A 114,078-nucleotide genomic window follows, 5' to 3' on the forward strand; every position below is an offset into this window, starting at 1 on the left:
CCTGGCTGCCGGCTATAGCTATACGCGCGCGACGGAGTCGAACGGCATTACGAGCGCGGCCAGCTATCAGCAGTTCAACCTCTCGCAGTACTACAGTCTCTCCAAGCGCACCGGCCTGTACGCGCTGGAAGCCTATCAGCGTGCGGGTGGCCAGACGCTCGGGACGAACGGCAAGAGCATCATCAACGCAACTGCCGATATCGGCGACGGCCAGAACAGCGCGCCGTCTTCGTCACGCAGCCAGTTTGCTGCCGGCGTGGGTATCATTCACCGGTTTTAATCGTGTAGCGAAGTGGCGGAGTCGGTCGACGCCGCCACGGCGACGCGTTTCAGATAAGCGTCGCTCAGAAGTACCTGCTGCGCGCGCAATGCGCGCAGCATTTGCACTTACGCGTCCGGTTCGGACCACAAGCGTCCACCCGTCGCCCAGTTTTCGCGTTTGACGTCGGTGAGAATGATGTCGACTGAGTTCGGCTCGACGCCGAGCGATTCGCAGGTCGCCTTGGTGATGGCTTCGACGAACTGGCGTTTCTGTTCCAGCGAGCGGCCTTCGAAAAGTTCGATATGAAACGTGGGCATTGCGCGACTCCGTGATGAGTGACGTTGGGAAGCGAATTTAATCGCGGTACGTGCGGTCGAGCCGGTCGAGCTTGCGTAGCAAAGCGGGCCATTCCAGCGCCCCTTCGATCGCACCGCCGTCGTACAGTTGGTCGGCTGTGCGCGCGGCTACGGCTTCGCCCGGCACGACGAGTTCGCGGCCGCATGCTTGCGCCTGCAACTGGATTTCGCAGGCCTTGATCAGCGTTGCCATCAACACGTAGGCTTCGGCGACGGTGCGGCCGGCGGTCAGCGTGCCGTGATTGCGCAACAGCATGGCCGGCTTGTCGGCGAGATGCGCGACGAGGCGTTCGCCCTCCGCAGGTGAGAACGCGAGACCTTCATAGTCGTGATACGCGAGATGGCCGTAAAAACGCAGCGCATGTTGTGACGCCGGCAGCAAACCTGCCGGCTGAGCGGAAACCGCCACGCCCGCCGTATTGTGCAAGTGCATCACGCAAAAGGCATCGGCGCGTGCCGCGTGCACGGCGGCGTGCAGCGTGAAGCCGGTGGCATTGACCGGATGCTCGCTCGCGCCGACGATGTTGCCTTCGATATCGATCTTCACCAGGTTCGACGCGCACACCTCGTCGAACGCGAGGCCGAACGGATTGATCAGGAAGTGGCCGGGTTCGCCAGGAACACTGGCTGAGATATGCGTGTAGATCAGGTCGTCCCAACCGTTGAGCGCCGCGAGGCGATAGGCGGCGGCGAGATCCACGCGGGTCTGCTGTTCGGCCTCGGACATCGGCCCGGCCTCGGCAACATGGCCGACGGGCGTGTGGGTGAACGACATGGCAGTCTCCTGAGATTGTCTGGTGGGCGGTGGCTGCGGGCTGAGTCTGGGCGTTAAACCTGCGGGCAGAGTCTGCGGCCCGAATCTGCGGCCTGAATCCGCACCCAACTTTACGGTTCAAGCCCGCGGCCCAAACCTGCCGCCTAACCTGCGCGCCTGGCCGATGCCGACGCCCTGGCTGGTGCTGGTGACCTGACGGGCCGCCCGGCTGCGGTGCGCGCCGATGCGGGCGCTGCCGCAGCACGCGTAAAACGGCCCGTGAGCCACTGCATACTCCACGTCGCGAGTACGAACGGTGCCGTCATGGCCGGCAACGCATAGTAAGCAGCGGCCATTTGCAACACCACCGAAAGCACAACACCGCCTAGCGTCGCAGCGATGCAGTAATCGGCCAGTGCGATCGCGGTCAGCGCACCGTTGAATCCTAACAGGCCTGTGTCGAACGAGCTTGCACTCGCGCCGAGCAGCAGGTGCACGGCGCTCGCGAGGCCCGCGCCGACCAACGCCCACAGCGCATGTCGCCGTGACGCCACGGCAATGCCGATCAACACGAGCAAGCCCGGCAGCGCGCCTGACGCAAAGCCGGTTTGTGCGAACCCGGAAAGTAATCCGCTACTCAATTGCGCCGCGCCGAGCGTGGGCTCAGTCACGAAGCTCGCTGGCTGAGCGACACGCGTGACCAGCGGCAGCCAAAACCACGTGACGATCAAACAGGGGCTTGAGAAATAGCCGAGATCACGCGCGCGCAGCCAGCGCGACCACGGTTCCAGCAGCCACGCGGTGCCCGTCGCGGCCAGAATTGCTACAGCGGCGGCCGTCGCATTGTCGGCGATAAAGCTGAACGCGGCGAGCCCGGCCAGCGCACCGTTAAAGCCGTGCAGGCCGGTGCGTGTGTCGCCCTCCTGGTAGCCGGCCAACACCGCGCTCACGTTGGCCGCGATTGCGCCAATCAGCGCCGCGCAGGCGAGGCGTGGATCGCACAGGAGCCACGCGGCGAGCAGGCATGCGCCGGTGAAAGCGTTCGGTTGCAGCACGATTTGGCCGAAACTGCGCAACAAGGTGGGCAAGGCGGCGGATTGTGCTTCGGTTGCGGCGGCGTGCATGGTTTAAGGGGCGGCGAATTCGATGCGGCGCGACTTTGCCGCGCGCGACTCAGGCGCACGTGGCGGGGTCAGGTTGAAAATGAACCGCGAGCATAGGCTACTGGCGCCGTGCCGGGCATTGCCGGGCGTTGATAGTGGCTATTTGCAACACATGCGGACGAGGGCGCCACGAGCCGAAACGCAGTGCGTCGACGATCCGAAAACTTTCGCGCTACGATAGGAGCCCGGCGCTTGCCGCGCCGTTCCACAGGGAGACAGACGGATGCGTGAATTACGGTGGGCATCGGAAGAGGACGACGGCATCGAACATCTGGCCTTTGACGCGCGTGCGGACGGCTTTGCGGTGGAAAGCGTCGTGGTCGGGCAGCGCTATGGCAAAGCATATGGGCTGCACTATAAGGTGCGCTGCGATGCGCAATGGCGCACCACCTATGCGTGGCTGAAGATCGTCGGCGGGGGTGAGCTGGAATTGCACGGCGACGGCGCGGGCCATTGGCACGATGGCCATGGCGTCGTCCTGAGCGCGATTGAAGGGTGCATCGACATCGATATTGCCGCTACGCCCTATACGAACACGTTGCCGATCCGCCGTCTGCAACTGGCCGAAGGCGAGCGCCAGCCGATTTCGGTGGCCTATATTTCGACGCCGGATTTACAGGTGACGCGTGCGGAGCAGGCGTATTCGTGCATCGAATTGAATCGCGTGTATCGCTATGAGGGCATCTTCCGCAATTTCAGCGCGAACCTGACGGTGGATGAAGACGGCCTCGTGATCGACTATCCGACGCTGTTCACACGCCTGCCGCGCGGGCGTTGATCGTCGCGGCGCCGGCGCCACCGCGGTTTGCCGGATGCTGCCCCCGATGCTGTTCGACAAAGCGCTCGATGCCGGCTGCGATCCGCTCGGGGTCGCGCAAGACGACCCAATGGCCGGCATCGATTTCAGTGCGGGTATAGGCGCCTAGCCAGTCTTCGAGTCCCATGGAGAGCTCGGGCCCGACGTAGCGATCGCGCAGTGGCACGATGAACTGCACCGGCGCATGCGCATGGCGCGCGCGCGGGTGCAGCAACGTGCCGATGAAATTGGCGCGGTAGAGATTCAGACCGTTGATCGCGTTGCGCGTTTGCGCAGGATCGCGCTCAGTGCGGACCCGTTCGGTCAGGCGCAGCCAGAACGGCCACATCCGTGCACCGCCCGCGCGCCACACCAGCTCAGGCAGCACAGGCAGGTGAAAGAAGACGATGTACCAGGATTTGAGCATTTGCCGAAGACCGCTGCCGAACGGGCGCCTGGTTGCTTGATGCGCTGTGGGCCGTTCCGCCCGATCAACGCCAGCATCAGCACCAGCACCGCGTAAGCCGAACGACGCATGATCGAGGCAAGGCCCGGAGATCGACGTGTACGACGCAATGCGGCCGTTGAAGGCCGGGTCGGTGACCGCTTCCCAGCTTTGAATCGATCCCCAGTCGTGGCCGACCAGGTGAAACGGCCGCGCGCCACACGTTGCATCGGCGACGGCCGCGAGATCGGCAGCCAGCCGTTCGAGCCGGTAAGCCGCGCGCGACGCCGGCGCGTCGGATGCTCCCGCGCCGCGCACGTCATAGCTGATCACACGGTAGCGCGCATCGAGTTGCGCGCGCACTGGCTCCCACACTGTCGCCGAATCCGGATAGCCGTGCACCAGCACGATCGGCGGCGCGTCGCGTGGACCGCTCACGTAGACCGCGAGCCGCACGTCGCCGGCTTCGACCGACAGCGTGTCGCGTATCACGCGGCCGCCTGCGCACCGCGCCGCGCAGCTTTGCGAGCGCTCGGCGTGGTTGCGTTGCTGGCGTCGACCGCGGCGACGAGGCCGTCGATGCGCGACAGTTGCGCGCGATTGTCGTGATCCCACGGATGGAAGCTGGGTCGGAAAAAGCTCAGCCATTCACCGGCAATACGCGGAAACACACCGTGACGCGGGCCATACAGATACTTCACGACGCGCCACATGCCGCGGATATGCCCGCCGCGCTTGCGGTCGGCGATCAGCAAACGCACGTGGTAGTCGAACACGATCAGCCAGAACAACACCGTTGTGGAGAGCATCGTGCCTGTGCGCAGCAGGTAGCGTCCGAGGCCAGGCTTCAGCACCGCATTCCACACGTCGTACGAAACCGACTTGTGTTCTGTTTCTTCGAGCGCATGCCAGGTCCACATCTGCGTATAACCTTCGACCGAGCCGCCAATGCGCGAGGCGTCCTCGAGCAGCAAACCGGCGAGCATCGCCGTGTAATGCTCGAGGCAGACGGTGACCGCGAGTTGATACGAATGCGGCAGGATCTTGCGGCCGAAGTTGAGCATCGCCCACAGACGCTTGTCGAGCTTATGCGCGGGCAAGCCGGCTTCCTGCAGCAAATCGTTGTATTCGATGTGCTCGCGCGTATGCATCGCTTCCTGGCCGATGAAGCCGAGCACCTGCTTCTTAAGCACGGTGTCGTCGATCTGGTCGCGGTAGTTGCGCACGCTGTCCATGAAAAAGCGCTCGCCGGCAGGAAATAGCAGCGAAAGCGCGTTGAAGAAGTGTGTCACATGCGAGCCCTGGACGTGCCAATCGGAGGCACGTTCGGGCGGTAAGTTGAAGCGGAGGTCGCGGCGAACCGGCATCATGGCCATTCTCCTTGTAATCCTTTATGTGTTGCTGATCGTTCTGATCGGGTGTTTTGCATTGCGCGCTGTGTGGAGCCCGATGACGGTCGTCGCATCACGCGCGTCGGCCGTCCACTTGCGCGGCGCGGCGTGCGCGCTTTTCCGCAATGCGCTTCATGCGGCGCGTCTGCATCACGACCAGCGCCTGATAGGCCGCCGGCAACGTACGCGCCAGCCAGTCGGCGGCGCGTGCATCGCGGCCGATCAGCACGCGCCGCTTGTTCTTGCGCACGCCGTCGAGAATCACGCGTGCGGCTTCGTCGGCGGTGGTGATGAAAAACTTCTCGAAGTCGTCCTTGCCTTGCTGTTCGGTTTCCAGCATGAAGCCGACCATGTTCGACGAGATCCGGCTCGACTGCGCGATGCTCGTGCGAATGCCGCCGGGGTGCACGCACGTCGCCGACACGCCGCACTTCATCAGATCGAGTTCCTGGCGCAACGCTTCGGTAAAGCCGCGCACGGCGAACTTGGTCGCGTTGTAGCCGCTCATGCCAGGCTGCGAGAAGAGGCCGAACACGCTCGACGTATTGACGATGTGTCCCGCACCCGACGCCTTGATATACGGCAGAAACGCCTTCGTGCCGTGCACCACGCCCCAGAAATTGATGCCGACGATCCACTCCAGGTCGGCGTACTCCATGCCTTCGATGGTGCTCGACAGCGCCACGCCCGCGTTGTTGAACACGAGGTTCACGCGCTGATGCTGCTCGGCCGTTTCGGCGGCCCATTCGAACATCGCGGCGCGGTCCGACACGTCGAGCACACGCGTGGTGATACGCAGCGGCGAGCCGACGATATGCGGCGCGGCGGCCTGTGCGAGTTGCGCGGTTTCGGCGAGGCTTGTCGCATTGCGGTCGGCGAGCGCGAGGTGGCAGCCTTCGCGCGCCAGCCGGATCGCGAGCGAGCGGCCCATGCCCGAGCCTGCGCCGGTGATCGCGGCCACTCTGTCGGTGAAGTTCTTCATTGGCTTATCTCCTGTCCTCTCTGAACGGTGCCTTGTCGTTGTGCTTTTTTTGTCAGGTTGCTTCGGCGGATGTCGTCGCCGCCGTCGTGGCCGCCGTCGTGGCCGCATTGCCATGCGCATGCACCGGCTGCTGCGAGCTCCCATGCCCGCTCAGCGGCTGCGCCGCGGGCGAATACGCGAGGTAGTCCTCCATGCTGAAGGTGCGCGTGGCCTGGCGGAATTTGTAGGCGAATCCCGGCCACAGGGTGGTGTTCTTGCCGGTCTTCGGGTCGAGATACCAGCTCTTGCAGCCGCCTGTCGACCAGATCGCGCGGCCGAGTTTCTGCTGGATCTGTTCGTTGTAGGCACGTTCGACATGCGGACGCACTTCGATCGCATCGGCGCGTTCTGTGTTCATCGTCTTCAGCGCGCGCAGGACATACTCGACCTGTGACTCGATCATGAACACCATCGAGTTATGACCGAGGCCGGTATTCGGGCCGACGATCATGAAGAAGTTCGGGTAACCGGGCAGTGTCGTACCGAGATACGCATGTGCGCCATCGCGCCACGTATCGACGATATCGACGCCGCCGCGCCCGCGCACCACGCCCGCCGGAAACGGATCGGCCACCTGAAAGCCGGTGCCGAAGATCAGGCAATCGGCCGGATGACGCGCGCCGTCGGTCGTGATCACCGCGTCTTCTTCGACCCGCGCGATGCCGGTGGTTGTCACCGACACGTTCTGGCGAGACAGCGCCGGGAAGTAGTCGTTCGAGATCAGAATCCGCTTGCAGCCCATCGTGTAGTTTGGCGTGAGCGTGGCGCGCAATTGCGGATCGGGCACCTGGCGGCGCAGATGTCGTTCCGCGACTTTCTGCGCGGTCTTCATCAGCGAGGGGTGAATCGCGAAACCGAAGGCGCGCGATTCAAGCATGCAGTAGAGCGCCGAACGCATGATCTTCTGCGTGAACGGCAGATGTTTGAACAACCACTGTTCGAACGGCTTCACCGCGCGGTCGGCCTTCGGCATGATCCACGGCGGGGTGCGCTGGAACAGGTTCAGATGCGAGACGCGCGGCGCGATCTGCGGCACGAACTGGATTGCGCTCGCACCGGTGCCGATCACCGCGACGCGTTTGCCTTCGAGCGAATACGTGTGGTCCCAGTGCTGCGAGTGGAACGCCTTCCCCTTGAATGTCTCGATGCCGGGAATGTTCGGGATGGCCGCGCGCGACAGTCCGCCCATGCCCGAGATCAGCACGCGTGCCGACCATTGCTGGCCGTTGGCGAACGTCAGTTGCCAACGGTGGCGGGTTTCGTCGTAGATCGCGGAGGCTAGCTCATGGCCGAAGCGCAGATGACGCTGGATGCCGAACCGTTGCGTGCACTCTTCCAGGTAGGCGCGAATTTCCGGCTGACGCGCGAACATGCGGGTCCAGCGTGGATTCGGGGCGAAGGAGAACGAATAGACGTGGGATTGCACGTCGCAGGCACAACCAGGGTAATGGTTGTCGCGCCAGGTGCCGCCAACCGACTCGGCCTTTTCGGCGATGACGAAATCGGTCATGCCGGCTTGCCGCAGCCGGATCGCCATGCCGAGCCCCGCGAAGCCGGAGCCGATGATGGCGATATCGGTATCGATGGGCGCGGATGCGTTGGGCACCGCGTCGTCGGGGGGCATCATGCGTGCGTTCATCCGATCCGTCTCCTTGTTATTCACTCTTAACTGTTACATTGGTTGATGTAACAATAGGGGCTGTCAAAGGATGACGCAAGCAGCGGGTTAGACGGGGAACTCTATGAAGCGGGGAAGGTTGTGGCGCAAGGCTCTCGCGGCTAAGGCGCGGACCGGGTAGGGCTTGGGGACGGATGCGGAAGCGTGTGACGTTCCGCTATGTGAAAAATACCGGGCGGATTCGCATCGGAAGTCCGCCCGGTTGGTTTGCAGCTTTAACCGTTATTGCATCGAAGCCTTCGGCGCGGCAGTCACGCGAGCCCTTGCGGACTCGTCGGTGTCGTTGCTTTGCACGATATGCAGTTCGCGGGCGCGAACCGGCAGGCCGCATTGCGCGTCGTTGAGCGTCTGGCGGACCTGGCGAGCGAGGTCCCAGCGCATGTCCCAGAACGTGTCGATGTTGGCCCACACGCGGATGTTCAGGACCACGGTGCTGTCGTCGAAACGGGCCACCATCACCTGCGGCGCAGGCTTCTGCAGTACGCGCGGGTCGGCAGCGGCGAGGTTGCGCAGTGCGGCCAGCGCCTGGTCGACGTCGTCACGCACGGAGATTTCCACTTCCAGATCGAGGCGCCGGGTCGGATTACGGTTGTAGTTGCGGATCGAATTGCTCCACAGCGCGCTGTTCGGCACGTATTCGCAAATACCGTCGGATTTCGTGAGACGCGTGGTGAACAGGCTGATTTCTTCGACGGTGCCCGCGACGGTGCCCGTGCCGGCTTCAATCGAATCGCCCACCTTGAACGGCCGCAGCAACAAAAGCATGATGCCGGCCGCGATGTTTTGCATCGTGCCCTGCAGCGCGAGACCGATAGCGAGGCCGGCGGCGCCGAGCACGGCGACGATGCTCGCCGTCTGGATACCCAGTTGCGACAGCGCGCCGATGATCGAGACGACGCGAATGCTCCACAGGGCGGTGTCGCAGATGACCGGACGCAGCGTGGCGTCCATACGCGACTGGCTCGCGAGCAGCCGGTTGAGCGAGCGTGCGACGCGGCGGGCGACCCACCAGCCCACCACCAATATCAATGCGGCCGCGCACAGGTGCATCGCGATCGTGGTGAGTGCGTCCCAAAGGAAGGTCCACTGGTTAGAGTGGATCCCAGCGAGTAGATTCTGCATGGCCTTGACGGTCCTGATTTTTTAATCGACGGCGTGTTGTTCGCCGCACGGATTGTAAGAAGCATGGATGCCGCGGCGTCCGCGTAACGCGCGTGCAGCGTAAGCGCAACGCAATGACGAAGAGGTATCCGGAAAATGACGCGAGTAAAGCGTGCGGAGAAGGGACCGCGTTGCAAAAGGAAAGTTCTACCGGTACACACTTTGTGACACATTGAGTGCCGGACGCGACGGGCGGTGCGTCGATAGCGACGTGACGGGGGTGTGACCCCGTCACGGATTGAAAGCCGGGTGGCGAGTGAAATGTGGCGTTGGCCTGAGCGAATAGGTCTCAAGCCACCGTAGCGTCATGGCCTGATTTGCTACGGATAGCGAAGTAACTGATCGTGCTGAATTTTCGAACTGCTAACGTCTATTTTCCCGCAAGACGACTGGCTGCCACCTCGTGGCTTTGCCAGACGTTGTCTTTCACCGTGATTTTTTGCGGGATCAGATGCGCGCCGTAAAACGCATCGGCGACGATCTGCTGCGAGCGTACGATCTCGTCGGTCACGGCGGTGGTGCCGTACGGATAGCGGCGCACCCAGGTTTCGACCAGCTTCTGATCCAGACCGACCTTCGGCGCGATCAGCGCGGCGGTGTCCACGGGATGATCGTTGGCCCACAGACCGGTGACGCGCAACTGCCTGAGAACTGCGCCGATCACATCGGGATGCCGCTGGGCGAAGTCGCGCGTGGCCTCATAGAAGTTATAGGGGGCGTTGAGTTCCGAATAATCGACCAGTGTGCGGGCCTTCAGCGCCTGTTGTGCGGATGCGTAGTAAGGGTCCCAGATCACCCATGCGTCGACGGTTCCGCTTTCGAAGGCGGCGCGCGCGTCGGCGGGCGCCAGGTAGACCGGGCGAACGTCTTCGTAACGCAGGCCGGCTTTTTTCAGCGCCTCGAGCAGCAGATAGTTCGAACTCGACCCTTTTTGCAGCGCGACGCGCTTGCCCTTCAATTCGGCCACGCTGTGCAGCGTCGAATCGCTTCGGACCAGGATCGCTTCAGCATGACGGCCTGACGGTTCCGCGCCGACATACACGAAGTTCACGCCACCGGCCTGCGCGAACACGGGCGGGGGCGCCCCGGTATAGCCGAAATCCAGGCTGTTCGCGTTCAGGGCTTCAAGCAATTGCGGGCCGGCCGGAAATTCGAACCACTTGATGCTGTAGCCGAGCGGCTTGAGTTTTTCGTCGAGCGCGCCTTGCGCCTTGAGTATCGCGAGCAGGCCCGACTTCTGGTAGCCAATTCGCAGCACGTTGGCCGGCTCGCCGCCGTTGCCCGTGCTGCTGTTCTGCGCGGTCGCGCTCAAGGTGGTGAGCGCCGCCAGTAACGCGGCGGTGACGTGAAGCGAAATACGGGTATGACGGGCCATGCTGCGAATCTCCATTGCGTTCGATCGATTGATCGAAGATCGTCGCATGGACGTCCCGCGGATCAAACGAAGCAATGCAGATTTGAATATGACGCGGGCACGAACGCGGAGGAGGGCATGAATGCGCCCGCGTAGGCGGCGACAGGCAAGGCGCTTATCGTATAACGCGGGTGGCCGCGAGCGCCCGCCTCTCTGCCTATTTTTTGGGTTTGTCTTTCTTTGCCGCAGCGCGTTCCGCGGCGGTGCCCTCGGACGGGTGGCCCAGCTTCTTTTCCATGATCGCCGCGACGCGGTCGCCGAGATAATCGCCGGAGGCTTCTTCCAGTGCGCGGTTCATTTCGCTTTCGACCAGTACCATTGCCAGCGGCCGCACACGCCAGATCGCGTCGACGAGGGCGGGCACGTCGGCAGGCGGCGGCAGCGCGTCGGCGTCGTAGCGATCCAGTTGACGGACCACCAGATCGACCAGCGCCTTGGCGACCGCATTGAAATGCGGCCTTGCGACGCCCACGGCGTCGAGCAGGTCGGCGAGCGGAATGCCTTCTTTCGCCATGGTCGCGCCGGCGGCCAGCGCCGTAGGGTTGCCGGACACGAAGGAGAGGCCGTTGCGCTCTAGCAAACCCAGGTCGACCGCTTTGCCGAGCGCGCTCGGCGAGGCTTTGTCGCCGAACATTTGCAGCAGATCGATCAGCGAGTATTTTTTCGGCCGTTCGCGCGACCAGCGGCCGCCGATCGCGGTCTCAAGGCCGAGGATCGAACGCAGATCGTGGCCTTCGTCGACGGCCATGATCAGATCCTGGATGTTCGCGAGCGTGTAGCCGCGCGTGAGCAGATGGTTGATCAGCTTCAGGCGCGACACATGCGTGTCGTCATACACGCCGACGCGGCCGCGCTTTTCCGGTGGCGCGAGCAGGCCGCGGTCCTGATAGGCGCGCACGTTGCGCACGGTGGTGTCGGTGACGCGCGCGAGTTCGTCGACCGTGTATTCGTTGCGCGGCGTGTCGCTTGCCGGGACGCTCGGGGCGTCGGGCAAGGGCGGAAAGGGGGGCGGCGTATTGGGCATGGGGGGATTTTAACGCGCCGCACTTAGTCGCAAATTGCGATGATCTGGTTCAACTGCTCGCACGCCGCTGCAAAGACTTCATCCGGTACACGTTTCCACGGATGCGCTTTCGCACCCCGCGCTCGCCAGTCGAACGACTTGGGCTGGTGTCCAAGCACGTAGCTCGTAACGTTTTTCGGCCCCTGAAACTTGATGGCAAACGGATTCGTGTCGTTGAACGCGGCTGCCGTCATCGGGAGTCCGATAACGATGCTGGTTCGCTCGTTGAACGGCTTCGGTGACAGGACCAGCATGGGGTGCAAATCCTTCATCTCGCGGCCGACCTGAGGGTTGCAGTCGATCCAGATAATGTCGCGGCGATCCGGCACCCACAAAGCGCCTGCCATCAGACCACCTCCGCACCGATGCGCCCGGTGACCATCGCCTCGCTGCCGTGCGTTGCAGGATCGAACTTCGCCAGCTTCTCCGCGAGCGTGAGCTTGCGCGGGCCAACCGGCTTTACCGTCACGCCGATCTCGTCGGTTGTCACCTCGACTTCCTGGCCGACCTCGAAATGCGCCGAGCGTGCGATAGCTGCGGGAATGCGGACAGCCAGACTGTTCCCCCATTGCTGGATCGTGAGCGTCGCTGTTTTTGGCATGATTCCGATCTCCTATGAGCGTTTAAACAAGTTTATACGCTCAGTCGGAATGTTTCAACATGTTTATACGCTCAGCAGGCAGGACGTTAACAGCTTAAGCCGCCTCTCCGAGGCCGGGGTGACACTGGGCGCGTTATCCGCGTCCCTGCGCGACGTCGTCCGGCACGGTCGAATCGCCGAGCCCCAAGGTGCGCTGCATCAGCGTGGTGTCGAGCCAGCGGCCGTGCTTGAATCCGACTGCTTTCAACGTGCCGGCCAATTCGAAACCCAGTTGAGCGTGCAGCGACAGCGATCCGCCGCTGCCGCCGTCGGCGATCACGGCGACCATCTGGCGCCACGGTCCGGTTTCGCAGCGTTCGATCAGCGCCTGCAATAGGACGCGCCCGAGGCCTCGGCCGCGATACGCGTCGCTTACGTAGATCGAATCTTCGATTGTGTTGCGGTACGCGGCGCGCGGACGGTACGGCGTCGCGTAGCAATAGCCGGCGACTTCGCCGTCGATCTCGGCCACCATGTACGGCAACCCGTGACTGCGCACCGACGCGAGCCGTGTGCGCAGGTCGTCGACGGAAGGCGGGATTTCTTCGAACGACGCGACCCCGGTCAGCACATGGTGCGCGTAGATCGCCTGGATCGTGGGCAGATCGGCTTCGGTGGCGTCGCGGATCACGGGCGGGGTCAGCGGCGCCTGGGTGGCAGAGTCAGCGGAATGGGGCGTGGAGGGGGCGGGGCGCGTGGTGCTCATACGGGTTCCTGTTGTGGCCGGCGAGTCTGCGGATACGTTTTACTATGCCCGCCGCGCGCGAGAATTTGAAGCGAGTCAAAAATCGCCCCGATCTATAGGCAGTATTGGTGCATGCATAGGTGACTGGCGCGATTCCGCGCCCGGCCATGCGGCCGTGGCGGGCACTACGGATTTTCGTCGCAAAGATGCACGCGTGTAGCGGGCGTTCCGGCGATTAGTTATGCGAGTACGTATCCGGCTGGGTCACATATGTCCACGATGATGCCGGTGATGCTTTGCCTTGTGCTTCGGCTTGGCCGGGGCATGTTCCGCGGGTTGCGGTTGCTGCTGGGCTTGCATTGGTTGTGGCTGTTGAGCCTGCGCGCCTGGCGCGGGTGCCGGGTGGGTATTGCCGGACGGCAGCGTGCTCAGGCCTTCGCCGAAGCGAAAGGCTTGCGAGGTTTGCGCGTACGCGGTGGCGGACAGCGTCAGGGCGGCGATCGCCACGCAAATCGAAAACTTCATGAATCCATCCTCCTTCTGAACGAGCCGGTGAGGATACCGCAATGCGGCTTGCGGCTCCTTCGGCGTGCGCAGGCGGATTCGATTGGAAGGATTGATTCGTGAATTCGCCTACCGCGCGGGTGCAGCCGGAAGCATTGATTCGCCATTTAGCATCTACCACCCGCTGTCGGAAGCACCCGATCGTCACCGGGCATCACGCTCCAGTTTGCGGAAACACCGGTTCGCCAAGCGTGAGCATCAGGCGGTTAGCCCACGCGAAGATCGCGATCGCGTGCGTCAGGTCGAGAATTTCCGCGTGCGTCAGGCCGTTTGCTTCGAGTCGCTTGATCGCGGCGGCATCGACTTTTTCAGGGTGGTCGGTCAGTTCGATCGCGTACCGGATGATCGCGCGCTCGCGCTCCGTGGTTCCTGCCGTCGACGGGTCGTCGAAAACCTGCTCGATCGCGTCGGTCCGTTTGGCGAGCTGGCCGAATCGTTGCGCATGCACCGAAGCGCAATACACGCAGCCGTTCACGCGCGACACCACGGTGCTGGCGAGTTCGCGCTCGGCGCGCGGCAGGCCGCCTGGCGCATACATGATCGCGTTGAAAACCCCGGAGCGCTGGCGCAGGATGTCTGCCTGTTGGACCAGCAGCAGGTAGTAATCGGAGGTTTTGGCTTGCGGATGGCTCTCTTCGAGTACGGCGATCTGCTCGGGCGTGGCGTCGGCGAGGCTGACCGTGTCGAGCCATGCGCGCCAGCCGAGCGTATCGAAGGTGAAGCCGTTGAGCCGGTCAACCGGCGATGCACTGGTAGTCACTTGACTCATGCTGCCTCCTGGGCGGCGCGCAATGCCTTCAGGCCTGCTACCACGCGCAATTGATAAGTGACGAACGCAATCAATTGCGACAACGCGACGATGCCGCGTGTCGTGATACCGGCTTGCTGCAGCGTTTGCGCATGTTCGGGGCGTGCTTCGACTGGCTTCAGCGTCAGCAGCTTGACGTGAGAGAGGATCGCGATCAGGCGGGCGTCGGTAGCAGGGTCGAGTGTGCCCGCTTCGATTGCATCGAGCGTGACCGGCTGCGCGCCGGCGGCGATGAGCTTCGCTGTGTAAGCATCGGCGAGATCGTCGGCCAGCGAGAGGCGCGCGGCGTACCATGCGGCAAACAAACGCTCGTGCAGCGACAGGTCGGGCAACGCGGGATCGAACAACGCGTCTTCGCTGCGTTGCGTGTGCAGCACGACTTTCTCGCGGGCATGGCGGATCGCGGCGAGCGGGCTGCCCGCTGGCAGGCCGGCGAGGGTGTCGACGGTATCGATGGAGTCGAGGGTGTCGGTGCCTTCGGTACCTGCAAATGCGGACGATTGTGTTAGTGACGCGAGGTCGGTCATGTCTGCTCCGGCGGGTTAATCAGTGTTTTCAGCGGTGTTCTCTGCTGGCAGGCGAGCGTGCGGCGTGTCGGACAATGCATCCGCATCAGTCCATTCATCCCCTCGCAACTCCGCTGTATCGAAGGCGAGCAGCGCCTGGTAGTGACGCTCGCGATCCGCGTCGAACAGGCGGCTCGCGATGCCGCGCGCAAGACGCTGCGCGCCGTCGCTGATCGCCGGGATGTCGCCGGACAGCTTTCCATGGCTGAGACTCGCCGCATGATTGAAGCAATGAATCTGCGTCAACGCTGCGCAGGTGCCGGGTTCTCGCTCCTGAAACGCGAACGCGGCGCCGAGGTCCGGCGACTTGGCCAGTTCGTACGAAGGTAGCGACGGGTCCGCCCGATAGCGGTCTTTCCAGCGCCGCACAAAACGGGCGAATGGAGCGAATTCGGCACGCGTGGCGATGTCCGAGTGAAAGCCGGTCGCGAAGATCAGAAAGTCCACCACGTAGCGATCTTTCGGTGTCTTTACCGCGAGCGCACCGTCGAGTTCGTCGAGCGAAACCACCGGGCTACCGACGTGAAAGCGCGCACTGGCATGGCGTGAAACCCGCAGCACGCTATCTCGCGGCGGAGGCGTTTGCTCAGTCTGTGCGTAATGCAGGAAACGCCATTTCGATGCGTCCTCGAGATCGGCGAAACCATGCACAAGGCCCGGACTGCCGATGCCGGTCAGCTTGTTCACGCGTGGAATGTCGTCGCGGCGGATAAACAGATCGACGCCGGCCGCACCCGCTTCGAGCGCGGTCGCTGCATTGTCGAAGGCGGACGCGCCCGCGCCCACAACACCGACGCGCTTGCCGGCCAATGCGGCGAAATCGATTGCATCCGCGGAATGCGCCCAGTAGTGGCGTCCAACCGTATTGGCGATAGCCGGTACCGATGGACCGCCCAAGCCGTCGCGTCCGGTGGCGAGCACGACATGCCGCGCGAGCACCGTGCGCGGTGCGCCGGTTTCAGCGAGATCGAGTTCAAGCAGGCCGTCGTCGCGCGGACGCAGCGAGGTCAACTCGGTGTCGTTATGCACCGGCAGATCGAGCACATGGCGATACCAGCGCAAATAGTCCATCCATTGCGTGCGCGGAATCTTGTAAAGCGCATCCCACGCGGTGCCGCCGAATTGCGCTTCGTACCACGCGCGAAACGTGAGGGCCGGCATGCGCAGGGCGGGGCCTGTGAGCTGTTTGGGCGAGCGCAGCGTTTCCATTCGCGCGAACGATACCCACGGGCCTTCGCGTCCCGATGGTGCGCGGTCGAACACCTGCAGATTGTCGATGCCGAGCCAGCGCAGCTCCGCCGCCGCAGCGAGCCCCGCCATGCCACCGCCGATCACGGCGACATCGAGCACGCGTTCAGCGTTGGCGAAACGCGGTGGGACCCATGAGGGCGCGGGCAATTCCAGCCAGCGCAGATCTTCACGCAAGCGGGCTTCGAGTGCGGCAAGGCGATTCATACTGTGTGTTCCGGATGTTTGATGCGCGCACGAGAGACGCGCGTTTCGCGCTGCAGCAGCGCATCGTGTTCCTGGGCGGGATGCAGCACCACGCCTTCGAGCAGTTCGCGGGTCGCGTGTTCGATGGATTGCAGCAACGCGTCGACGGCGGCGCGGCGCGGTTTGCCCGCCGGCGTTACAACGCCGAAGAAAAACGGAATCGCGCAGTCGAGCGGCCGTGCCGTCACGCCTTCGATCGACAGGCCGAGACCTGTGGCGGGATCGACGATCGCAACACCGGCGCCGGCGCGAGCGGCCATCACCGCGTTCAACGACGCATTGGTTTCGAGGAATACATCGGCGGAAATGCGCGCGGCCGCGAACGCCGCATCAATCCGATGCCGCAACCGAAACCGGTTCGCCACGGTGACGATGCGCCGGTTCGCCAGATCGCGCAGCGCGATATGCGGCTGCGCGGCGAGCGGGTCGCCGCTCTGCACGAGCGCCACGCAGGGCGCTTCGGCGATCCAGTGGGTATCGAGTCCCGCGTGCCCAATCGGCAAGGTGACCAGACCGATATCCGCGGTACGGGTCAGGACTTCATGCACGACGTGTTCCGCCGACAGACTGCGTAGCTGGAATTGCGGCGCGTGACCGAGCGGCGGCAGCGCGGCGATCGCGGGCGGCACGATCGACGCAGCGAGCGCGGGTGTGGCCGCCACGCGCAGCGGTTCCGCTTCGCCGAGACCGATGGCGCGCGCCCGTTGTTCGATGGTCTTGAGGCCGATCAGCGAGCGCTCGACTTCCTCGTAAAGCAGGAATGCACGATGCGTCGGCGTGACACGCGGACCGTTGCGATTGAACAGCGCGTAGCCGAGATCCGCTTCGAGCTCCTGAATCTGGCGCGTGACAGCCGGCTGTGAGCGTTCGAGCAAACGTCCCGCACCGGTGATGCTGCCGGCGGACATGACCGCCGAAAACGCTTCGAGTTGATGCAGCTCCATGACTCGCCCTGGCAATTCGGTCTGCGCATTGTAGGGTCGTCTGAATGCGGGATTTATATAATCAATTCCGATATCGACAGCGCAAAAAATGCGAAGAGGATTGGTGGGCGAGTGCGTAGCGTCTCGGGTTTTGTTCTGTACGGCGCGGGTCGAAAGAGAGAAAGATCAATTGCATCAAGGGGATGCCTTGGTGTGTCTGCATATGACCATGTGCTGAGGCTCATCACGTTGTCTTGTGCGAGCTAAGGCATGTTCGCCAACGTGATAACCATATTCCCAAAACTTCGTTGGGTCGTCCGAATTCACCGTGGTTACATGGCCTCACTTTGAAGATGGGAGTCGGGGCAAACATGAAACACGTATCCAAATCGTCGCGGAGCAACTGGTCACGCTGGTTGAAAACGCTTCCGGTGCTCGCCGCAGTGATAGGCATCGCAGCAACCTCGCCGGTCTATGCTGGCGCCGCAGCGGGCGAACCGTATCTGATCGGCGTGAGTGGACCGCTTACCGGACAGGACGCGCAATACGGCACGCAATGGAAGCGCGGCTTCGATCTCGCGTTGGAGCGGATCAATAGCCAGGGCGGCATCAAGGGCCGCCCGCTTGCCTACGACTTCGAGGACAGCCGGAGCGACCCGCGCCAGGCCGTATCGATCGCGCAGAAGTTCGTCGGCGATCCGCGCATTCTGCTGGAATTGGGTGACCTGTCGAGCACGACCTCGATGGCGGCTTCGCCCATTTATCAGCGCGGACAACTCGTGCAATTCGGCTTCACCAATTCACACCCCGACTTCACCAAGGGGGGCGACTACATGTGGAGCACGGCACTGAGTCAAGCTGAAGAGCAGCCGCTGCTCGCACATTACGCGACGAAGGAACTCGGCTTCAAGCGCATTGCCGTGCTCTATCTGAATACCGACTGGGGGCGCACCAGCAAAGAAATTTTTGCGAAAGCCGCCGCGCAGGATGGCGCACAGGTCGTCGCGGCGGAAGGCTATCAGCCGACTGAAAAAGATTTCCGCGCGACGCTGGTGCGCGTGAACGAAGCGAAACCCGATTCGCTGGTGCTGATCTCGTACTACGCGGACGGTGCGCAGATCGTGCGCCAGGCGCGTTCGTCGGGTTTGACGCAACCCATCGCCGCAGTGGGCTCGGTCTATTCGCCGAAGTTTCTCGAACTGGGCGGCGAGGCCGTGAACGGCGTATTCACCGAATCGAATTTCTTCCCCGGCGACAAGCGGCCTGAAGTGCAGGACTTCGTGCAGCGTTATCGCGCGAAGTACAACGGCGAGCCCGACACCTTCGCCGCGCGCGCTTACGACGCGATGATCGTTTCGGCGGAAGTCATGCGCCGCTATGGCGTGACCCGTCAGGCGGTGCATGACGGCCTGAAGCAGATCAAGGATGTGCCGAGTCTTATTTTCGGCAAGGTGCAGTTTGATCCGCAGACGCGCCGTGTGGCCGGCGCGCGCAGCGTGTACCTGGTCGTCAAGGACAATCAGTTCACGCAATGGGACGGTGCGAAGCCGCAGATCGTTTCCAAATAACGGTTCAGTAACGCTCACGTGTCTGCTTCTCACCGGATCTGAATGCTATGGCTTCATGGCTTGACTACACGATCAACGGACTGATCGTCGGCAACATCTATGCGTTGCTGGCGGTCGGCCTCGCGCTGATCTTTGGCGTGTCGCATCTGATTAACTTCGCGCACGGCTCGGTGTACATGATCGGCAGCTTCATCGGCTGGCTGTGTCTGACGCGGTTCGGGTTGCCGTTGCCGCTGGCCTTGCTCGCGGTGGTGCTCGGCTGCGGGCTGCTGGGCATCGCGATCGAGCGCATCGGCTTGCGGCCGCTGCAGGGCGCGGCACGCATTGCCCCGTTGCTCGCCACGATCGGTATCAGCTTCGTGCTCGATCAGTGCGCGCAGTTGCTGTTCGGCGCCGATCCGCGGCCGGTGCCGAGTACGCTGCCTGATTGGCATTTCCGTCTTGGTGGCGCGACAATCGGTTCGCTGGATCTGCTGATTGCCGGTATCGGCGTGACGGCGGCTGCCGTGCTTTATGTGTTCCTGCGTTTCACGCGCCTCGGTTGGGCCGTGCGCGCAACGGCGCAGGACCGGGACGCGGCGCAGCAGATGGGCGTCAACGTCAACGGCGTCAATCAGGCGGTGTTTGCGATTGCGTGCGCGCTCGGCGGCGTGAGCGGCTTGCTGGTCGGCATGTACTACAACAGCATCGATCCGGCGATGGGTTTCCAGGCCACGCTCAAGGGCGTGGTGGCGTTGCTGATCGGTGGTCTGGGCAACGTGCCGGGCGCGATTGTCGGCAGCCTGCTGCTGGGTCTGGTCGAGAGCTATGGGGTGGCGATCTTCGGCACCAGTTACCGCGATCTGTTCGCGTTCGTTCTGCTGCTGTTGTTTCTGGTGTGGCGGCCCAACGGACTCTTTAGCGGCAGCCGTCGTTTGCCGCCCGAGCCGATGACCGGCACGTTCCTGTCCGCGGGCAAAGCGGTGAAGGTGCCGCGCGCCGTGGTGATCGCGCTTGCGTTGGCGGCGGTTGCGCTGCCGTTCGTTGCCAGTTCGTCCTATCTCCTGCAAACACTCACCAATGCCTGGCTGTACGGAATGTTGGCGTTGAGCCTGACACTGGTGGCGGGCACGGTCGGGCAGATTTCGCTCGGTCATGCCGCGCTGCTGGTGATCGGGGCGTACGCGTCTGCGTTGCTATCGACGAATCTCGGCTGGTCGCCGGTCGTGACGATCTTTTGCGCGGGTCTGATCACCGCCGCGCTCGGTACGCTGCTGGTCTATCCGGCGTTCCGTTTGCGTGGGCACTACGTGTCGATTGCAACGCTCGGTATCGGCGAAGTGGTGAGCCTCGTGATCCTCAACTGGGACAGTCTGACGCGCGGCCCGCTCGGCATCGCCGGCATTGCGCCGCTGTCGGTGTTCGGCTGGACGCCGGACAGCGCGCGGGCGATCTACTGGTTCGCACTGGGTGTGCTGATCGTCCTGGCGCTGCTGCAAACGCGGCTGTTGGGCTCGCATCTGGGGCGCACGCTGCGTGCGATTCGCGAAGACGAGGTCGCGGCGCGCTCGCACGGGATTCGCCCGAACCGCTACAAGGCGATTGCTTTTGCGTTCGGTGGGTTGGCCGCCGGCATTAGCGGTGGGATTGCGGCGCATCTGTATAGCTACATCAACAACCAGACCTTCGACTCGCAGGTGTCCATCCTTGCCTTGACGATGGTGATTCTCGGCGGCCTCGGCAACGTGCTGGGTGGGATCGTTGGCGCGGTCGCGTTGATCGGCTTGCCGGAGATTTTCCGCTGGGCCGCCGACTATCGGATGCTGATCTACGGCCTGGTATTGCTGCTGCTGGTGCGGTTCCGGCCGCAGGGTTTGCTGGGAACGGTATGACGGAGCGCACATGACACAGACTCTTCTCGACGTGCGCGGCGTGACGCGGCGCTTCGGTGGACTGACCGCTGTGAACGGGGTCGATCTTTCGATTTCGGAGGGCGAACTCGTCAGCGTGATCGGGCCAAACGGCGCGGGCAAGTCGACGCTGTTCAATCTGATTACCGGGCTCGATACGCCGGACGCAGGCACCGTGCAATTCGACGGCCGTGACATTACCGGCGTACGGCCGGAAAAACTCGCCGCGCTCGGGCTCGCACGGACGTTTCAACATGGCCGGGTGTTCGGCAATCTGAGCGTGTTCGACAACGTGTTGATCGGTGCGCACGCGCGTTTGCGCGCCACTCGCACGGGTTGGCCGATTATCGGCGCGATTGCCGAAGTGGCGCGCGCGCTAATCGGACCGGCTTCGCTCCGCAGTGAAGACGCGGCGTTGCGCGACGAAGTGCGCGAGATCGTCGCGGGATTTGGCGAGCGCCTGACGCCGCGTATCGATCATCCGGCGCATAGCCTGTCGTATGCGAACCGGCGGCGCGTCGAGATTGCCCGCGCGCTCGCTTTGCATCCACGCATCCTGCTGCTCGACGAACCGACGGCCGGCATGAACGAGTCCGAAACCGCCGAAATGCTGGTGCTGATTCAGCAACTGAAGGCGCGCGGACTCACCATCCTGCTGATCGAACACAAACTCGACATGGTGATGCGGCTATCGGATCGCGTGATCGTGCTCGACAACGGCGCGAAGATCGCTGAAGGCCTGCCGCGCGACGTGCGCAACGATCCGCGTGTGATCGAAGCGTATCTGGGGCATCGCAATGTCGGCGGCGCGGCGACCGTGCGCGTTGCGGCCTGAACTTTTGGAACATCAACGATGAGCGACGCTTTACTTAAACTCGAACACATCGAAACGTTCTACGGCCCCGTCCAGGTGCATTTCGATGTCAATTTCCAGGTGCGGCGCGGCCAGATCGTGAGTCTGCTCGGCGGCAACGCGAGCGGCAAGTCGACCACCATGAAGCTGATTCTCGGTCTGCACAAGCCGCGCACCGGCAGCATAACGTTCGAAGGCGAAGCGATCACCGGACTCAGCACGCCGCAGATCGTGCGGCGGGGTGTCGGTTCGGTGCCTGAAGCGCGGCGGCTGTTCGGCGACATGACAGTGCGTGAAAATCTGCTGATGGGCGCCTATACGCGGCGTGACCGCGATTCCATCGACGAAGACTACGAGCGTGTGCTGGGCCTTTTCCCGCGCGTGAAAGAACGCCTGACGCAAAAGGCTGGCACGCTCTCCGGCGGCGAGCAGCAGATGCTAGCCATGGCGCGCGCGCTGATGAGCCGGCCGAAACTGATCTGCATGGACGAATCCACCATGGGTTTGTCGCCGCTCTACGTCGACAAGGTGCTGGAGTTGATCGACACGATTAACCGGCAAGGTGTGACGTTCTTCATGGTCGAGCAGAACGCCAGCCTCGCGCTGGAGATCGCGCATTACGGCTATGTGCTGCAGACGGGCCGCGTCGTGCTCGAAGGCACGGCCGAATCACTGCTCGGCGATGAGCGGATCCGCGATGCGTATCTCGGAGGCGAAGCTGCGGCGACGACGGCATCGTGACGCGATCAACGAGCACCATTAAGCGCGGCGAGCCGCTGGTGCTGTTGCGTTCAGCCGTTCATCACTCTGAAGAACAGCCTGTCATTGCCATGCGTGGCGCAGGTAACATCGACGAGCCGATAGTCAGTCATATGGCTGTAGGCGAAGGCGGCTTCAAAGGTCGAACTGGTCGAATTCGCTTTGCAGTTCGCGATTGCGTGCAACGCGTTCATCGATGCCCGGCCCAAGCCGTTCGACAATCGCCGAGATCAGCAGGTTGAACAGGCACGTGAGCGGCGCCAGCGAATCCCAGAACTGACCGACATCGGTCTTCACCTGCAAAAGATCGCCGTCGAAGTCACGCGCCCACGGACAGTAAATATCGGTGACGAGCGCAAAGGGCAGGCCACGGCGCGCAGCGGCTTCACAATAACGGCGCGCGATCATCGAATAGGCGCGAGTATCGGTGATGATCAGATACGGTGCCTTGAACTCAGAGTTCAGCGAATCGACATAGGAACCCGACATGCCGTCGGAATAGAACACTCGCGGGCGGATGTACTCAAGGTAGCTGTAAAACGCGTTGCTGATGCCACGCGTGGACTGGATGCCGAGGATATAGACGGCGTCCGCATTCGAGATGTGTTCGGCCACGCGGGCGAACACCGGCGATTGCGCAAGCTGGTAGACATGCTGGATCGCGCCGATTTCTAGTTCGAGCGAGTGAGCGAGCGCCGGGTTGGTGGCGGAATGGGAAGCATCAGGCCCGCTTGCGGCCGGTGTGGCTTCGTCGTGCTGGCCGGAGGCGCGGCGAAACGCGTCGAGCCGGTCGGTGATCAGCCACGGGCGTTCCTCCGCGCCGCGCAGTTCGCGCTTCAGGTCGTCGAGGTTCTGGTAGCCGATGCTGCGCAGGAACCGGCCCACCGAGATGCCGCTGGTGCCGGCTTGCCGGGCGATCTGATCGGCGTTTTCGAGGCCAAGCCGGTCGAGATTCGCCAGCATGTAACTGGCGACGCGCTTGGAGGTGGGCGTGAGTTCGGCGAAGTGAGCTTCGACGGTTTGTGCAAAGGCGGTCGGCATCGTAGTCGCGGCGCGGGGCGAGTGGTGGGTCGATTATTGAGATGATGACATAGTCAACCGCTGGCCGACCCCGCGCGATCCTGAAAATCAGGGCGCGCGCACGCGCGGGCGAGACTCCGTTCAGACTGCTGGCTGCGCCGGTCGCGCTGGCGCGGCTCGCGAGAAGCGCCGCGCGCCCGCCACACAGGCCACCACCACGACCGTCACCAGGATCATCGCGGGCGGTACCTGTTCGTGCAGCAGCAAACCGGCGAGCAGCAGGCCGAAGAACGGCTGCAGCAACTGCAGTTGCCCGACCCCCGCGATGCCGCCGAGCGCCAGTCCGCGATACCAGAACACGAATCCGATCAGCATGCTGAAGAGCGATACGTACGCGAGCCCCCACAGCGCCGCGTGGCTCACCCCTTCGAACGAGGCGGGCCGCGACCACCAGGCGAGCGGCAGCATCAGCGGCAGCGACAGCACCAGCGCCCACGAAATCACCTGCCAGCCGCCGAGATGGCGCGACAGTCGCGCGCCTTCGGCATAACCCAGGCCGCAGACGACGATCGCCGCCAGCATCAGCGCATCGCCGAGCGGCGATGCGTCGATGCCGTGGCGCAAGGCGAACGCCACCACCGCGCCGCTGCCGAGCGCCGAGAACAGCCAGAACGCCGGCTGCGGGCGCTCGCCGCCGCGCAGCACGCCGAAGATCGCCGTGGACAGCGGCAGGAGCCCGACGAACACCACGGCGTGCGCCGCGTTCACGTGGCGCAGCGCGAGGGCGGTCAGGAGCGGAAAGCCGACTACCACGCCGAGCGCGACCACCACCAGCGGGATGAGGTCGCGCTTGGCCGGCCGAGCCTGGCGAAATACCAGCAGAAGCAACAGACCCAGCGTGCCCGCGATGGTCGCGCGGGCGACCGTCAGAAACACCGGATCGAGGCCCTGCACGGCGATGCGCGTGGCGGGTAGCGAGCCGCTAAAAATCAACACGCCCACCATGCCGCTCACCCAGCCGTTCGTTGTCTTGTCCATCGAAAAAGTCCATACGCATTGAAAATGGAATCTATAGCATCCGCTTTTGGGCTGCAAAGGGTAAGCTACGGATCAGTACAATTCGTACAAACTGTACCGAACATGGAGCAGTACAGATGGCGGAAAGCGATAGCAACCGGATGGTTTCAGGGATGCAACCCGGTATGCAAGCCGGCACGCGTGTCGGCACCGTGATGGACAACTTGCGCGAGCGCATCGCGAGCCGTTCGCTGATGCCGGGCGCGCGCGTGCCGTCGATCCGCGTGATGACCGAGGCACTCGGCGTGTCGAAGTCGACCGTGGTGGAAGCATACGACCGGTTGGTCGCGGAAGGGGTGATCGTGGCGCGGCGCGGTTCCGGCTTTTTTGTGTCCGGCCACGCGCCGCCGCTCGCGCTCGCCGATCTCGGGCCGCGGCTGGATCGCGAGGTTGATCCGCTGTGGCTCACGCGGCAGTCGCTGGAGGCCGATGCGAAGGTGCTCAAGCCGGGCTGTGGCTGGATGCCGCCTTCGTGGCTGCCGGAAGATGGCGTACGCCGCGCATTGCGTGCCGTGGCGCGCGATCCGCAAGCGCCGCTCGCCGACTATGCGAGCCCGGGCGGTCTGCCCGCGCTGCGTCAGCAACTCGCCTGGCGGCTCGCGCAGCACGGCGTGGAAGCGCCGCCCGAGCAGATCCTGCTGACCGACGGCGGCACGCACGCGCTCGATCTCGTCTGCCGTTTTCTGCTCGAACCGGGCGACACGGTCCTGATCGACGACCCGTGCTACTTCAACTTTCAGGCGCTGCTGCGCGCGCATCGCGTCCGTATCGTCGGTGTGCCTTATACGCCGTCCGGGCCCGATCTGGCGGCATTCGAGCGGGCGTTGATCGAGCATCGTCCGCGGCTCTACGTGACCAATTCCGCGGTCCACAATCCGACTGGCGCCACGCTCGCGCCGGCCATCGCGCACCGGCTGCTGAAACTGGCGGGCGAGCACAATCTGCTGATTGTCGAGGACGATATCTTCGCTGACTTCGAGGACGAACCGGCGCCGCGTCTTGCGGCGTTCGACGGTCTCGCGCGGGTGGTCTCGATCGGCAGTTTTTCGAAGACCTTGTCCGCCGCCGTGCGCTGCGGCTACATCGCGGCGCGCAGCGAATGGATCGAGCCGCTGGTCGATCTGAAGCTGGCCACCACGTTCGGCAACAGCCAGCTCGCGGCGAGCGTCGTGCATCGTCTGCTGGTGGACGGCACGTACCGGCGGCATCTGGAATCGATGCGCACGAAGCTCGCGGACGCCATGGGCGAGACGATCAGGCGGCTGGGCTATGCAGGCCTTGAAGTGTGGACGCGGCCACGCGCCGGTATTTTCGTGTGGGCGCGCCTGCCGGATGCGCTCGACGCCGCCGATATCGCGCGTCACGCGTTAGCGGAGAGTGTGGTGTTCGCGCCGGGCAATGTGTTTAGCGCGTCGCAGTCGGCGGCCGGCTTCCTGCGCTTTAACGTGTCGCAATGCAACCGGCCGAAGGTGTACGAGGCCCTGCAACGGGCGATGGACGTGTCGGCCGCATCGCAGGAGCACGCCTGAACGCGTGCTTCTCACCACGCGAGCTTACTTGCACAGCAACAGCAGACGCTCCTGATCCGTGCACGTGGAGTGCGGTTTCTGCGCGGCTTGCGCCGCCGTCGCACTGATCGCCGCACTCTTGTTCGTGAGACACGCGCGCAAATGCTTCTCTACGGGCCCGTAGTATTTCCATCCGCGCACGAGCGTCGGCAATTCGAGTTTCACCTGCTTCCACTTCGGATGTCCGTGCTCCTGCAGATTATCGAAGTTGGCGCACAGCGAGTCCGCAAAGCGGTTCAGGTTGACGACGGTGTCGCGCAGACCGTAATCGTAAGTGACGAGAAAGGCCTTCACCGTCAACGTGGGGACATCTTCTTTCAGCCAGTTCGGATAGCTCGTCGCGCGGAGCGTCGCGGGAAAATACGTCTGCTTCGCACGGGCGGTTTCGGGCGCGTTGGGATCAACCCTCAGAGGGCGGAGTTGTTGCAGCAGTTCGGGATTCATGTCGGTGAACAGTTTCGCCGGCTGCCCGACCACGATGATCGCAACGTCCACTTTCTTGACGATCAAGGCGGCTAGCGCGTCTTCGTTACTCAGGTGCTGGATGTTCTGCTCGGGAATCGCCTGTCCGAACATCAGGTGATAGAGGGTCGTGGCCGATTGCGCGGTGCCGCTGCCGATCAGGCCCACACTGATGCTCTTGTCCTTGATGTCGGCGAAGGTTTTCATCGGCGAGTCCGCGCGCACCACGACGTTAATTTCCTCGTCGTAGAGCGGCATGATGAGCCGTAGCGGGCGGATTGCGGTGCCCGCATCGGCATTGCCCGCGTTGGCCATGTCGATGTAGGCCTGATACACGTCGGACTGCACCAGCGCGAGCTTCACGCCCGGCTCGAAGCGCATGCGCTGTACGTTTTCAGCCGAGCCCTTCGACGCCATGACTTCCAGGTCGATGCCCGCCGGTTGCGCCACCCATTTCGACAGATCCTGGCCGATCTGAATGTACGTGCCCCGTTCCGGACCGGTGACGATCTTGTAGTGCGCAGGCTCCGCGCCCGCGAACGAACAGATGACCATTAGCGCCAGCCCCAGCCATCCCGCGAGAAGTCTTTTCAGCATGGTCTATCCACCCATCGGTCAGGTTTGAACAGCCTCTCGCGTCGGCGCGCGCGAAGCACCGGTAAGCCGGTTTGCCATCTCATGTTCGATGCGCTGCGCATGCCATGTCCGTCTGTTGCCACTCAGAGAACACGCGAAACGCCAGTGCGATCGGGCGTGCCATGATTCAGTCAGTCACTCAGGAAAATCGGTCGTACGAACAGCTATGAAATTCGGTATCCAAATGATTTATCGCTGACCGGACTGTCGATTGCCGCATGCGGTTTGAGCGGCGCCCAACCTGTTTCGTGAATCACGCGTTCGAGGATCGTCTTCGCCGTGTCGTTGCCGGTGTCGATCGCCAGCGCCTCATTGGCATGCTGGCGTGCGCAACTCCACGACTGCTGCGCGGCACACAACTGTGCGGCCTGCAACGCGGTGTCGCGGCGCGCGGCAAGCGGTTTCAATTCGCTCAGCAGGCTTTGCGCGTCGGTGCTGTCGGGTTGCAGCGTTTGCGCAGCGCCAAGCGCCGCTTGTGCCGCGGACAGATCGTTGGCGCGGAAGGCCAGACGCGCAGCCTGCAGCGCTTGCGTCGCATCGCGGAACTGCGGCGCCGCTGGTTTCACAGGCGTTGCGGCTACCGGCGGCGCAATAGGCGTGACTGGGATCGCCGGCGCGGCCTTGGCGAGATTGGCAGGATTGGCGGGAACAGCGGGCTTAGCCGCTGCGGCCTGATTTGTCGATTGAGCCGGTGCGTATTGCGCAATCGTGCCGGTCGCTGTTCTTGCGTCCGGCGCGTTGTCGGCGCTCTGTTCGGTGGCGTCGTTCTGCGAGTCGTGGTTGTCGCTGAATAGTGCGTAGGCGACATACGCTAGTCCGATTGCGCCAATGGCCACGATGGCGAGCAGCACCCAACGCAGTGAGAGCATGTTGCGGCCGCCAGAATGCGGCGGATCGGCAGAAGGCGGCAGGTTGGAGGAGGGTGGCGGATCAGCACGCAGAGGAAGCGACGCGAGTACCGGTAGCATCGGGGGCTCGATAGGGACGGCTTCGTCGGTGAACGCAGCCGGCGCGGCGAGCTCGGTTTCGCTCGGTTGCGTCGGATCGAAACTGCTTTTCTGCGCAGTCTTGTTCATGGCACTGGCGCGGCTGCCGGGAATCACAACGCGCTTGTTTGGACCGGTGTCGAGCGGATGCACCGCGCCGCAATATGGGCAATAGTCGACTTGCCGGTATAGCGCACCGCCACAGCGCTTGCAGGGCGTCGGAAAACTATGGCCGGGTATTGTCTGGGTGGACATACTGTGGACCCACCTGTGGAAAACAATGCCTATACGGCATGCTCCAGATCGCGTTCAGACAGGAAGCAACTTCCGCGAAAACCACGATCCACATGCGCTGGAGAACCTTGGGACGCAAGTTCTCGCTTGCGGTGCCGCTGCTTGCAATATGTGGCGTTTCAGTGAGAACGTCAATCGACGTTCTCACCTACTTTATGTGCGGCGGAGCACGTTTGTAGGTACGACGAAACACTGCATATGTCTGCAGAACGAACGGGCGGATGAGTTTTTTCAGTGCTTGCGCAGCGGATGATCCTTCAGAAGCCACGCGAGTGCGAAGGCCAGTACCACGACGCAGGCCGCCGACAGATACACCGTGTGCAACGCACCGGCAAACGCTTGCAGATAATCGTCGCGCAACGCTTCGGGCAACTGGTGGATGGCCATCGGTCCGAGTGCGTGCGGCAATTCGGTGCCGGGCGGTATCAACGCTTCCAGGCGCGCGGCGAGGCCATTGGAAAACACCGCGCCAAAACTGGCTACACCGATCGAGCCGCCGATTGAACGGAACAGCGTCGCGCCCGAAGTGGCCACACCCATGTGCTTGAACTCGACCGTATTCTGCACGGCGAGAATCAGCACCTGCATCACCATGCCGAGGCCGAAGCCGAGAATGCCCATGTAGAGATACATCACATGAATGGGTGTGTCGATCTGCAGGCGTGCGAGCAGCACCATGGCGACGGCCACGAGGAACGTGCCGGCGATTGGGAACATGCGGTACTTGCCGATCTTGCTGATTACGCGTCCGGTCACCATCGACATCACGAACAGACCGCCCATCATCGGCAACATCTGCATGCCGGCTTCCGTCGGCGTCGAGCCTTTAACGACCTGCAAATACAGTGGCAGGAACGTGACCGAGCCGAACAGCGACACGCCGATGATGAAGCCGATCAGACTGCTCAGTAAAAACGTGCGCTGTTTGAAGAGTTCGAGCGGCATGATCGGTTCGATAGCCGTGCGCTCTTCGTGGATGAAACCCCAGATCGCCACGAGCCCCATGCCCAGCGTGAACCACAACTGCGGCGACGACCACGGCAGGATCGTGCCGCCCTGGCTCGTGAACAGGATGATGCAGGTGAGCGCGCCGGCGAGAAACGCGGCACCCATGTAGTCGATGGTGTGCTTTACATGACGCACGTGCGGCTTGAAGACCGCGCCGATCACCGCCAGCGAAATGATGCCGAGCGGCAGGTTGATGTAGAAAATCCAGCGCCATGAGAGGTGCTCGACGAGAAAGCCGCCGAGCAGCGGCCCGATTACCGTCGCGAGACCGAACACGCCACCGAATACGCCCTGGTAGCGGCCGCGCTCAGCCGGCGGAATTACGTCCCCGATTGCGGCCATCGTCACGACTAGCAGGCCGCCGCCGCCGAGCCCTTGCAGCGCACGCAGCACGATCAACTGGGTCATGTCCTGCGCGATACCGCACAACGCGGAGCCGACGAGGAACACGACAATCGCCGTCTGAAGCACGATCTTGCGGCCGAACAGATCGCCGAATTTGCCGTACAGCGGCACGACGATCGTCGAGCTGAGCAGGTAGGCAGTCACGACCCATGACAGGTTGTTGAGCCCGCCGAGTTCGCCGACGATGGTCGGCAGCGCGGTCGAGACAATGGTCTGATCGAGCGCGGCGAGCAGCATGACCAGCAGCAGCGCCGGAAACAGCAGGCGGATCGGCGGGTGGTCGGTTGCCCGCGAGCCGGGCTGCGCATCGGGCGTTGCCAGTTCGGCGGGTTGAGTCGTTGTCGGTTGGTCCATGGCGCCACGGTCTTGAAATTAATTAATTCGGAGATTAATATATGCGACATCGCGTCACTCGTCAAATTGAATGCAATGGCAAGGATTCCGGCAGATGAACAGAAAGTGAAGAGCACACCGCGCAGCACGGCCGCCGTGAAGGCAGGAAAGCTTTCGAAGCCTGCGGCGTCCGCCGGCGCGAGTGAGTCTGCGAACGTTGCGATGCAAGCACCCGCACGGCGCCCCGGCAGGCCGTCGGGCTCGGCGCGCGGCCCGGAGCAGCGCAGCCGCCTGCTGGACGCCGCGCTCGCTTTGTTCGCGCGGCAGGGCATCGTCGACACCACGCTCGGGGAGATTGCCCGCGAGGCGGGTTTCACGCCGGCGATGATGCATTACTACTTCAAGACGCGCGATCAACTGCTCGACGTGCTGATCGACGAGCGTTTCGCTCCGCTACGCGCCGGGCTCGGCGTGCCGTTTCAGGAAAATCCCGACGACCCGGTGGCGGCCATCACGCAACTCGCGCAGCGTTTGGTTCAGGTGGCAAGCGACAACCCGTGGTTTCCGTCGCTGTGGGTGCGCGAAGTGATCAGCGACGGGGGCCTGCTGCGCCAGCGCATGCATGAACGGTTCGGCAATGCGCATCAAAAGGCCTCGCTGCTAGCCATCGCGCGCTGGCAAAAGGAAGGGCGGCTGAATGCCGGGTTGGAGCCGGCACTGGTGTTCGTCACGCTGCTGGGCATGACGATTCTGCCGCTGGCTACGTCGAAGCTCTGGCGTAACGATCCCGTGCGGCGCAATATCGGCGGCGCGGAGATAGCCCGGCATGCGGTGGCCTTGCTGGTGCAGGGCATCGGTCCACGCAAAGCGGACTGACACGCCCACGGACTCACGCAAGATTACGTTTCTGCCGCCACACCTCATAAGCCTCTTTCGTCTGTTGATGATAGCGTCGCCATGGACCGTGAGGCAGGCCGCGCAACCATGCAGACGCAACGGCGAAAACCAGCGAGGCACGCGACGTGCTACCTGAGGGGTGGATGTGAACGCCGCGCGCTAAAACGCAAAAGCGCGCAACAGCGCCGGCGTCGCAAAAGCACATGAATGTCAGGGAAGACGCCGGGCGGGCAAAGCGGCGCGCATGAGTTTGCAGCGGCCGCCACGGCGAATCGGGTGTCGGCATCGGTCTGCCAGGACAATGGCCGCGAGAGCCGGTTTTTCATCGGCGTGCAATTTTGGCGCGTTACTGTGCGCACGCGTTGCGCTCAGGCCATGTTTTACAATCGCGGGCCTGCATGCAACTCGACGCATGAAATCGAGTCGGAACCATGAACACCAAACCCGTAGCCGCGCAGCTCGGCGGCAAACAGCAGGACGATACGTTGGCCACGTTTGAGGGCCTAACCGGTTTTTTAGAGCAGCAACAGAACATGAACGGAGCATTGAGACTCGATCAGGCCACGATCGTGCTCGTCGAAGACGACCTGGATAGCCGGGAATCACTGGCCTTGTTACTCGAGGCGGAAGGCGCGCATGTGGTTGCTGTGGCGGATGCCGAAGAGGGCGTCGAAGCGGCGCTGCGGCTGTTGCCTGACGCCGTGGTGTGCGACCTCGAGTTGCCGGGCATGGACGGCTTTTATCTGATCCAGCGGCTGCGCGATCACGAGATTCGCGGGGACCACGCACCTTCGGTGGCCGTGGCGCTCACGGGCCATACCGACGACGCTTACCGCTTGCGTAGCATCGGCGAAGGCTTCCAGCATTTCATGACCAAGCCGGCATTGCCGGAAGACCTCGTGACGCTATTGCACGACGCGATCGCCTCTCGCGCGGCGGGCTGAGCGGTTTCATTGGCGGGGGGGCGAGTGGCGGTTGGCTCGCCACCGCATCTTCGGCGGCTAGCTATCGCTCAGCGAAGCGCCCGGCAATCAGCCTGCAAATCTGATTGCCGGCGCTGCCGTCATTTTGTGGCGGCGACCGGTGTTGCGGCACCGGCGCTCGCCGCTTCCGCTGTCTGACAGGCGGAACACAGTCCCTTCAATTCGATTTCATCACTGGCAAGGCGGTAGCCCGCGTCTTCGATTTGCGCGACGAGCGCCTGGCGCAGTTTAGGCTGGTGCAGTTCGGTGACGTTGCCGCATTGCTGGCAGACCACCAGAATGCCGTGCTGGCATTGCGTCAGGTCGTGGCAGACGGTGAACGCATTGATCGATTCGATGCGGTGCACGAGTCCGGCCGAGAGCAGAAAGTCGAGCGCCCGGTAAACCGTGGGCGGCGCCGAGCCGGGATGGATCTGGCGCATGTCGTCGAGCAGCGAATACGCTTTGGTGGCGCGCCCGGAATTTAGCAGCAATTCGAGCACTTTGCGGCGGATTGGCGTGAGTTTTTCGCCGCGTTCGCGGCAATATTCTTCCGCGAGAGTCAGTGCGGCTTCCTGCGATTCGCCGCGCTCACCGTGCGTGTGCCCCGGCTCATGATGATGAGCGGAGGCGGCAGGGGTGGCTTTATCGGCGGTCGTAGCGGGCTTGGCGATCTTCATGCGTCGATTATAAAGGTCATCGTGCTTCGCTGTGCCGATGTCCGGTACACCTGCCGGTCGCGGCTGGGCGCCGCCGCGAAGCATGTGGCTGCCGGACTCAGTCGAGCTTTACCGCAAAGCCGCGCTGCACGCCGGGCCGCGCGAACAGCGCTTCGTACCAGCGTTTCACATTTGGATAGGTGGCGAGGTCCACTTTGTGCCGTTCGTGACGCCACGCCCAGCCAAGAATCGCGAAATCCGCCACTGACAAGTCTCCCGCCACGAACTCCGTTTGTGCGAGGCGCCGGTCGAGCACGCCATACAAACGGTGGGTTTCGTCCGAATAACGCTTGAGGCCATAGGTGCGGTCGGCGGCTGACTCGAGCGCGGCGAAGTGGTGCACCTGACCCGGTATGGGCCCGAAACCGCCCATTTGCCACATCAGCCACTCGAGCACCGGGACGCGCTCGCGCAGCGTCTTCGGCAGGAATTTGCCCGTCTTTTCAGCAAGATACAGCAGCACCGCACCCGACTCGAACACGCTGATCGGCTGGCCGTCCGGCCCGTCCGTATCGACGATCGCAGGAATCCTGTTGTTTGGGCTGATGCGCAGAAAGTCGGGCTGGAACTGCTCCCCACGGCCGATGTTGACCGGCTTCACCGTGTACGGCAGTTCCATTTCTTCGAGGGCGACGCTGACCTTGCGGCCGTTCGGCGTGCCCCATGCGTAGAGCGTGATCGTCATGTCGGATGGGCGCCGGATGGCCGCCGTTTGAATTAAGTCAGCGGGAAATCGATGTATTTCTTGAAACCCGGGCGCGTCGCAATCCGGGAATACCAACGCTCCAGATTCGGCAGCGGAGGACGTTCGACGCCTTCCAGTCCGAACCAGCGTTTGGCGTACGCGCCGATCACGATATCGGCGAGCGTGAACTTCTCGCTTTCGAGGAAGAAGCGGCCTTGCAGAAAGTTGTCCAGCAGGCGCCACTGCAGCGTGACCGCGCTGAAGTCGGTGGCGAGTTTGGCGGCGTTGCGCTCGGCGGCGGGCGTGCGTACGAGGGCCCAGAACACGGGCTTTTCCGCGGGTTGCAACGTGGTAAGCGACCAGTCAAGCCAGCGGTCGATGCTGGAGCGCAGTTTCGGCTCGGACGGATACAGGAGGCTCGATTCGCCGTATTGCAGCACCAGATAGCGCAGGATCGAGTTCGATTCCCACAGCACGAAGTCGTCGTCGACCAGTGTCGGAATCTTGCCAGTCGGGTTCATCGCGAGATAGTCGGGCTCGTTGTTGCGGCCGAATTGCAGGCCCGCGTCGATGCGTTCGTACGGCAGCACGAGTTCATCGCAGCACCACAAGACTTTCTGTACGTTGACCGAGTTGGTGCGTCCCCAGATCGTAATCATCCGGCAAATCCTTTTTTTACATTGACGGTTGGCAAGCCGCGCGAGGTGCGTGGCGTTCAGCCAGTAACGATACACGATGCGCATGGGTTTGCGCGCCGCCGGCCTGCAATCTGCCGCATGAAGTGTCGACCAAAGCGTCTTGCTCATCGAGCCTCGCATGCGGCCCGACGCGCCGTGCCGGCAACGCGCGGGCGTTGCGTACAATGGGCGCACCCGAATACGACGAGGCACCGCATGGCCCGCATTGTCCCCGACGACTGGAAGAGCCTCGCCGCCACCGGCGCGGCGGCACGCGAACGCGAAACCCTCGCGTTGCTGGAAGAAGCGCTTCCCGATGGCTACACCGTCTATCACGGGGTGCATTGGACCCGCCTGAACCAGAACTTTTCGGTGTTCGGCGAGGCCGACTTCGTGATCGTCAGCCCGGCTGGGCGCGTCATGATCGTCGAACAGAAAACCGGTTTCCTGCGCGAAACGCCGAAGGGGCTCGTCAAGGTCTATCTTCAGACGGAACGCAATGTGGCGATCGCGCTCGCGCACACCGTCGAAACGCTGCAGCGGCGCTTCACCGCGGCGTTCGGCGCGGGCACGTATTTCATCGAAGAACTGTTGTATTGCCCGGATCACATCGTCAAGGACGCGGCGATTGCCGGCGTCAATCCCGCGCGGATCGTCGACGCGACGCGTAAGGACCGGCTTGCCGCGATCATTCGCGAAGCCTTGCCGTCCGACGAACCGCGGCTCGCCTGCGCACCGAAAATTCACCACTTTTTCGCCGACGAACTTGCGCTCACGCCCGACGCCAGCGCACTGGTCGGCCAGGCCGGCACGCTCGTCACGCGTCTGGCCGGCGGTCTCGCGACCTGGGCGCGGCGGCTCGAGTTTTCACCGTTCCGGCTGCGCGTGATCGGCACGGCCGGCTCCGGCAAGACACAACTGGCAGTGCAGGTGATGAACGACGCGGTGGCGCGCGGCCAACGGCCTTTGTACGTGTGTTTCAACCGGCCACTCGCGGATCACATCGCGCGGGTCGCGCCACCTGAGGCGAAGGTCGCGAACTATCACCAGCTATGCGACTGGATCGCACGCGACGCGGGCCGCGAGCCGGATTTCCAGTCCGGCGACGTGTTCCATCAGCTCGAAACGATTTTCGCCGAAACGCCGATCGACGCGCGCTGGCAATACGACGTGCTGATCGTCGACGAAGGGCAGGATTTCCAGCAGCCGTGGGTGGCTGCGCTCGCGCGCCTGTTGCGGCCGGGCGCCGCGTGGTGGTGGCTCGAAGACCCGCTGCAGAATCTGTATATGCGCGAGCCGGTCGAACTGCCCGGCTGGACCACGCTGAAAGAAACCACTAACTACCGCAGTCCGCGCGACATTCTCGATTACGTGCGCGACGTGGTCGGCGCTTCGGTGCCGGTCGCGGCGGGTCTGGCGTCGGGCAGTCCGTTCGACGGCTCCGATATTTCGCTTTCCGTCTACGACGAAGCGAACGCCGTCGAAGGTAGCATCGAAGGGACCAAGCGGGCGATCACGCAGGCGTTGTCGCTCGGCTTTCGCAAGCAGGACATTGCGGTGATCTCGTTTCGCGGCCGCGAAGGCTCGGCGATGACCGCGCAGGATCATCTCGGCCCGCATCGGTTGCGCAGTTTTACGGGTAAGTACGATCTGTTCGGCAACCCGGCGTACCGCGAAGGGGATGTGCTGTTCGAGTCGATCTATCGCTTCAAGGGACAGGCGGCGCCGTGCGTGATTCTCACGGAAGTCGACTTCGAGTCGTTCGATGAACGTATTGCGCGCAAGCTGTTCGTCGGCGCCACGCGGGCGACCATGAAACTGATCATCGTCGCCTCGCAGCGGGCCGCGCGGCATTTGCATCTGCGCGATGGTAAAGAGGTCAAGGAAACCAAAGAGATCAGAGAGGCGAGAGAAGCCTAGCAGCCGCTCAGGTTGACGCTTGCGCTACTGGGTCACGCGTTCAGGCTTGACGCACTCGGGTATAACGTCCCGAACCTATGCTGGCCCGCACAGGTCGGCACGCGCTCACTCAAGTCCACGCGCGCGCGCCCACCAGCATCCCGGTTTGTGTAAGCGCGTCCCACCAGATCACGCGCAGCAGCGGCGCCTGTTGCGCGATCAGCAGCGCCTGCACCGGATCGCTCTCGACAAAATGTGTGACGCCGCCGCGCAATGCGGCAGCCGCCTTGTGAGCGGCGGCGCCGGCGGGGCTTTCGTCGTGCGTGCCGGGTGTGCGCATCACCAGTTGCATATGGCCGAAGCCGTGCCGCGCGAGCCACGCTTCGGTGCGCGCGCGATCCAGTTCCGGCCGGCCCGTGATGATCGTGCGAACGCGTTGCAGATCGATGCCCGGCAGCACCTCGAACGGCAGCAGTGCGTCGCGTTCGGCGAGCGCCGCGGCCAGATCCTCGTCGTAGCGCGCGAGCGGCACGTCGGGTAGCAGAATGCCGTCGAGGTCGATGGCGTAGGTGGCGTATTCGTGATCGTCGGCCATGGCGGGTGCGGTGCCCGCTTCAACGCGCTCCCAGTCCTCGCGATAACGCTCGGTGTAGGCCTGGCGCTCCCACGGAAACAGCGCGAAGTAGCCGCGGGCATCGATTGCGTAATCGGGTTGCGTGCGGCTCAGGTCGTCGACGGCGGCGGTCAGCGTCCTGACGTCGAGGCCATGCTGCTGAAGGAATGCGATGCAATCGGTCAGCGTAAAACCGCGCCCCGCGATGTCCTCGCACAGCAGCACTTTCGAGCCTGCGGGCGGGATCGGCAGCGTCGAATCCCACGCGACCGTGCGCGACCGGCGGTCGTAACGCAGGAAGGCGACCGGCGTGCCGGCCGCATGCGACACCATCAGCGCGAGCGGCGCGCCGCCACGCAGTATGCCGATCGCCAGCGTGAACCGCTCGGCCAGCAAGGCGGGTTGCAGCGACTCGATCCAGTGATCGAGCTGTTCGTACGTCAGGGGCAAAACCGGCTTGTTCATGACTCGTAGGGCGTCGCTTTGCGCGTGTAGAGCAGGTGTCCCGGAGACGGAGCGTAGCGCGAGGCGCAGTGCTGCGGCGGATCCCCGTTTTTGAGACAAAGAAATTTGGCGATATTATGCATGCGGTTCAAAGATCGCGCGTCGGGGTGACGCGCGTCGCCGGACGGGACGTGTCGCACAGACCACCGCCGCGGCGGAAAGGGGCGCTGCAGGTTCGCTGGCAGGTTGAGGCGGCGCCGCGTGGAGCTGCCCGCAAAAATAACAAACAACGGAAAGGCCAGGTAAATGAGCAAGGTGAGTGCAGCGATGGATGGCAGGACGGGCGTGGCCAGGGGCGCATGGTGGGGGCTGCTTCTGCTCCTCGCCCTCGCCGCATGGAGCATGCGGGCCCAGGCGCAGGCAGAGTCGTTGCCGTTATCGCTCGACGTAAAGGGCAAAATCAGCAAGACTAATGACGCGGCGCACCAGGTGTATCACTTCACCGAGGCACAACTGCTTGCACTGCCGGTCCATTCCATTACGACCGCCACGACCTGGACCCCGCGTTCCACCTTCACGGGACCACTGCTCGCGGATATCCTGAAGATAGTCGGCGCATCCGGCAGCGCAGTCGAGATCCATACGCTCGACGACTATACGTACACCATTCCGGTATCGGACTGCGATCGCTACGGCGTGATCGTTGCCTATAGCATGAACGGCCGGCGCCTGAAGATCAGCGACTTCGGGCCGCTGTTTCTTATGTATCCGCGCGACGCGTTCCCCGATGAACTGATGGGCGCGGCGGGCGACTCGAAATTCGTATGGCAGATCAAGGCACTCATCGTCAAATAACGCGCCGCCCCTGGCGTCGTGTCCTCTATGTGCTGATCTGGTTGACCGCGCTCGCGGCGCCGGCCGGCGCAATTGGCTATCTGTTGTACGCAAACCTGCTCAATCCGCGCGCCACCGAACAGCTGACCGGTCAGTACGACGGCTTCTACTGGGACGCCGCGCAATTGCAGATTGCCTACGCGCGTTTTGAGAACCAGTTGCTGCTGTATCAATCCGGCGTCGACGACGACTATCAGCGGCTCATGCTGCGCTACCAGTTGCTGCAATCGAAGCTGCATGTGATGGCCGGTTCGACACGTCGGCTGACCACGCAGGTCGCGCTGCTGCAACGGCAAATGGACGAGATCCAGTCGCTCGATCATCTGCTGGGCGGGATTCAGCCTGAGGTGGATGCCTTGCCGAAGGATCGCAGCCTCACCAATCAGATCGTCGTGGAATTGCGCCAGCATTGGAATGAGGTCAACGATCTCGCGTTGAGCCGCCGTTTCGCCGACGTGGCCGACCGTGAGGCGATGAACCGCGATTTCATCGACAAGCGCCGTATGCTGTTCGCGGGCGGCCTGCTGCTGCTGTTACTGTCGGCGGCCGCGACCACGTTGCTGGTGCTCAACGGCCGGCGCCGTACCCGCCTGATGCGTCAGCAGCACGCGGCGCTCGAAGCCGAGCACCAGGCGAGCCAGGCGGCGCGCGAGGCGAGTCTCGCGAAGGACGCGTTTCTCGGCATGATCAGCCACGAACTGCGCACGCCCTTGCATGCGATCGTGTCATCGATCGAATTGCTGGGCTTCAACTATCACTCCGAGGCTGACCGCAAGGTCATTCAGCGGCTCGAAACCGCAGGGCGCCATCTGGAAGCCCAGATGAAAGACCTGACCGACTACGCGCGCCTCGGCGCCGGCAAGCTCGAGTTGCGTCACGAGCATTTCGAGCCGCGCGAACTGCTGGCGTCGATCGTCGACGAACACGCGATGTCGGCCGCCTCGCGCGGCCTCAAGCTGGAAAGTGAGGCGAGCGGCATGAACGGCCTCGTCGATTCCGATCCACACCGGATTCGCCAGATCGTCAACAACCTGGTCACCAACGCGATCCGTTACACCGAAACCGGAACGGTGCGCGTGCAATTGAGGCAGCGGCCGGCGGTGCTGATCTTTGTCGTCAGCGATACGGGGCCGGGCGTGCCACACGCGCAGATTCCGCTGATCTTCCAGGAGTTCACGCAACTCGACGCGTCGCGCACGCGCCGCTTCGAGGGGGCGGGGATGGGACTCACGATCGTGAAGGGGCTGGTCAGGCTGTTCGGCGGCACCGTCGAGGTGGCGAGCACGGTGGGTCAGGGCACCACTTTTACGGTGACGATCCCGGTCACGCCGGTCTCGGCAAGCGCGCCGTCCGGCGTGGCGGCGCACGCCGAACCGGGCGGTGCGCGCCCGTGCGTGCTGATCGTCGACGACAACCGGCTGATTCGCGAGTCGCTCAGCGAAATGATCGCGCACATGGATTTCGACGCGCACGCTGTCTCCAATGCCGACGATGCGCTAGCGTGGCTCGACGCGCGTCACTGCGACGTGGTGTTGCTCGATCTGCATATGCCGGATCGCGACGGTTATACGTTCCTCGCGGATTTCGCGGCTCGCGGTGGGCCGTCGTCGGGTGTTCCGGTGATCGTGGTGAGCGCGTATGCGCCGCAGGGAGAGAGCGCGGGCAATGCGGGAGAGGACGGGAGAGAAGCCGGCTCGGCGCCGTTTTTCGACGCGCTATTAAAGCCAGTACATTACGACGAACTGCGCAGCGCGTTGCAGCGTGCTTTGGCCTCGCGGCATACGGTGTGACGTGACACCTGGGGAAACGCAGAGGGAGGAGGACTCAACCTGAGCACACACCTTCAACTGCTTGCCGACACATGCCGGCATCAAGGCCCATTAAGACCCGTTAAGGCCCATCAAGGCCGATTAAGGCGCTTGGACAGATCGGCGACCAGGATCGCCATACGCGCGGGCTTTTCATAGCACGCGACGTCGTAATTACGGATGACCTCGCTGATCTCCGATTCGCTGGCCTTGCCAGTCAGCAATTCGCCGGTCAGCACGAAAATCGGCGCGTCCGGATTCTCCGAGGCCCGCACCGCGCGGATCGCCGCCGCCGAAGTCTGCGAGCCGAACAGCCAGTCGATCACGATGCCGTCGAAGATCTGTGTTTGCAGTTGTTCGGCGAACGCCGCGAGGCCGTAGATCGCCACCGCCGTGAAACCGCTGCGCTCGAGATAGTCGCGCAGGTTGTCGGCAGAGGCCTGATCGTCGTCGACCACGGCGATAGTCGGCTTGTCGGTTTCAGCGCGGCGCGGATAGATCTCGATCTTGTGGACTTCGTACGCGCTTTGGTAAAGCGTGCCGTCGTGACGCGCAACGCGCCATTGACCGAGCTTCGAATACGCCACAAATTCCGGACGGCTGCCCGGTTCGAGCGCGGCGCCGACCCATGCGGTGCAAGCCAGTTCGATCGCGCCGATGCAGAACACCGCCTCCTGGGCGATGGCGCCGACCATGCCCGGATCGAGCGACTGCGCGCCGAATAGCTGAGCGGCAGGTTCGCCGAACACCTCGGCGACCTTCTTGATCTGCGAGAGGGTCCACGGGCTATTGCCGCGCAGTTTGCGGTGTCCCTGGGAAAAACTCAGATCGAGGATGCGGCACAGCTCAGTGGTTTGCTGGCGTTTACCGATTCCATGCCGGCTCATCAACTCGCGCACGCGCTCGGCAACGGCGATGGCGTCAGGTGAGTGTGTTTCGTTGGTCATACTGCGTGAAGATCCGCCTTCTTGAAGGGTGGCTGTGGAGCATACGTTACGGCACGCGCAGCGCGGGCATGCACATGGGATGTGCATCGACGCGGCGACGCAGGGGACAGCAAATGTACAGTACAAAACATCGCGGCCAGTGTCTTTGTATGACCGCTGTTGGGTCCGCCAGTGCGAGGTGCGAACCGACAAATTCGATGACCGATTGATGCAATTAGCATTGAATCTATTTTACCGATGAAACTGTGCGCGTCTGTAGAGAAATAGGTTTAACCGGTATATTCTTCCGGCGTCACGCCGGCGGCATGGTATCGAGCCTGGCCGCCGAGCTTTTCAGGCCTTTGAAAATCCGCTCGGCGACCTTGGCGGGAAATCGCTCGGGCAAGTCGGCCGAGACCCGCGTGATGACCGCTGGCGTCTGTTCGATCAGCCGCTGGATCAACGGCTCGGCGTTCGCGCCGTGCGAGCACCTCAGCGCCATGGTGTTGAAGTGGCGCCGCTGCACGTCGCGGAAGGCGTCGTGTTTGCTGCGCGACCACATCGCCATGGCAAGCCTTGCCTTGAACCATGACCACTGGTTCGGGCCGTTGCCCTCCACCGGCCAGATCGACATCACGTCGTAAAGCGGCGTCAGGCGGTACTGGCCGCCCGCCAGCAGGCGAATGCTGAAATTCTTGGCGTGGCCGTCCGGCGCCGCCAGCATCCAGAACAGGATCTGGCTCGCGAGCAGCGTCTCGATGTCCTGTTGCGCCGACACCGATTGCTGAAGAATCCGCGCAAGGTCCAGCACGCCCGGACCGCCTTCGTTTTCGTACTTGCGATGCGACGGCACGCCATACACCTGGCAGAAGTCTTCCTGCGGCAGGCGCAGCAGCCATTGGCCGCCTGAATGCAGTTGCCGGTCGAAGCGTTCGACGCTCAGCACCCGTTGCTTGCCGAAGGTCACGATCTCGGCGTTGGCCACCGGCAGGCCATAGGCGCGCAGGATCCGCAGACACAGCCATTCGTTTTCGACCGAGGTGCTGAGATCCGCGAGCTTGTTGCCGACCAGTCCGAGCGGCAGCTTGAAAATATGGGTGGTGGGCGTGGCGCCGTGCGGGCGTTGCCACTTGCCGTCGTGCCATAGTAGAGCGGTCTTCTCCTGCGCGCCGGCGAGCGAGATGCGGAAATCGTCCGCTTCGTTGGGGGCGCCAAGGGCGGGATTGCTGACGGTACGCGCCAGCATGGTCTCGATCTCGCTGTCGGAGAGCGGCGTGCCTTCGATCCGCTCGACGCCGGCCGGCGCGTCGTCGACGGCCAGCAACTGGACGGCGCCCACGCAATCGCGGCCGATGGCTTGCAGCAGGTCGAACGCGTCGAGCGTATCGGTCTGGTAGCGCTGGGCGATGCGTTTTCTGATCGCCTCGCTGTCGGGTAGCAGATTGTCGAAATAATTGAGTACCCGTGGCCCTTTGTGCGCCTCATTGCTCGGCGTGAACGGCAGCGAGAGCGAAAGCGGCCGGCCCGCGGGCGAGGCGACCCACGCGGGATCGTAAGCGAACTCCATGGGGCCGCGGGTGGGAAGGCGCCAGACACCGACGCGCTCGCCGTTGGCCCACACCGAAAGCGCCCGCGAATGCGTTTGGCGGCCCATGCTTACCACTCGATCAAAGGCGCCGGCTCAGGCGCCGGCTGGCTCTTGTCGCGTACCTGCAATTGCAGGCCGTAGGCGCCGCACAGCGCGAGCAGTTGTGCGAGGGTGAGGGCAGTGGCGTCGGTTTCCAGCGCCGAGATGCGGCTCTGGCTGACGCCGATGCGCGCGGCGGCGTCGGCTTGGGTGAGGCCGGCCTGGCGCCGACCGGCCGCAAGCAGTTGGCCCATCTGGTCTGGCGTGGCGACAAGGTGGATCATGGCAAATTATCCGCGAGACGAATAAATGTACTTTATGCGTCACACGAATATCTGTCAAATATTCATGTGACGCATATTTGTAAAATATCTGTCTAACGGATAAACGCTCATTATTTGTGTGGCGCATAAAATGCATTTGCCTGCGCCCGGTCTGGATCGCCGTGTAGCATGTCGTAAAAACATCTTCTACCGACTTCGCGCGACTCATGAATCCACCGACGTTACGCCACACCGACGTGCCGTACTACACACAATGGGGCAGCCCCGAATGGGTGCGCCACATCGTCGAACAACAGGGCGACCCGTGCGACGACCCCTACTGGCAGCGCAGCGGTTTTGCCGACCCGCAGCGTTACCGGTTCTGGGCCAAACGGCTGTGCGGTCTGACCTGCCTTGAATCCGCGCTCGACTACTGGCACATCGAGCATGCGCCGCGCGCCACGCTGCTGGATGACGCGCTGCGGCACGGCGTGTACCGGCTGCGCGATGACGGCGGCGTCGACGGTTTGATCTACCGGCCATTCGCCGATTGGGTCGGCGAGGCATTTGGTATTCAGGTCGAGGTGTTGCCGCAGACGCCGCTCGAAGAGATCGCTGTGCGCATCGACGGCGACACGCTGGCGATCGTCTCCGTGAGCCCCGAGATTCGCTACCCCGAACGGCCGAATCAGCGCCAGGGCGGGCATCTGATCCTGCTGCACGGGCGCGATCGCGATGGCGTATGGTTTCATAATCCGTCGGGCATAGCGCCTCACCAGGCGGACGTCTATTTGCCGTTCGCAACGATGGCGCGTTTCTACGCAGGGCGTGGCATGACGCTCACCCGCATCGCGCGCTAGACGCGGCAGCAGGCCAGCCGTATGGCAAGCGCACTGATCGGGCCCGTTTTCTGCTGAGGAGCTTGACACCGACCTTTGCAATCGTGGAGCGAGTCATGAATCGAATCGCTGCCTTGCTCGTCGCCAGCCTCGCCGCGCTCAGCGCCGTCACCGCGGCGAATGCGGCCACCCGGGACGAACAGACCAAGGCCTGCCGCCGGGACGCGCTGCATTTCTGCATCGTTGACGTTCCGAACAGGGAAAAAATCATCGCCTGCATGAAACGGCATCTCGACGAACTCAGTCCGGCGTGCCGCGCGATGTTCGATGGCGGCAAGAAGAGTGACGCGAGCGACGCCAACCCCAAAGCCAACGCCATCGATCCCAACGCCGCCTCGCAGTGAACGTGGCGGCAGCGCGCCACTGCTTTTCGGTGGATCACGCTAAGCCCTGCGCTGCATGGCCGCGTTCCCGATCCGGCCCCACGGCGCGCCGGGCGTCGTAGAATCGCTTGTTCCCGACTCCCGGAGTAGCCGCGTGTCTGACCAGCCACACCCGCAGCCACGCCCGCCACGCTTTCGCCTGCCGCGCCGTGCCCGCACGCCCTGGCAGGCGCCGCGCGCCCGCACGCTCTTCACGCGCCCCGCGGCGTCGCCGCAGCGCGTGCTGCTGCAGCGTGTCTATCTCGTGCTCGGCCTGTGCGTGCTCGCCTTCGCCGTGCTCTACCTCGACCGCGACGGTCTGCGCGACGCCAACCGCAAGGTGCTCGGCATCGTCGATCTGATGTACTTCACGATGGTCACCGTCGCCACCGTCGGGTATGGCGACATCGTGCCGGTCACCGCCCGCGCGCGGCTCATCGACGCCTTCTTCATCGTGCCGATCCGTATCGTCATCTGGTTCGTGTTTCTGGGCACCGCTTATCAGTTCGTCATTCAACGCGTCATCGAGGAATTCCGCATGAAACGCCTGCAAAAACAACTGCGCGATCACGTCGTGGTGTGCGGCTACGGATTGAGCGGTTCGGTCGCGGTGCGCGAACTGCTGGAAAGCGGCTTCGCCGCGGAAGCGATCGTCGTCATCGATTCGCAGCAGGCGGCGCTCGAAGCGGCTACGGCGTTAGGTGTGGCGGGGCTGCTCGGTGATCCGTCGCGCGAGGACCTGTTGCAGCAGGCGCAGGTACGCATCGCCAAAGCGGTGATCATCGCCGTCAACGACGACGCCATCGCGATCCTGCTTACGTTGACGGTGCGCAGCGTCGCGCCGGACACGAAGATCGTCGTGCGGATTCAGGAGCAGACCTATCAGCGTCAGTTGCGCCAGGCCGGCGCGGACGTGATCGTCTCGTCGACCAAGATCGGCGGGCTGCTGCTCGCCGACGCGGTGGGCAGCAACTACATCGTGCCGTTCGTCAACGATCTGCTGTCGTCGCGCGGCCGTGTCAATCTGGTGGAGCGGCCGGCGACGACACTCGAAGTCGGCCGCTGGAGCAATGCGCTGCCGGGCGCGGTGGTGGTCGGGCTGATACGCGCGGGGCGCATGCTGTCGTTCTATGAAGACGAGCCGTGTCCGATCGAAGCGGGTGACCTGCTGATGGTGATCCAGTCGTCGCGCCATGCGGGCGAAGCGTCCTGCGGCTAGTGCACCGTGCCAGGCGCGAGACTGGGGCCGCTCACTGGCGTTTTCCACTTTTCACACGCAGGAAGATTGCACGCATGAAACTGAACCGCATGATCAGCACGGTCGAAGTGCACACCGCCGGCGAACCGTTTCGCATCGTCACGAGCGGCTTGCCGAAGTTTCCCGGCAAGACCATCGTCGAGCGGCGCGCGTGGCTCAAGGAGCATGCCGACCACTTGCGCCGCGCGCTGATGCTCGAGCCGCGTGGCCACGCCGATATGTACGGCGCTTATCTGACGGAGCCGGTGAGCGACGGCGCGGACTTCGGTGTGATCTTCGTGCACAACGAGGGGTATAGCGACCACTGCGGCCACGGCGTGATCGCTCTCGCGACCGCGGCTGTCGCGCTTGGCTGGATCGAGCGCAGCGAACCGGAAACGCGTGTCGGCATCGACGCGCCCTGTGGTTTCATCGAAGCCTTCGTGCAATGGGACGGCGAGCAGGCGGGGCACGTGCGCTTCGTCAACGTGCCGTCGTTCATCTGGCAGCGCGATGTGACGGTGCACACGCCGAGTTTCGGCGAAGTGCGCGGCGATATCGCATTCGGCGGCGCGTTCTATTTCTACACCTCGGGCAAGCCTTTCGATCTGAACGTGCGTGAAGCCGAGATTGACCGGCTGATCCAGTTCGGCGACGAAGTCAAACGCGCGGCGAACGCGGCCTTCAAGGTCGAGCATCCGCTGATTCCGGAAATCAACCACATCTACGGCACGATCATTGACAACGCGCCGCGTCACGCCGGCTCAACCCAGGCCAATTGCTGCGTGTTCGCCGACCGGGAAGTCGATCGTTCGCCAACGGGCTCCGGCACCGCGGGCCGTGTCGCGCAACTTTATCTGCGCGGCGAGTTGGGCCGCGATGAGACGCTGGTCAACGAATCGGTGATCGGCACGATTTTCCGCGGCCGCGTTTTGTCGGAGACGAAGCTGGACCGTTTCGACGCGGTGATTCCGGAGATCGAAGGCGACGCGCATGTGTATGGTTTTGCAAACTGGATCGTCGACGAACGCGATCCGCTGACTTACGGTTTTCTGGTGCGCTGAATCGAATCGAACGCAATATCTAGCAAGGAGAGGAAAAGCCCGCTTATGACCCGCCCGACCACGCAGATTTTCGACGCCGCCGCCACCGCGCGGCTGATTCCGTACACGACGCTTGTCGACGCATTGAAGCGCGCGAGCATCGACTACGCGCAGCAACGTATCGCGAGTCCTGAACGGCTCGTGGTGCCGCTCAACGAGGGTGGCATCATGCTCTCGATGCCGGCCACTGCGCCCGATCTCGCGATCCACAAACTGGTCAACGTGTGCGCGAGCAATAAACCGCGCGGCATCCCGACGATCCACGGCCAGGTGATGGCCTTCGACGCCGACACCGGCGAGACGCTCTTCATTCTCGATGGTCCGACGGTGACCGGGCGTCGCACGGCGGCGATGTCGATGCTCGGCGTCCACACTTTCGCGCCGGCCACGCCGCGCGAATTCCTGCTGATCGGCACGGGCACGCAGGCAGTGAATCATCTGGAAGCGATCGGCGAACTATTCCCCGAAGCGCGCGTGTGGGTGAAGGGCAGTGCGCCCGCGCGGGCCGAAGCGTTTTGCGCCGACCATGACGCCCATGGCGGCAAGGCGCGCGAACTGCGACCGTTGACCGATCCCAATGCGCTCACCCCCGATTCAATCGACGTGGTGATCGCGCTGACCACCAGCAAACAGGCCGTCTACGACGAAACGGCGCGGGTGGACCGGCTCGTCATCGGCGTCGGCGCGTTCACGCCGGCCATGGTCGAGATCGGCGCACGCACGATCGAAGGCAGCGCGCTGTTCGTCGACGACGAAGCCGGCGCGAGGCATGAAGCCGGTGATTTCATCCAGGCCAACGTCGATTGGGCGCGGGTCGGCGGAATTGCCACAGTGTTGGAAAATGCCACTGTGTTGCCGTCGGGAAAACCAGTTGTTTTCAAAAGCGTGGGTTGCGCGGCGTGGGATCTGGCAGCCTGCCGGGTGGCGCGCGAAGCCTTGTCAGGCGGCTGATCGCGGGCCGTTTGCGGCGGCCGGTGCCGCGCGGTTCGCAGGTCCCGGTTGGCATCTTGCGCCAACCTGCGGCACATGTTGCCGTGCAAACAATCTCAAAACGTTGCACCATAGGCGTTTGCCAGAAAAAAGCGCCGGTCCGCCGGCGTTTTTTTGCCCTTTGTCCGTTGATTTGACGCCTACCACGACGCTGCGACCGCGCTATGACGACCCACCACGCTTCTGCCACCCCCGACCTGCCGCTCGACATGATCATCTTCGGCGGCACCGGCGACCTGTCGTTTCGCAAGCTGCTGCCCGCGCTCTACATGGCGCATCTGCACTGCAATCTGCCGCCGGATACCCGCATTCTCACGATCGGCCGCAAGCCGTGGTCGCGTGAGGAATACATCAACGAATTCATGGAAGCGAAGGCGAAGCCCTTCATCGAAAAGAAGGCGTTCGATGCTGCCTCCTGGGACAAATTCCTGGCGCTGTTCGAATACGTGCGCATGGACGTCGATTCGATCGAGGACTACCAGCGTCTGAAGGAAGTATCGCGCGAAGGTGTGCGGCGCGTGTTCTATCTGGCGACCTCGCCGGACCTGTTCACGAATATTTGCGACAACCTTTCGGCAGCGGGGCTGATCAACGAGAATTCGCGCGTCGTGCTCGAGAAACCGCTGGGTCACGATCTGGCGTCCGCGCAGGAGATCAACACGGCAGTCGGCAAGCATTTCGGCGAAGCGCAGATCTACCGGATCGACCACTACCTGGGCAAGGAAACTGTGCAGAACCTGATGGTGCTGCGCTTTGGTAATGCGATTTTCGGCCCCCTGTGGCAGGCGCCTTATATCAAGCGCGTGCAGATCACGGTGGCCGAAGAGGTCGGCGTGGGCAGTCGCGCGGGCTTCTACGACAAAACCGGCGCGCTGCGCGACATGGTGCAGAACCACCTGCTGCAACTGCTGTGCATCGTGGCGATGGAGCCGCCTGTGTCGCTCGATCCGGATGCGGTGCGCGACGAAAAGCTCAAAGTGCTGCGCTCGCTTCGCCCCATGACGCCCGAGGATATCGCGCGCGATACCGTGCGCGGCCAGTACACGGCCGGTGCGGTGAACGGCGAGCCGGTGAAGGGCTACCTCGAGGAAGACAACGTGCCGGCCGGCAGCCGTGCCGAGACTTTCGTCGCGTTGCGGGCGCATATCAACAACTGGCGTTGGGCCAATGTGCCGTTCTACCTGCGCACCGGCAAGCGTATGCAGAAGAAAGTGTCGGAAATCGTTATCGAGTTTTCCGAATTGCCGTTCTCGATCATTCCGAGCGGTGGACGCAACTACGGCAACCGTCTCGTGATCCAGTTGCAGCCGGAAGAGTCGATCCAGTTGCAGATGCTCGCGAAGGAGCCGGGTAGCGGCATGCATATGCTGCCGGTGAATCTGAACCTGGATTTGCAGCAGGCTTTCACCGAGCGCCGCGCGGAAGCGTACGAGCGTTTGCTGATCGACGTGATTCGCGGACGCCTCACGCACTTCATGCGTCGCGACGAACTCGAAGCCGCATGGGCGTGGGCCGAACCGATTCTGGAAGGCTGGAGCAAGTCGGGCGACAAGCCGCGTGGTTATACGGCAGGCACGTTTGGGCCGGCTGCGTCGACCGCACTGATGGCGCGGGAAAATGCGGTGTGGGCGGAGGAGTCGCAGTAAGCACGCAGGCAGTCAGGCGTCGGCGGTACGTCGGCGCTTTGACGCTTTAGCCTCATAGAAAAAAGGCGCCCCGTTTTTGCGGGCCGCCTTTTTTCGTTGCGTGCTGCCGTCCTGACTTACGGCAACGAAATCGTCAACGTGGCCGATTGCGGTCCGAGCTTGACCACCTGCGAATACGGCGCGAGCGTGCGCAACGTCTGATCGCGCAGATAGGTGTTCAGGCCGAGATAAGCGAGCAGTCCCACCAGCGCGAACACCGCACCGATCGACCACAATGGCACTTCGCGCTTGAGCCGGTGAGCGACCTGATCCGGCAGCGGCCAATGCGGGGCGAACGGTGCACGCTTGCCCTTCATGTGCGCGATCTCATCGCCGATCCGCGCGGTCAGATAGGCGAGCTTCTCAGGTCCCTCGAGCAGATACTTGCCCTGAAAGCCGAGCAGCAGGCACATGTGGAACACTTCGAGCGACTGCAACCGTGCGGCGCCCTGCGCGCGGCATTCCTCGAGGTACTGGAAGAACTTCTCGCCTGCCAGTTGCTCGCCGAACAGCACGAGTTGCAGCGGCCGGCGCTCCCACTCTGTGCGGATCCTGAACGTCGACGACAACACCGATTCGTCGATGGCCGCGCAGAACGCAAACTTGGAGGCGTAGACGTCTTCCGCAGAAGCATTGAGCTTTTTCGCGCCGCGCTCGAAGTCGCCGAGAAACTGCTGAATACGCTGGCTGAATTCCTGCGCGTCACCCGGCTCGCGGCCGTTCTTCAACAGGAACAGCATGAAGAAGCCGTCGTACAGCAGATCGAGCAACGAGCGGACCTGATAGCTCGGTTCAGTCATGGGGGCGGGCGGCGCGGCTTGCGTGCTGCCGCCAAACAGGGAAGGCGCGTAGCTCATGATGTGACGGCGATCAGTTCGAGTTGAAGATCGTTGATGCCCGACGGCGCATAGATCATTGCCGATTGGGCCTGCAACATGCGGTCATACAATGCACCGCGCGATTCGCAAGAGAAGTAGCACGCACCCGGCCGCACCGGAATGGCGGGCGGCACTTGCGGCGTGTAGACGAGGCGCACGCCCGGCATGGCCGAGAGCACCAGCTTGTCGACGTCGTCCGGCGCACCGACCTTGAAGCGGGCGGGGACGGCTTCGACCAGTTCGGCGGTCGGCATGTCCGCGGACACTGCGATGTAGAACAGGGTCTTGTCGTCGATCTTGCCCGAGTCAAGGCGGCCTGCATGGAACGACGGACGCACTTCTTCGAGTGCGATGGCGAAGTAACGCGTCGAGATCACGGTCTCGAGCAGATCGCGCAGGATCGTGTCGAGGCGCGCGAAGCCGGGGCCTGGATCGTCATGCCGGTAAGCCGGCAGGTCAGACAGCGCATAGCCCTTCGAAAACGTCATCAACTGGCCGGCCAGACGCAGCAACTCCTGAAACAGACGTTCCGGATGCAGCGCTGAGTGCTGATACAGGTGCGCCAGCGAGGCAAACGCGGCGCTCGCGGTGTGCAGCAGCCAGAACGATGCGATGTCCCCTGAGCGGAACTCGATGATGTTCTTGGTCGGCTCGCGGTGAAAACCATAGAGCGCGTTGACCTTGGCCTGCAGTGCGTCGATCAGTTGACGCAGCCGTTGATGCAGGATCGGCGACGCGTCGATCGCGAGGCAAGGCGGCACGAACGTGTCGTCGATTTCGAATCCCGACGTGGCAGTGCGGCGCACGCGCACGAGCGGCACCGACAGCAACTGGTCGCGCGGCTCGCTATGCGCAATGAGTTTGACGCTGGTCTTCAGGAAGGTAATGTCGGCTTCGGCTGCGTCGGTGAAATGATCGGCCACCGGCGTCTGCTCGCTGACATAACGCGAAACGAAACCGGCGTTACTGTCTTGCGAATAGTTCGCGCCGGTTTCGCGCAGCGGATGCAGCGCCAGATAGAAGGTGAATTCGTTGATGCCGTCGGGCAGGGTGTCGAGCGCGATGGGCGGCGGCAGGTCGTCGGCTTGCGGCGCGGAGTAGAGCGCGCCATCCGGAAACACCAGCGAGAGTTCGCTCACGCGCAGCACATTGCTGCCGAGCGCGTCGCGGTCGAAACGTGCCGAACGCACGCCCCAGTTGTATGGCTGGATCGCCTGGATCGATTCGAACAGGCGCGCCTCGTGGTAGGCGTCCTGACGCTGAAAATGCTGCGGCCTCAGAAACAGGCCTTCCCCCCAGAGCACTTTTGCTGAATAACTCATCTCAAACCTGTTATATGCGTTCAGCGTGTGGCGCGTCCGGAAATAACCGATTCGAACGCCGCATTGTTAATTCTATAAAAACTGTTAAATCGTATTTGTCCGGCATCTTTAACCGCAACTTACCGAAGAAAGCATATTCAGCGGCTGGGCGGGCAATCCCTGTTCAGGCGGGATCACAGTGCCATTGGTCACGGTCATTGCACAGTTATGCAGGCCGATCATTATGCCGGATTTCTCCGACTTCGCCGGGTCGAAGGCGAATTTCCAACGCTGCATCGCCGGGTCGCGGAATAGCGCGACGATACCGAATGCCTGCGCTTCGCGCGAGACTTTTTCGGTGACGGTGTAACGTTGACCGGGGATTAGCGTCACTTCACGCACGCCCAGCAGATCGCCGCCGAGTGTGGTCTTCTCCTTGGCCGGGTCGGTAAAGGCGTCGAATGGCGCCTGCTGGAATGAGGTTGGGTCTTTCAGCACGTAAAGCCGCACGACCAGCGCCAATGGGCGGTTATCAGTGGCGGCATTCAGATTCTGCGCGGCGTATAAGGTGAGGCCGACATTACGTGGCGGCTTTTGCGCATCCGGCACGTCCGGCTTGCCGAGGCCGCTCGCCTGCAAAACCGCGTTGGCAGCGGCTCCCAGCGCCGGCACGGCCGCCGCGCAGCCGGCCAGCTGGGCGCACGCCACGGCGCTGGTAATCAATAGCGATGCATGGCGAACAAGACGCGAATTCATATACATCGACCGGCTCGGCGCCGTCCCCCGTCAAAACATCAATAACGAAATCAATCTGGAAAATTTTCAACCACGCTATGCCGCGTAATGCCGTTCTATGCAAAGCGCATTGCTCTCCGGTACTTACGTGTTTGCCACCCGGTATGCGGAAATTTTTTCCGCCTCTCGCTTTTCTGCTATTGCACCAGGAAACAATTTCTGCCTATTGCGTTTAAATCATCCACATGCATTCTTTTTGTGCAATGCTTCTTCACACGAAAGTTGAATTATCGAAAATTGGCCTGTACTATACCCGCGCAGTTGAAGCAAAGCAAAACTCCGGTTTCTCCTTGAATTAAAAAAATCGCACGTCGGTGAAAAACGATGAATGAGCGTCTGTTAGTAAAACTATCTGGGGTAGTGTTGGCATGCGGCGTGATTGCCGGTTGCGCGACACAGGGCAACAACACAGCGACCACACCGGAGGCTTTTAATAAGCAACTCGCGGACGCGGACACCGTCGCCAAGGGTGGTGATCAGGATCGCGCCATCGCGCTTTACCAGCAATTATCCAAAACCGATCCGACGCGTGAAGAACCGTGGTCGCGCATTGCGCAGATCCAGTTCACGCAGGGTCATTACGGTCAGGCCATCGTCGCCGCGCAAGAAGCGCTGCAACGCGACCAGACCGATCGTCAGGCCAAGAGCGTGCTCGCTGTAGCCGGCCTGCGTGTGGCCACGCAATCGCTCGGCGAATTGCGCCAGGATGCGTCGCTCGCGGGTGATGCGAAGTCGGACGCGCAGGCGCTCGCCAAACAGTTGCGCGACACGCTGGGCGAAGCCACGTTGTTCCCGCCCGACCCGAACGACAAGCCCGTCGTGAAGAAGAAACGCATCGTTCGTCACGTCGTCGCCAAGGGCAAGCCCGCGGAGACGCCGGACGCAACCCCCGGCGCTGCAGCTCCGGCCACTACGGCGGCAGCAGCTCCCGCTGCGCCTGCCGCACCGGCGCCCGCGGCACCTGCCAAAGCCGCACAAAGCGGCGGCGCGTCCGATCCGTTCAGCGCGCTGCGCTGATCCACACGCCTGATCTATCTGCATCCGGGAGCCGACGATGGCGAAGAAAGAAAGTATTCAAAAGCGCTTGCAAAAAGTGCGGCCGCCGCGCGTTCAACTGACGTATGAGGTTGAGCGCGGCGATGCGATCGAGGTGAAGGAGCTGCCGTTCGTCGTCGGCGTGGTTGCCGATCTGGCAGGGCAGTCCGAAGTCGAGCAGCCGAAGCTGCGCGATCGCAAATTCGTCAATATCGATCGCGACAATTTCGACGACGTGATGAAAGCGATTGAACCGCGCGCCGCGTTTCAGGTGGAAAACCGCCTGAGCGAGGCTGGCGGCAAATTCGCCGTCGACCTGCGTTTCAAGTCGATGGCGGATTTCAATCCGGATGAAGTGGTCGCGCAGATCGAGCCGCTGCGCCGTCTGCTCGAAGCGCGTTCGAAGCTGGCCGACCTGCGCAACAAGCTGGCCGGCAACGACAAACTCGAAGACCTGCTGAGCGAAGTGCTCAACAACACGCAGCAGTTGCAGACACTGGCGAAAGACCAGGGCAACGCAGCAGACCAGCACGCCGGCGCGCCGGATCACGACAAGCAGGGCGAATAAGTACGCACGGGGTGTGAGATGAACCAGCAAACGGCAGCAGCCCAACTCGCCACCGCGCAAAGCGGTACGGAATCCACGCTGCTCGACGAAATCGTTGAGAAAAGCCGCGTGGCGAAGTCCGATTCCGAACACGCGCGCGCGAAAGACCTGATCGGCGAACTCGTGCATCAGGTGCTCGACGGCACGGTGGTGGTGTCCGACAACCTGTCGGCTACGATCGATGCGCGCGTCGCGGAACTCGACCGCCTGATTTCCGCGCAATTGAGCGCGGTGATGCATGCACCGCAATTCCAGCGCATGGAAAGCACGTGGCGCGGCCTGGACTATCTGTGCAAGGAAAGCAATACCGGTTCGACGGTCAAGATCAAGGCGCTGCACGCGCCGAAGCGCGACCTCGTGCGCGACTTCAAGAACGCCATCGAATTCGATCAGAGCGCACTCTTCAAGAAGGTTTATGAAGAAGAGTTCGGTACTTTCGGTGGCGCGCCGTTCGGCACGATCATTGGCGACTTCGAAGTGACGCGTCAGCCGGAAGACGTGTACTTTATCGAACAGATGGCGCACGTCGCGGCCGCGGCGCACGCGCCGTTTATCGCATCGGCGTCGCCTGAACTGATGGGCCTCGAAACCTTCGCCGATCTCGGCAAGCCGCGCGATCTCGGCAAGGTGTTCGATACGGTCGAATACGCGAAGTGGAAGTCGTTCCGCGACTCCGAAGACTCGCGCTATGTCGGTCTGACCTTGCCGCGTTTTCTCGGCCGCCTGCCGTTCAATCCGAAAGATGGCGCGACCGCCGAAGGTTTCAACTTCGTCGAAGACGTGGACGGCACCGATCACAGCAAATACCTGTGGTGTAACGCAGCATGGGCGTTCGCTGCACGCCTGACGGCCGCCTTCGACGACTTCGGCTGGTGCGCGGCGATTCGCGGCGTGGAAGGCGGCGGTCTGGTGGAAGACCTGCCGACCCACACGTTCAAGACCGACGATGGTGAAGTCGCGCTGAAATGCCCGACCGAAATCGCCATTACCGATCGCCGCGAAAAGGAACTGAGCGATCTCGGTTTCATTCCGCTCGTGCACTGCAAGAATTCGGATTACGCCGCGTTCTTCGCCGCGCAATCGGTGCAGAAACCCAAGAAGTACAGCACCGATAGCGCAAATGCGAACGCCGTGCTGTCCGCGCAACTGCAGTACATCTTCTCGGTGTCGCGCGTGGCGCACTACCTGAAGGCGATGATGCGCGACAAGATCGGTAGCTTCGCATCGGCACAGAACGTCGAAGTGTTCCTGAATCGTTGGATCTCGCAGTACGTGCTGCTGGACGACAACGCAACCCAGGAACAGAAAGCGCAGTTCCCGCTGCGCGAGGCATCGATACAGGTCTCGGAGATTCCGGGCAAGCCTGGTGCGTATCGTTCGGTCGCGTTCCTGCGTCCGCACTTTCAACTGGACGAGCTGTCGATCTCTTTGCGGCTTGTCGCTGACCTGCCGAAACCGGCAAATTCATAAACCAAGTCAGAAAGCCCGTGCCGGCCGCACGGGTTAGCTGTTAAAACCACCTCTTTGGGGAGTCGATGAGTTATGAAGGACATCTATTTAAAATTCGGCAATCCGGCGATCAAAGGCGAGTCCGCCGATAAAGATCATGCTGGCTGGATCGAGATCGATTCGTGGAGCCACTCGATTACGCAACCGCGTTCGGCAACGGCTTCGACGGCGGGCGGTCATACGTCCGAGCGTTGCGAGCACGCTGACATGCAGTTCACGAAAGACATCGACGTGGTCAGCCCGCTGATCTATCAACACGCATCGGGTGGCACGACGTTCGACGAAGTGACGATCGACTTCATGCGTTCGGACGGCGAAGGCAACCGCATCAAGTACCTGGAAGTGAAACTCAAGTACGTGATTATCTCGAGCGCCACGCCGAGCGTGGTGGGTGAAGGTCTGCCGACCGAACAATTCTCGCTGAAGTACGCTGCCGTGCAGTGGAAGTACACGCAGCAGAAGATCGGCGGCAACCAGGGCGGCAACGCGCAAGGCGCGTGGAGCCTGACGAAGAACGACAAGACGTACGCGGTCTGATGCCGGCGTGCACGCGGCGTGCGGCCTGATGGCCAACGCACGCCGCGCGCGCCTCGCGTCGCACCGGTTTTTCGGACGCCGATGAAACGCTTCGAACCCAGCTTTCTCGACAAGCTGTTCGACGACGAACCGCATCTGCCGGCTTCCCCGGCGATGCGGCAATTGTCGTTGGACGAATTGAAGGCCACCGTCGCGCGCGACGTCGAGGCGATCCTGAACACCCGGATCGCCCTGACCGAGCACGAGTTGGCGGCGCTGCCGGAATGTCAGCGCTCGGTGCTCACGTACGGTCTGAACGATTTCGCGGGCTTGAGCCTCGCGAGTCACTACGACCGCACGTTTATCTGCAAATCGATTCAACAGGCAATCGCACGGCATGAGCCGCGCTTGCAGCAGGTGGCGGTTACGCTCGAATTGAACGAGCAATCGACCAACGCGCTGAACTTTGCGATTCAGGCGCTGCTGGTTGTGCACCCGGCGGAAGAACCGGTGAGTTTCGATGCGATGTTGCAGCCTTCTACGCTGCAATACTCGGTGACGCGCACACGCGCGAAGCTTTAGTACCTGATTTTAGCTGTTGGGTTTTAGTACCTGCGTTTTAGTATCTTGAGTACCGCCTGGCCACCGCTCTCGCGCAACGGTGGCCATAGATTGGGCGGAGAGGGTTCAGGTTCGGGGATAGATCGATGGAAGAATTGCTGCCGTATTACGAGCGCGAATTATCATTTCTGCGGCGCTATTCGCGCGATTTCGCCGAACGCTATCCGAAGATCGCGGCGCGCCTGGCGATGTCCGGCGAGCACTGCGAAGATCCGCACGTCGAGCGGATGATCGAATCATTCGCGCTGTTGGGCGCGCGCATCAACAAGAAGCTCGACGACGATTACCCCGAATTCACCGAAGCGCTGCTTGAAGTGCTGTATCCCCACTACCTGCGGCCGTTTCCGTCGTGCTCGATTGCGCAGTTGGGCACCTCGGCCGCGCTCAGTCATCTGACCGAACCGGTCCTGGTCGAGCGCGGTACCGAACTCAAGTCACGCCCGATTCGCGGTGTGCAATGCCGTTTTCGAACCGCCTACGACGTGACGCTGGCGCCGATCCGTATCTCGGAGGCGAAGTACACGTCGGTGGCGATGGCGCCGAGTGCGACCGTATTGCCGGGCAACGCCACGGCGATCGTGTCGATCACGTTTGAATCGACGGCGGCGCAGCTCGATCTCTCCGCATTGAAACTCGGCACGTTGCGCACGCACCTGCATGGCGAGCAATCGTTTATCGCGGCGCTGGCGGACTGCCTGTTCGTCAATGCGATGGCCACCTATGTCGAAGCCGACCGCCGCGGAGTGTGGAAGCAACTGCGTGAATCGCCCGTCGTACAAGCCGGTTTCGATGAAGACGATGCGCTGATCGACTATCCGGCCAAATCGCATCCGGCATACCGGCTGCTGACCGAATACTTCGCGTTCCCCGAAAAATTCAATTTCGCCGATTTCGATCTGGCGGCGATGACACGCGCGAGCGGCCGCTGCCAGCGTCTGACGCTGCACGTCGTGCTCAAGGAAGTGCGTAGCGATTCGCACGTCGCGCGTCTGCTGGATTCGTTGTCCGCACATCAATTTCGCCTGTTCTGCACGCCTGTGGTGAATCTGTTCGAACAGCACGGCGAACCGATCCGCATCAGCCATCAGGCGATTTCGTACCCGGTGATCGCCGAAGCGCGCCGAGCGTTCGCGTACGAGGTCTATTCGATCGACTCAGTCAAACTCATCAGACAGCAGGCGCATGAAGAATCGGTGATCGAATTCCGCCCGTTCTATTCGTTGCATCACGGGGAAGCGGCGCGTGCGGGGCACTACTGGTTCGCGCGGCGCAATGATTGGGTCGCGCAGAAGAGCCCGGGTTACGAGACCGAAATTTCGATCGTCGATATCGACTTCGAACCGGCCGCGCCGCAAACCGATACGTTGAGTCTCGATCTGACGTGTACCAATCGCGATTTACCTGCCGGCCTCGCCGTGGGTCTCGAAGGCGGCGACCTGTTTCTGGAAGGCGGCTCGCTGACCGGCAGCATCGCGATGCTGCGCCGGCCGACGCCGAGCGTGCGTTTCGAGCGCGGGCGCGCCTCGCACTGGCGGCTGATTTCGCATCTGGCGCTGAATCATGTGTCGCTTGCCAATAGCGGCCTGTCGGCGCTCAAGGAAATGCTGGTGCTTTACGATTTGCGGCGCACGGCGGTATCGGCGCGGCATATCGACGGGTTGGTCGGCATCGAGCAGCGCGCCGCGGTGCAATGGCTGCCGGGCAAGCCGTTCGCGACCTTCGTGCGCGGTATTGAGATTCGTTTGACGATCGACGAAGAGCATTTCGTCGGCACGAGTCTCGCGTCGTTCGTGCGGGTGATCGATACGTTTTTCGGGCTGTACGTACATCTGAACAGCTTTGTGCAACTGGTCGTCGTGTCGAAGCGCACCGGCGAGGAGATTCTGCGATGCAAACCGCGCAGCGGCGAATCGATCCTGGCGTAGTCGAGCAGCTTCTCGACGAGCCGCATCGCTTCGAATTTTTTCAGGCAGTGCGGATTCTCGAGAAGTGGTTCGCGCAGCAAGCGCCGTCGAGTAATGGACGCCCCGGCGAGATCGTCGCGCAGCGGATTGCCTTTCGCAATTCGCTGTCGATGTCGTTTCCGCCCAGCGAAATTCATAGTGCACAGTCTTACGACGATGAAGGCACGGCGCTGAAGGAGAAGGTGCAACGCACCGCGGCGCTTGAGGAGGGTTCGCTCCACAAGGTTGATATCACGCCGGCGTTTTTCGGTTTGCTCGGCGGGCAGGGCGCCTTGCCGCTGCATTACACCGAGCAGATCATCGCGCGTGAGCAGATCAAGCGCGACCGGGCCGCGCGCGAATTTTTCGACGTGTTTTCGAATCGTGCGACGGCACTGTTCTACGCGGCATGGAAGAAGTACAGGCTGCCGTTTCATTATGAACTGGATCGCGACGAACGCTATCTGCCGCTGTTGCTCGCGCTGGCGGGCGTCGCCGACGACGACACGCGCAACAGTCTGCAAAGCGGCGACGGTGCGCTATTCGACGAAGCGATTGCGGGTTATGCGTTGGCCGCACGGCATCGGCCGGTTTCAGCGGCCTATTTGCAACGCACGCTGTCGGAATACTTCAAGGTGCGAGTGCGGGTCGAGCAGTTCGTCGGCAAATGGTACGACGTGCCGCGCGATCAATTGACCGTGCTCGGGGGTGTCAACGCGACGCTCGGCGCTACGGCGCTCGCGGGCGAGCGGGTCTGGCAGCGCGATATGCGCGCGCGGCTCGTGATTGGCCCGCTCGACAAGGCCGATTACGAAGCGTTCTTGCCTGGCGCCGACCGCGCCTTGGCGCTCGAACGCATGCTGACGCTGCTCGCCGGTGTGTCGCTCGAATACGAGGTCTCGCTGGTCCTGCGCCGTACGGAAGTCGGGCCAAGCATGCTGAGCGGCGGCGCGCGCCTCGGCTGGGACGCATTTCTGTGCACCAGGGACGCCGACCGCGACCGCGCGGATGCCCGCTATGAATTGCACGTGATTCACTGACTACAACAATAGAACCTGGACCCGGATCGCACGACATGAGCACGTCCCTCAATACCCTGATCGCCAAACTGAATCCGACCTGCCGGCAGGCGGCTTTGCTCGCGGCGAACAACTGTCTCGCGCGCGGTCACTATGAGGTCGACCTCGAGCATCTGTTGCTGGCCTTGCTGGATGAACCGGCGAGCGACGTCACACTGGCGCTGCGGGCGAGCAGGGTCGATGCGCATGCTTTGCGCGTGGATATCGAGCGCGAATTGCAGCGGTTGAAGACCGGCAATACGCGCACGCCTGTTTTTTCAAAGCATCTGATCGACTTGCTCGAACAGGCGTGGTTGATCGCATCGCTCGATTCGCAGATCGGACGGATTCGTTCGGGGCATTTGCTGCTCGCATTGTTGACGGCGCCGGACCTCGCGCAGTTCGCCGAACGCATGTCGTCGCTGCTGCGCGACGTGCGGGTGACGGATCTGAAGCACAAGTTCGATGAACTGACCGCGGGGTCGCGCGAAGTCGAACGTAGCAATGCCTCGGAGAACGCCGCGGAAGGCGTGAGTGACCTAACTTTGGCCGACTCCGCGCCCGGTTCACCCTCCAAAACGCCCGCGCTCGATACGTACACCAGCAATCTCACGCAGCGTGCGCGTGAAGGCAAGATTGATCCGGTGATTGGCCGCGAAGGCGAGATTCGCCAGACCATCGACATCCTGATGCGTCGCCGGCAGAACAATCCGATCATGACGGGCGAGGCGGGCGTCGGTAAAACGGCGGTGGTCGAAGGTCTCGCGCTGCGCATTGCGGCCGACGACGTGCCCGCGCCGCTGAAAGGCGTCGCGTTGCATGTGCTCGATATGGGACTGCTGCAAGCAGGCGCGAGCGTCAAAGGCGAGTTCGAGAACCGCCTGAAGAACGTGATCGACGAGGTGAAGAAGAGCCCGCATCCGATCATTCTGTTTATCGACGAAGCGCATACGATCATCGGCGCCGGTGGTCAGGCAGGGCAGAACGATGCGGCGAATCTGCTGAAGCCGGCTCTCGCGCGCGGCGAATTGCGCACCATCGCGGCGACCACGTGGAGCGAATACAAGAAGTACTTCGAGAAAGATGCGGCGCTGGCGCGGCGTTTCCAGGTCGTGAAGATCGAAGAGCCGAGCGAGACGCTCGCGGCGGCCATGTTGCGCGGCATGGCCGCGTTGATGGAAAAGCACTTCAACGTCCGCGTGCTGGACGATGCGATCACCGAAGCGGTGCGTCTGTCACATCGCTACATCAGCGGTCGTCAACTGCCGGACAAGGCCATCAGCGTGCTCGATACCGCCTGCGCGAAAGTCGCGCTCGCGCATAGCTCGACACCTGCCGCAATCGACGACACGAAGAAACGACTCGAACGCATCGACGCCGAAATCGCCGCGCTGGAACGCGAAGTGGCGAGCGGCGCGCTGCACGATGAGCGGCTCGCGGAACTGCGCAGCCTGCGCGAAGAAGACGTGAAAGACCTGGCCGAAGACGAAGCGCGCTACGACAAGGAGCGCGCGTTGGTGACGGAGATCGTCGGCCTGCGTGCTGAAATCGACGCCGCGCGCGTGAGCAGCGCGGACGCCGGGCAGGCCGACAAGGCCCGGCAGGCGCGCGAAACGCTGGCCACGCGTGTTGCGGAGTTGCATGCCTTGCAGGGCGGCCAGCCGATGGTCCCGTTGCAGGTAGATGGCCACGTGGTCGCCGAAATCGTCGCTTCATGGACCGGCATTCCGCTCGGCCGCATGATCAAGGACGAAATCCAGACCGTGCTGAATCTGCAGCCGCAGCTGGGCGCCCGTGTGATCGGGCAGGACCACGCACTCGATGCGATCGCGCAACGCGTGCGCACCGCCAGCGCGAATCTCGAAGACCCGAACAAACCGCGCGGCGTGTTCATGTTCGTCGGACCGTCGGGTGTCGGCAAGACCGAAACCGCGCTGGCGCTCGCCGATGTGCTGTACGGCGGCGAACGCAAGATGGTCACGATCAACATGAGCGAGTACCAGGAAGCGCACAGCGTGTCGGGCCTGAAGGGCTCGCCGCCGGGCTACGTGGGTTACGGCGAGGGTGGTGTGCTGACCGAAGCGGTGCGTCGCAATCCGTATTCGGTCGTGTTGCTCGACGAGGTCGAAAAGGCGCACCCGGATGTGCTGGAAATGTTCTTCCAGGTGTTCGACAAGGGCACGATGGATGACGCCGAAGGACGCGAGATCGATTTCCGCAACACGCTGATCATTCTGACCTCGAACGTCGGCTCGCAGGCGGTGATGCAGGCATGCCTGAACAAAAGCGCGGAAGAACTGCCGGATGCGGACGAACTCGCGGAGACGTTGCGCCCGCAACTGTACAAGGCGTTCAAGCCGGCGTTCCTCGGCCGCATGAAAGTGGTGCCGTACTACCCGATCTCCGACGACGTGCTCGCTGAAATCATCGACTTGAAGCTGGAGCGGATTCGCCGCCGCATCGAGTCGAATCACAAGGCGGTGTTCGAGTGGGACGAGTCGCTGGTTGACGCTGTGCTGGCGCGCTGCACTGAAGTGGACTCCGGTGCGCGCAATGTCGACCACATTCTGAATGGCACGCTATTGCCTGAAGTCGCGCAGCAGGTGCTGGAGCGCATGGCCAACGGCGCCGCGATCCAACGCATCGCGGTACGCGCGAGCGAAGCGGGCGAGTTCGAATACACGGTTGTGTGAGCCGGCATGCCCCGCCTGCTTGCCAATCTGTTTTAATGCCGTACCGGAACCTTATTGCTTTCTGTCATGCCGACTAATCTGAACACGCTGCTGGCGCCGATCAGCGAAACCTCGCCGTGTGGCGAAGATCTGCTGTTTTCAGCGGATTTCGACGCGATCCAGCACGCGCGCCGTTTTGAAGACCCGTCGCTGGATCAGGGCGAATGGGTCACGGATATCAAGGAGGCCGACTGGCCCTTTGTCGTCGAGCGTTCGGGCAGCCTGCTGCAGACGCAGACCAAGGACTTGCGTCTCGCTGTCTGGCTCACCGAGGCGCTTGCCATCGAAGAGGGCGTGACCGGTCTCACGCAAGGTTACGCGCTGCTCACGGGGCTGTGCGAAAAGTACTGGGATCATGTGCATCCGCTGCCGGAAGGCGACGACACTGAGTACCGCCTCGGCAACGTCGCGTGGCTGGTCTGCCGCACCGGCGATCTGCTGCGGGCGATGCCGCTCACGTCTTCGCAAGGTAGCTCATACAGCACGATCGATTGGGACGTGGCCACACATGTCGCGCAAGCAGTCAAACGCGATCCGGATCACGCTGACGATATCGCGCGCGGCAAGCCCTCCATCGAGCAGATCGAGGCGTCGAAACGAGCCACGCCGCCAGCGTTTTATTCGGCGTTGCTGGCCGATCTGAAAGCGTTCGAAGCGGCGATGCTCGCACTCGAACACGAACTGGACCAGCGTGCCGCCGACTCGGCGCCGAGCTTCCGCCAGGCGAAGGATGCGTATGAGAGTGTCTATCGGCTGGTGGAACGCTTCGCGCGCGAACTGGGCGTAAGCGCTGAGACGGCTGCGCCGAAAGCGCCGAAGGTCGAAGAACATGAACGCGCCGAGCCGACCTTCAAGACTTCACCGCAACGCGAGGAACCCGTGTTGACGACCATGCCGACCACGATCAGCCCGATTGCAGGAATCCAGAGCCGTGCGCAAGCCGTCGCGCAGTTGCGTGCCGTGGCCAAATTCTTTCGCAGCACCGAGCCGCATAATCCCGCTGCTTACCTCGCTGACAAGGCGGCGGAATGCGCGGACATGCCATTGCACCAGTGGCTTTCTTCGGTCGTGAAGGACGACGGGTCGCTCGCGCATATTCGCGAACTGCTGGGCGTGAAGCCCGAAGAGAACAGCTAGCACTTCCGTCGTGCAGAAAGAAAAGCCTGGCATCGAATCTCGGTGCCAGGCTTTTTTTAAACTACGGGGTCAGGCAAACAACAACTCAAGACCCCGCGCGGAACTCAATGCGCCGGTTACGTGCGCGCCCATCGGTCGTATCGTTCGATGCGATCGGCTGATCCGGACCGACCCCTGTAGTTGTCATCTGCTCGGGCGGGATGCCCTTGGCGACCAGATAACCCTTCACCGCATCCGCCCGCGCCTGGCTGAGCGCGATATTCGAAGTGCGATTGCCGGAGTTGTCGGTATGGCCGATGATCGCCACCGTCTTCGTCTGCATCTTCGACAGCACGGCCGCCATCTGATCGAGAATCGCGCGGCCTTGTGGCGTGAGCGTCGCGCTACCCGTCTCGAACTCGATCGTGCGGTTCGCCAACGTCTGGTCGAGCAGGCCTTGCTCAGATGCACTCACGCGCAGGCCGTTCTTGATCGTGTAGGTCGGATTCAGTGCGTTCGCCATATCGCTCGCGAGCTGCTGGCGTTGCGATTCGTTGTGCACTTCACCTTTCACGTCGATCTGCGTGCCGTCGATCTTCAACTGGCCTTTGCTGATCTGCTTCAACTGCGGGCCGATCAGCTTTTGCACGTTGGCGGACCAGTTCGGCGGCGTCGCGACGTCGGCGACTTCGATCTGATCGACTACGTTGGCCGCGCCGTAGGTGTCGCGCAAACGCGCGAGCACCGCCGCCTTGGTGGCTTCGTCAGGCACTTTGCCGCCCACCACGACCTGGCCCGGCATGGCATTGGCGGGCGGTGGCGACGCGGTGATCGCACCGGTGCCGGCGCCCGTGGTGCCACTGGCGAGGCCGGCCGTGTTGACCGCTGGCCCGGCATTGCCCCCTTGTGCCGACGAAGGCGCTGGCAGGATGGTCGTATGAATCGAAACGCCGCTGTTGTCGACCGGGGTGACGCGTGCCGGGCCGTCATTGTCGGCATGGGCGAGCGCGCTGATGAAAAGCCCCGCGAGAAGCGCGGCAATGCGCGTGTGTTTGCTCAACATCGTGTCACGCTCCCGTGAATGCTTCGCGGAACGTGTCGATGCTGACACGCAACGACAGTTGCGGTTGGTCGAGGTAGCTGACGAGCTTGCTGATGCCATGATCGTTTTGTGCGTGTTCGTCGATCCACTCGGGATCGTCGATATCGATGTTGTGTGCCGCGTACGCCTGCGGATCGACCACGCTATGCAGCGTTTTGGCCGAGGCGCCGTTAAAGCCGATGATGAGCCGTTCGCGCTCGGCGATCGTGCCGATAAAAATCGCCAGTTCGAAATCGGCCTGCGAGACGAACGGTGCGATCAGTTCGAGCCAGAATGCCGCGACGAGCGAGCGATAGAACGGATCGTTCGGCAGCGGCAATGTCAGCCCGCGTTCGAGATGCGACGACCCGCTTTGCATCACCGGACGCAGCAGCGAGCCGAGCGCCAGCATCGCGCCGCGCAGGCGCACCGGATGGCCGCTCGCAAGCAGCATCTGTTCGAGGCCGGAGAGGGTTTGATGCTCGACGAAGTCGTTGAAGGTGCCGTCGTGCGGATTGCCGGGGCCAGCGCCGATTTCGATCGGCACCTGCGTTTCGCCGAGCGACTGTAGCGCACCAGCCGGTTCGCTCACGCCAAGCAGCGGCTTCATCTGCGACGCGATGCGCGACCATAGGCGCGCAAAGGCCAGTGGACTATGCGCCAGAAACGTCAGCGGTTTTTCAACTTCCAGCGCGGTAGCGGCAAGAAACGGAAAACGCCGCGACGATTGATCCTGGCTCGCCACCATATGCCCGGCAATCGCCAGCTTGCTGCGCGAACCGAGGAACGCGAAATGCATCGGCTTGGCGTTTTCGTAGACGATCTTCCAGCGCGGATCCTCGGTGAGCAACTCCATGGCCTCGGCGATCCAGCGGTCGAGCGTGGCCAGCAACTGCGGGTTATGCGCGCTTTTGACGAAGTCGCCGCGCGACGGAATCTTGCCAAAGTAGGCGATTTGCGCCTGCACGGTTTGCGTCATTGCGCACCCCCTGTGTTCGAAACGGCAGCGGCGGCCGTTGTCGGCCGTGCCGCTGGCGAAGCCGGCGCGACGCCTGCTGTTCCTGTTGGTGCCGCTGTACTCGGCCCACCCGCGGCCGTCGCATTGACCGAATTCGCCGCCGCGCTCACATCCGCCACCGACGACGGCAGCCGCAAGCCGCGCAGGCTCTGCTGTTGCGGCGCGTCGCTGCTGGCGCCGCCCGATGCCTGCGAGGTGCTGATGATGCGCATGCTGACCGCCACCGTCACGTTGCCTTGCGTCCACGACAGATCGAAGGTGCCGTCCGGACGGCGCTTGCGCTGCGCCGAGTTGATCAGCTTCTCCAGACCGTAGCGGCCCGGCTCGTTGACCAGTTGCAGCGTGCGGCCGTCAAAGGTCGTGGCATTCAATGTAGCGCCAGGTGAGCCTGACGGATTCGGCCACACGAAGTTGGTCCACTGCGGCGGCGTATTGCGGTAACGCATTTGCTGGCCGTCGATCGCGAGTGTGTATTCCGTGGTGCCGCTGCTTGGCTGCGGCAGGATCTGGAACACGGTCTGCGGTTCAGCCGAGCTTTGGCCCGACGAGGTCGCGGCTCCACCGGCAAGCGGCGCCACCCAGCGCGCAAAACCGCTGGTGAAGTCGGGCGTCAGCGCAAGACCCATATCGCCCCATGTGCGTGAGGTCAGCGTGTCGCCGCGGCGCACCGCGAGCGGTCCGAGCGTGGTGCCGACGAACTTGGCGATTGCGCCGTCCGGCCCGAACACCTGGGCGATTTCGCCGGCGCCGGCTTCGACCTTCGCATCGCCTGCAAACGGATACTTGTTCGCCAGCGATCCTTGGAAGGTCTGATAGACCTGCGCGTTCCACACCTTGTTGACTTCGACGCTGGCCGGCTGGATCACCACCGCATACGCCGCCATCAGCGGACGCACCAGCAGCGGGCGCAGTGCCTTGCGTTGCGAATCGGTGAGGCCGGTCAGCATCTGCTCGTCGACGTACTTCAGCGAATCGGCCAACTCGGAGCCGCTGCCGTCGAGCGTCTGCTGCATCAACTGACGCGCGCCCGGTCCCGGATCGCCCTGGTTCTTGATCACGTTAAAGCGGGTACGGACCTTCGAGAGCGTGTCCATGTAGCCCTTCAACATCGAGCCATTGTCGCCGGAGACCACGATGCGGCCCAACGCGGAGAACTCCTGACCGATCGGCCCCATCGGCACTTCGACTGGATTGCCGTTGATGTCGATGTTGGCGTTCAACTGGCCGGTCGGCGCACGCGAGAACCAGTTCTTGAACCAGCTGGTCACGCCGGTTTGCGCGCGCTTCAGGTTCGCGTTGAACAGCGAGGGGTTGTCCCACGAGGTCTGGTCGTACGCGGTTTCGAGGATCTTGCGGATCGGCGAATCCTGCGGATCGCCGAGACGGTTCATCGCATCCACCGCCTGACTGAAGCTGCCGAAATTCTGCACGGCGATGCCTTGCATGAACTTCTGCCAGTGCATCGCGTACTCCGTCTTGTACATCGCCACGAGCGCTTTCTGGATCTGCTCGGGGCTTCCTTCCAGCGTCAGGTCATCATGCGCGGAGGTGTTGAGCACCCAGTCCTTGGCCTGCAGTTCCTTGGTGGCGGCGTCGCGAATCGCCGGCTGCACGTACTGGAACCACGCTTCACGCGTGAAGGTGCCGGGGATCGCGTAGCTGCCGGCCACCAGCGCCGTATTGTTGTCGCCGACAATGCGCGCGATCGTCATCGGCGCAAAACGGGTCGACGCACGGGCCTTGATTTCTTCGTAGACGCGCTGGCGAGCCGGCATGCCGCGCACCACGCGGCGCAGGTTTTCACGCGTCTGGTCGACGAGGCCGAGGTTCTCGTCGATCATCGGCCAGTCGTTGTCGGATACGCGCGACAGGTAGAAGGTGATCATGCGCTCGGCGCTGCGGATCATCTCGTCGCGGGGCATGTTGCCGCGATTCGTTTCGAGCCAGCCGCGCCAGAAGCGGGCGAGCTGGTCGGTCAGGTGAGCGGTTTCCACGTGACGCTTGTCGCTAAGCATCAGGTAGGTCTTGAGCGCGTTGTACGCGTCTTCGACGTTGGTCGGCGACGCGTCGCTATACAGGCCACCCTGGCTGTTCGCCGCCATCGCCGTGTGGGCGGACACGGGAATCGCGGCGGCGTCCGGCGTGCGGTTCATCGGCGCGAGCTGATCGGGATGCGCATTGACGTCTTTCAGGAACGAGGCGAGATTCTGCGAAACCGGGTCGAGCAGGATCTGGCGCACGCCGTTGTAATACTCGGTGAGCAAATGCTGTTCGAGTCGGTCGCCCTGATACAGCCCGAGCGACACGGCCAGCGGCTTGTCGCGGCGGAACTGTTCGAGCTGGTCGATGCGATCTTCCAGAATGTCCATTGCCTGCAGACGCGATTGCAGGTCGTTGCGGTTCTGCTGCAGGCGCACCACGTTATCGAGGTCGGCCTTCACATTGTCGGCGAGCTGCTGATTGCCGATCGTCGACCACGTCCAGCCGCCGAGCGCCAACGCGAGCACCGCGACGAAGCCGAAGAAGGTGGCATAACGCATGCGCGTCTTGGCGGGGCTGGCGAACTGCTTGACGGTCTGCCGGTCGGCGAAGATCACCTTGGAGAACAGATCGCGCAGGAAGAAGCCGTTCTTCGAGAACGCGCTATGCGGCTTGGGCAGGCTGTCCGCGGAGAGGCCGAAGCGGTTGGCGATACGCGTGGCGGCGGCGCTGTTGGTTTCGCCTTCCTGCAACGCGCTGGTGAAGTAGAAGCCGCGGAAAATCGGCTTGTGCTGGAACGGATTGGTTTCGAACAGCGTGGCGAGGAACGCGCGCAACGCGGGCTTGATCGCCGAGAACTCGAGCGGGAAGCTCAACTGACCCGGCGAGAGCTTGTTGCCGCGGTTGATCGACATCTGCGCGACGCTGATTTCCTTCAGGCCGTCATACAGTTCTTCAAAGTGCTCGTCGAACAGACCCACTACGTCGCGCTTTTCATCCGGCTCGTAGGGCAGGGTGGCGCCCCACACGCGGTCGTATTCGTGACGGTCGCTGCCGCTGAAAAATTCGGTGAAGCCGGTGATCAGGTCAGCCTTGGTGAACATCACATACACCGGCGCGAACACTTCGAGCTTCTCGGTCAACTCCTGCACGCGCTGGCGCAGATTCTTCGCGAGATTGATCGCGAACTCGGGCTTGCTGTTGGTCAACTCGGCAATGCTCGCCGTGACGATGATGCCGTTGATCGGCGCCTTCGGCCGGAAGCGTTTGAGCAGGCCGAGGAAGCCGAGCCATTCGGTGCGGTCTTCTTCGTGCACGGAATAGCGGCCGGCGGTGTCGAGCAGAATGCCTTCGGTCGTGAAGAACCAGTCGCAATTCCGCGTGCCGCCGATGCCGTGAATCACCGCGCTGTTCTTGTCGGCGAAAGGAAATTGCAGACCCGAATTCAGCACGGCGCTACTTTTGCCAGCGGCCGGGTTGCCGATCACGATGTACCAGGGCATCTCATACAGCGCCGAGCCGCCGGACATCTGACCGATCTTCGAGGTCTTGATCGTTTTCACCGCATCCACGAGGCGCGTACGCAGCACGTCGAGTTCGGCCTGGCGTGCCGGCGTCGGCGCGGGGCCGCTTTCGGTCTGTTTTTCGGCCTGTTGCTCGAGCATTTCGCCGAGCTTGTCGTTCGCGCGCCGCGCGCGCAGGCGGCGCACCACCCAGACCAGCAGCCATAGTGCGATCACCGCGCCGAGCACGATGGCGGGCCACATCAGGTCGATCTGCAAGGTATCGGCGCCGATGAATAAAACAGCAGCGAGCGCTAGCAGGCCGATGATCGAGAGCGTGCGTGGGTGGGTCAACACGTTAAGAATGCGTCGCATAAGCCGTTCAGGTCTTGGTGATGTGTGTTGTGGCGCGTGTGTGGCAAACAGCATGACGCGAGCGCGGGCAAAATCTGCCTGCGCTGCGTTTAAAACAAAACAAAAGCATATTCAGACGAAGATGAGGGTGGCCGGATTGTTAAATCCGCCAGGGGATGTCCCGCCGATGTCGATTGGACTCATGCCGTTATGCATGCGGCATTGCCGACTTGTGCCAGAAAAATTGATTGAACGCCCCATTGCCGACCTCTTTATTGCCCGCTTCACCTTAATGACCGCGTCCGAGGACGAAGCCAGGTTTGTGATATTCAACGTGCCCCAGATCCATCATTTTCCAGCGGCCACCCCACGTCAGACCGACCTGTTCGGCCGTCTGTCCGTATAACTGATAACCTCGCATGGCCCAGGGATCTTTTTCTGAAATGACGAGCTTGCCGTCGCGCAAAAACGCATTGTCCGCGGCAAGGCCGTATTGGTGATAGCTCTGAAACGCTGCAGCATTGGTGACGTTGCCCCCCATTTGCGCCAGGCGGTTTTGCCGCTCTGGACTGCGATAACCTTCCAGCAATGCCATTTCATACCCGTATTGCTCGTGCATGATTTTGTAAACGAGCAATAAACGCGTTCTGAAATCGGCGTCGAGCAAATTCCAGTCGCGGCTCGCGTCTTTCAGCGCGGGCCGAATCTGCTCCACTTCCTGCGTTGCAAATACCTCGGGCGGCAGCGGCGGCGGGGGCACAAGCTGTTCGCCATTCAATAACGCGGCAATTTTCTCGTCCGGTACCCTTGCGGTGTCATCGAATTGGAATAATTGCCGTCCGCGTAAAGCCAATGCCACCAATGGCGGCGTCGCAAGAATACCTGTCGTGGTAAAAATCAGCAAGCGCCGCTTTACCAGTAACTTTTGCATATCGATTGCGGTCGATTGCGAAATTTTTGCCGAACGGGTTAATTGACCGCGAGCACGTGAAGCACCTTGCGATGCGCCACGCATCACGCGGCCGTGAATGGCGAGTGCGGCGCCTAATAAAGAGGCGCGTACCGCCGGCAATAGCAGCATTGCTGCGATCACAACGGCGATGGCGAAATAGGCGAGAAGTACTACGGCAATCAAAGTCGACCCCGGAAATTGGAAACAATTGTATTTTGTAATGCTTGCTCTTAGAATCAGGCCTGCTCGGAGAGGAGCCGGAACGGTATTATCACGGCGAAATAATCCAGGATTCAATGAGACAGTGAATGAGTGCGCCGGAAAGTTCGAATTCCAAAGCCCCGCCTAGCCTGTTATCCGATAAGGCTAAAGGTGCCGATGGCAATGGTTCGCGAATTCTCGCGAATCTGGAGGGCCGCGTCGCGCCGCCTACCGATCAACCACGCCGGTCGAAAACGCCGCTTGTACTGGTCGCCTTGTTAGTGGTCGCGGCGGGTGGCTGGGGCGCGTGGCATATGCAGCAGCGCGTGCAGACGGAGTCGTTGGCGTCAGCCGCGCCAGCCAACGCTGAGAAAGCTGCCGTGGCGGCGTCTGCCGCCGGCAGTGCGCCGCAGGTGACCGCGAAAGCGGAGGCTCCGGCTGCAGCGTCGTCGCAAGCAGCCACGATTATCGCTGACGATAGCGACAGCAAGGCGCCCGCGGCATCCGCGAGCGTACCTGCCAGCGGCGATGACAGCCGCTTATCGCGCGCGCTTGCCAATGGCGCTGAGCCGAGCAACGCGTCGACACCGGTCGCGTCCGCAACGGCGGCATCGGCGGTCACGGTGCCGACGGCAAAGCACGGTAAGAGCTCGACGGCTGTCGCCAGCAGTGCGAAACATGAGATGACGGCCCACGGCAAGAAGGAAAGTGCAATCGCAAGCAGTCGTCACGCGAGCGCGCCGACCGCGGTCGCTCAAACGAAGAAATCTCGCGCGGCAGGCAATGCTTCGAAAGATGATTCGGATGCCGATCTATTAGCCGCGCTCGTGGCACGCACCAAACCGGCTGACACGAAAGCGGCAGACGGCAGCACGACCACCAAAGTCAGTGCATCGGCTACCCCAGGGAACGCCAAGCTGGCGGAACGCGTGAAAGAGTGCGGACAACGCGGCTTCTTCGAAGACCAGTTGTGCCGCTGGCGCGTATGCGACGGACATTGGGGTAAAGATCCCGCCTGTCCGGGTTCGACGCCGCAGGCGCGACAGCCGTAAGTTCAGGCCGTGCGCCGCGCGTCTTCGTGACTCGCGGCATCCGGGCACGTGATCCGCGCGGCCCACATCCGCCGCTGCGGCGTTCGTGAGCCTGCGGCTCGGTCGGTGGCGATGCGTGTCACTCCACGCGCATCCGCACTACCAGAAAGTCGAGCAGCGCGCGCACGCGAGCGGGCAGGTGGCCGCCTTGTCCAAGATAGAGCGCGTTGATCGGCTCGGTCTCGCCGGTATCGAATGCTTCGAGCAACACGGTGAGGCGGCCCGCAGCGACATCTTCGCGCACCTGAAAGGCGGCAAGCCGCGCTAACCCGACGCCCGCCAGCACGAGTTGGCGCAGCGTCTCGCCGTCGCTGACCTGCGCATTACCTTCCACAGGCACGTCGATCCTGTGTTGTTCACAGTCGAGCAACGGCCAGCTGTTCGTCGCCCTTGCAAAGCCAAATCCCAGCCGGTTGTGCGCGGCCAGATCAGCGGACGTCTGTGGCGTACCACGGCGGGCCAGATAGGCCGGCGCGCCGACAACCACCATTTTCGCATCGCCCAGCTTGCGCGCCACCAGTTGCGAATCCTTCAGCGGACCGCTGCGCAGCGCGATATCGGTGCGCTGTTCGAGCAGATCGACCACCTGATCGGTCAACACGATATCGAGCGTCATGTCGGGATGGGCGGCGAGAAACTCAGGCACGAGCGGCAACAGATAGTGCCGTCCGAGTGGCACATTCGCATGCACACGCAGGCGGCCGCGGGGCGTCGAGCCGGTGGCCGCGCCGCGTTCGGTTTCGTCGAGTTCGGCGAGCACGCGCACATCGCGTTCGTAGAACACACAGCCTTCCGCCGTGAGTTGCAGATTGCGCGTCGAGCGGTTCACCAGTCGTGCGCCCAGCCGGGCTTCGAGACGCGACACCAGTTTGCTGACTGCCGACGGTGTCATTCCCAGCGCGCGTGCCTCTGCCGAAAACCCGCCTAGCTCGACCGCGCGCACGAACACTTCGAGTTCGCCAGAGCGGTTCACATCCAAACGTGCCATCGTGAGTTCAATTCACAGGTGATATGCCATCTGGCAGTCTACCGAAAGCACTGCGGTGCCGATATCTTTCAGTTACCGAACGGCGTGAGCCGTCGCAACGAAACGTTTTATCGGGAGCATGGCAATGAACGCAGCGAAGAAGGTCGCTTTGGTGGTGGGTGCACAGGGTGTGATCGGCCCCAATCTGGTCGATTACCTGAGCACGTTCGACGATTGGGCGGTCATCGGCCTCTCGCGCCGTGGCGGCGAAGCCAAAGAACGGCTGCAATACATTGCGGTCGATTTGCTCGATCCGACCGAGGCGCAATCGAAACTGCGCGCTTTGAATCACGTCACGCACGTGTTCTATGCCGCGTATCAGGACCGTCCGACCTGGGCCGAACTGGTGCCGCCCAATCTGGCGATGTTGATCAACGTGCTCGACGCCATCGAGCCGGTCGCGGCGGGCTTGCAGCACGTGAGCCTGATGCAGGGCTACAAGGTGTACGGCGGCCATCTCGGCCCGTTCAAGACGCCGGCGCGCGAGGACGACGCGCATTTCATGCCGCCTGAGTTCATGTTCGATCAGCAGACGTTTCTGGAGGCGCGCCAGAAGGGCAAGCGCTGGAGCTGGTCGGCGATCCGGCCTTCGGTGGTGGGCGGCTTTGCGTTGGGTAACCCAATGAATCTGGCGGTGGCGATTGCCGTGTATGCGTCGATGTCGAAGGAGCTCGGCTTGCCCTTGCGCTTTCCCGGCAAACCTGGCGCTTACGACAAGCTACTGGAAATGACCGACGCCGGTTTGCTTGCACACGCGACCGTCTGGGCCGCGACAGAGCCGCTCGCCGCGAATCAGGCGTTCAACATCAACAACGGCGACCTGTTCCGCTGGAATGACATGTGGCCGAAGATCGCCCGTTATTTCGAGCTCGACGTGGCGCCGCCGTTGCCGATGTCGCTCGATACGATCATGGCCGACAAAGCGTCATTGTGGGAGGCGATGGCAGCCAGACACGGCCTGCGGCATGTTCCCTATCGAAACGTCTCCTCGTGGCGTTTTGCGGATTTCGTTTTCTCGTGGGATTACGACATGTTCGGCGACGGCTCGAAAGCACGGCGCTTCGGTTTTCATGATTTTGTCGATACCGAAGCGATGTTTATCGGTATTTTCGACGATTTACGGCGCAGAAAGTTGATCCCATGAATGACGCATTGAATCTGACAATTTTATTTCGTTATGTTTACGTCTATGATGAACTTCCTTATTCGGGTAGCACCGCCGCATAAAAAAGGAGACATCGGTGAAGGGACTCTTCGTGGCATTGACGTGCGTGGCAAGCGTGGTGACCGTCTCGGCACTTTCAGCTTGCGGTGGCAGCGATCTCAATGCGCAGACTGATCCACCCAAAGTGATTGTCGACAGTGACTACAACACGCTAAGCGACGATGGCCAGCTCGGCGTCATGGCTGTGCAATTGCAGGCGCAAGGCTCGCTAAAAGTATTGGGTATTACGGTGGTCTCCGGTAATCAATGGTTGAAGCAGGGCGTATCGGACGCATTGAAATCGGTTGAGCGTCTTGGCGTTGAGAATCAGATCGGCGTCTATGCGGGCGCCAATTATGCGTTGTCGCATAATTTCGCCACCATTCAGGCCGAGCAGAAGCAATTCCCCGGTGGCGACGGTTATCTCGGCGCGTGGAATACGCCCGAGCCGAAATCGAACGGCGACCTTGTTGCTCCGCCGGACGGCTTCGCCACGCACACCAAGGTACAGAGCAGGAGCGCGGTGGATTTCATTGTCGATTCGGTGAAGCAGTATCCCGGCGAGGTGACGATTCTGGCGATCGGCCCGCTGACCAACATCGCGCTCGCCACGCGTCAGCATCCGGAGATCGTGCCTCTGATCAAGCAGATCATTTACATGGGCGGGGCGATCGATGTGCCTGGCAACACGACGCCGAGAGCCGAGTTCAACTGGTGGTTCGATCCTGAAGCGGCGAGGACCGTGTTGCGCCTGCCGATCAAACAGGTGGTGATGCCGCTCGACGTGACGGACACCGTGAAGATGGACAAAGCGCTGTACGACCGTGTTGCGCACGATCCGAACAGGCAGACCATCGTCACGCAACTGTTCAAGACCTTGAACGGCTATGGTTTCGACGGCAAGAACGGTTTTGAAACGAATCCGAACTACACCACGAACATCTGGGACACGCTGACACTGGCGTATCTGATGCATCCGTCGTTTGCGACGCAGACGGTGGATGAATGGGTGGACGTGGATACGAGCTTCGGCGCCAATGACGGCAAGTCGACCGGTTACACCCGTTCGCCGCCGGCGGGTTTGCAGAAGATGACGGTCGTCAAAAGTTTCGACAATCCGAGTTTTTTCAATTTCTATGTTGATCTGCTGACGCGGCCGGTGCCGGTGACACTGCCGAACTAACGCGTCCGTGCTGTTGCGAGCCTGCATGAAACCTGCCTCAGGCGGGATGCAGGCCACGCAACAGTTGACGGACTCGCGACAGGTCCTGATCGACGTGTTCGGTCTGCTCGAACAATTCCGCAAGCCAGTCGACGAAGGCCCGCACGCGTGGGGACACCCGGCGATTCTTCACATACGCGACCGAGACCGGCATCGGCACGGGTTTCCATTGCGGCAGCACTTCACGCAACAGTCCTGAATCGAGGTAGGGCTGTGCGGCGATCCGCGCGGGTTGGATCAGACCAAGCCCTTGCAATCCGCAGGTGAGATAAGCCTGCTCGTCGCTCACTTTGACGAAGCCTTTTATCTTGACGTTTTGCGCTTCGCCGTCCACTTCGAAGTCGAAGTCGACTTCGCGGCCGTTATGCGGCGACATGCAATTGACGGCGACGTGTCCGCGCAGATCGTCGAGGTTGGTGGGCGTGCCGTGGCGGGCCAGGTAGGCTGGACTTGCGCATGTCACGTGCTCGAGGGTGCCTAGTTGCCGCGCGATCAGATTCGAATCTGGCAATTCGCCTAGCTGGATGCTGCAGTCGATGGCTTCCGAGATCAGGTCAACGGTTCGGTTGCTGATGCCGATGGCCAGATCCAGGTTTGGGTAGCGGGCGTGGAAGTCGTCCAGTGCCGGCAGGACGATGGTGCTCGCTACCGCGCCGGGCATTTCGATGCGCAGGCGGCCGGTCAGGTTATCCGTTGCGTGACGGAGGCTGGCTTCCATTTCGTCGATGTCGGCGAGGATTTGCGCGCAGCGCTCGTAGTAGGCTGCGCCTTCCGGCGTGATGCTCAGGCGCCGCGTCGTGCGGGTTAAGAGGGCGGTGCCTAGCAGGGCTTCCAGGTTCTGGACGATAGTTGTCGCCGTCGCGCGCGGGATGTTGAGGGATTCCGCTGCGCGGGTGAAGCTGTTTGTGTCCACGATTCGGATGAATGTCCGCATTGCAGTTATTCTGTCAATCACGATTCAAACTCCAGTTAGTGAAGGGTTGGGTTTTTTGCCTTTGGCGGCGGCATTGGGGGTATGCCTGTGGCGTTCGGTTTTGCCTGGTTTGTTTGCCTGTGCGGCGCTTAGCTGTACGCCTGCGGTGTTGGCCTTTCCTTGATGTGTTTGCCTGCTTGCGCTTGTTTGCCTGTATGCCTATGGCGTTGGCCTTTCCTTGATTTCTTATTGGTTTATTAGCGTCGCCCCTGTGCGGGGCGGGCACCTGCTTTTCTTTGCCTGCCGCGAAGAAAAGTAGGCAAAAGAAAGCGGCTCAAACCGCTAATTCTTAAGCGGGTCCCTGGCTTGGAGGGCGCAGTGGTGCATCTGGAATCTGTGCCCTCGCACATTCGGCGCTAGTGACAAGGCAGTCATACTTCCGGCGGCGCTGCGCGCGCCGAAGGGTGCTTCACAAAACCAGGTACTACGTTCTAGCTCTCGTGCGGTGCCTTGTACGGTGGTCTGATAATGCCATTGCCGTACATCGACATTTCATTCGAAGTAGGGGGCGCTCAAGAGTGCAGAAGGGTTTCTCTAAGGCGAAGCTGATGACTTCCGCCGCGCACAAACGGAGCGCCTGATTTCCCATACAGTCTTGTCTTGTCTTGTCTTGTCTTGTCCTGTCCTCGCCGAGGCGAAGCGAAGCCGATGGCCCCGCTGGACCGAACCAAGCTCTTGGTTTCCATACAGCTCTGTCGTCACCGAGGCAAAGCCGATGCTTCACCGGACCAAACGAAGCTCTTGGTTTCCGATGCAGCCCTGTTCTCACCGAGGCAAAGCCGGTACTCCGCCGGGCCAAAGGAAGCTCTTGGTTTCCCATACAGCCTTGTCATCGCCGAGGCGAAGCCGAAGGCCCCACCGTGCCCAAACGAAGCCCGGGGTTTCCCATGCATACCCATCCGCGACGCACGCAGTGCGGAGTGGGAGCTGATGAGCGCTTTGTCACCAACGCCGAATGTGCGAGGAAACGGATTCCAGATGCACCACTACCGCAACTGTGCGAGGGACCCGCTTATGAGCTGGCGGGTTGAGCCGTTTTCTTTGCTTATCTTTCTTTGCGGCGGCAAAGAAAGTAAGTGCCGCCCCGCACAGGGGCGACGCTAATAGACCACTAAGAAATCAAGGAAAGGCCAACACCACAGTCACACAGAAACCAAGCGCCGCGAAGGCAAAAAAACCAAATTACTTCCGTAAGGAATCCAAATCAACAACAAACCGATACTTAACATCACTCTTAAGCATCCGTTCATAAGCCTCATTAATCCCCTGCATAGGAATCACCTCAATATCCGAAGTAATCCCGTGCTCGCCGCAAAAATCGAGCATCTCCTGCGTCTCAGCAATCCCGCCAATCAACGACCCAGCCAGACGGCGACGCTTGAAAATCAGATTGAACACCTGCGGCGACGGATGATCGTGCTCCGGCGCACCCACCAGCGTCATCGTCCCATCAAGCTTCAGTAGACTCAAAAATGGATTCAAATCATGCTGCGCAGCCACGGTATTCAGAATGAAATCGAAGCTGTTGGCATGCGCGCCCATCTCGTCAGCATTCTTCGAGATGACAACCTCATGCGCACCAAGCCGCTTGGCATCCTCGATCTTCGACGGCGACGTCGTAAACAACACGACATGCGCGCCCATCGCACGGGCCAACTTCACGCCCATGTGACCCAGGCCGCCAAGGCCAACAATCCCGACCTTCTTGCCAGGACCGGCACCCCAGGTACGCAGCGGCGAATACGTCGTGATACCCGCGCACAGCAACGGCGCTACACCCGCCGGGTCGAGATTCTCCGGCACGCGCAGCGTGAATTCTTCATCCACCACCAGTTGCGTCGAATAACCACCGTAGGTGATCTGACCGTCAACCCGGTCGACACCGTTGTACGTACCGACAAAACCGTTCTCGCAATACTGCTCGAGACCTTCCTCGCAACTCGCACACGTACGGCACGAATCGACCAGGCATCCCACGCCCACCAGATCGCCTGCCTTGTATTTCGTCACGTCCGGGCCCACCGCCGTCACGCGGCCGACAATTTCGTGGCCCGGCACCACCGGAAAAACGGTGTTCTTCCATTCATTGCGTGCCTGATGCAAATCGGAATGGCACACGCCGCAAAACAGGACTTCCATCTGCACGTCATGGGCACGCAGTTCGCGGCGCTGGATATCAAACGGGGCGAGCGGCGCGGTAGCGTCGGTCGCTGCATAGGCATAAGTCGTGCTCATGGGTAGCTCCAGCAAAGAAGGTGATGTCGCAAGGCGCCAACGATGGGCGACGTATGTCGCCGATGCGGCCAAACCTTGTTGTGAACCGGGATCACGGCGCAGGCGGTGGTCGGCGTATTCACCGAAACAGCAAGTGGGCAACCAGGCCCGGCGCAGCGCGGAAATAGATGATCCGGCAGGGTTCCCATAGTAGGAGCCAGGAGCGAACCGGGGAATACCTGAATATCTTGAAGGTTTGCCTAAAACTCCTGGCGATGAGCGCAGTAGGTCGTTTGGTGCTAAATTTCAAGCATTATTCTCTTGCGCGTCACTATACCGTCATGTCAACCCGTTCCATTGAACCTGCATCGGCGGAGCGCGACCCGGCTGTGCGCAGCCCGGCCGATCCCGCCCAGCAGCGTCTGGTCGAATTATTCGATTTGCTCGCACCCACCCCGGGCATTACGCGTTCGAGCTTTGAAGGTGTAAACCTGATGCGCGCCAATAGTCCGATGCCGCGTATGCCCGTGATGTACGAGCCGAGCATCGTGATCGTCTGCCAAGGACGCAAGCGTGGTTACCTCGGCGATCAGGTGTTCCACTACGATGCGCAGCAGTATCTGGTGTTGTCGGTGCCGTTGCCGTTTGAATGTGAAACCGAGGCGAGTCCCGAGGAACCGTTCCTCGGTATCTCGGTGCGTGTCGATCTGAGCATGGTGGCAGAGCTGTTGATGGCGCTGAATGAAACGCAGGGCGCTGCCCAGAACGAACCGCTCGGCATCTATTCAACGCCGCTCGATCCGGCCTTGAGCAATGCCGTTCATCGTCTAATGGAAGCGTTAGCGTCGCCGCTCGACGCGCGCATCCTCGCGCCGGGTGTGGTGCGAGAAATCTGTTATCGCGTGTTGACGGGCGAGCAGGGCGATGCGATTCGCGCCGCGCTCACACATCAGAATCATTTCGGCCGTATCGCCAAGGCGCTCAGGCGCATCCACGCCGACTATCACGGGCAACTCGATGTCGATACGCTCGCCTCTGAAGCGGGCATGAGTCTCGCCGTTTTTCATGCGCAATTCAAGGCCGTGACGGCGACCTCGCCGATGCAATACGTGAAGACCACGCGTTTGCATCACGCGCGTTTGCTGATGGTGCAGGATGGTTTGAATGCAGGCGCGGCCGCGGCGCGAGTCGGCTACGAAAGCGCGTCGCAGTTCAGTCGCGAGTTCAAGCGCCTGTTCGGCTTGAGCCCCGTCGATGAAGTCAAGCGCATGCGCACCGTGTACGATACGCCGCCGCCGCGCGTGGTCAAGCCGGTCGCGCGTTACGTGACCGCGGTATAAGCAGCGTTTGCAGGACGCGTTACAGGCCGCTAAACCAGTTGTACCCCTGGTCTTCCCAATAGCCACCGGGGTTCGTGTTGGTCACGAAGATCGCCGCGATGTGCTTCGGATTCTTGAAACCCAGTTTTGTCGGCACACGCAGCTTTAGCGGGTAGCCGTATTTGGCCGGCAGCGGCGCGTCGCGGAAATCGAGTGTTAGTTGAGTTTGCGGATGCAACGCCGTCGCCATGTCGAGGCTCGAGTAGTACCGGTCTGCGCATTTGAAGCCGACATAGCGTGCGCTCAGATCGGCGCCAATACGTTCGAGGAACGTGCGAAACGGCACGCCCCGCCATTGTCCGATCGCGCTCCATCCTTCAATGCAGATGTGCCGTGTAATCTGCGAAGCCTGCGGCAACGCGCGCAGTTGATCGAGATTCCAGGTGCGCTTGTCCGATACCAAACCCGACACTTCCAGTTGATACGTCGAACCGTCGATATCCGGTGCGTCGAACTCCGGATAGAACGCGTTAAACGGGAATGGGTCGGTGATTTCGCTCGCCGAATAGGTGGGCGCGAGCTTGGTGGGATTGAACAGCCATCCTTGCACGCGATCGTTCCAGCGCGACATGGCCCATAGAACCTTGTCGACGGAATCGCCGTCCTGCATGTTGCAGCCCGAGAGCATCGCCAGCGCGCCGATCGAAAGCGATGAACGCAGGAACAACCGTCGTTGCAGGCGCTCGATTTGCGGTTTGTGGTCGGCGAGGACGATGCGCGTGCTGCGTGAGTCCTTGCGTTTTGATTCGCTCATGCGTCGCTCCTTTCGTGCGTGGAGATTCGGGCGCGGCCGGTCAACATCGGCAGCAGCGTGCGGGGCACCAGCAGCACCAGCGCCAGATGCACGACGACAAAGCCCACCACGCCCGCCATCGCGACAAAGTGCACGCGACGCGCGAAATCGAAACCGCCGAAGAGGGCGGTCAGCCACGAGAATTGCACGGGCTTCCAGATCGAGAGCCCCGAGGCGACCAGTAGCACGCCAAGGACCAGTACGAGAAGATAGAGCGCGCGCTGCACCGCGTTATATTTGCCGGAATCGTGCTGCAGCTTGAACTGCATCGCCAATGCGGCATCGTGTACGACGTCGCGCGGATAGACCGGCAATAGCTTGCGACGGAAATGTCCACGCCCGATGCCATACGCCAGATACAGCAGGCCGTTCGCGCACAGCAGCCACATCGCCGCGAAATGCCATGCGATCGAGCCGCCCAGCCAGCCGCCGACGGTCGCCCACAGTGGAAATTTGAACGGAAAGAGGGGCGACGCGTTATAGATCGCCCAGCCGCTCATCACCATGCAGACCATCGCAAACGCGTTGATCCAGTGCGTGATTCGTACGACGAGTGGGTGGACGATCAAGCGTGCTTGCGGTTCGGGCATGGTGAGCGGCGATGAAACAAGGAAAAAGCTGAAAGCCGCGCCATTGAGGCACGCGGCTTGTTCGAACGGCTGAAGCAACGCCGGATTACATCGGCGGCGTTACACCGTGCTCGCCGGCCGAGATGAAGTTCGCCGCCAGCGAGCCGTCGGCTTCCTTGTGGGCGAACAGCACGACCTTCGCGCCCGGCACCAGCAGCGAACGGTCACCCAGTTCGAGCGCGACGATAGGCACGTCCTGCGGAATCACGATCTTCTTTTCGCCGTCCTTGTACTTGACCGTGATCGTGCGGCCGTTGCTGACCACGAGAGAGCCCACCGTGCCGTTGGTCATCGTGCTGTTCGAGCCGAGATCCCACGGGCGATGACCTTCGCCGGAGCCGCGCATACTGGCCGGGAAGACGTGCACTTCGAGCGCCTTCAGCGTGCCGTCGGGCTGCGGGATCGCGGCGGTGCCGACGTAGCTGTCCGGCTTGATGTCGTTCACGTCGGCGAGGGCGACGCCGCGAATCGGTGTGTCTTTTGTGAGTTTCACATCGACGTCTTTGCCGTCGCGCGTATGGACCTTGAGTACGTCGCCCGAGAGTGCGGTCACCGTGCCGCGTACGCCGGTGGGCGCGGTGGTCTGGGCTTGCGCGGCGGATCCTGCGGCGAACAGTGAGGCAGCGACGAGCGCGGGGGCGACAATAGCGCGTATCGCATTAGCGGAAACGATCTTCATGAGTCTGCTCTGGGTGGGTGAAGGATGAGTTCAGCTTAGGTACGCGATCGGCTCCGGCGAGTGACAGACGGATGACAAAAACGTCATGAACGGCGCGCCGGGGCCACGTAGAATGGCTGCCATATCCACGTCCCTATCCATAACCCGCGCCCGTGGCAGCGTGCGGGGGTGGAACAGCAGGCACCATGAGCATCCTCGTCATCGAAGACGATCCGAAAACCGGCGACTACCTGAAGAAGGGGCTGCGCGAAAGCGGCTACGCGGTCGACCTCGCGCGCACCGGAACGGACGGCCTGCACATGGCGTTGGAACACGCATACGACCTCGTAGTGCTGGACGTGATGCTGCCGGGCATCGACGGGTGGGAAATCATGCGTAAGCTGCGGGCGCGGCGCGACCTGCCGGTGATTTTCCTGACCGCGCGCGATCACGTCAGCGACCGCATCCGCGGCCTCGAACTCGGCGCCGACGATTACCTCGTCAAACCGTTCTCGTTCACCGAGCTGGTATTACGCATCCGCACGCTGCTGCGTCGTGGCGTGATCCGCGAGAGCGATGTGTTCGAGATCGCCGATCTCAAGCTGGACGTTCTGCGCCGCAAAGTCACGCGCGAAGGCGTCGAGATTCCGCTGACCAACAAGGAATTCATGCTGCTGCATCTGCTGGTGCGCCGGCAGGGCGAAGCGCTATCGCGCACGCAGATCGCTTCGGAAGTGTGGGATATGAATTTCGACAGCGACACCAATGTGGTCGACGTGGCCGTCAAGCGGTTGCGCGCCAAGATCGATCATCCGTTCGAAAAGAAACTGATTCATACGGTGCGCAGCATCGGCTACACCTTCGGCGACGGCTCATGAAACTATGGACCGAGCGTTCGCTGACGGCTCGCACCACGGTGCTGTTCGCCTCGATTGCGTGCGTGGTGATCGGCACGCTAGGCGCGTATTTCTACCACTCCGCCGAGGTGTCGTTGCAACGTCGGGCGGACGTGGTGCTCACCGGCCGTGTCGAGCATTTCAGCCGCATCGTGCGCGATCTCTATTCGGTCAGCGAATTGAAGAGCCGGCCATTGCTGTTCGAGACCATGCTCGGTGCAGAGGAAGACGTACTGCTGTTCCGCCGGCCGGGCGAGGCGCCGTTCATCGACGTGAACCCTGGCAATATTGCGGTGCCTGCACTGCCGGCTGGCACAGAGAACCGGCTGCCGACGCTCGCGGATATCCGGCAGACCGTGCTGCCGGATGGCGTGCCGGTCCATTGGGCGATGGCCACCGCTAAAGCACGCGAGGACGGTAGCGAGGTCGAAGTGATTGCCGCGCATCCGATGACTCAGGAAATGCAAATGCTGGCCGCGTACCGCAATCGCATCGTGCTGGCCACGCTGATTGGCATGCTTGCTGCAACGCTCCTCGCCTATTACGTGACGCGCCGCGCATTGCGGCCGGTGCGCGAAATCGCCACGCGGGCCGCGCAGATCAGTCCGGCGAGTTTGTCGGTGCGGCTCGACAGCGAGGCTGCGCCGGTCGAATTACGCCAGCTCACGCACGCCTTCAACGCCATGCTCGACCGTCTCGCCGACGGTTATCAGCGCCTCTCGCAGTTCTCCGCCGATCTGGCGCATGAAATTCGTACGCCTGTGGGCGCCTTGATCGGCCAGACCCAGGTGACGCTCGCCAAACCGCGCGAAGCTGATGAGTATCAGCAACTGCTCGAATCGAATCTTGAAGAGCTGAACCGCTTAAGTAACATCGCGGAAAATATTCTGTTTCTCGCGCACGCGGATCATGCGGCGCTGTCCATCGACCGTGAGCCGGTCGATCTGCGCGCCGAACTCGTCAGGATCGCAGACTATTTCGAGGGACCCGCCGACGAACGCGGTATGCGCTTTGCGGTCGAGGCTCAGGGCGTGGCGTTGGTCAATCCGATGCTGTGCCGGCGGGCAATCAACAATCTCGTTGTCAATGCAGTGCGATACGGCGCGGGCGATACGGTCGTGCGTTTGAGCGGCACGCAGGACGAACGGGGCGCGACCGTGGTGGTGGAAAACGATGGTGCGCCGATTCCTGGCGAGCAACTCGACCGCCTGTTCGATCGCTTCTACCGCGCGGATGCGGCACGCAGCGAGTTCACCGAATCGAGCGGCTTGGGGCTCGCGATCGTCAAGGCGATCATGCATCTGCACGGAGGCACGGCGCGTGTGGTGTGCCCGGTGCCGGGCGTGGTGCGCTTCGAATTGCGCTTTCCGGGCGCTTAGCGAGCTGCCTGCGTGGCTGTCTGCTCGGCTGCGGTCGTGTCCGGCTCATGGCAACAAACGCAGAGCTTGTTGCCGTCGGGATCGCGAAAATACGCACCGTAGTAGTCCGCGTGATACTGCGGGCGCAAACCCGGGGGCCCGTCGCAGGCGCCGCCGTGAGCCAGCGCGGCAGCATGCGCGCGATCGACCGTGGCGCGGTCCGTAGCGAGGAGGGCCAACATCTGCCCGTTGCCTACGCTGGCGGGGCCGTCGTCGTAGGGTCTGCTGATCACGAAGAGCGGCCGCGGTGTATCTGCCGCCATCCAGCCAGCCCAGCACCCCTTGTCGTCACGGAACTTCAGCCGCAGGCCTAACGTGTCCATCAGCCCGCTGTAAAAGCCGAACGCGCGCTCGAAATCCGTTATGCCGACGAATACGTGGGAAAGCATCAGTGTCACTCCTCGTTTTCACTGCAAACCGGCCCATGCCGGATGCTTCAAACCTTCTTCAGATACTCGGCTTTCAGCATGAAATTGCCGGCGTCCATTTTGCAGTCCACTTCGTGATCGCCGCCGACAAGGCGAATGCTCTTCACCTTGGTGCCCATTTTCAGCGTGATCGACGAGCCTTTCACTTTCAGGTCCTTGATCAGCACCACCGCGTCGCCGTTGGCCAGCGGGTTGCCGTTGGCGTCCTTGACGACGCGCTCGTCGGCCTCGTCAGCGCTCGCGGCGGCGCTCATCGGCCACTCGTGCGCGCAATCGGGGCAGACGTAATTTTCGCCGTCCGGGTAAGTGTTTTCCATTGCGCATTGCGGGCAGGCGGGAATCGTCGACATGATTTTCTTTCCAGATCGCGGCTCGGCGCGGATAACTTCGGGGCTGGCGAGTATAGCGGACGCGGGCTGTGCGGCATCCATCCGTCGCGCCGGAAGCTGTTTTCGCGCAAACCGGTAATGGCGATACCGGGATGATTGCGCAACTGGTTGCGGCGCCGCTTCGTCGATACGATCAAAACATCTCATCCTAACCGTCAGGACAACCGCTATGAAACGCTTCCATATCGCTTTGGCTGTCGCCAGCCTCGACGCGTCCATCGAAGATTACACCCGCCGTCTCGATCAGCCGCCCACCGCGGTTGTACCCGGCCGTTACGCGATGTGGCGCACCGATCTGCTCAATTTCTCAATCAACGAGATGCCGGATAAGCGTGGACAGCTTCGGCACGTCGGCTTTGAGGACGATTCAGTAGACGGGTACTCGAGCAGCAAGGATGTCAACGGGCTCGAATGGGAACTGTTTTCCGTCGAAGAGCAGGATCGGCGAATTGTCGAGACATACGGCGAAGCGGTGCGTAGCGACAAGGGCTGAGGCTCGCCACAGCGGGCGCCTGCTATCTCCGGACCGGTGACATCACCTGGCGGCAACGCGCGAGTGCTGCCTATACTTTTCTACGAGCCAGCACGTTTTACAGCGCTTCGCAAAGCCACGCGCCGCCACGCTGCGCGAACGCGCCTTTTCCGTGTCACAACAGGAGTCGCGCCATGGTCAAACTCGCACTGTACGTTCGCCTTGAAGCCAAGCCCGGTAAGGAGAAGGACGTCGAGGCTTTTCTGCTCGACGGCTTGCCGCTGGTGCAGGAGGAGCCCGCCACCACGGCGTGGTTCGCCCTGAAGTTGGGGCCGTCCACCTACGCCATTTTCGACGCTTTCCCCGACGAGGCTGGCCGCGAGGCGCATCTGTCAGGCAAGGTGGCGGCTGCGTTGATGGCGAAGGCCGGCGAACTGCTCGCCACACTGCCTGCCATCCATAAGATCGACGTGCTGGCGGCGAAACTGCCGGGCTGATTCAGCGTTCAGTCCGCTCGCGCGTCCGAACCCGGCTGATTGGCGTAGTGCGCGCGCTTTTCCTCATACATCAGCAGGTCGGCGCGCTGGACGCCGGCTTCGAGCCGGTCGCCCCGCTGGCAGGTCGCCGCGCCCATCGAAAAGCTCAGCACCGAGCCCGGATAAAACTGGTTGTTCATCTCGACCAGTTGGCGAATGGCATCGATCATCGCGACGCCGCCGCGCTCATCGGTGTCCGACATCAGAATCGCAAATTCGTCTCCGCCGATGCGTGCCGCGTGGAACGGTGCGTCGGTCGCCTTGGCGAGCACCTCACCGGCGCGCCGCAGCAGCGCATCGCCCGCAGCGTGGCCGAGTTGATCGTTCACGCGTTTGAGGCCGTTCAGATCGGCCATGATGATCGTGACTGGCCAGGGGCCCTTGCGCTCCAGCCGGTTCAGTTCATCGACATAGAACGAGCGGTTGCGCAGCTTGGTCAGCACGTCGTGCTTGCCGAGGAACTCAAGATAGGCTTCGGCCTTCTTGCGCGCCGTGATGTCGGTGAGGGCCACCAGCACCAGGTCCCACTGGCTCTCATGACCGGGGAGCACCGAGAACTGCAGATGCACGTGCACCTCGCTGCCGTCGAGCGAATAGTTGAGCACTTCGCGCTGCTGGAACAGCTTGCCGTCCCATAGATCGATCAACTGCTCGCGGAAATGCGGGCGCATGTCGTCGCGGAAAACGTCGGGCAGGCGCGCCAGCAGCGTCTTCTTGTCTTTCGCCGCGAACATGTCGAGCGTGTGCTGGTTCACGTCGAGCACGTGAATTTCCTGCATGCAGCGCTCGACAAACTCGGGGTGCACGTCGGTAAACACGCGAAAATCGCTGATGCCGGCCGCGCGCGCGTCGTCGAGCAGCCGCTTGACGGCGCTGAAATCCTCCACCCACAGCGACACCGGTGAATACTCGAACAGGCCGCGCACGTATTGTTCGGCGCGCGTCACGCGATGCCGGGCGCCTTCCAGTTCAGTGATGTCCTCGACGGAGACGAGCACGCGGTCCCAGCGCGCTTCATGGCCGGGTAGCACGGCGCCCTTGAGCAGCACGTCGAGCCGGCGGCCGCCGAGCGTGTAGTTGACCGTCTGGCTCGTGAACTTGGCCTGTCCCGCCCACAATTGGCATAGCTCTTCTAGGTGGGTCTTGAGCATGTCGTCGCGGAACACCGAGGCGAGATTGGCAGTGAGCGCGTCGAAATCGGCGGCCTCGAATTGCGCCAGCGTCTTCTGATTGACCTTGATGACGCGGATGCTGTGCGCGCATTCGACAACCCGGCTTGGATCGTCGGCGAAATGGGCGCGCAGATCCGTCACACCTTGTGCCCGCCATGCGTCGAATAGCGCGCGTACGCCGCTGAAGTCTTCGAGCCAGAGCGAGACGGGCGCGAGGTCGAACATTTCGGAGTCGTCTCCCAATCCGCGAGGGGGGCTTCCTTCGGGGCGGGGTACTGCGTGCGGGGCGTCGTGGGCGGGCGCTGAGCCGCGCGGGAGGTTGTCCAGCATGAGATTCCCGTGGTCGGAGTTCCGGCTATTCTAAAGCGGCTTGGATCTGGCTAAAAAAAGATGTATGACGCATTCAGTTTTCGCCGGTCTATCCACGAAGATAACGGCGTGGTTCGGATGGACTTTAGGCGGCACGGCGGCAGGCTCGCCGCAGGGCCTTCGCTTTTGGCTGCGTGTCGCCTGTGGCCGCTTGCCAGCGGGCCGACGGGGCCGGGGGAGGCTTGTTACACTCACTCGTCGTGTTTCCAGTCCGTCACCGCCCAAAGAAAAACCGCCACGTTATGAAGCCATCCCTGCTGGTTCTGATCCCCCTGAAGGACGCAAGCCGCGCCGGTGTCGAGGCCGCTTTCGACGTCGTCTATGCACCCGATGCCACCCAGCGGGCCGCCGTGATTGCCGCGCATGGCGAGGCGATCCGTGCCGTGCTGACCAACGGCACGACCGGACTGACGGCCGCTGAAATCGACCGGATGCCGCAACTCGAGTTTGTCAGCGCGCTCGGCGCCGGCTATGAGAACCTCGCCGTCGACCACGCCCGCTCGCGCGGCATCGTGCTCGTCAACGGCGCGGGCACCAACGATCACTGCGTGGCCGATCACGCGTTCGCCTTGCTGCTCGCCGTGGTGCGCGACGTGCCGCAACTGGATCAGGCAACCCGCGAGGGCGTCTGGCGCGACACGTTGCCGATGCGCCCGAACGTGTCCGGCAAGCGGCTTGGCATCGTCGGGCTCGGCAATATCGGCGAGAAGGTCGCACGGCGTGGCGCCGGGTTCGATATGGAAATCGGGTATCACAACCGCAAACCGCGTGAAGACGCGTCGCTGCGCTATTTCGACAGCGTGCAGGGGCTCGCGCAGTGGTGCGATTTTCTGGTGGTGGCGACGCCTGGTGGCGCCAGCACGCGTCATCTGATCGGCGCCAGGGTGCTGGAGGCGCTGGGGGCCAACGGTTTCGTGATCAATGTCTCGCGCGGCAGTGTCGTGGATACCGCCGCGTTGGCGCAGGCGCTTGCCACGGGAACGATTGCCGGCGCGGGCCTCGACGTCTACGAGGGCGAGCCGCATCCCCCCGAAGCCTTGCTGACGTTGCGCAACGTGGTTTTGACGCCGCATGTGGGCGGCCGCTCGCCGGAAGCGATCGCGGCCTCGGTCGACAATTTTCTGGCCAATGCGAAGCGGCATTTCGCGGGCGAAGCTGTGTTGACGCCGATCTGATAGCTGAAGGCTAATTGAAACTATCAGCGCAGCGGATAGTTTCTCTCGTAAATCGCGATTTCCCTTGTGGGCCTGCGGCGAATAGGATGGTCGATATCGAACCATACCGCTTCGACACAGCCGGAGCAGCGACGGAGATCCCCAGCATGGAACACCACGCCCGCACGCAGAACGAACGGCTGGAGGTCAAGACGACCACTTGTTACATGTGTGCCTGTCGCTGCGGCATTCGGGTGCATCTGCGTGAAGGCGAGGTGCGCTACATCGACGGCAACCCCGAGCATCCGCTGAACCAGGGGGTGATCTGCGCGAAGGGTGCCTCGGGCATCATGAAGCAGTACTCACCGGCGCGCCTGACCCAGCCCTTGATGCGCAAGGCGGGCGCGGAGCGGGGCAGTGCGCAGTTCGAGCCGGTGTCGTGGGAGGTCGCGTTCGACGTGCTCGAAAAGCGCCTGGCCACGATCCGAGCCACGGATCCAAAGAAATTCGCCCTGTTCACCGGCCGCGACCAGATGCAGGCGCTCACGGGCCTCTTTGCCAAACAGTTCGGCACGCCAAATTACGCGGCCCACGGTGGCTTCTGCTCGGCCAATATGGCGGCCGGCATGATCTATACGATCGGCGGCTCGTTCTGGGAATTCGGCGGCCCCGATCTGGACAGCGCCAAACTCTTCTTCATGATCGGCACGGCGGAAGATCATCATTCGAATCCGCTCAAGATCGCCATTTCGAAGTTCAAGCGCGCGGGTGGCCGCTTTATCGCCATTAATCCGATCCGCACCGGCTATGCGGCGATTGCCGACGAGTGGGTGCCGATCAAGCCAGGCACCGACGGCGCGCTGTTCATGGCATTCCTGCATGAATTGATTGCCGCCGACGCCTGGGACCACGAGTTCGTGCAGCGCTATACGAATGCGGCGGAACTCGTCGATCTCGACGAAGCCAGCGAAAACTTCGGCCTGTTCGTGCGCGACCCGGAGCGGCCGGTCGGCAATCCGCTGTTTCCGCAGAATCATCTCTGGTGGGACGCTGAGGCCGCGCGCGCCGTGCCGCATCATGCGCCGGGCGTGACGCCCGCGCTGGACGGCCGCTATACGCTCGCCGACGGCACGCCGGTCACGCCGTCGTTCGCGTTGTTGCGCGAACGCGTGGCTGATTGCACGCCCGAGTGGGCCGCTGAGATCACCGGGATTGCGGCGGACACGATTCGCCGCCTCGCGGGCGAAATGATCGAGACCAGCCGCAACCACCGGATCACGCTGCCGATCCCATGGACCGACGCCTGGGGCCAAACGCACGAAACGGTGACCGGCAATCCGGTGGCCTTTCATGCGATGCGCGGACTGGCCGCGCATTCCAACGGCTTCCAGTCGATCCGTGCGCTTGCGGTGCTGATGTCGCTGCTTGGCACGATTGACCGCCCCGGCGGCTTTCGCCATAAGTCGCCGTATCCGCGCGCGGTGCCGCCGTCGGCCAAACCGCCGAACAGTCCCGATGCCGTCAAGCCGAATACGCCGCTCGCAACCGGGCCGCTCGGCTGGCCCGCCGCACCCGAAGACCTGTTCATCGACGAGCAGGGTGGCCCGGTACGGATCGACAAGGCGTTCTCCTGGGAATATCCGCTTGCGGTGCATGGCGTGATGCATAGCGTCATCACCAACGCGTGGCGCGGCGATCCGTATCCTATCGATACGTTGATGATTTTCATGGCCAACATGGCGTGGAATTCGTCGATGAATACGATGAAGGTGCGTGAGATGCTCGCCGACAAGCACGCGAACGGCGAGTACAAGATTCCGTTTCTCGTGGTGTGCGATGCGTTCCAGTCGGAGATGACAGCGTTCGCCGATCTGATCCTGCCGGACACGACCTATCTCGAGCGGCACGACGCGATGTCGATGCTCGACCGGCCGATTTCCGAGTTCGATGGTCCGGTGGATTCCGTGCGCGTGCCGGTCGTGCCGCCGACGGGCGAGTGCAAGCCCTTTCAGGAAGTGCTGATCGAACTCGCTTCGCGGCTTAAGTTTCCCGCTTTCACCACGGCCGAAGGCACACGGCGCTTTCGCGACTATCCCGACTTCATCGTCAATTTCACGACCTCGCCCGATTCCGGCGTCGGCTTTCTGATCGGCTGGCGCGGCAAGGACGGCGACAAGGCGCTGGTAGGTGAGCCGAATCCGCAGCAATGGGAACAGTACGCGAAGAACAATTGCGTGTTCCATTACCGGTTGCCCGAGACCTTCCAATACATGCGCAACGTCAACGGGCCGTATCTCGACTGGGCGGTGAAAAACGGCTTCCGCAAATTCAGCGAGCCGATCCTGATCCAGCTTTACTCCGACGTCATGCAGAAGTTCAGGCTCGCCGCGCAGGGCCGCACGAGCGGCAGGCAGCCGCCGGAGCACTTGCGCGCGCGCGTCGAGAAGTACTTCGATCCGCTGCCGTTCTTTTATGCGCCGCTGGAGAGCCATTCCACCGATCTCGCGCGCTTTCCGCTCGCCGCCGTGACGCAACGGCCGATGGCGATGTATCACTCATGGGACTCACAGAACGCGTGGCTGCGGCAGATTCATGGCGAGAACTATCTCTACATGAATCCGCTGATGGCGGCGGAGAACGGCATTGCCGACGGCAGCTGGATCTATGCCGAATCGCAATGGGGCCGCGTGCGCTGCATGGCGCGCTTCAGCGAGACGGTCGAGCCGGGAACGGTATGGACGTGGAATGCGATCGGCAAGGCCGCGGGTGCATGGAACCTCGGCGCGGGCGCGAACGAATCGCAGCGCGGCTTTCTGCTCAATCATTTGATCACCGACGAACTGCCCGCCGCGGATGACGCGGCAGGACGCGTGTCGAATTCCGATCCGGTCACCGGACAGGCCGCGTGGTACGACGTCCGGGTGCGCATTTATCCGGCGGAAGCGGACGCGCGGCACACGCTGCCCCAGTTCGACGCGATGCAGGCGTTGCCGGGCTCGAACGGCGTGATCTCGCGGATCGTGCAGACCTACTTCGCGGGGCGTGGCGAGTTCGCGGCGCGGCTGCGTGGCGCGGCTGGGCGCAAGTGACGCAGTAATTCAGCAAGGAGCCTTTGATGACTCAGATGGCATTGGTGATCGACCTGAACGTATGCGTGGGATGCCAGGCTTGCGTGACCAGTTGCAAGGAGTGGAACACGTCGGGCGAATCGGGCAGTCTCGCCGACCTGAATCCCTACGATGCCGATCCGTCCGGCACATTCTTCAACCGCGTGCAGAGCTTCGAGGCGGGCAGTTATCCGAACGCCGAAACGATCCATTTCCCGAAGTCGTGTCTGCACTGCGAAGACCCGCCGTGCGTGCCAGTGTGCCCGACCGGCGCCAGCTACAAGCGTAAGGAGGACGGCCTAGTGCTGGTCGATTTCGACAAGTGCATCGGCTGCAAGTATTGCGCGTGGGCTTGCCCTTACGGCGCGCGCGAACTCGACGAAGCGCGCAAGGAGATGACGAAGTGCACGTTGTGCGTCGATCGTATTCATGACGAAAATCTCTCCGAGCGCGACCGGCAACCCGCCTGCGTGCTTGCGTGCCCGACCTCCGCGCGGCTGTTCGGCGATATCCACGACCCGGACTCGGTGGTGTCGAAGGCGATCGAGGAGCGTGGCGGCTATCAGTTGATGCCTGAATGGAACACGAAGCCGGCGAATCATTATTTGCCGCGCGTCACCACGTCGGCCTCGGGTTGCGGCAGCGACGGCTGTTCGTGCAAATCGACTGGGTCGGTCGTGGATTCGCCGGCCTCGTTCGACGCGCAAGTCGAGCGCGGAGAGTTGCATCTGGCGTCGATGGCGACGCGCATCTAAAGGACAGACAAAGGACCTCACGATGAATCCTGCTTTCTCCGTGGTTTTTCTCACTACGCTAAGCGGCGCGGCGCAGGGGCTGCTGATTGCGCTCGTTGGCGTGGAGGCGGCCGCGCATCTGGGGCTGATCGCGGCGCCTACCGATGCGTTCTATGTCACCGGCGCGGCGCTGTCGGTCGTGTTGGGCGGCTTGGGACTGATCGCGTCGTTCTTCCATCTCGGACATCCGGAGCGCGCGTGGCGCGCGGTCGCGATGTGGCGAACCTCGTGGTTATCGCGCGAGTGTCTTTGCCTGCCGGCGTTTCTCGCCTGTGCTTTTTTCTATGGCGTCGCGCATTGGTTCGGTTCGCCGTGGTCGCTCGCGATAGGCGCGCTCGGTGTGCTGGCGAGCGCCGTGCTATTTGTCTGCTCGGCGATGATCTACGCGTGCCTGCGCTTTCTGCAGGAATGGGCCACGCCGCTCACGCTGGTCAATTTTGTGCTGCTCGGCTGCGCTTCCGGGTTCACGCTGGCGACGGCGCTGACCGCCTGGTTCGCGCCCGCGCTGACGGCGGGGTTGGCGCTGTGTGCCTGTGTGCTCACGCTGGCCGGTTGCGCGAGCCGTTCAGCATCGCTCGTGCGTAATGCCCGGTTGCGGCCGAAGTCCACGGTGCAAAGCGCGACCGGCATCAAAAACCCGAAGCTCGTGCAGGTCTCGCGCGGCTTTACCGCTGGTGCGTTTAATCTGCGCGAATTCTTTCACGGCAAGTCCGCGGGGACGCTGCGTGGCGTCAAATGGGGATTCCTCGTGGCCGCGTTTGCCGTGCCCGTGTTGCTGATGGCGCTAGGCGCGGGCCTGCTCCCGATCGGTGTGTCGCTTGGCTTGCTGGCCGCGGCGTGTCTCGTGCAATACGCCGGTCTCGTGGCTGAACGCTGGTTCTTTTTTGCAGAAGCCAAGCATCCGCAGAATCTGTATTACGCTCGAGTCGGCTGATAAGCCGAAAGCTGCACGGGTTCGCGCGTGCGTGTGGTCGGGCCTCGCGCGATCAACTCGATCAGCAAGCGTTGGTGCAGCGACGAGTCGCGGTCCGCAAGCCAACTTGATGGAGAGCCGGGTGAGACTAAGCGCTCACCCGTGCGCGGCAGCATAGGGCTGCGCTCAGTTGCCACTCACCCGCACGCGCCAACCTCACCACACGCGGTACAAAAGTCGCAGCCATCCTTGCGAATCACTGCGTTCGCACCGCACGAGCCGCATTTGCGCCCGAGCATAGTGTGCAATCCTTGTGTACCACCGGGCTGTAGCAGGGCATTATCCTCTGCCGCGTCAGCGTCACCAGGATGTGGACGGATGCCGAAATCCGCAGGCAACGCCGTCTCGGCCTTCATCTGCCCGCGCGGCAAACGCGCCAGTATGCGCGACGGCACCTGGTTGCCTTCGGCGTCGAGAAAGCCGCGCCGGTGCAGAATCTGCTGGATCGCAAAAGCGAGCGCCGCCACTTCGGAATCGTGCCAGCGCGGTGTGCGGTGACCGTCGAGACGCTGCACCTCGCCGAGCCGCACCTGCCCGCGATCCCACGACACCTTGCGCATATCCTGCAAGTTACGCGCGACAAAACCACCACGTGCTGCGAGCGACAGCGAACGCATCGTTGCCGTAATCCATTGTTGCGATTCGTCACGCTGACCGGTCGGAATGAAGAACTCGATGGGGCGCTCGATCGTGACCTCTTCACCGCCGAGCCGTCCCGTCACTTCGATGAACGACACCGCCACGTAAAGCGACTTCTTGCCCGCTTGCGTCAGGTACTCGACCTTTTCGATGATTGCCGGCAACTCGCCCTTGGGCCGATGATCGATCGCGATCCGCAGCGGATCCTGATCCGTCTCGGCCAGCGTGTCATCGACTTGCGGCGGGCTCACGCTCAGCACCGCGCCGAGCGTTTCATTCGGACGGTACGTGGCGAGACCCTTGAGGCCATTTTTCCACGCGTCGAAGTAGAGGCTTTCGAATGCTTCGAACGGATAGTCCGCCGGCACGTTCACGGTCTTCGAGATCGACGTGTCCACGTACGGCTGCACGGCGGCCATCATGTCGAGATGGTCGCGTGCCGACATTTCCAGTGCGCTGACGAAGTAGTCGGGCAGGTTTTTTACATCGCCGCCAAGCTCGCGATAAAGGCGATACGCGTAGTCTTCGACATCGAACGATTCGCGGCCGCCGTCGGCCATCACCTTCATGCGCGTGTAGGTCCACGAGAAAGCGGGTTCGATGCCGTTCGACGCGTTGTCGGCGAAGGCGAGGCTGACGGTGCCCGTCGGCGCGATCGATAGCAAATGACTGTTGCGGATGCCGTCCTGGCGTATCGCATCCTTGATGTCGTCGGGCAGGCGCGAGGCGAACGTGCCCGCTTCCAGATAGCGCCCGGCGTCGAACAATTCAAACGCGCCGCGCTCGCGCGCCAGTTCCACCGACGCCCGATAGGCTTCGTCGCGCATCAGCCGGGCAATGCGCACCGCGAAGTCGCGGCCTTCCTGCGAGTTGTAGCGCAGGCCGAGCATCACCAGCGTATCGCCGAGGCCGGTGAAGCCGACGCCGATGCGCCGCTTGGCGCGCGACTCGTCATATTGCTGCTGCAGCGGCCAGAGCGTGACGTCGAGCACGTCGTCGAGAAAACGCACCTGGGTGCGGGTGCGTTTGGCAAGACCGTCCCAGTCGAACGAAGGCTTGCGGCCTTTCATTTGCGCGAACGGATCGAGCACGAAACGCGTGAGGTTCAACGGCCCGAGATTGCAGCAACCGTAGGCCGGCAGCGGTTGTTCGCCGCACGGATTGGTGGCGCGGATGGTTTCGACGGCGCGCAGATTGTTATCTTCGTTCATGCGCGAGATGAACACGATGCCGGGCTCGGCGACGTCGTAAGTGGAGCGCATGATGCGATCCCAGATCTCGCGGGCGGGTCTTTCGCTATAGACCCACAGGCCGTCTTCGCGTTGCCGCACGTCGCCTGCCGCGCGCAACGCCGGCGACGGGTCGGCGCGGTGCACGAGTTGCCAGGGCTGATCGCCTTTGACTGCGCGCATGAATTCGTCGGTGACGCCCACGGACACATTGAAGTTGTTCCAGCGGCCTTTCGAATGTTTCGCCTCGATGAACTCGATCAGATCGGGGTGATTGCAGTCGAGCACGGCCATCTGCGCGCCGCGCCGTGAGCCGGCGCTCTCCACGGTCCGGCACGAGGCGTCGAACACGTCCATATAACTGCACGGTCCGGACGCGGACGAACTGGTGGTATGAACGCGGGCACCCTTGGGCCGGATCGCGGAAAAGTTGTAGCCGACACCACCGCCGCGGCGCATCGTTTCGGCGGCTTGCAGCAGCGCCACGTAGATGCCGGGCAGGCCTTGTTCATCGACACCCTGAATCGCGTCGCCGACCGGTTGCACGAAGCAATTGATGAGCGTGGCGGCGATGCCCGTGCCGGCCGCGCTCATGATGCGTCCCGCGCCGAGTGCGCCGTGCCGCAGATTGTCGACGAAAAGCGCTTCAACTGATTCGCGCAGCGCTTCTGGCTCTGCCTGAGCCACGCCGCGGGCGACGCGTTTGAACACGTCGTCGGCCGATTGCTCGTCGCCTTTCGCGTATTTCTCGAGCAGGACGTCCAGCGAGAAGTGTTGCGGTGCAACTAGCTGGGCGGGAGCCGCAGCTGCGGCGCGGGTTTCCGAGGTGTCTTCTGCCATGGCGTGGCCTCTAACGGCGTCGCAAGAGTCGCGGCGCGGTGGGTGGGATTGCGGGTCACTATACCGCCGCGCGTGGGGCGAGTGAGGTGACCAGGCGCAATGAAGCCCACCTTAGCACATGGCGAAGGGCCGCAATCAGGGGAGGGTTTTTTCCAGACTCATGCGGTGCAACAGATACCGGCCGCACCTTGCCGCCACCGGAACATCTCATCGCGCAAACGGTCTATATCAGGATATCGCCCTTCTTTTTGGGGATCTCAAATGGCCGCCACGCAATCAGGGGCGATGCCCCTCTCCGATCACGACGCTCGGCGCCAGTTGCGCCGCGCAGTCATCGCCAGCACGATTGGTACTACGATCGAATGGTATGACTTCTTCCTCTACAGTACAGTTACTGGCCTGGTTTTCGCGAAGCTATATTTTCCGGGATCAGACCCACTCGTCGGCACACTGCAGGCTTTTTTGATTTACGCCGTCGGCTTTATAGCGAGGCCGGTTGGCGCAGCCATTTTCGGCCACTATGGCGATCGCATCGGACGCAAGGCTACGTTGATCGTGACGCTGTTACTGATGGGACTCGCGACGTTTGCTGTGGCCTTTGTTCCGACCTATGCGACGATCGGCATCTGGGGCGCCGTCGCGCTCACGGTGCTGCGCTTCATTCAGGGCGTGGGCGTCGGCGGAGAATGGGGTGGCTCGGTCCTGATGTCGATGGAATGGGCGCGCACCAATTCGCATCGCGGTTTCGTCGCCTCATGGCCGCAGTTCGGTGTGCCGGCGGGACTATTTCTCGCCAATCTGGCCGTGCTGGCCATGAGCCAGATCTCCGGCAGCGGATTCCTCACGTGGGGCTGGCGAGTGCCATTCTTCCTCAGTATTGTACTGGTCGCGATCGGCCTCTACATCCGCCTGAATATTCTCGAGACGCCGATCTTCGCGCGGCTCCTCGCTGAGCGCAAGATCGAGAAGACGCCGATGCTCGAGGTGTTGCGCCGCCAGCCGAAAGACATCCTTTTCTCGGCCTTGGCGCGCATGGCCGAACAGGCGCCTTTCTATATTTTCACGGCCTTCGTCTTCACCTATGGCGTCACGACACTGGGCGTGACACGCGACTTGCTGCTGACGGCGGTGCTGGCTGCTTCCGTGCTGGAATTCTTCACCATCCCGCTGTTTGGCCACGTGTCCGATCTGATCGGGCGACGGCGGATGTATATGATCGGTGCCGCCATCGTCGGCGTATTTGGCTTCCTCTATTTTGCAATGGTCGACACCCGGGATCCGATGTGGATCTTCGCGGCCATCGTGCTCTCGCTGGTACCGCATTCGATGCTGTACGGTCCCCAGGCCGCTCTGATCGCGGAATCCTTCACGGGGCGGCTGCGTTACAGCGGTGCGTCCATGGGCTACCAGTTGGCCTCGGTCATTGCCGGCGGCCCTGCGCCGCTGATAGCGACCGCGCTCTTCGCCTACTACCATTCGGGCTATGCCATCGCGGGCTATATCCTGGTGTGTGCGGTGCTCAGCCTGATCGCCGCTTCGCGGCTGGGTGACTACACGAACAAGGACATCTCGCGGGAATACGACGAAGCACGGACGATGGGCGATAGCGGACACGCCAGACCGACCGCATGATTAATCGGATTGACGCGGTTTCCGTCAATCCGGCCGATTGCGTCAGATAGCACAGGCAGGCAGTGAGGCCTTGCGCGGCATTATTCCTATCAAGTAATGTAGGCGTCTTCAGTCAACCTCTACCTGTACTGGCATGGTCACTGTCCGCCTTCTTGCTCCAAATGATGCCGAGCGTTTCAAATCGTTGCGTCTTCTCGCCGTAGAAAACTCCCCTATATCGATATGGCCAACGCGCGAAGAGGAGATGGCGCGATCGATCGAAGAAACCGCCAATCGCATCCGGTTGACGCCCACGCAAGCCGTGTTCGGCGCCTTCGATGGCGAGGTGTTGACCGGTATCACGGGCATACGGCGAGAGCCGCTGCATCAGGTAAGCCACAAGGCGACAATCTGGGGCGTGTTCGTGCACCCTTCGTACCGTGGGCACGGGATTGCCGGGATGCTTCTGGCTGCCGCGACAACGCATGCATCAGAGGAGTGGAATACCATCCAGCTAATGCTGTGCGTCAACGCGGAAAACGTAGCGGCGAAGAGCCTCTATACATCGCAGGGGTTTGAGACCTTCGGATTGGAACCCCGTGCCATGCAGATTAATGAACGATTCTATGACGAGGAACACATGTGTAAGCGGCTGCGTTGACGCCGGTAGCAAGGCCGGTATCTTTCGCGGCAGCCTTATCGCATGATGAATCGACGGAACGGGTGTCGCTCGGGTGTTGCTTGCACCGGTTCGCCAGAGGGTAGGGTGAGGCCAACAGCGGTCGCATGGTGTGCGGCACGGGTGCGGTCGATTGCAGATCGTCGCCAGCAATCGTCGATCAGGGTCTCTTTCATACAAGACAATGTTGCCGGGCGCAGCCGCTATGACAATTGAATTGAATAAAGAAGTTCGAGCAGCTGCGATTACCTCCATTCAGCGCTATTTCGAGAAAAATATGGAGGAGCCTATAGGCAACATCGCCGCTGGGGCGCTCCTCGGTTTCTTCCTTGAGGAAATCGGCCCCACTATCTACAACAAGGCCGTGGCTGACGCGCAAGAACGGCTCCAGCAAAGCGTCTCGGAGCTCGACTTTGAGGTGCACGAAGAAGAGTTTCAGTATTGGAAGAAGTATGACGTGAAAGCCAAACCACGCAGGTAGGCGTGATGGGATGGAGCAGGTATTCGCAGCATCCTATCGAATAATTCGCGGTGGCGGCTCAAATGGAATGAGTTCAAGTTCGAGTACGGGCATGAGGCGCTCGGCTTGATGCTGTGCTGAATGGCAGCGTAGGTGCGGCGTGACTGACAGTTTCGGAGCGATCAGCGCTGCTCGGCGCGACCGCGCATGCGAGGGAGCAACCGCGGCGACGCCACACGAAACATGAGCGTCAACCGCGTAATACGGATACCTGGAAAGGGAAAGGCCAGTGGCGCAGTCTTGCAGACAACCAGGCGCCGCGCAGGCAATCGCGCTGGCAATAAAATCAAAGCTAAAAAATCAAACTTCAGCAGCGAGCGCGCCCAACACCTCAGCACAAATCATTGCAGACGCATTAGAAGGTGCCGGCCGTTCCGCCGGTTTGAACACCGCATCGCCGCGGCGAATCTTGCGGCGCGTCACGGCGCACGTCCCCGACGTATGCGCCGAGCGCCGGCGCCAGCGCTGCTCGCCATAATGACAACGCCCCGGTTCGACCCACCGGATCACCAGCGTCGTGTCGGAGCGCTCGAGAATTTCAATGCGTACGCCGTTGCTTCCGTCAAGGGGGATGGACTCTAAGGTCATCATCGTCGGCTCCGTATTGTGGTGTGCCGAATGTAGTCCTACGCGCGCCGGATAGCCATTGTGCCGCAGTTGAAACACTGTTCTCGAAACAGCAACAATGAAACTTGACATCCACACTTACCCGAAGCGACGGGGCTTTGCGGGCCGTATGCGATATGAATTTGCGATAGCGTGGATTTTTGCAACGCTGTGTTGTACGTGGTGCGACGAGAATGCCGCTCGCGAGGGGCGCCGGTGCTTCCTTTAAGATGTCGTTATTGATGAGCGACCGTGCAATGCAAGTGTAGCGGGTTTGCATTTTTCTGGTCGGCTCGCGCGCATCGCTACAAGACCCTAAGAGCTCACATGAATTCACGTCCCCCCGCAGCACCCCCCGAATCGCCGACACCGCCTGATCGCCTGAAGAAGCAGAAAGCGGCGTCACTCGTCCTGTACATCGCACTGGTGTTGCTTGCGCTGTGGGTCGTGCGCGATTTCATCGCGGTGGTAGCGTGGGCCGGCGTCATTGCGATTGCCTTGTGGCCGCTCGTGAAAAAGGTGGAGGGCAGCCGCTGGTTCACCGGCCGCACGACGCTGATCGCCGCGGTGCTGACGCTCGCAATCGCGTTGCTGGTGGTGCTGCCGGTCGGTATCGGCATTGCCCAGGCGCTGCACGAAGCCCACGACATGAATGAGTGGTTCAAGACCGTGCAGGAAAACGGTATTCCGGTGCCGGACATCCTCGAGCGCTTGCCGTTCGGTGTGCAACAGATTTCAGCCTGGTGGCAGGCCAATCTCGCTCAGCCGCTGCGCGACTCGGCGGCAATGAAGGGGCTGCACAGCACCACGGTGATGTCGCTCGGCCGCCACTTCGGCGCGCGCGCGGCGCACGGCGTGATGGTGTTCGCCTTCATGCTGGTCACGCTGTTCGTGATCTTTCAGGCGGGGCCGCGTGTGTCCGGCTCGCTGATGAAAGGCGCGCGGCGCGGCTTCGGTGAAGATGGCGCGCAGTTGCTCGAGCGCATGGCGGCGGCCGTGCGCGGTACGGTGTCGGGGCTGGTGGTGGTCGGGCTCGGCGAGGGCGTGTTATTGGGCGTCGCCTATTTCGTGACCGGCTTGCCGCACGTCGCGCTGCTCGCCTTCATTACGGCGATCGCCGCGATGCTGCCGTTCTGTGCACCGATTACGTTCGGCCTTGCGGCCTTGTGGCTGTTTTCGCAAGGCTCGGTTGCCGGGGCCATCGGGCTTGCGGTGTTCGGCGCGGTCGTGGTGTTCGTCGCCGAGCATTTCGTGCGGCCGGTGCTGATCGGCAACTCGACGCGATTGCCTTTCCTGCTGGTGCTGTTCGGCATTCTCGGCGGGGCCGAAACGTTCGGTTTGCTCGGCCTCTTCATCGGCCCCGCGCTCATGACTGTGCTGGTGGTGCTGTGGACCGATCTCGTGCAATAGTTGCACGCAATTTCCGGTGCAATCAGGACTGCTGACTCGCCGGCTCACTGGTCCTGATTTACTTTTCCTGATCGCGCGCTGACTGTTTGACGCAGTCCAGCGTATATTTCAACGCGGCGGGCAGCAGCGCGCTCCAGACATCCCAGGTGTGGCCGCCGTCGATGATGCGCAGCGCTGCCGGATTCCCCGCCAGCCGAAGATGCGTATAAAGCGATGACGCATCGGCCTGGATTGCGAGGTCGTCGTCACCGGCGGCGATGAACATCGGCAGGCGGTACGGCCGGCTCATGTACCGCTCCCATTGCGCCGGATAGTTGAGCGCATGCCAGACATGCGGATCGAACTGCCGGTCGCCGAACACGCCGACGCGGCGCGCCGCCGAAGCGAGCGGCGGCTCATTCGGATAGATCGCGGGGCTGAGCAGGAGCGCGCCGCAAAAGAGCTCGGGTTGCGTCATGGCGTAGCGCAGTGCACCGAACCCGCCCATCGACACGCCGCCGATCATCCGCCCGCCGCGCTGTGTTGCGACCGCGTAGTGCGTTTCGATCTCGGGAAGCAGATCGACGAAGAACGCTGTCTCCATCTTCTCCTTGCGATCGACGTACCAGTCCGTCCCGCCTTGCGGCATCACGATCGCGACCGGCGGTATTTCCTTGCGCTCGATCAGCGCGTCGGCGGTGGTCTGCAGATGGCCCAGCGTGAGCCAATCGTTGGCGTCGCCGTTGTTGCCGTGCAGGAGGTAGAGCACGGGAATGCGGGCGGCGTCGTGGCGATAGCCGGTGGGCAGATAAATCGTGTAGGTCCAGTCGCGGCCGAGCGCTTCGGAATGGAAGCTTCGGCTGATGACGGTGCTGGCACTCGCCGGCGCGCCGACAACGGCGCATAGCGCGAGGAGTGCGGAATGTAGGAATAGACGCATTTCAAAGTAGGAGGCCGCCGCGCATGTCGCGCGCGGCTGTCATGCTATCAGTATCGGCAGTGGAAATCGGCAAGCGGCAGCGGGGTAAGCGATAGCGCGGTAATTCGTCAGGCACGCACGCGACAAGCGGCTAACCGTACGCGGTGACACAGCAAGCGGCAGCACAGCGAAATCTCACACATGCATGCGCACACCGCTCACTGACTCAGGGCGACGTTCTAAGACGCAAACCCCACAGATGCGTCATGAAGCGCTTGAACGGCTCCGACGCCTTGGCGACGGCGAACAGCGCGCCGACCGCACAGGCATCCGCCACCAGCCCGAGGGGGTAGTTCAGATAGCCGTCGGTCGCGGCATACAGCACGGAATCGACGACCAGCGAAATCACGGCGCCCGCGATAAAGCACAGCAGCCCTTTGCGGCCGATCATGCCGATCCACGGCGCCCATTGAGCGAGCTTCCTCGCCCAGCCGAGCCGGATCAGGTTCGCGACGAGCCACGCGATCGCGAGAAAATTGACGGCGCGCAGGTAGGAGAGGTTCTGTTTGAAGCTGCCATCGAGCGGCTCGCGTTCGATAAACAGCTTGTAGTAGGCCGCGGCGGCCACCACGGCGAACGCCAGCACGCTGACCAGCCAGCCGAGACGGTGTGCGCTGATCCGCCGATAGACCGGCTGGCAACGTGCGAGCACGCCGAACACGAACAGTAACTGCCATGCAAACGGGTTGAAATCCCAATGCATGTCCGGCGCGGCGGGCAGGTAGACGTTGACAGCCGGTGCACCCGCCCACAGCGCCACACTGCCGGCCAGCAGCAGCCAGGGTTTGCTGCGCGCGAGCGGCAGGATCATCGGCACCAGCAGGGCGAAGAGCGCGTACATCGGCAACACGGAAGCGAGATAGGGCTGGCGGCGGAACAGCAGGATGTCGCGCAGGGCGGCGACGGGGGCGTTCATCAGATCATCGAGATCGGTGGTGGCGAGATTCGGGCCGTCGATACTGAACGCGGTCAGCACCGCGCTGACCAGCAGCATCAAGCCGGCCGTGATGAGGAATGCGCGATAGATTTCGAGTGAGCGCCGCAGGAAGCGACTGCGCGCGGTTGCCTCGTTACGCCGTTCGGCGAGCGCCGCGTAGGCGGTGGCGGTGGCGAAGCCGCCGAGGAACACGAAGACCTCAGCTGCGTCGCACAGCGCATACGCGTGCAGCGTGACGCGCGACAGAATGCTGCCGCCAATGTGATCGACGACGATGATCAGGAGGACGAGCCCGCGGAAAAAATCGAGCTCGATCAAGCGGGATTGCGACTTTTGCATTGTGTGGTGCCAAAAGCAGCCCCGTGCAACGGCGCGCTAGTCTAGCGCAGCAGGCGTCTCACGAAGCTTTTTGAAATTGGATTGGGTGCGGCGGCAGATGGCCGCGTTGCCGCTTGAACCGGCCATACGAGGCTCGGTTATAGAGGCCAGTAAAAATGACCCGTTTGACGGCGCGGAGTTCCGCTGCAGCGCCGCAAAAGCTTTCAATTATATTTCTTTCTATAACAAAACTGCTACGAGACGTGCCAGGGCCGGCGCCGCCAATCCGATAGCCGGCTTAAGTCCGGGCGGCGCGGTGCCGTTTACCTGAATAAGCGCCGCGAAAAAAGGGGCTGCCTCACGCAGTGGAGATTTCGCAACGTTTTGGGCTATGCGCACGACACCCGATGGACGGCGACGTAACGGCGTGTGAGGATTTCCTTAAAGCGCGTCGGGGTCAAAAAACGCCTCGACTAGCGTCAAAAAGAAAGCAGTCGGATCGAGTTGTCCCATTACTCGAGCTCAGGGAGATCATCATGAACAAGCAAGTGTTCGCGCTGGCTGTCTCCACTGCTTTGTCCGCCACTTTGCTAGCTATTTTCTCCCCACCCGCTTTTGCCCAGACGAGTGTGTCGCTGTATGGCGTGCTCGATGAAGGCATCAACTACACCAATAATGTCGGCCGCGGCCATGTCTATGAACTCGCGAGCGGCGATGCACAAGGCAGCCGCTGGGGCTTGAAGGGCGCCGAGGATCTGGGCGGCGGCCTGAAGGCGATCTTCCAGCTGGAAAACGGCTTCGACGTCAGTTCCGGGCAGCTTAACCAGGGCGGCCGGATGTTCGGCCGTCAGGCGTTCGTCGGCTTGAGCTCGGAGCCATACGGCACATTGACGTTCGGCCGCCAGTACGACTCGGTGGTCGACTTTCTGGCGCCGACGACGGCCAACGGCAACTGGGCCGGTTCACTGTTCTCGCATCCGTACGATAACGACAACACCGACAACTCGTTCCGGCTCGACAACAGCGTCAAGTACACCAGCCCGTCGCTCTCGGGTTTCCAGTTCGGCGGCGTCTACAGCTTCAGTAACGACACCAACTTTGCCAACAATCGCGCGTACAGTTTCGGCGGCCAGTACACCTATGGCGGACTGCTGGTGGCCGCGGCGTATCTGCAGGCCGACAACCCCGGCAACGGCTCAACCGGCGCGATCACCGCGAACGACGCCAGCTTTATCGCCGCCCGCATGCGGGTGTTCGGCGGCGGCATCACTTATACCTTCGGCCCGGCCACGGCCGGTTTCGTGTACACCAACTCGAACTATCTGGACCCGACCGGCAACGGCTATCTCGGCGTGATGCCGCTTGCGCCGGCGGGCGTACTGTTGAACTCGTTGAAGTATCAGAACTTCGAGGTGAACGGCAAGTATCAGATTTCGCCGCTGCTGTTCGTGGGCGCGCAGTACGTCTATACGATGGAAACCTACGACGCTTCGAGCGGGGGCGTGAAGCCGAAAATTCATTCGTTCGGCCTGATGGCGGACTACAACCTGTCCAAACGCACCGATGTGTACATTCAGGGCGAATACCAGCAGGTGACCGGCGACTCCACCTATTCGATTCTGGACGATGCCTTCAACGTCGGCACCCAGTCGCCGTCATCGACATCGAAGCAGGTCGTGGTGCGCGCGGCGATACGGCATAAGTTCTAGGCGCGGCGGCCGGGCGTGCCGGCCGTGTGTGTCTGGCGGGCACGGCCGGTTCAGTTCATCACGTAGTTCTGAATCAGAATCCCGATAACTACGCCGGCAGGAATGCCGAAGGTTCTGCCTCGAATGGTCGCGCTCAGATCTTCATCGAGAACGAAGCTGCAACGGCGTTCACGCCAGACGGTCTTATAGGCCAATGGCTTTGCATCGACGATCACGATTGATACGAGCGCGGTCAGGATGACCTGTTCCAAAGCATGCAGCTTCGCTATGAACGGCGAAAATTCACCGGCGTTGCACAGCAACACCATCACGACTGCAGCGACCACGGTGCCGAAAAAGAAGCCACCCATGAATCTGTTCGCTGAATTAAGAGAATCCACTTAAACCTCAAATCATCCGCCGGCTTGATCAAGCTGACGAAGTAAAAAAATATACTGACGGAAAGGGTTGTTCCGGTTAAAGACTTGCAACGCTTTAACAGCGGGGCAGCCTTCAAAGGGACCCGTAAGGATATTTTTTTGACGTTCTTCAACATATCGTCTTTTTCCTAAAGTCGCGTGAGACTAGTCCGAAATGTTTGGCTCGCCGCCAGGCCGCGGACAGGGCAGCCGTAGCGGCAGCAGGGCGCTCGCCATACTCTGCGTATGCGCCCACGCCTGTCACGGCGGTCTGGTCGAGTGACCGGCGAGCTGCCGCTTACACGCCGAACAGATTCAACTTTGCGTACTGCAACAACATGATCGTCTTCCCGTCGACGATCTCGCCGTGCCCGACCATCGCCAGTGCTTCGTCCACCGGCAGTTCCAGCACCTCGATATCTTCGCCTTCGTCGGCAATCCCGCCGCCCGCGCCGACCTTGGCCACCGCATCGTATTCCGCGACGAAAAAGTGCAGCTTTTCCGTTACCGAACCCGGACTCATGAAGGCTTCGAACACCTTGCGCACCTCATGCACGCGATAGCCGGTTTCCTCTTCGACTTCGGCGCGAATCCGCTCCTCAGGCGAGGCCGCCTCCAGCAGGCCCGCCGGTGCCTCGATCAGCATGCCGTGATGGCCATTGACGAAGGCCGGCAGACGGAATTGCCTTGTCAGCACGACCGTCCGGCGGCGCGCGTCGTACAGCAGCAGCGTCGCGCCGTTGCCGCGGTCGTAGGTTTCGCGGCTCTGGCGTTGCCAACTGCCATCCGCGCGCTGGTAGTCAAAGGTGGTTTTCTTCAGCACATACCAGTCGTCCGATAGCACTTTCACGTCGACAATCCGTACCCGCCCGGCGATTTCGTTCATGGCTCACATCCTGTCCTGTTGGGAAACGCGGTCTGCACCGCATGCAATTTATGGTATCGTGCAGTATCGTGCAAAAACAAGAAATTTCGTGCAAATTGCCAAATTGCTTCCAGGACCGCCGCCGTGCTTACATCGCAAAGAAAACAGCTGATCCTTGAGGCGCTCAAGCGTGACGGCCAGGTGATCGCCAAGGCCTTGAGCGTGGAGTTCGACGTCTCTGAGGACACCATCCGCCGCGATTTACGCGAGCTCGCTGCCGAAGGGCAACTTCAGCGCGTGCATGGGGGGGCGTTGCCGGCGTCGCCAGCAACAGTGGATCTCGCCGGGCGCGAGCGTATCGAATCGGCGTCGAAAGCGGCAATTGGCCGGGCGGCAGCGGGCATGATCGCGCGGGGGCAGATTGCGTTCATCGACGGCGGCACAACCGCCGTGCAACTGGCGCGTCATCTGCCGCGCGACTTGCGGGCGACGATCGTCACACACAGCCCGAGCATCGCCGTTGAACTGGCGGAGCACACGGAGCTCGAGGTCATCATGATCGGCGGGCGCCTGTTCCGGCATTCAATGGTCAATGTCGGTGCTGCCGCTATTGAGGCACTCAGCCACATTCGCGCCGACTTCTACTTTATGGGCGTGACCGGTATACATCCGCAAGCGGGCCTGAGCACCGGCGATATAGAGGAGGCCTACATTAAACGTGCACTCTCGGAACATGCGGCTGAGACGGTGGTGCTGGCATCGGCGGAGAAATTCAATGCGGCCTCAGCGTACAAGATTGCGGACGTGACTGCGGCAAGCACGATCGTCGTCGAGCGGAACACGCCGGAAGCGCATACGGCTCCGTTCGAGGCATTGGGCATCACGATCTTGCGTGCTTAGTTTTGCGTTATAACCTCGTCACCATAACGCTTCATCGTAATCTCACGTGCCTGGTTAATCGATATAAACTCGATTTTATAACGATCCATACCCGATCCGTTATTTTCGAGATAGAAGACAAAAAATGACGCACCGTGTGTCTAAACAGCGAGATAATCCGGCCCCTTGCCCTCTGTAGGGCAGGGAAAAGGCAACTCACGGTAGTTCAAGGTAAATCAGATCGACTGCGACATCGCCGACGTGATGTCCGCTGCACGCCGCCGGCATGCCCGGGGGCGCACGTAAGCGCCCGCGGTTCGAACACCTCCCTCGTGGTTAACAGCAGTTCAGCGCAGGTCCGTCGCGTGTAATCTAGTATGCGGCCGCGCCGGCCTGTGTTCCGCGTCCGTCCTGCTATCGGGTTGCCGCTGTGTTCACTAAAGGAGAAGTCCATGGGGAAACTCGACCTTTCGCGTCGTAGTTTTCTGAAGGCCAGCGTGTTGGCGGGGGTGTCGGTATATATCGCGCCGATGGGTAGCCGCGCATTCGCTGCGTTGTTCGAAGACAAAATTCTGACGCCGGTTCAGTGGGACGCCGCCAACGGTCAGGCGAAATTCCGAATCGACGGCCTTGCCAAAGTGACCGGCTCGAAAGTGTTCGCGCGCGACGTCCGCGCCACCGACATGCCGCACTGGCCACAGCAGCAGTCGCACGCCTTCATCCTGCGCACGACGCAAGCCGATCGCAGCTACGAAGGTTTCGATCTCACGCTGCTCGGCGACGAACTGAAGCCTGATCGCGTGGTCACGGCGGACGATCTGACGCGCGACGGCCTGATCTTCCCGGCCTTCTACGGCGACGACATGTTGCTGCCGCCGGGCAAGACGCCCGCGTATCTTGGCCAGGCGGTCGCGATCCTGATCTATCACGACTTCGCGCGCTTCCGCTTCGCGAAAGACAAACTGAAGTTCCAGGATCAGATCATCCGTTACGGCGCGCAAACGGGGCCGCTCGAACGCGATCCGTGGGGCACGTTCCGCTTCGTGCGCGTCGGCGGCAAGACGCCCTATGACGACGATGTCTTCTCCAGCCTGAAAGATGCACCGGTGTTCCCGAGCATGATGCGTAAGCACCAGCCGGTGTGGCCGGACGGTGTCGAACACGGCAAGCTCGACGAGCAGGGCATGTTCTATGCCGGACAGATGCAGCAGGAACTGGATCATCCGTCGGCGGACTGGCTGGTGATGGAGCGCGAGTACAACACGCAGTCGATCGACACCGCCGCGCTCGAACCCGACAACGCGAACTGCTGGTACGACGCCGCGACGCAATCGCTGCACATGGTCGTGCCGACCCAGGCGCCGTCCGAGGTCGCGGACAGCGCAGCCGGCATGGTCGCGAAGTGCGCGTTCCCGGTGAAGAACCTGTTTATCCACCCGTGCTACACCGTCGGCTATGGATCGAAGGACCACTTCAACGTGCCGTTCTACGGCCTCGTCTGCGCGATGTATGCGGACGGCCGTCCGGTGCGTCTCGCCAACGATCGCTACGAGCAGTTCCAGACGTCCTTGAAACGCCACGCGTTCAAGATGAACTACCGGATCGCGGTCGATAAGAACACGGGTCTGCTGCAATCGTTCAAGGCCGCGATGGAAGCGAACGGCGGCGGTCGTTGCAACTTCTCGCCGTCGGTGGCGATGGTCGGCGCGACCGCTGCGCAATCGATCTACTACTTTCCGAAGAACGATCTCTCGGCCGTGGCGATCGCCACGCGCGCGATCGACGCCGGTTCTGCACGCGGTTACGGCACGCTGCAAAGCATGGCCGCGACCGAAATGATGATCGACGAAATGGCCGCGCAACTGAATGTCGATCCGATCGACTTCCGCCTGAAAAACGCGCTGCGTTCAGGCATGAAGAACACCCAGGGCGCTGTGCCCGCGGGAGCGATTCGTGTCGACGATGTGTTGCAGAAGGCGAAGGTTCATCCGCTGTGGGTGAATCGCGCGAAGCGTAAAGCGGAGTTCGAAGCGGCGCATCCTGGCACGCGTTACGGGGTCGGTTTTGCCTGTGTGCAAAAGGACTTCGGCACGGGCGCGGAGACTTCGTTTGCGAAGGTCGAGTTCAGCGCCGACGGCAAGATCAGCCTGCAGCATACAGCTGCCGAAATCGGCACCGGCATGTCGACTTCGCAGGCGGTCGCGGTCGCGAAGTGGCTCGGCATGCCGGCCACCGACGTGCACGTTGCGATCACCGATTGGCCCGATCTGCCGGTCGTCACGAGCGGCGACCCGTACATGATGTCGCAATCGGACCAGGACAAGCTGGCCGCGAATCCGCGCTGGTCGCCGGGTTATGCGTCGCCTTCGAGCGCGACGAATTCGGCGTTCTACTTCACGCACAGTACGCGTGAAGCAGCACGGGTCGTTTTCTCGCACGGCTTGTGGCCGGCGGCGATGGCGATCTGGAGCCAGGGCGGCGGCGGTGGTCAAGCCGCGCCGCTGGTGGTGCGCATCGAGGACGCGCGTTGGGTCGACGGCAAGCTGTCCGCGGCGGGGCTCGAAGCGCTGCCGTTCGAACAGCTCGCGAAGAAGGCGCACGAGTTGGGTCTGGTAACGGGCGCGACGGTGCACGTGTTCAATCGCTGGCAATGGACCGAGTCAGACTTCGAAATCGACGGCAGCGTCGAGCGCCTGCCGCTCGATGGCCTTGCGCTTCGATATGGCGACAACGCTTCGGCCGATAAAAAGAAACTGCAAACCACTGCGAACCATTATCGCGTGCTTGATCGTCAGCGCGTGTTCTATCCGCCGGTTCAGCGCAACAACGCGGCGGTCACGTACTACAGCGCGGTCGGCACCCTGGTCGAATTGTCGGTACATGAAGCGAGCGGCAAGGTGAATGTGCTCGCGCATCACTCGATCATGGAATGCGGCAATCAGCTTTCGCCGCAACTCGTGTCGGGCCAGTTGCAAGGCGGCCTCGCGATGGGTATCGGCCACGCATTGCACGAGTATCTGCCGCTCTATGAAGACGGCCCCGGCAACGGTACGTGGAACTTCAATCGTTACCAGTTGCCGCGCGCAACCGACGTCGCCGTCTGGACCCAGACCGGCGAAGTGCTGCCGCCGCTGACCGATACCGATCCGCCGAAGGGCATCGCCGAAGTGGTGATGATTCCGGTGGTCGGCGCCATCGTGAACGGTATCGCGCACGCGATCGGACATCGCTTTACCGACCTGCCGGTCACCCCGCAACATATTCAGAAGGTGCTCGCATGACGGCCCCCACTCAAACTCCCGCCAGCGCCGCGAGCGGCGTTAACCCGGCCAGCGCTGTTGCTGCTTCAGGCGCTGTCGCCACTGCTTCCGCTGCTTCCGGCTCTGCTGCTGCGTCCGCCGGCGTTCCTGCCAGCGCGCCGGCGGCAACGGTGGTCGAGCGTCCGTTGACGCATTTCCGCACGCTGCCGGTGTCGATCAAGGTGAACGGCGAGATCGTCGGCCCGACCGACGTGCCCGCCGGTCTGATGATGATCGATTACCTGCACGAGTATCTGCACCTGACCGGCTCGCGCCTCGGCTGCGGTCAGGGCATCTGCCACGCGTGCGTCGTGATCGTCGACAAGCCGGACGGCACCAGCGAAGAAGTGCGCACCTGCATCACGGGCGCGAATTTCTTCAATGGTAAAGCCATCCGCACGATCGAAGGCCACGCCAAGCGCAACGAAGCAGGCGAGGTCGTCGAACTGTCGCCGATCCAGCAGAAGTTTCTCGAGCACTTCAGTTTTCAGTGCGGCTACTGTACGCCCGGGTTCGTCAATGCGGCGACGGTGCTGATTGAGCGTCTGAAGCGTCAGCCGGTTGCCAAAGACAAGGTCGAGCAAACCATCACCGAAGCACTGAACGACCATATCTGCCGCTGCACGGGCTACGTGCGCTACTACGAAGCCGTGAAGGACGTCGTGATGACGACGCCCGGCCTCGTGAAGGACGCCGCATGATGAGCCCCTCGATGAATGTGCGTCGCGCGCTGCTGTTGCTCGGCACGGCTGCTTTGCTAAGCGCTTGCGGCAAGCAGGACAACTCCGCCGCAGCGATGCAGGCCGCCGCCGCAATGGGCCCGCAATCCACCGCCGCCGATCCGCTCGCGCGCGGCCGTTACCTCGTCAAAGCCGCCGACTGTGCCGCCTGCCACACCACGTCGGACGGTGCGCCGTTCGCCGGCGGCGTGAAGCTGGCCTCGCCGTTTGGCACCTTTTACGGCACCAACATCACGCCGGACAAGGATCACGGTATCGGCAACTGGAGCGCGGACGATCTGTACAAGGCGCTGCACGACGGCGTCGCTGCGAACAAGCAGTTGTATCCGGCCATGCCGTACACGTCTTACCGCCAACTGTCACGTGCGGATAGCGATGCGATCTACGCGTATCTGATGGCGCAGAAGCCGGCAGCCGTGGCGAACCACGAACCGGAGTTGTCGTTCCCGTTCAACATGCGTTTTGGCGTGCGCTTCTGGAACTGGGTCTTCCTGAAGGACACGTTGCCGGACGCATCGACAGGGCAATCTGCCGACTGGAACCGCGGACGTTATCTGGCGAGCGCGCTCGGTCATTGCGCCGAATGCCATACACCGCGTGGCAAGTTCGGTCAGCTCGATGGAGCGAAGCCGCTGACGGGCGCGGCGCTCGGCCGGATCGCCGCACCGGACATCACGCCGCATGGTTTGGCGGCGCGTGGCTGGACGGCTACCGACCTGCAGACGTTCTTCGCCACGGGCATTGCACCGCAAGGTTCGGCCTTCGGCGAGATGTATCCGGTCGTGCATCTGAGCAGCCAGTACATGACGCATGACGATCTGCGCGCGATGTCGACGTATCTGCTCGGCGACCAGGCGCCAGCGCCGCAACCGTTGCAATCGGTCTCCGCCGATGCCGCGCAACTCGAGGCGGGGCGTAATGTGTATCTCGCGGTGTGTGCCGGCTGTCACGGCCTGGGCGGTGAGGGCAAGCCGCACGTCGCGGTGCCGATGCATGCCAACTCGACGGTGCGTCAAGGCGATGCGCACAACCTGATCGTGGCGATGCTCGACGGCATTGGCGCGCAGGATTTTCCGGGCCTCGAAAGGATGCAGGACATGCCGGGCTTCGCCGCGCAACTCAGCGACACGGAACTCGCGCAGCTCGCGAATTATCTGCGCGCGAGTTATGGCGGCCAACCTGCCGACGTGACGGCGGATGCGGTGAAAGCATTGCGATGAGCCATGCCATGCGTCGGGGCGCTGCAACCTTGGCGTCGGGCGTTATGTAAGAAAGAGCCGGTGCCGTCAAAGGTGCCGGCTTTTTTTATACATGTGCTGCCAGTGAACTCACGCGTCATGACTTGCTCAAACGGTATCGCGCCGCTACCGCCCGGCGGCGCGCGCTACGTTTCGCCGTAGACCAATCTGATGCCCTTCACGGAGACTTCATGAGTAATCTCGCAACGCAGACTCTTCCGCATCATAGTGACCCTCATTCGCTGGGCGCGCCGCTGGCTTGCGTACAGGGCACGATCAGCAAGGTGTTCCTCAACCCGGAATTTCACCACGCCGCTGAGCACCAGCAATTCGTCATCAAGATCAACACGGTCGTGAAGTTCGAAGGCGGAACGCAGAACCTGGTCGGCACCGAAGTATTCGTCGCCGTGCGCTACGGCGATAGCGAAGGGCTCGCGCAGCAAATCCCCGGACTGCAAGTCGGGCAGCCGATCGAGGCGCAAGGCGAATACATCGCCGAAGCCAGCGCCTATCCCACCGCCGACAACAACAATCCCGTTCTGCCGGTGCTGCACTTCACCCATCACCCGGTCGGCTACGTGCAGTATCAAGGTCATACCTACAGCTAGGTCAGGCCGGTCGCTGCGAGCCGGGCGGGCGCACGCCTGTCCGCCCGCTCGCCTGCCCATGTCCCCATCCTTGCTCATCGTCTCGAGTACCGGCAATTCAAGTTTTCGCAACGTTTTGCCGATAAGCAAACGTTGGCTTCCGGTCGTCCGGCGGCGCAGCCGTTTACGAGCCTTTGCTGGTTGCACACACAACTGTGTCTGCAACACCGTGCGTAAGGTTTGTATCAAAACGTGTGGGGCGGGACGTTTTTTGCAAAACGCACTTTACAATTCCGCGTGAATTTTAATCGGTAATCTGGCCCTTTTCGCGGGAGATCGCCTGTTATAGGGCATCCGGGCATCCGGCGTCCGGGCATATGGGAAGGCGAAAAGGATTGGGTTGGACGGCAGGGCACGAGTGGGCGCCGCACGAGGCGGCCTCGCTGTGTCGCGAAAGAAAGCAGCGCTTCGTCAGAACGCGCGCATCGCACGTGACAGGGCAGCACTCGGTCCGCCAATAAAAAAGCAGGAGTCGAATATGTTGGGAAAGCGTTTCGACAGAACAATGATGGCCAGTCTGGCTGGCGTGTGGGTCGCGCTGGCGGTCAACGGTTGTGCGAATGTGGGACAGCAGGGCGCGCAAACTGGCGCGGCATCGGCTGCGTCCGGTGTGCCGGCAGCGGCTGCAGCACCGGCTTCCGATGCGATCGCAGGTCCGTCGGCCCAGCTCAGCGCTGACGATGGCACGCCGCTTAAAAAGGCGCCGCCCCTGGTGTATCGCGTCAAGCGTGGCGACACGCTGGCGCGCATCGCGCAGCATCATCATTGCACTGTCAGGCAGTTGCAGGCGTGGAATGGCCTCAAGTCTTCCTCGCGGTTGAAGCACGGACAGGTGCTGCGCGTCGCTTCGCCGGAAACGGTGCGGGCGGTGAATGCGGCCAACGCGGCAGCCGCCGCTGCGAAAGCTGCAGCAGCGTCCGCGCCCGCTGTTCCCCTCGCCGCGCAACAGGCGTCCGCGGCAGCCAGCGCGCAGGCATCGGCTCAGTCCGCCGCGCAATCACCGGCGCCCAGCGCCGCCGAGGTGCGCGAAGTCGCGCGGGAGACTTCCCGGCATGCGAACGGCGTGTCGTTGGCATGGCCTGCGGGTGGCAGCGTCGTCGAAGCTTTCCAGCCGGGCGAAACGCGCGGCATCGAAATCAGCGGCAAGGCGGGCGATCCGGTGCGGGCCGCGGCCGACGGCAAGGTGATGTACGCCGGCACGGGGCTAAATGGCTACGGCAGTCTGATCATCGTCCAGCACAACAAGGACTTTCTGACCGCCTACTCGCATAACCGCAAGCTGCTGGTCAAAATCGGCGACATCGTGCGGCAAGGCCAGCAGATTGCCGAGATGGGCGATGAAAACAACTCGCGCGTCTCCGTGGGCTTTGAGCTGCGCCGCGACGGCAAGCCGATCGATCCGATGCCGTATTTGCCGCAGGGCCGTGGCTAGGCTCGTGGTTAGGCCTGCAGTTAGGCACTAGCCGGCGATTTTCGTGCCTTCTACACCAGCAGCGCCCCCGGTCAGTCATTGACCGGGGGCGCTGCCTTGTCACATCCACGCGTCCTGGATCCGGTAAGGAACCGGTCGGCCATCGGCTGCGTCTTCAATCGAACCACCGCAACGCCGCCGCAACGATCGCTTCGGGTGCATCTTCCTGCAGCAGATGACCGGCCTTGGGCACTGCCTGAAAGCGCGCCTCGGGTATGACTGCCGCCAGTTGCCGGCCGCGCTCGAGCGGAATCCA

General features: G+C 62.3%; 103 protein-coding genes and 1 pseudogene (1 of these 104 only partly in view). 51 read left to right on the plus strand and 53 right to left on the minus strand.

Translation table 11 applies throughout. The annotated features are described in order from the left end of the window. Positions 1-280, plus strand: a pseudogene (locus PQQ96_RS04630) (porin); the annotation flags it as partial. 107 nt (positions 281-387) lie between these two features. On the opposite strand, the gene PQQ96_RS04635 reads toward PQQ96_RS04630, so the two are convergent. The 3 genes from PQQ96_RS04635 to PQQ96_RS04645 all read right to left on the minus strand — a co-directional run bounded on the left by PQQ96_RS04635 (position 388) and on the right by PQQ96_RS04645 (position 2,496). Continuing rightward, the gene (locus PQQ96_RS04635; RefSeq protein ID WP_408289749.1) at positions 388-621 is read right to left on the minus strand and encodes a 4-oxalocrotonate tautomerase; all 234 of its coding nucleotides are present in this window, start codon (positions 619-621) and stop codon (positions 388-390) included. Continuing rightward, a complete protein-coding gene (locus PQQ96_RS04640; RefSeq protein WP_408289392.1) occupies positions 617-1,393 on the minus strand; it encodes a class II aldolase/adducin family protein in 777 nt (258 codons plus the stop codon). Before PQQ96_RS04640 ends, PQQ96_RS04635 begins: the two co-directional genes overlap by 5 nt. 143 nt (positions 1,394-1,536) lie before the next feature. After that, positions 1,537-2,496 carry an urea transporter gene (locus PQQ96_RS04645; protein WP_408289395.1) on the minus strand — a complete coding sequence of 320 codons (960 nt, stop codon included), beginning with the start codon at positions 2,494-2,496 and terminating at the stop codon, positions 1,537-1,539. 262 nt (positions 2,497-2,758) lie between these two features. On the opposite strand from PQQ96_RS04645, the gene PQQ96_RS04650 reads away from it, so the two are divergent. Further along, positions 2,759-3,313 carry a putative glycolipid-binding domain-containing protein gene (locus PQQ96_RS04650; protein ID WP_408289398.1) on the plus strand — a complete coding sequence of 185 codons (555 nt, stop codon included), beginning with the start codon at positions 2,759-2,761 and terminating at the stop codon, positions 3,311-3,313. On the opposite strand, the gene PQQ96_RS04655 is transcribed toward PQQ96_RS04650, so the two are convergent. From PQQ96_RS04655 to PQQ96_RS04725, 15 genes are all read right to left on the minus strand, one after another. Continuing rightward, on the minus strand, positions 3,288-4,268 hold the full coding sequence (locus tag PQQ96_RS04655; protein WP_408289401.1) for an alpha/beta fold hydrolase: 981 nt from the start codon (positions 4,266-4,268) through the stop codon (positions 3,288-3,290). The two genes, PQQ96_RS04650 and PQQ96_RS04655, sit on opposite strands and share 26 nt — an antisense overlap. Continuing rightward, positions 4,265-5,146 carry a metal-dependent hydrolase gene (locus PQQ96_RS04660; RefSeq protein WP_408289404.1) on the minus strand — a complete coding sequence of 294 codons (882 nt, stop codon included), beginning with the start codon at positions 5,144-5,146 and terminating at the stop codon, positions 4,265-4,267. Before PQQ96_RS04660 ends, PQQ96_RS04655 begins: the two co-directional genes overlap by 4 nt. A gap of 94 nt (positions 5,147-5,240) precedes the next feature. Next, positions 5,241-6,149: an SDR family NAD(P)-dependent oxidoreductase gene (locus PQQ96_RS04665; protein ID WP_408289406.1), complete on the minus strand. Its 909-nt coding sequence runs from the start codon at positions 6,147-6,149 to the stop codon at positions 5,241-5,243. A gap of 52 nt (positions 6,150-6,201) precedes the next feature. Continuing rightward, the gene (locus PQQ96_RS04670) at positions 6,202-7,827 is read right to left on the minus strand and encodes a flavin-containing monooxygenase (protein ID WP_408289409.1); all 1,626 of its coding nucleotides are present in this window, start codon (positions 7,825-7,827) and stop codon (positions 6,202-6,204) included. A gap of 261 nt (positions 7,828-8,088) precedes the next feature. Then, positions 8,089-8,988 (minus strand): mechanosensitive ion channel family protein, encoded by a 900-nt coding sequence (locus PQQ96_RS04675; protein ID WP_408289412.1) that lies wholly within the window; start codon positions 8,986-8,988, stop codon positions 8,089-8,091. A 409-nt stretch (positions 8,989-9,397) separates the two neighbouring features. Next, the gene (locus tag PQQ96_RS04680) at positions 9,398-10,402 is read right to left on the minus strand and encodes a sulfonate ABC transporter substrate-binding protein (protein ID WP_408289414.1); all 1,005 of its coding nucleotides are present in this window, start codon (positions 10,400-10,402) and stop codon (positions 9,398-9,400) included. A gap of 196 nt (positions 10,403-10,598) precedes the next feature. Then, positions 10,599-11,465 carry a MerR family transcriptional regulator gene (locus PQQ96_RS04685; protein WP_408289417.1) on the minus strand — a complete coding sequence of 289 codons (867 nt, stop codon included), beginning with the start codon at positions 11,463-11,465 and terminating at the stop codon, positions 10,599-10,601. A 23-nt stretch (positions 11,466-11,488) separates the two neighbouring features. Further along, on the minus strand, positions 11,489-11,851 hold the full coding sequence (locus PQQ96_RS04690) for a type II toxin-antitoxin system PemK/MazF family toxin (protein WP_408289420.1): 363 nt from the start codon (positions 11,849-11,851) through the stop codon (positions 11,489-11,491). Then, positions 11,851-12,105 carry an AbrB/MazE/SpoVT family DNA-binding domain-containing protein gene (locus tag PQQ96_RS04695; RefSeq protein ID WP_408289423.1) on the minus strand — a complete coding sequence of 85 codons (255 nt, stop codon included), beginning with the start codon at positions 12,103-12,105 and terminating at the stop codon, positions 11,851-11,853. The genes PQQ96_RS04690 and PQQ96_RS04695 overlap by 1 nt, the downstream gene beginning before the upstream one ends. 133 nt (positions 12,106-12,238) lie before the next feature. Continuing rightward, positions 12,239-12,850, minus strand: coding sequence for a GNAT family N-acetyltransferase (locus PQQ96_RS04700; RefSeq protein ID WP_408289426.1), 612 nt, complete (start codon positions 12,848-12,850; stop codon positions 12,239-12,241). A gap of 243 nt (positions 12,851-13,093) precedes the next feature. Beyond that, complete coding sequence (locus tag PQQ96_RS04705) at positions 13,094-13,354, minus strand: hypothetical protein (protein WP_408289429.1); 261 nt, start codon at positions 13,352-13,354, stop codon at positions 13,094-13,096. 193 nt (positions 13,355-13,547) lie between these two features. After that, positions 13,548-14,162: a peroxidase-related enzyme gene (locus PQQ96_RS04710; RefSeq protein WP_408289431.1), complete on the minus strand. Its 615-nt coding sequence runs from the start codon at positions 14,160-14,162 to the stop codon at positions 13,548-13,550. Further along, positions 14,159-14,728: a CMD domain protein gene (locus PQQ96_RS04715; RefSeq protein WP_408289433.1), complete on the minus strand. Its 570-nt coding sequence runs from the start codon at positions 14,726-14,728 to the stop codon at positions 14,159-14,161. The genes PQQ96_RS04710 and PQQ96_RS04715 overlap by 4 nt, the downstream gene beginning before the upstream one ends. Positions 14,729-14,743: 15 nt before the next feature. Beyond that, entirely contained in the window at positions 14,744-16,222 is a 1,479-nt protein-coding gene (locus PQQ96_RS04720) for an NAD(P)-binding domain-containing protein (protein ID WP_408289435.1), read from the minus strand. Continuing rightward, positions 16,219-17,205: a LysR family transcriptional regulator gene (locus PQQ96_RS04725; RefSeq protein WP_408289438.1), complete on the minus strand. Its 987-nt coding sequence runs from the start codon at positions 17,203-17,205 to the stop codon at positions 16,219-16,221. The genes PQQ96_RS04720 and PQQ96_RS04725 overlap by 4 nt, the downstream gene beginning before the upstream one ends. Before the next feature lie 350 nt (positions 17,206-17,555). Here PQQ96_RS04725 and PQQ96_RS04730 point away from each other — a divergent pair, with 350 nt between their 5' ends. Genes PQQ96_RS04730 through PQQ96_RS04745 form a run of 4 tightly spaced genes read left to right on the plus strand, consistent with a single transcriptional unit; the run spans position 17,556 to position 22,235 of the window. Further along, a complete protein-coding gene (locus tag PQQ96_RS04730) occupies positions 17,556-18,752 on the plus strand; it encodes an ABC transporter substrate-binding protein (RefSeq protein WP_408289441.1) in 1,197 nt (398 codons plus the stop codon). A 47-nt stretch (positions 18,753-18,799) separates the two neighbouring features. Continuing rightward, entirely contained in the window at positions 18,800-20,623 is a 1,824-nt protein-coding gene (locus PQQ96_RS04735) for an ABC transporter permease (protein WP_408289443.1), read from the plus strand. Positions 20,624-20,633: 10 nt separating this feature from the next. Beyond that, entirely contained in the window at positions 20,634-21,476 is an 843-nt protein-coding gene (locus PQQ96_RS04740; protein WP_408289446.1) for an ABC transporter ATP-binding protein, read from the plus strand. 18 nt (positions 21,477-21,494) lie between these two features. Next, positions 21,495-22,235, plus strand: a complete 741-nt coding sequence (locus PQQ96_RS04745; RefSeq protein WP_408289448.1) for an ABC transporter ATP-binding protein — start codon at positions 21,495-21,497, stop codon at positions 22,233-22,235. A gap of 153 nt (positions 22,236-22,388) precedes the next feature. On the opposite strand, the gene sapR is transcribed toward PQQ96_RS04745, so the two are convergent. Then, positions 22,389-23,294, minus strand: a complete 906-nt coding sequence (sapR, locus tag PQQ96_RS04750) for a sap1 transcriptional regulator SapR (RefSeq protein WP_408289451.1) — start codon at positions 23,292-23,294, stop codon at positions 22,389-22,391. Positions 23,295-23,414: 120 nt separating this feature from the next. Further along, positions 23,415-24,311 (minus strand): DMT family transporter, encoded by an 897-nt coding sequence (locus PQQ96_RS04755; protein WP_408289454.1) that lies wholly within the window; start codon positions 24,309-24,311, stop codon positions 23,415-23,417. 116 nt (positions 24,312-24,427) lie between these two features. Here PQQ96_RS04755 and PQQ96_RS04760 point away from each other — a divergent pair, with 116 nt between their 5' ends. Further along, positions 24,428-25,879, plus strand: a complete 1,452-nt coding sequence (locus PQQ96_RS04760) for an aminotransferase-like domain-containing protein (RefSeq protein WP_408289456.1) — start codon at positions 24,428-24,430, stop codon at positions 25,877-25,879. A gap of 24 nt (positions 25,880-25,903) precedes the next feature. Here PQQ96_RS04760 and PQQ96_RS04765 read toward each other — a convergent pair whose 3' ends face one another. From PQQ96_RS04765 to PQQ96_RS04775, 3 genes are all read right to left on the minus strand, one after another. Further along, positions 25,904-26,977: a TAXI family TRAP transporter solute-binding subunit gene (locus PQQ96_RS04765; RefSeq protein WP_408289459.1), complete on the minus strand. Its 1,074-nt coding sequence runs from the start codon at positions 26,975-26,977 to the stop codon at positions 25,904-25,906. 203 nt (positions 26,978-27,180) lie between these two features. Further along, positions 27,181-28,257: a hypothetical protein gene (locus tag PQQ96_RS04770; protein ID WP_408289461.1), complete on the minus strand. Its 1,077-nt coding sequence runs from the start codon at positions 28,255-28,257 to the stop codon at positions 27,181-27,183. A 270-nt stretch (positions 28,258-28,527) separates the two neighbouring features. After that, complete coding sequence (locus tag PQQ96_RS04775) at positions 28,528-30,063, minus strand: MDR family MFS transporter (RefSeq protein ID WP_408289464.1); 1,536 nt, start codon at positions 30,061-30,063, stop codon at positions 28,528-28,530. Between the two features lie 75 nt (positions 30,064-30,138). Here PQQ96_RS04775 and PQQ96_RS04780 point away from each other — a divergent pair, with 75 nt between their 5' ends. Further along, positions 30,139-30,918, plus strand: a complete 780-nt coding sequence (locus PQQ96_RS04780; RefSeq protein ID WP_408289466.1) for a TetR/AcrR family transcriptional regulator — start codon at positions 30,139-30,141, stop codon at positions 30,916-30,918. A gap of 452 nt (positions 30,919-31,370) precedes the next feature. Further along, positions 31,371-31,883: a response regulator gene (locus tag PQQ96_RS04785; RefSeq protein ID WP_408289469.1), complete on the plus strand. Its 513-nt coding sequence runs from the start codon at positions 31,371-31,373 to the stop codon at positions 31,881-31,883. 119 nt (positions 31,884-32,002) lie between these two features. Here PQQ96_RS04785 and PQQ96_RS04790 read toward each other — a convergent pair whose 3' ends face one another. From PQQ96_RS04790 to PQQ96_RS04800, 3 genes are all read right to left on the minus strand, one after another. Beyond that, entirely contained in the window at positions 32,003-32,581 is a 579-nt protein-coding gene (locus PQQ96_RS04790) for a Fur family transcriptional regulator (protein ID WP_408289472.1), read from the minus strand. Positions 32,582-32,678: 97 nt separating this feature from the next. Beyond that, the gene (locus PQQ96_RS04795; protein WP_408289474.1) at positions 32,679-33,305 is read right to left on the minus strand and encodes a glutathione S-transferase family protein; all 627 of its coding nucleotides are present in this window, start codon (positions 33,303-33,305) and stop codon (positions 32,679-32,681) included. Between the two features lie 32 nt (positions 33,306-33,337). Further along, on the minus strand, positions 33,338-33,964 hold the full coding sequence (locus tag PQQ96_RS04800) for a glutathione S-transferase family protein (RefSeq protein ID WP_408289477.1): 627 nt from the start codon (positions 33,962-33,964) through the stop codon (positions 33,338-33,340). A gap of 234 nt (positions 33,965-34,198) precedes the next feature. Here PQQ96_RS04800 and PQQ96_RS04805 point away from each other — a divergent pair, with 234 nt between their 5' ends. Continuing rightward, complete coding sequence (locus tag PQQ96_RS04805) at positions 34,199-35,902, plus strand: ATP-binding domain-containing protein (protein WP_408289480.1); 1,704 nt, start codon at positions 34,199-34,201, stop codon at positions 35,900-35,902. Positions 35,903-36,011: 109 nt separating this feature from the next. Here PQQ96_RS04805 and PQQ96_RS04810 read toward each other — a convergent pair whose 3' ends face one another. Then, a complete protein-coding gene (locus PQQ96_RS04810) occupies positions 36,012-36,959 on the minus strand; it encodes a phosphoribosyltransferase (RefSeq protein WP_408289482.1) in 948 nt (315 codons plus the stop codon). A 285-nt stretch (positions 36,960-37,244) separates the two neighbouring features. On the opposite strand from PQQ96_RS04810, the gene PQQ96_RS04815 reads away from it, so the two are divergent. Together PQQ96_RS04815 and PQQ96_RS04820 are read left to right on the plus strand one after the other, a co-directional pair. Next, positions 37,245-37,793 (plus strand): putative pterin-binding protein, encoded by a 549-nt coding sequence (locus PQQ96_RS04815; protein ID WP_408289485.1) that lies wholly within the window; start codon positions 37,245-37,247, stop codon positions 37,791-37,793. Continuing rightward, positions 37,763-39,622, plus strand: a complete 1,860-nt coding sequence (locus tag PQQ96_RS04820) for an ATP-binding response regulator (RefSeq protein WP_408289488.1) — start codon at positions 37,763-37,765, stop codon at positions 39,620-39,622. Before PQQ96_RS04815 ends, PQQ96_RS04820 begins: the two co-directional genes overlap by 31 nt. A gap of 110 nt (positions 39,623-39,732) precedes the next feature. Here the strand turns inward: PQQ96_RS04820 and PQQ96_RS04825 are convergent, their stop codons facing one another. The 3 genes from PQQ96_RS04825 to PQQ96_RS04835 form a co-directional block, all read right to left on the minus strand. Beyond that, positions 39,733-40,587, minus strand: a complete 855-nt coding sequence (locus tag PQQ96_RS04825) for a helix-turn-helix domain-containing protein (protein WP_408289491.1) — start codon at positions 40,585-40,587, stop codon at positions 39,733-39,735. 292 nt (positions 40,588-40,879) lie between these two features. Then, on the minus strand, positions 40,880-42,220 hold the full coding sequence (locus tag PQQ96_RS04830; RefSeq protein ID WP_408289494.1) for a type II toxin-antitoxin system HipA family toxin: 1,341 nt from the start codon (positions 42,218-42,220) through the stop codon (positions 40,880-40,882). A gap of 2 nt (positions 42,221-42,222) precedes the next feature. Continuing rightward, on the minus strand, positions 42,223-42,477 hold the full coding sequence (locus PQQ96_RS04835; RefSeq protein WP_408289496.1) for a helix-turn-helix transcriptional regulator: 255 nt from the start codon (positions 42,475-42,477) through the stop codon (positions 42,223-42,225). 206 nt (positions 42,478-42,683) lie between these two features. Between PQQ96_RS04835 and PQQ96_RS04840 the strand changes: the two genes are divergently transcribed. The 6 genes from PQQ96_RS04840 to zwf all read left to right on the plus strand — a co-directional run bounded on the left by PQQ96_RS04840 (position 42,684) and on the right by zwf (position 48,693). After that, positions 42,684-43,316 carry a cysteine peptidase family C39 domain-containing protein gene (locus PQQ96_RS04840; protein WP_408289499.1) on the plus strand — a complete coding sequence of 211 codons (633 nt, stop codon included), beginning with the start codon at positions 42,684-42,686 and terminating at the stop codon, positions 43,314-43,316. 95 nt (positions 43,317-43,411) lie between these two features. Further along, positions 43,412-43,699 carry a hypothetical protein gene (locus tag PQQ96_RS04845; protein ID WP_408289502.1) on the plus strand — a complete coding sequence of 96 codons (288 nt, stop codon included), beginning with the start codon at positions 43,412-43,414 and terminating at the stop codon, positions 43,697-43,699. 133 nt (positions 43,700-43,832) lie between these two features. Continuing rightward, a complete protein-coding gene (locus tag PQQ96_RS04850; RefSeq protein ID WP_408289505.1) occupies positions 43,833-44,936 on the plus strand; it encodes a potassium channel family protein in 1,104 nt (367 codons plus the stop codon). A 74-nt stretch (positions 44,937-45,010) separates the two neighbouring features. After that, positions 45,011-46,018, plus strand: coding sequence for a trans-3-hydroxy-L-proline dehydratase (gene lhpH / locus PQQ96_RS04855; protein ID WP_408289508.1), 1,008 nt, complete (start codon positions 45,011-45,013; stop codon positions 46,016-46,018). 45 nt (positions 46,019-46,063) lie between these two features. Beyond that, positions 46,064-47,008 (plus strand): bifunctional Delta(1)-pyrroline-2-carboxylate/Delta(1)-piperideine-2-carboxylate reductase, encoded by a 945-nt coding sequence (gene lhpI, locus PQQ96_RS04860; protein WP_408289511.1) that lies wholly within the window; start codon positions 46,064-46,066, stop codon positions 47,006-47,008. A gap of 203 nt (positions 47,009-47,211) precedes the next feature. Next, entirely contained in the window at positions 47,212-48,693 is a 1,482-nt protein-coding gene (gene zwf, locus PQQ96_RS04865; RefSeq protein ID WP_408289514.1) for a glucose-6-phosphate dehydrogenase, read from the plus strand. A gap of 116 nt (positions 48,694-48,809) precedes the next feature. On the opposite strand, the gene icmH is transcribed toward zwf, so the two are convergent. The 3 genes from icmH to tssJ form a co-directional block, all read right to left on the minus strand. Continuing rightward, entirely contained in the window at positions 48,810-49,589 is a 780-nt protein-coding gene (gene icmH, locus PQQ96_RS04870; RefSeq protein WP_408289517.1) for a type IVB secretion system protein IcmH/DotU, read from the minus strand. Next, positions 49,586-50,932: a type VI secretion system baseplate subunit TssK gene (tssK, locus tag PQQ96_RS04875; protein ID WP_408289520.1), complete on the minus strand. Its 1,347-nt coding sequence runs from the start codon at positions 50,930-50,932 to the stop codon at positions 49,586-49,588. Before tssK ends, icmH begins: the two co-directional genes overlap by 4 nt. A gap of 108 nt (positions 50,933-51,040) precedes the next feature. Further along, positions 51,041-51,667, minus strand: a complete 627-nt coding sequence (gene tssJ / locus PQQ96_RS04880; RefSeq protein WP_408289751.1) for a type VI secretion system lipoprotein TssJ — start codon at positions 51,665-51,667, stop codon at positions 51,041-51,043. Between the two features lie 363 nt (positions 51,668-52,030). Between tssJ and PQQ96_RS04885 the strand changes: the two genes are divergently transcribed. From PQQ96_RS04885 to tssA, 9 genes are all read left to right on the plus strand, one after another. Further along, positions 52,031-52,723, plus strand: a complete 693-nt coding sequence (locus PQQ96_RS04885; protein ID WP_408289523.1) for a tetratricopeptide repeat protein — start codon at positions 52,031-52,033, stop codon at positions 52,721-52,723. Positions 52,724-52,760: 37 nt separating this feature from the next. Continuing rightward, a complete protein-coding gene (gene tssB / locus PQQ96_RS04890) occupies positions 52,761-53,309 on the plus strand; it encodes a type VI secretion system contractile sheath small subunit (RefSeq protein ID WP_046570773.1) in 549 nt (182 codons plus the stop codon). 18 nt (positions 53,310-53,327) lie between these two features. Beyond that, on the plus strand, positions 53,328-54,818 hold the full coding sequence (tssC, locus tag PQQ96_RS04895; protein ID WP_074287740.1) for a type VI secretion system contractile sheath large subunit: 1,491 nt from the start codon (positions 53,328-53,330) through the stop codon (positions 54,816-54,818). Between the two features lie 72 nt (positions 54,819-54,890). After that, positions 54,891-55,394, plus strand: a complete 504-nt coding sequence (locus tag PQQ96_RS04900) for an Hcp family type VI secretion system effector (protein WP_054036475.1) — start codon at positions 54,891-54,893, stop codon at positions 55,392-55,394. 81 nt (positions 55,395-55,475) lie between these two features. Further along, on the plus strand, positions 55,476-55,955 hold the full coding sequence (gene tssE, locus PQQ96_RS04905) for a type VI secretion system baseplate subunit TssE (protein WP_408289527.1): 480 nt from the start codon (positions 55,476-55,478) through the stop codon (positions 55,953-55,955). A 125-nt stretch (positions 55,956-56,080) separates the two neighbouring features. After that, positions 56,081-57,919 carry a type VI secretion system baseplate subunit TssF gene (gene tssF, locus PQQ96_RS04910; protein ID WP_408289530.1) on the plus strand — a complete coding sequence of 613 codons (1,839 nt, stop codon included), beginning with the start codon at positions 56,081-56,083 and terminating at the stop codon, positions 57,917-57,919. Then, entirely contained in the window at positions 57,883-58,977 is a 1,095-nt protein-coding gene (gene tssG, locus PQQ96_RS04915; protein ID WP_408289532.1) for a type VI secretion system baseplate subunit TssG, read from the plus strand. The genes tssF and tssG overlap by 37 nt, the downstream gene beginning before the upstream one ends. Before the next feature lie 35 nt (positions 58,978-59,012). After that, the gene (gene tssH, locus PQQ96_RS04920) at positions 59,013-61,688 is read left to right on the plus strand and encodes a type VI secretion system ATPase TssH (protein WP_408289535.1); all 2,676 of its coding nucleotides are present in this window, start codon (positions 59,013-59,015) and stop codon (positions 61,686-61,688) included. A 66-nt stretch (positions 61,689-61,754) separates the two neighbouring features. Further along, entirely contained in the window at positions 61,755-62,864 is a 1,110-nt protein-coding gene (tssA, locus tag PQQ96_RS04925; RefSeq protein ID WP_408289537.1) for a type VI secretion system protein TssA, read from the plus strand. An 85-nt stretch (positions 62,865-62,949) separates the two neighbouring features. Here tssA and PQQ96_RS04930 read toward each other — a convergent pair whose 3' ends face one another. The 4 genes from PQQ96_RS04930 to PQQ96_RS04945 form a co-directional block, all read right to left on the minus strand. Beyond that, positions 62,950-63,906 (minus strand): OmpA family protein, encoded by a 957-nt coding sequence (locus PQQ96_RS04930; RefSeq protein WP_408289540.1) that lies wholly within the window; start codon positions 63,904-63,906, stop codon positions 62,950-62,952. Between the two features lie 4 nt (positions 63,907-63,910). After that, on the minus strand, positions 63,911-64,903 hold the full coding sequence (gene tagF, locus PQQ96_RS04935; RefSeq protein WP_408289543.1) for a type VI secretion system-associated protein TagF: 993 nt from the start codon (positions 64,901-64,903) through the stop codon (positions 63,911-63,913). Next, positions 64,900-68,799 carry a type VI secretion system membrane subunit TssM gene (tssM, locus tag PQQ96_RS04940; RefSeq protein WP_408289545.1) on the minus strand — a complete coding sequence of 1,300 codons (3,900 nt, stop codon included), beginning with the start codon at positions 68,797-68,799 and terminating at the stop codon, positions 64,900-64,902. The genes tagF and tssM overlap by 4 nt, the downstream gene beginning before the upstream one ends. 268 nt (positions 68,800-69,067) lie before the next feature. Beyond that, entirely contained in the window at positions 69,068-69,913 is an 846-nt protein-coding gene (locus tag PQQ96_RS04945) for a M15 family metallopeptidase (RefSeq protein ID WP_408289548.1), read from the minus strand. Positions 69,914-70,038: 125 nt separating this feature from the next. Here PQQ96_RS04945 and PQQ96_RS04950 point away from each other — a divergent pair, with 125 nt between their 5' ends. After that, positions 70,039-70,983 carry a hypothetical protein gene (locus tag PQQ96_RS04950; protein ID WP_408289550.1) on the plus strand — a complete coding sequence of 315 codons (945 nt, stop codon included), beginning with the start codon at positions 70,039-70,041 and terminating at the stop codon, positions 70,981-70,983. Between the two features lie 118 nt (positions 70,984-71,101). Here PQQ96_RS04950 and PQQ96_RS04955 read toward each other — a convergent pair whose 3' ends face one another. Beyond that, a complete protein-coding gene (locus tag PQQ96_RS04955; protein WP_408289553.1) occupies positions 71,102-72,010 on the minus strand; it encodes a LysR family transcriptional regulator in 909 nt (302 codons plus the stop codon). A gap of 124 nt (positions 72,011-72,134) precedes the next feature. Here PQQ96_RS04955 and PQQ96_RS04960 point away from each other — a divergent pair, with 124 nt between their 5' ends. Together PQQ96_RS04960 and PQQ96_RS04965 are read left to right on the plus strand one after the other, a co-directional pair. Then, the gene (locus tag PQQ96_RS04960; protein WP_408289556.1) at positions 72,135-73,193 is read left to right on the plus strand and encodes an SDR family oxidoreductase; all 1,059 of its coding nucleotides are present in this window, start codon (positions 72,135-72,137) and stop codon (positions 73,191-73,193) included. 97 nt (positions 73,194-73,290) lie between these two features. Beyond that, positions 73,291-74,436 carry a nucleoside hydrolase gene (locus tag PQQ96_RS04965; RefSeq protein ID WP_408289558.1) on the plus strand — a complete coding sequence of 382 codons (1,146 nt, stop codon included), beginning with the start codon at positions 73,291-73,293 and terminating at the stop codon, positions 74,434-74,436. Between the two features lie 37 nt (positions 74,437-74,473). Here PQQ96_RS04965 and PQQ96_RS04970 read toward each other — a convergent pair whose 3' ends face one another. Then, positions 74,474-75,430, minus strand: coding sequence for a LysR family transcriptional regulator (locus PQQ96_RS04970; RefSeq protein WP_408289561.1), 957 nt, complete (start codon positions 75,428-75,430; stop codon positions 74,474-74,476). 1,200 nt (positions 75,431-76,630) lie between these two features. After that, the gene (locus PQQ96_RS04975) at positions 76,631-77,683 is read right to left on the minus strand and encodes an NAD(P)-dependent alcohol dehydrogenase (RefSeq protein WP_408289753.1); all 1,053 of its coding nucleotides are present in this window, start codon (positions 77,681-77,683) and stop codon (positions 76,631-76,633) included. A gap of 320 nt (positions 77,684-78,003) precedes the next feature. Here PQQ96_RS04975 and PQQ96_RS04980 point away from each other — a divergent pair, with 320 nt between their 5' ends. Beyond that, positions 78,004-79,002 carry an AraC family transcriptional regulator gene (locus tag PQQ96_RS04980; protein WP_408289564.1) on the plus strand — a complete coding sequence of 333 codons (999 nt, stop codon included), beginning with the start codon at positions 78,004-78,006 and terminating at the stop codon, positions 79,000-79,002. A gap of 19 nt (positions 79,003-79,021) precedes the next feature. Here the strand turns inward: PQQ96_RS04980 and PQQ96_RS04985 are convergent, their stop codons facing one another. The 3 genes from PQQ96_RS04985 to PQQ96_RS04995 form a co-directional block, all read right to left on the minus strand. Beyond that, positions 79,022-79,795, minus strand: coding sequence for a molybdopterin-dependent oxidoreductase (locus PQQ96_RS04985; protein WP_408289567.1), 774 nt, complete (start codon positions 79,793-79,795; stop codon positions 79,022-79,024). After that, a complete protein-coding gene (locus PQQ96_RS04990) occupies positions 79,792-80,424 on the minus strand; it encodes a cytochrome b/b6 domain-containing protein (RefSeq protein WP_408289570.1) in 633 nt (210 codons plus the stop codon). Before PQQ96_RS04990 ends, PQQ96_RS04985 begins: the two co-directional genes overlap by 4 nt. An 85-nt stretch (positions 80,425-80,509) precedes the next feature. Next, complete coding sequence (locus PQQ96_RS04995; protein WP_408289573.1) at positions 80,510-81,142, minus strand: hypothetical protein; 633 nt, start codon at positions 81,140-81,142, stop codon at positions 80,510-80,512. A gap of 185 nt (positions 81,143-81,327) precedes the next feature. Between PQQ96_RS04995 and PQQ96_RS05000 the strand changes: the two genes are divergently transcribed. Both PQQ96_RS05000 and PQQ96_RS05005 read left to right on the plus strand, forming a co-directional pair. Then, entirely contained in the window at positions 81,328-81,999 is a 672-nt protein-coding gene (locus tag PQQ96_RS05000; RefSeq protein WP_408289576.1) for a heavy metal response regulator transcription factor, read from the plus strand. Next, the gene (locus PQQ96_RS05005; RefSeq protein WP_408289579.1) at positions 81,996-83,396 is read left to right on the plus strand and encodes a heavy metal sensor histidine kinase; all 1,401 of its coding nucleotides are present in this window, start codon (positions 81,996-81,998) and stop codon (positions 83,394-83,396) included. The genes PQQ96_RS05000 and PQQ96_RS05005 overlap by 4 nt, the downstream gene beginning before the upstream one ends. Here PQQ96_RS05005 and PQQ96_RS05010 read toward each other — a convergent pair. Both PQQ96_RS05010 and PQQ96_RS05015 read right to left on the minus strand, forming a co-directional pair. Beyond that, complete coding sequence (locus tag PQQ96_RS05010) at positions 83,393-83,824, minus strand: VOC family protein (protein WP_408289581.1); 432 nt, start codon at positions 83,822-83,824, stop codon at positions 83,393-83,395. The two genes, PQQ96_RS05005 and PQQ96_RS05010, sit on opposite strands and share 4 nt — an antisense overlap. 47 nt (positions 83,825-83,871) lie before the next feature. Continuing rightward, positions 83,872-84,213 (minus strand): zinc ribbon domain-containing protein YjdM, encoded by a 342-nt coding sequence (locus tag PQQ96_RS05015; RefSeq protein ID WP_408289584.1) that lies wholly within the window; start codon positions 84,211-84,213, stop codon positions 83,872-83,874. Between the two features lie 208 nt (positions 84,214-84,421). Here PQQ96_RS05015 and PQQ96_RS05020 point away from each other — a divergent pair, with 208 nt between their 5' ends. Both PQQ96_RS05020 and PQQ96_RS05025 read left to right on the plus strand, forming a co-directional pair. Next, positions 84,422-84,745 (plus strand): VOC family protein, encoded by a 324-nt coding sequence (locus tag PQQ96_RS05020; RefSeq protein ID WP_408289587.1) that lies wholly within the window; start codon positions 84,422-84,424, stop codon positions 84,743-84,745. 173 nt (positions 84,746-84,918) lie between these two features. Then, positions 84,919-85,221 (plus strand): putative quinol monooxygenase, encoded by a 303-nt coding sequence (locus tag PQQ96_RS05025; protein ID WP_408289590.1) that lies wholly within the window; start codon positions 84,919-84,921, stop codon positions 85,219-85,221. 8 nt (positions 85,222-85,229) lie between these two features. Here the strand turns inward: PQQ96_RS05025 and PQQ96_RS05030 are convergent, their stop codons facing one another. Beyond that, positions 85,230-86,762 (minus strand): sensor domain-containing diguanylate cyclase, encoded by a 1,533-nt coding sequence (locus tag PQQ96_RS05030; RefSeq protein WP_408289593.1) that lies wholly within the window; start codon positions 86,760-86,762, stop codon positions 85,230-85,232. A gap of 281 nt (positions 86,763-87,043) precedes the next feature. On the opposite strand from PQQ96_RS05030, the gene PQQ96_RS05035 reads away from it, so the two are divergent. The 4 genes from PQQ96_RS05035 to PQQ96_RS05050 all read left to right on the plus strand — a co-directional run bounded on the left by PQQ96_RS05035 (position 87,044) and on the right by PQQ96_RS05050 (position 92,790). Beyond that, entirely contained in the window at positions 87,044-87,976 is a 933-nt protein-coding gene (locus PQQ96_RS05035; protein WP_408289596.1) for a 2-hydroxyacid dehydrogenase, read from the plus strand. A gap of 146 nt (positions 87,977-88,122) precedes the next feature. Then, the gene (locus PQQ96_RS05040; protein ID WP_408289599.1) at positions 88,123-91,044 is read left to right on the plus strand and encodes a molybdopterin-dependent oxidoreductase; all 2,922 of its coding nucleotides are present in this window, start codon (positions 88,123-88,125) and stop codon (positions 91,042-91,044) included. Positions 91,045-91,070: 26 nt separating this feature from the next. Next, complete coding sequence (locus tag PQQ96_RS05045; RefSeq protein ID WP_408289601.1) at positions 91,071-91,817, plus strand: 4Fe-4S dicluster domain-containing protein; 747 nt, start codon at positions 91,071-91,073, stop codon at positions 91,815-91,817. 22 nt (positions 91,818-91,839) lie between these two features. Next, positions 91,840-92,790: a dimethyl sulfoxide reductase anchor subunit family protein gene (locus PQQ96_RS05050; protein WP_408289604.1), complete on the plus strand. Its 951-nt coding sequence runs from the start codon at positions 91,840-91,842 to the stop codon at positions 92,788-92,790. A gap of 176 nt (positions 92,791-92,966) precedes the next feature. On the opposite strand, the gene PQQ96_RS05055 is transcribed toward PQQ96_RS05050, so the two are convergent. Continuing rightward, positions 92,967-95,537, minus strand: coding sequence for an adenosylcobalamin-dependent ribonucleoside-diphosphate reductase (locus PQQ96_RS05055; protein ID WP_408289606.1), 2,571 nt, complete (start codon positions 95,535-95,537; stop codon positions 92,967-92,969). A 261-nt stretch (positions 95,538-95,798) separates the two neighbouring features. On the opposite strand from PQQ96_RS05055, the gene PQQ96_RS05060 reads away from it, so the two are divergent. From PQQ96_RS05060 to PQQ96_RS05070, 3 genes are all read left to right on the plus strand, one after another. Beyond that, the gene (locus PQQ96_RS05060) at positions 95,799-97,169 is read left to right on the plus strand and encodes an MFS transporter (RefSeq protein ID WP_408289609.1); all 1,371 of its coding nucleotides are present in this window, start codon (positions 95,799-95,801) and stop codon (positions 97,167-97,169) included. Between the two features lie 133 nt (positions 97,170-97,302). Continuing rightward, on the plus strand, positions 97,303-97,809 hold the full coding sequence (locus PQQ96_RS05065; protein WP_408289611.1) for a GNAT family N-acetyltransferase: 507 nt from the start codon (positions 97,303-97,305) through the stop codon (positions 97,807-97,809). A 223-nt stretch (positions 97,810-98,032) separates the two neighbouring features. Further along, positions 98,033-98,308, plus strand: a complete 276-nt coding sequence (locus PQQ96_RS05070; RefSeq protein WP_408289755.1) for a DUF2164 domain-containing protein — start codon at positions 98,033-98,035, stop codon at positions 98,306-98,308. Positions 98,309-98,647: 339 nt separating this feature from the next. On the opposite strand, the gene PQQ96_RS05075 is transcribed toward PQQ96_RS05070, so the two are convergent. After that, positions 98,648-98,935 carry a DUF3331 domain-containing protein gene (locus tag PQQ96_RS05075; protein ID WP_408289756.1) on the minus strand — a complete coding sequence of 96 codons (288 nt, stop codon included), beginning with the start codon at positions 98,933-98,935 and terminating at the stop codon, positions 98,648-98,650. Positions 98,936-99,280: 345 nt separating this feature from the next. Between PQQ96_RS05075 and PQQ96_RS05080 the strand changes: the two genes are divergently transcribed. Continuing rightward, complete coding sequence (locus tag PQQ96_RS05080; protein WP_408289614.1) at positions 99,281-100,363, plus strand: AI-2E family transporter; 1,083 nt, start codon at positions 99,281-99,283, stop codon at positions 100,361-100,363. Between the two features lie 58 nt (positions 100,364-100,421). Here the strand turns inward: PQQ96_RS05080 and PQQ96_RS05085 are convergent, their stop codons facing one another. Continuing rightward, the gene (locus tag PQQ96_RS05085) at positions 100,422-101,282 is read right to left on the minus strand and encodes an alpha/beta hydrolase (RefSeq protein ID WP_408289616.1); all 861 of its coding nucleotides are present in this window, start codon (positions 101,280-101,282) and stop codon (positions 100,422-100,424) included. Between the two features lie 205 nt (positions 101,283-101,487). Further along, positions 101,488-102,597 carry an OpgC domain-containing protein gene (locus PQQ96_RS05090; RefSeq protein ID WP_408289619.1) on the minus strand — a complete coding sequence of 370 codons (1,110 nt, stop codon included), beginning with the start codon at positions 102,595-102,597 and terminating at the stop codon, positions 101,488-101,490. Positions 102,598-102,667: 70 nt separating this feature from the next. On the opposite strand from PQQ96_RS05090, the gene PQQ96_RS05095 reads away from it, so the two are divergent. Continuing rightward, on the plus strand, positions 102,668-102,907 hold the full coding sequence (locus tag PQQ96_RS05095) for a hypothetical protein (protein ID WP_408289622.1): 240 nt from the start codon (positions 102,668-102,670) through the stop codon (positions 102,905-102,907). A gap of 205 nt (positions 102,908-103,112) precedes the next feature. After that, a complete protein-coding gene (locus tag PQQ96_RS05100; RefSeq protein WP_408289625.1) occupies positions 103,113-104,285 on the plus strand; it encodes a porin in 1,173 nt (390 codons plus the stop codon). Between the two features lie 50 nt (positions 104,286-104,335). On the opposite strand, the gene PQQ96_RS05105 is transcribed toward PQQ96_RS05100, so the two are convergent. Continuing rightward, on the minus strand, positions 104,336-104,635 hold the full coding sequence (locus tag PQQ96_RS05105; protein WP_408289628.1) for a hypothetical protein: 300 nt from the start codon (positions 104,633-104,635) through the stop codon (positions 104,336-104,338). Between the two features lie 346 nt (positions 104,636-104,981). Further along, positions 104,982-105,569 carry an NUDIX domain-containing protein gene (locus tag PQQ96_RS05110; protein WP_408289631.1) on the minus strand — a complete coding sequence of 196 codons (588 nt, stop codon included), beginning with the start codon at positions 105,567-105,569 and terminating at the stop codon, positions 104,982-104,984. 123 nt (positions 105,570-105,692) lie between these two features. On the opposite strand from PQQ96_RS05110, the gene PQQ96_RS05115 reads away from it, so the two are divergent. The 6 genes from PQQ96_RS05115 to PQQ96_RS05140 all read left to right on the plus strand — a co-directional run bounded on the left by PQQ96_RS05115 (position 105,693) and on the right by PQQ96_RS05140 (position 113,783). Then, a complete protein-coding gene (locus PQQ96_RS05115; RefSeq protein WP_408289634.1) occupies positions 105,693-106,448 on the plus strand; it encodes a DeoR/GlpR family DNA-binding transcription regulator in 756 nt (251 codons plus the stop codon). A gap of 431 nt (positions 106,449-106,879) precedes the next feature. Beyond that, positions 106,880-109,708, plus strand: a complete 2,829-nt coding sequence (locus PQQ96_RS05120; RefSeq protein ID WP_408289636.1) for a xanthine dehydrogenase family protein molybdopterin-binding subunit — start codon at positions 106,880-106,882, stop codon at positions 109,706-109,708. Continuing rightward, positions 109,705-110,427 (plus strand): (2Fe-2S)-binding protein, encoded by a 723-nt coding sequence (locus PQQ96_RS05125; RefSeq protein ID WP_408289639.1) that lies wholly within the window; start codon positions 109,705-109,707, stop codon positions 110,425-110,427. Before PQQ96_RS05120 ends, PQQ96_RS05125 begins: the two co-directional genes overlap by 4 nt. After that, complete coding sequence (locus PQQ96_RS05130; RefSeq protein ID WP_408289642.1) at positions 110,424-111,686, plus strand: c-type cytochrome; 1,263 nt, start codon at positions 110,424-110,426, stop codon at positions 111,684-111,686. The genes PQQ96_RS05125 and PQQ96_RS05130 overlap by 4 nt, the downstream gene beginning before the upstream one ends. 209 nt (positions 111,687-111,895) lie before the next feature. Further along, complete coding sequence (locus PQQ96_RS05135; protein ID WP_408289645.1) at positions 111,896-112,312, plus strand: hypothetical protein; 417 nt, start codon at positions 111,896-111,898, stop codon at positions 112,310-112,312. 520 nt (positions 112,313-112,832) lie between these two features. Further along, positions 112,833-113,783 carry a peptidoglycan DD-metalloendopeptidase family protein gene (locus PQQ96_RS05140; RefSeq protein ID WP_408289758.1) on the plus strand — a complete coding sequence of 317 codons (951 nt, stop codon included), beginning with the start codon at positions 112,833-112,835 and terminating at the stop codon, positions 113,781-113,783. Positions 113,784-113,937: 154 nt separating this feature from the next. Here PQQ96_RS05140 and PQQ96_RS05145 read toward each other — a convergent pair whose 3' ends face one another. Continuing rightward, positions 113,938-114,078 carry the final stretch of an alpha/beta fold hydrolase gene (locus PQQ96_RS05145; protein WP_408289648.1) on the minus strand. The gene runs 678 nt beyond the window's last position, so the window shows 141 of its 819 coding nt (coding positions 679-819); the start codon falls outside the window, past its right edge — the gene reads right to left on this strand; it ends in the stop codon at positions 113,938-113,940.

Origin of the sequence: Paraburkholderia sediminicola (assembly GCF_046027825.1) — a bacterium.
GTDB lineage: Bacteria > Pseudomonadota > Gammaproteobacteria > Burkholderiales > Burkholderiaceae > Paraburkholderia > Paraburkholderia sediminicola_D.

Excerpts from the sequence above, each read along its gene's own strand:
- PQQ96_RS05015 (WP_408289584.1), bottom strand. The coding sequence starts at position 84,213 with ATGTCGACGATTCCCGCCTGCCCGCAATGCGCAATGGAAAACACTTAC.
- PQQ96_RS05040 (WP_408289599.1), top strand. The coding sequence starts at position 88,123 with ATGGAACACCACGCCCGCACGCAGAACGAACGGCTGGAGGTCAAGACG.
- PQQ96_RS05090 (WP_408289619.1), bottom strand. The coding sequence starts at position 102,597 with ATGCAAAAGTCGCAATCCCGCTTGATCGAGCTCGATTTTTTCCGCGGG.
- tssJ (WP_408289751.1), bottom strand. The coding sequence starts at position 51,667 with ATGAATTCGCGTCTTGTTCGCCATGCATCGCTATTGATTACCAGCGCC.
- PQQ96_RS04705 (WP_408289429.1), bottom strand. The coding sequence starts at position 13,354 with ATGAAGTTTTCGATTTGCGTGGCGATCGCCGCCCTGACGCTGTCCGCC.
- PQQ96_RS04760 (WP_408289456.1), top strand. The coding sequence starts at position 24,428 with ATGGCGGAAAGCGATAGCAACCGGATGGTTTCAGGGATGCAACCCGGT.
- PQQ96_RS04720 (WP_408289435.1), bottom strand. The coding sequence starts at position 16,222 with ATGAATCGCCTTGCCGCACTCGAAGCCCGCTTGCGTGAAGATCTGCGC.
- PQQ96_RS04665 (WP_408289406.1), bottom strand. The coding sequence starts at position 6,149 with ATGAAGAACTTCACCGACAGAGTGGCCGCGATCACCGGCGCAGGCTCG.
- PQQ96_RS05110 (WP_408289631.1), bottom strand. The coding sequence starts at position 105,569 with ATGAACGAAATCGCCGGGCGGGTACGGATTGTCGACGTGAAAGTGCTA.
- PQQ96_RS04780 (WP_408289466.1), top strand. The coding sequence starts at position 30,139 with ATGGCAAGGATTCCGGCAGATGAACAGAAAGTGAAGAGCACACCGCGC.
- PQQ96_RS05080 (WP_408289614.1), top strand. The coding sequence starts at position 99,281 with ATGAATTCACGTCCCCCCGCAGCACCCCCCGAATCGCCGACACCGCCT.
- PQQ96_RS04640 (WP_408289392.1), bottom strand. The coding sequence starts at position 1,393 with ATGTCGTTCACCCACACGCCCGTCGGCCATGTTGCCGAGGCCGGGCCG.
- PQQ96_RS05010 (WP_408289581.1), bottom strand. The coding sequence starts at position 83,824 with ATGCTTTCCCACGTATTCGTCGGCATAACGGATTTCGAGCGCGCGTTC.
- lhpH (WP_408289508.1), top strand. The coding sequence starts at position 45,011 with ATGAAACTGAACCGCATGATCAGCACGGTCGAAGTGCACACCGCCGGC.
- PQQ96_RS05130 (WP_408289642.1), top strand. The coding sequence starts at position 110,424 with ATGATGAGCCCCTCGATGAATGTGCGTCGCGCGCTGCTGTTGCTCGGC.
- PQQ96_RS04885 (WP_408289523.1), top strand. The coding sequence starts at position 52,031 with ATGAATGAGCGTCTGTTAGTAAAACTATCTGGGGTAGTGTTGGCATGC.
- PQQ96_RS05030 (WP_408289593.1), bottom strand. The coding sequence starts at position 86,762 with ATGCTGGACAACCTCCCGCGCGGCTCAGCGCCCGCCCACGACGCCCCG.
- PQQ96_RS04840 (WP_408289499.1), top strand. The coding sequence starts at position 42,684 with ATGAATCCACCGACGTTACGCCACACCGACGTGCCGTACTACACACAA.
- tssM (WP_408289545.1), bottom strand. The coding sequence starts at position 68,799 with ATGCGACGCATTCTTAACGTGTTGACCCACCCACGCACGCTCTCGATC.
- PQQ96_RS05000 (WP_408289576.1), top strand. The coding sequence starts at position 81,328 with ATGAGCATCCTCGTCATCGAAGACGATCCGAAAACCGGCGACTACCTG.
- PQQ96_RS04735 (WP_408289443.1), top strand. The coding sequence starts at position 18,800 with ATGGCTTCATGGCTTGACTACACGATCAACGGACTGATCGTCGGCAAC.
- PQQ96_RS05065 (WP_408289611.1), top strand. The coding sequence starts at position 97,303 with ATGGTCACTGTCCGCCTTCTTGCTCCAAATGATGCCGAGCGTTTCAAA.
- sapR (WP_408289451.1), bottom strand. The coding sequence starts at position 23,294 with ATGCCGACCGCCTTTGCACAAACCGTCGAAGCTCACTTCGCCGAACTC.
- tssF (WP_408289530.1), top strand. The coding sequence starts at position 56,081 with ATGGAAGAATTGCTGCCGTATTACGAGCGCGAATTATCATTTCTGCGG.
- PQQ96_RS04660 (WP_408289404.1), bottom strand. The coding sequence starts at position 5,146 with ATGATGCCGGTTCGCCGCGACCTCCGCTTCAACTTACCGCCCGAACGT.
- PQQ96_RS05025 (WP_408289590.1), top strand. The coding sequence starts at position 84,919 with ATGGTCAAACTCGCACTGTACGTTCGCCTTGAAGCCAAGCCCGGTAAG.
- PQQ96_RS05045 (WP_408289601.1), top strand. The coding sequence starts at position 91,071 with ATGACTCAGATGGCATTGGTGATCGACCTGAACGTATGCGTGGGATGC.
- tssA (WP_408289537.1), top strand. The coding sequence starts at position 61,755 with ATGCCGACTAATCTGAACACGCTGCTGGCGCCGATCAGCGAAACCTCG.
- PQQ96_RS04950 (WP_408289550.1), top strand. The coding sequence starts at position 70,039 with ATGAGTGCGCCGGAAAGTTCGAATTCCAAAGCCCCGCCTAGCCTGTTA.
- PQQ96_RS05055 (WP_408289606.1), bottom strand. The coding sequence starts at position 95,537 with ATGGCAGAAGACACCTCGGAAACCCGCGCCGCAGCTGCGGCTCCCGCC.
- PQQ96_RS04845 (WP_408289502.1), top strand. The coding sequence starts at position 43,412 with ATGAATCGAATCGCTGCCTTGCTCGTCGCCAGCCTCGCCGCGCTCAGC.
- PQQ96_RS04955 (WP_408289553.1), bottom strand. The coding sequence starts at position 72,010 with ATGGCACGTTTGGATGTGAACCGCTCTGGCGAACTCGAAGTGTTCGTG.
- PQQ96_RS04775 (WP_408289464.1), bottom strand. The coding sequence starts at position 30,063 with ATGGACCAACCGACAACGACTCAACCCGCCGAACTGGCAACGCCCGAT.
- PQQ96_RS04725 (WP_408289438.1), bottom strand. The coding sequence starts at position 17,205 with ATGGAGCTGCATCAACTCGAAGCGTTTTCGGCGGTCATGTCCGCCGGC.
- PQQ96_RS04960 (WP_408289556.1), top strand. The coding sequence starts at position 72,135 with ATGAACGCAGCGAAGAAGGTCGCTTTGGTGGTGGGTGCACAGGGTGTG.
- PQQ96_RS04690 (WP_408289420.1), bottom strand. The coding sequence starts at position 11,851 with ATGGCAGGCGCTTTGTGGGTGCCGGATCGCCGCGACATTATCTGGATC.
- PQQ96_RS04730 (WP_408289441.1), top strand. The coding sequence starts at position 17,556 with ATGAAACACGTATCCAAATCGTCGCGGAGCAACTGGTCACGCTGGTTG.
- PQQ96_RS04805 (WP_408289480.1), top strand. The coding sequence starts at position 34,199 with ATGGCCCGCATTGTCCCCGACGACTGGAAGAGCCTCGCCGCCACCGGC.
- PQQ96_RS04830 (WP_408289494.1), bottom strand. The coding sequence starts at position 42,220 with ATGGGCCGCCAAACGCATTCGCGGGCGCTTTCGGTGTGGGCCAACGGC.
- PQQ96_RS04645 (WP_408289395.1), bottom strand. The coding sequence starts at position 2,496 with ATGCACGCCGCCGCAACCGAAGCACAATCCGCCGCCTTGCCCACCTTG.
- PQQ96_RS04795 (WP_408289474.1), bottom strand. The coding sequence starts at position 33,305 with ATGACGATCACGCTCTACGCATGGGGCACGCCGAACGGCCGCAAGGTC.
- zwf (WP_408289514.1), top strand. The coding sequence starts at position 47,212 with ATGACGACCCACCACGCTTCTGCCACCCCCGACCTGCCGCTCGACATG.
- PQQ96_RS04800 (WP_408289477.1), bottom strand. The coding sequence starts at position 33,964 with ATGATTACGATCTGGGGACGCACCAACTCGGTCAACGTACAGAAAGTC.
- PQQ96_RS04820 (WP_408289488.1), top strand. The coding sequence starts at position 37,763 with ATGGCAGATCAAGGCACTCATCGTCAAATAACGCGCCGCCCCTGGCGT.
- lhpI (WP_408289511.1), top strand. The coding sequence starts at position 46,064 with ATGACCCGCCCGACCACGCAGATTTTCGACGCCGCCGCCACCGCGCGG.
- PQQ96_RS05035 (WP_408289596.1), top strand. The coding sequence starts at position 87,044 with ATGAAGCCATCCCTGCTGGTTCTGATCCCCCTGAAGGACGCAAGCCGC.
- PQQ96_RS04815 (WP_408289485.1), top strand. The coding sequence starts at position 37,245 with ATGAGCAAGGTGAGTGCAGCGATGGATGGCAGGACGGGCGTGGCCAGG.
- PQQ96_RS04930 (WP_408289540.1), bottom strand. The coding sequence starts at position 63,906 with ATGTTGAGCAAACACACGCGCATTGCCGCGCTTCTCGCGGGGCTTTTC.
- PQQ96_RS05135 (WP_408289645.1), top strand. The coding sequence starts at position 111,896 with ATGAGTAATCTCGCAACGCAGACTCTTCCGCATCATAGTGACCCTCAT.
- PQQ96_RS05020 (WP_408289587.1), top strand. The coding sequence starts at position 84,422 with ATGAAACGCTTCCATATCGCTTTGGCTGTCGCCAGCCTCGACGCGTCC.
- tssC (WP_074287740.1), top strand. The coding sequence starts at position 53,328 with ATGAACCAGCAAACGGCAGCAGCCCAACTCGCCACCGCGCAAAGCGGT.
- PQQ96_RS04810 (WP_408289482.1), bottom strand. The coding sequence starts at position 36,959 with ATGAACAAGCCGGTTTTGCCCCTGACGTACGAACAGCTCGATCACTGG.
- PQQ96_RS04785 (WP_408289469.1), top strand. The coding sequence starts at position 31,371 with ATGAACACCAAACCCGTAGCCGCGCAGCTCGGCGGCAAACAGCAGGAC.
- PQQ96_RS04975 (WP_408289753.1), bottom strand. The coding sequence starts at position 77,683 with ATGAGCACGACTTATGCCTATGCAGCGACCGACGCTACCGCGCCGCTC.
- PQQ96_RS05125 (WP_408289639.1), top strand. The coding sequence starts at position 109,705 with ATGACGGCCCCCACTCAAACTCCCGCCAGCGCCGCGAGCGGCGTTAAC.
- PQQ96_RS04680 (WP_408289414.1), bottom strand. The coding sequence starts at position 10,402 with ATGGCCCGTCATACCCGTATTTCGCTTCACGTCACCGCCGCGTTACTG.
- PQQ96_RS04715 (WP_408289433.1), bottom strand. The coding sequence starts at position 14,728 with ATGACCGACCTCGCGTCACTAACACAATCGTCCGCATTTGCAGGTACC.
- PQQ96_RS05050 (WP_408289604.1), top strand. The coding sequence starts at position 91,840 with ATGAATCCTGCTTTCTCCGTGGTTTTTCTCACTACGCTAAGCGGCGCG.
- PQQ96_RS05075 (WP_408289756.1), bottom strand. The coding sequence starts at position 98,935 with ATGACCTTAGAGTCCATCCCCCTTGACGGAAGCAACGGCGTACGCATT.
- PQQ96_RS04980 (WP_408289564.1), top strand. The coding sequence starts at position 78,004 with ATGTCAACCCGTTCCATTGAACCTGCATCGGCGGAGCGCGACCCGGCT.
- tssG (WP_408289532.1), top strand. The coding sequence starts at position 57,883 with ATGCAAACCGCGCAGCGGCGAATCGATCCTGGCGTAGTCGAGCAGCTT.
- PQQ96_RS04995 (WP_408289573.1), bottom strand. The coding sequence starts at position 81,142 with ATGAAGATCGTTTCCGCTAATGCGATACGCGCTATTGTCGCCCCCGCG.
- PQQ96_RS05100 (WP_408289625.1), top strand. The coding sequence starts at position 103,113 with ATGAACAAGCAAGTGTTCGCGCTGGCTGTCTCCACTGCTTTGTCCGCC.
- PQQ96_RS04755 (WP_408289454.1), bottom strand. The coding sequence starts at position 24,311 with ATGGACAAGACAACGAACGGCTGGGTGAGCGGCATGGTGGGCGTGTTG.
- PQQ96_RS04770 (WP_408289461.1), bottom strand. The coding sequence starts at position 28,257 with ATGTCCACCCAGACAATACCCGGCCATAGTTTTCCGACGCCCTGCAAG.
- PQQ96_RS05005 (WP_408289579.1), top strand. The coding sequence starts at position 81,996 with ATGAAACTATGGACCGAGCGTTCGCTGACGGCTCGCACCACGGTGCTG.
- tssK (WP_408289520.1), bottom strand. The coding sequence starts at position 50,932 with ATGAGTTATTCAGCAAAAGTGCTCTGGGGGGAAGGCCTGTTTCTGAGG.
- PQQ96_RS04790 (WP_408289472.1), bottom strand. The coding sequence starts at position 32,581 with ATGAAGATCGCCAAGCCCGCTACGACCGCCGATAAAGCCACCCCTGCC.
- PQQ96_RS05120 (WP_408289636.1), top strand. The coding sequence starts at position 106,880 with ATGGGGAAACTCGACCTTTCGCGTCGTAGTTTTCTGAAGGCCAGCGTG.
- PQQ96_RS04985 (WP_408289567.1), bottom strand. The coding sequence starts at position 79,795 with ATGAGCGAATCAAAACGCAAGGACTCACGCAGCACGCGCATCGTCCTC.
- PQQ96_RS05070 (WP_408289755.1), top strand. The coding sequence starts at position 98,033 with ATGACAATTGAATTGAATAAAGAAGTTCGAGCAGCTGCGATTACCTCC.
- PQQ96_RS04650 (WP_408289398.1), top strand. The coding sequence starts at position 2,759 with ATGCGTGAATTACGGTGGGCATCGGAAGAGGACGACGGCATCGAACAT.
- PQQ96_RS04825 (WP_408289491.1), bottom strand. The coding sequence starts at position 40,587 with ATGACCAACGAAACACACTCACCTGACGCCATCGCCGTTGCCGAGCGC.
- PQQ96_RS04740 (WP_408289446.1), top strand. The coding sequence starts at position 20,634 with ATGACACAGACTCTTCTCGACGTGCGCGGCGTGACGCGGCGCTTCGGT.
- PQQ96_RS04710 (WP_408289431.1), bottom strand. The coding sequence starts at position 14,162 with ATGAGTCAAGTGACTACCAGTGCATCGCCGGTTGACCGGCTCAACGGC.
- tssH (WP_408289535.1), top strand. The coding sequence starts at position 59,013 with ATGAGCACGTCCCTCAATACCCTGATCGCCAAACTGAATCCGACCTGC.
- tssE (WP_408289527.1), top strand. The coding sequence starts at position 55,476 with ATGAAACGCTTCGAACCCAGCTTTCTCGACAAGCTGTTCGACGACGAA.
- PQQ96_RS04700 (WP_408289426.1), bottom strand. The coding sequence starts at position 12,850 with ATGAGCACCACGCGCCCCGCCCCCTCCACGCCCCATTCCGCTGACTCT.
- icmH (WP_408289517.1), bottom strand. The coding sequence starts at position 49,589 with ATGAGCTACGCGCCTTCCCTGTTTGGCGGCAGCACGCAAGCCGCGCCG.
- PQQ96_RS04685 (WP_408289417.1), bottom strand. The coding sequence starts at position 11,465 with ATGCCCAATACGCCGCCCCCCTTTCCGCCCTTGCCCGACGCCCCGAGC.
- PQQ96_RS04835 (WP_408289496.1), bottom strand. The coding sequence starts at position 42,477 with ATGATCCACCTTGTCGCCACGCCAGACCAGATGGGCCAACTGCTTGCG.
- PQQ96_RS05060 (WP_408289609.1), top strand. The coding sequence starts at position 95,799 with ATGGCCGCCACGCAATCAGGGGCGATGCCCCTCTCCGATCACGACGCT.
- PQQ96_RS04990 (WP_408289570.1), bottom strand. The coding sequence starts at position 80,424 with ATGCCCGAACCGCAAGCACGCTTGATCGTCCACCCACTCGTCGTACGA.
- PQQ96_RS04900 (WP_054036475.1), top strand. The coding sequence starts at position 54,891 with ATGAAGGACATCTATTTAAAATTCGGCAATCCGGCGATCAAAGGCGAG.
- tssB (WP_046570773.1), top strand. The coding sequence starts at position 52,761 with ATGGCGAAGAAAGAAAGTATTCAAAAGCGCTTGCAAAAAGTGCGGCCG.
- PQQ96_RS04695 (WP_408289423.1), bottom strand. The coding sequence starts at position 12,105 with ATGCCAAAAACAGCGACGCTCACGATCCAGCAATGGGGGAACAGTCTG.
- PQQ96_RS04765 (WP_408289459.1), bottom strand. The coding sequence starts at position 26,977 with ATGCTGAAAAGACTTCTCGCGGGATGGCTGGGGCTGGCGCTAATGGTC.
- PQQ96_RS05105 (WP_408289628.1), bottom strand. The coding sequence starts at position 104,635 with ATGGGTGGCTTCTTTTTCGGCACCGTGGTCGCTGCAGTCGTGATGGTG.
- PQQ96_RS04745 (WP_408289448.1), top strand. The coding sequence starts at position 21,495 with ATGAGCGACGCTTTACTTAAACTCGAACACATCGAAACGTTCTACGGC.
- PQQ96_RS04670 (WP_408289409.1), bottom strand. The coding sequence starts at position 7,827 with ATGAACGCACGCATGATGCCCCCCGACGACGCGGTGCCCAACGCATCC.
- PQQ96_RS04675 (WP_408289412.1), bottom strand. The coding sequence starts at position 8,988 with ATGCAGAATCTACTCGCTGGGATCCACTCTAACCAGTGGACCTTCCTT.
- tagF (WP_408289543.1), bottom strand. The coding sequence starts at position 64,903 with ATGACGCAAACCGTGCAGGCGCAAATCGCCTACTTTGGCAAGATTCCG.
- PQQ96_RS05085 (WP_408289616.1), bottom strand. The coding sequence starts at position 101,282 with ATGCGTCTATTCCTACATTCCGCACTCCTCGCGCTATGCGCCGTTGTC.